Annotated in this window: 114 protein-coding genes, 4 tRNA genes and 2 pseudogenes (1 of these 120 running past the window's edge); 100 read left to right on the plus strand and 20 right to left on the minus strand. The window is 37.7% G+C overall.

Features of this window, described 5'->3' with window-relative positions:
• From HMPREF2963_RS05505 to HMPREF2963_RS05520, 4 genes are all read left to right on the plus strand, one after another.
• On the plus strand, nt 1-274 hold a 274-nt coding region (locus HMPREF2963_RS05505), incomplete at its 5' end, for an LPXTG cell wall anchor domain-containing protein (protein WP_410002507.1).
• Between the two features lie 192 nt (nt 275-466).
• Entirely contained in the window at nt 467-772 is a 306-nt protein-coding gene (locus HMPREF2963_RS05510) for a rhodanese-like domain-containing protein (RefSeq protein ID WP_049480438.1), read from the plus strand.
• Between the two features lie 22 nt (nt 773-794).
• On the plus strand, nt 795-2,450 hold the full coding sequence (locus HMPREF2963_RS05515; protein ID WP_070669135.1) for an FAD-dependent oxidoreductase: 1,656 nt from the start codon (nt 795-797) through the stop codon (nt 2,448-2,450).
• Nucleotides 2,440-2,736, plus strand: coding sequence for a rhodanese-like domain-containing protein (locus HMPREF2963_RS05520; protein WP_003068820.1), 297 nt, complete (start codon nt 2,440-2,442; stop codon nt 2,734-2,736). Before HMPREF2963_RS05515 ends, HMPREF2963_RS05520 begins: the two co-directional genes overlap by 11 nt.
• A gap of 135 nt (nt 2,737-2,871) precedes the next feature.
• Here HMPREF2963_RS05520 and HMPREF2963_RS05525 read toward each other — a convergent pair whose 3' ends face one another.
• Nucleotides 2,872-3,360 carry a prolyl-tRNA synthetase associated domain-containing protein gene (locus HMPREF2963_RS05525; RefSeq protein WP_037596898.1) on the minus strand — a complete coding sequence of 163 codons (489 nt, stop codon included), beginning with the start codon at nt 3,358-3,360 and terminating at the stop codon, nt 2,872-2,874.
• A gap of 438 nt (nt 3,361-3,798) precedes the next feature.
• A complete protein-coding gene (locus HMPREF2963_RS05530) occupies nt 3,799-4,056 on the minus strand; it encodes a metal-sensitive transcriptional regulator (RefSeq protein WP_003068825.1) in 258 nt (85 codons plus the stop codon).
• Nucleotides 4,057-4,162: 106 nt separating this feature from the next.
• Here HMPREF2963_RS05530 and HMPREF2963_RS05535 point away from each other — a divergent pair, with 106 nt between their 5' ends.
• The 6 genes from HMPREF2963_RS05535 to HMPREF2963_RS05560 all read left to right on the plus strand — a co-directional run bounded on the left by HMPREF2963_RS05535 (nt 4,163) and on the right by HMPREF2963_RS05560 (nt 8,528).
• Nucleotides 4,163-5,017: a GNAT family N-acetyltransferase gene (locus HMPREF2963_RS05535; protein WP_070669137.1), complete on the plus strand. Its 855-nt coding sequence runs from the start codon at nt 4,163-4,165 to the stop codon at nt 5,015-5,017.
• A gap of 136 nt (nt 5,018-5,153) precedes the next feature.
• On the plus strand, nt 5,154-6,062 hold the full coding sequence (locus tag HMPREF2963_RS05540; RefSeq protein WP_003068831.1) for a LysR family transcriptional regulator: 909 nt from the start codon (nt 5,154-5,156) through the stop codon (nt 6,060-6,062).
• Entirely contained in the window at nt 6,059-6,532 is a 474-nt protein-coding gene (lspA, locus tag HMPREF2963_RS05545; protein ID WP_070669139.1) for a signal peptidase II, read from the plus strand. Before HMPREF2963_RS05540 ends, lspA begins: the two co-directional genes overlap by 4 nt.
• Complete coding sequence (locus HMPREF2963_RS05550) at nt 6,510-7,406, plus strand: RluA family pseudouridine synthase (RefSeq protein ID WP_070669141.1); 897 nt, start codon at nt 6,510-6,512, stop codon at nt 7,404-7,406. Before lspA ends, HMPREF2963_RS05550 begins: the two co-directional genes overlap by 23 nt.
• A 139-nt stretch (nt 7,407-7,545) precedes the next feature.
• Nucleotides 7,546-7,884, plus strand: coding sequence for a zinc ribbon domain-containing protein YjdM (locus HMPREF2963_RS05555; protein ID WP_037596904.1), 339 nt, complete (start codon nt 7,546-7,548; stop codon nt 7,882-7,884).
• Between the two features lie 8 nt (nt 7,885-7,892).
• The gene (locus HMPREF2963_RS05560) at nt 7,893-8,528 is read left to right on the plus strand and encodes a Pr6Pr family membrane protein (protein ID WP_006269395.1); all 636 of its coding nucleotides are present in this window, start codon (nt 7,893-7,895) and stop codon (nt 8,526-8,528) included.
• A gap of 171 nt (nt 8,529-8,699) precedes the next feature.
• On the opposite strand, the gene HMPREF2963_RS05565 is transcribed toward HMPREF2963_RS05560, so the two are convergent.
• Nucleotides 8,700-10,214: a helix-turn-helix domain-containing protein gene (locus HMPREF2963_RS05565; RefSeq protein ID WP_070669143.1), complete on the minus strand. Its 1,515-nt coding sequence runs from the start codon at nt 10,212-10,214 to the stop codon at nt 8,700-8,702.
• Nucleotides 10,215-10,521: 307 nt separating this feature from the next.
• Between HMPREF2963_RS05565 and HMPREF2963_RS05570 the strand changes: the two genes are divergently transcribed.
• The 12 genes from HMPREF2963_RS05570 to HMPREF2963_RS05620 all read left to right on the plus strand — a co-directional run bounded on the left by HMPREF2963_RS05570 (nt 10,522) and on the right by HMPREF2963_RS05620 (nt 22,374).
• On the plus strand, nt 10,522-11,364 hold the full coding sequence (locus HMPREF2963_RS05570) for a phosphate ABC transporter ATPase (RefSeq protein ID WP_070669145.1): 843 nt from the start codon (nt 10,522-10,524) through the stop codon (nt 11,362-11,364).
• A gap of 38 nt (nt 11,365-11,402) precedes the next feature.
• A complete protein-coding gene (locus tag HMPREF2963_RS05575; protein WP_003068852.1) occupies nt 11,403-11,666 on the plus strand; it encodes a chorismate mutase in 264 nt (87 codons plus the stop codon).
• A 15-nt stretch (nt 11,667-11,681) separates the two neighbouring features.
• Nucleotides 11,682-12,899 carry a voltage-gated chloride channel family protein gene (locus tag HMPREF2963_RS05580; RefSeq protein WP_003068856.1) on the plus strand — a complete coding sequence of 406 codons (1,218 nt, stop codon included), beginning with the start codon at nt 11,682-11,684 and terminating at the stop codon, nt 12,897-12,899.
• 85 nt (nt 12,900-12,984) lie between these two features.
• The gene (locus HMPREF2963_RS05585; protein WP_003068859.1) at nt 12,985-13,824 is read left to right on the plus strand and encodes a thymidylate synthase; all 840 of its coding nucleotides are present in this window, start codon (nt 12,985-12,987) and stop codon (nt 13,822-13,824) included.
• A 285-nt stretch (nt 13,825-14,109) separates the two neighbouring features.
• Nucleotides 14,110-14,622 carry a dihydrofolate reductase gene (locus tag HMPREF2963_RS05590; RefSeq protein ID WP_070669147.1) on the plus strand — a complete coding sequence of 171 codons (513 nt, stop codon included), beginning with the start codon at nt 14,110-14,112 and terminating at the stop codon, nt 14,620-14,622.
• Nucleotides 14,622-14,795: a hypothetical protein gene (locus HMPREF2963_RS09255; RefSeq protein WP_003024903.1), complete on the plus strand. Its 174-nt coding sequence runs from the start codon at nt 14,622-14,624 to the stop codon at nt 14,793-14,795. Before HMPREF2963_RS05590 ends, HMPREF2963_RS09255 begins: the two co-directional genes overlap by 1 nt.
• A gap of 53 nt (nt 14,796-14,848) precedes the next feature.
• The gene (clpX, locus tag HMPREF2963_RS05595) at nt 14,849-16,081 is read left to right on the plus strand and encodes an ATP-dependent Clp protease ATP-binding subunit ClpX (RefSeq protein ID WP_070669149.1); all 1,233 of its coding nucleotides are present in this window, start codon (nt 14,849-14,851) and stop codon (nt 16,079-16,081) included.
• Between the two features lie 12 nt (nt 16,082-16,093).
• On the plus strand, nt 16,094-16,681 hold the full coding sequence (gene yihA, locus HMPREF2963_RS05600) for a ribosome biogenesis GTP-binding protein YihA/YsxC (protein ID WP_049492698.1): 588 nt from the start codon (nt 16,094-16,096) through the stop codon (nt 16,679-16,681).
• A 324-nt stretch (nt 16,682-17,005) separates the two neighbouring features.
• The gene (locus HMPREF2963_RS05605; RefSeq protein ID WP_003068871.1) at nt 17,006-17,713 is read left to right on the plus strand and encodes a glucosaminidase domain-containing protein; all 708 of its coding nucleotides are present in this window, start codon (nt 17,006-17,008) and stop codon (nt 17,711-17,713) included.
• Between the two features lie 175 nt (nt 17,714-17,888).
• Nucleotides 17,889-18,686, plus strand: coding sequence for a formate/nitrite transporter family protein (locus HMPREF2963_RS05610; protein ID WP_070669152.1), 798 nt, complete (start codon nt 17,889-17,891; stop codon nt 18,684-18,686).
• 213 nt (nt 18,687-18,899) lie between these two features.
• Nucleotides 18,900-20,636 (plus strand): ABC transporter ATP-binding protein, encoded by a 1,737-nt coding sequence (locus HMPREF2963_RS05615; protein ID WP_070669154.1) that lies wholly within the window; start codon nt 18,900-18,902, stop codon nt 20,634-20,636.
• A complete protein-coding gene (locus HMPREF2963_RS05620; RefSeq protein ID WP_070669156.1) occupies nt 20,626-22,374 on the plus strand; it encodes an ABC transporter ATP-binding protein in 1,749 nt (582 codons plus the stop codon). The genes HMPREF2963_RS05615 and HMPREF2963_RS05620 overlap by 11 nt, the downstream gene beginning before the upstream one ends.
• Nucleotides 22,375-22,491: 117 nt before the next feature.
• On the opposite strand, the gene HMPREF2963_RS05625 is transcribed toward HMPREF2963_RS05620, so the two are convergent.
• The 3 genes from HMPREF2963_RS05625 to HMPREF2963_RS05635 all read right to left on the minus strand — a co-directional run bounded on the left by HMPREF2963_RS05625 (nt 22,492) and on the right by HMPREF2963_RS05635 (nt 27,319).
• A complete protein-coding gene (locus HMPREF2963_RS05625) occupies nt 22,492-24,027 on the minus strand; it encodes an ATP-binding cassette domain-containing protein (protein WP_070669158.1) in 1,536 nt (511 codons plus the stop codon).
• A gap of 374 nt (nt 24,028-24,401) precedes the next feature.
• Complete coding sequence (locus HMPREF2963_RS05630) at nt 24,402-25,142, minus strand: amino acid ABC transporter ATP-binding protein (RefSeq protein WP_003032251.1); 741 nt, start codon at nt 25,140-25,142, stop codon at nt 24,402-24,404.
• Nucleotides 25,142-27,319: an ABC transporter substrate-binding protein/permease gene (locus HMPREF2963_RS05635; protein ID WP_070669160.1), complete on the minus strand. Its 2,178-nt coding sequence runs from the start codon at nt 27,317-27,319 to the stop codon at nt 25,142-25,144. Before HMPREF2963_RS05635 ends, HMPREF2963_RS05630 begins: the two co-directional genes overlap by 1 nt.
• Before the next feature lie 194 nt (nt 27,320-27,513).
• Here HMPREF2963_RS05635 and uvrB point away from each other — a divergent pair, with 194 nt between their 5' ends.
• From uvrB to HMPREF2963_RS05765, 27 genes are all read left to right on the plus strand, one after another.
• Complete coding sequence (gene uvrB / locus HMPREF2963_RS05640) at nt 27,514-29,502, plus strand: excinuclease ABC subunit UvrB (protein WP_049476359.1); 1,989 nt, start codon at nt 27,514-27,516, stop codon at nt 29,500-29,502.
• A 22-nt stretch (nt 29,503-29,524) separates the two neighbouring features.
• Entirely contained in the window at nt 29,525-30,022 is a 498-nt protein-coding gene (locus HMPREF2963_RS05645; protein ID WP_070669162.1) for a GNAT family N-acetyltransferase, read from the plus strand.
• A 36-nt stretch (nt 30,023-30,058) separates the two neighbouring features.
• Nucleotides 30,059-30,610: a DUF1697 domain-containing protein gene (locus HMPREF2963_RS05650; RefSeq protein ID WP_070669164.1), complete on the plus strand. Its 552-nt coding sequence runs from the start codon at nt 30,059-30,061 to the stop codon at nt 30,608-30,610.
• Nucleotides 30,611-30,812: 202 nt separating this feature from the next.
• Nucleotides 30,813-31,943, plus strand: coding sequence for a radical SAM family heme chaperone HemW (gene hemW, locus HMPREF2963_RS05655; RefSeq protein WP_070669166.1), 1,131 nt, complete (start codon nt 30,813-30,815; stop codon nt 31,941-31,943).
• Between the two features lie 3 nt (nt 31,944-31,946).
• Nucleotides 31,947-32,687: an acyl-[acyl-carrier-protein] thioesterase gene (locus HMPREF2963_RS05660; protein WP_070669168.1), complete on the plus strand. Its 741-nt coding sequence runs from the start codon at nt 31,947-31,949 to the stop codon at nt 32,685-32,687.
• Nucleotides 32,674-33,300 carry an NUDIX hydrolase N-terminal domain-containing protein gene (locus HMPREF2963_RS05665; protein WP_070669170.1) on the plus strand — a complete coding sequence of 209 codons (627 nt, stop codon included), beginning with the start codon at nt 32,674-32,676 and terminating at the stop codon, nt 33,298-33,300. The genes HMPREF2963_RS05660 and HMPREF2963_RS05665 overlap by 14 nt, the downstream gene beginning before the upstream one ends.
• 93 nt (nt 33,301-33,393) lie before the next feature.
• Complete coding sequence (locus tag HMPREF2963_RS05670; protein ID WP_070669173.1) at nt 33,394-34,167, plus strand: TIGR01457 family HAD-type hydrolase; 774 nt, start codon at nt 33,394-33,396, stop codon at nt 34,165-34,167.
• Complete coding sequence (locus HMPREF2963_RS05675) at nt 34,157-34,795, plus strand: TIGR01906 family membrane protein (RefSeq protein WP_070669175.1); 639 nt, start codon at nt 34,157-34,159, stop codon at nt 34,793-34,795. The genes HMPREF2963_RS05670 and HMPREF2963_RS05675 overlap by 11 nt, the downstream gene beginning before the upstream one ends.
• A complete protein-coding gene (locus HMPREF2963_RS05680) occupies nt 34,795-35,745 on the plus strand; it encodes a CPBP family intramembrane glutamic endopeptidase (RefSeq protein WP_070669178.1) in 951 nt (316 codons plus the stop codon). The genes HMPREF2963_RS05675 and HMPREF2963_RS05680 overlap by 1 nt, the downstream gene beginning before the upstream one ends.
• A gap of 77 nt (nt 35,746-35,822) precedes the next feature.
• The gene (ndk, locus tag HMPREF2963_RS05685; RefSeq protein WP_070669180.1) at nt 35,823-36,245 is read left to right on the plus strand and encodes a nucleoside-diphosphate kinase; all 423 of its coding nucleotides are present in this window, start codon (nt 35,823-35,825) and stop codon (nt 36,243-36,245) included.
• Between the two features lie 154 nt (nt 36,246-36,399).
• Nucleotides 36,400-37,290 carry an RNase adapter RapZ gene (gene rapZ / locus HMPREF2963_RS05690; RefSeq protein WP_003068901.1) on the plus strand — a complete coding sequence of 297 codons (891 nt, stop codon included), beginning with the start codon at nt 36,400-36,402 and terminating at the stop codon, nt 37,288-37,290.
• Entirely contained in the window at nt 37,287-38,264 is a 978-nt protein-coding gene (locus tag HMPREF2963_RS05695; protein ID WP_003035601.1) for a YvcK family protein, read from the plus strand. The genes rapZ and HMPREF2963_RS05695 overlap by 4 nt, the downstream gene beginning before the upstream one ends.
• A complete protein-coding gene (gene whiA, locus HMPREF2963_RS05700; protein ID WP_070669183.1) occupies nt 38,261-39,172 on the plus strand; it encodes a DNA-binding protein WhiA in 912 nt (303 codons plus the stop codon). The genes HMPREF2963_RS05695 and whiA overlap by 4 nt, the downstream gene beginning before the upstream one ends.
• Nucleotides 39,173-39,388: 216 nt before the next feature.
• On the plus strand, nt 39,389-39,526 hold the full coding sequence (locus HMPREF2963_RS09720; RefSeq protein ID WP_261786510.1) for a hypothetical protein: 138 nt from the start codon (nt 39,389-39,391) through the stop codon (nt 39,524-39,526).
• The gene (locus tag HMPREF2963_RS05705; RefSeq protein WP_261786511.1) at nt 39,523-41,772 is read left to right on the plus strand and encodes a pneumococcal-type histidine triad protein; all 2,250 of its coding nucleotides are present in this window, start codon (nt 39,523-39,525) and stop codon (nt 41,770-41,772) included. Before HMPREF2963_RS09720 ends, HMPREF2963_RS05705 begins: the two co-directional genes overlap by 4 nt.
• A gap of 232 nt (nt 41,773-42,004) precedes the next feature.
• A complete protein-coding gene (gene pyrR / locus HMPREF2963_RS05710; protein ID WP_003072874.1) occupies nt 42,005-42,526 on the plus strand; it encodes a bifunctional pyr operon transcriptional regulator/uracil phosphoribosyltransferase PyrR in 522 nt (173 codons plus the stop codon).
• 4 nt (nt 42,527-42,530) lie between these two features.
• Nucleotides 42,531-43,799 carry a uracil-xanthine permease family protein gene (locus HMPREF2963_RS05715; RefSeq protein WP_037596932.1) on the plus strand — a complete coding sequence of 423 codons (1,269 nt, stop codon included), beginning with the start codon at nt 42,531-42,533 and terminating at the stop codon, nt 43,797-43,799.
• A 61-nt stretch (nt 43,800-43,860) separates the two neighbouring features.
• The gene (locus tag HMPREF2963_RS05720) at nt 43,861-44,784 is read left to right on the plus strand and encodes an aspartate carbamoyltransferase catalytic subunit (RefSeq protein ID WP_070669185.1); all 924 of its coding nucleotides are present in this window, start codon (nt 43,861-43,863) and stop codon (nt 44,782-44,784) included.
• Between the two features lie 38 nt (nt 44,785-44,822).
• A complete protein-coding gene (locus HMPREF2963_RS05725) occupies nt 44,823-45,911 on the plus strand; it encodes a carbamoyl phosphate synthase small subunit (protein WP_006269370.1) in 1,089 nt (362 codons plus the stop codon).
• A 179-nt stretch (nt 45,912-46,090) separates the two neighbouring features.
• Nucleotides 46,091-49,270: a carbamoyl-phosphate synthase large subunit gene (gene carB / locus HMPREF2963_RS05730; protein WP_070669186.1), complete on the plus strand. Its 3,180-nt coding sequence runs from the start codon at nt 46,091-46,093 to the stop codon at nt 49,268-49,270.
• 95 nt (nt 49,271-49,365) lie between these two features.
• Nucleotides 49,366-50,325 (plus strand): ROK family glucokinase, encoded by a 960-nt coding sequence (locus HMPREF2963_RS05735; RefSeq protein ID WP_048800108.1) that lies wholly within the window; start codon nt 49,366-49,368, stop codon nt 50,323-50,325.
• Nucleotides 50,326-50,476: 151 nt separating this feature from the next.
• Nucleotides 50,477-50,824 (plus strand): 50S ribosomal protein L19, encoded by a 348-nt coding sequence (gene rplS / locus HMPREF2963_RS05740; RefSeq protein WP_003024326.1) that lies wholly within the window; start codon nt 50,477-50,479, stop codon nt 50,822-50,824.
• Between the two features lie 39 nt (nt 50,825-50,863).
• Nucleotides 50,864-50,935, plus strand: a tRNA-Arg gene (locus HMPREF2963_RS05745).
• Nucleotides 50,936-51,068: 133 nt separating this feature from the next.
• On the plus strand, nt 51,069-51,827 hold the full coding sequence (locus tag HMPREF2963_RS05750; protein ID WP_070669188.1) for an alpha/beta hydrolase: 759 nt from the start codon (nt 51,069-51,071) through the stop codon (nt 51,825-51,827).
• Nucleotides 51,828-52,154: 327 nt separating this feature from the next.
• Nucleotides 52,155-52,598 carry a hypothetical protein gene (locus HMPREF2963_RS05755; protein WP_070669189.1) on the plus strand — a complete coding sequence of 148 codons (444 nt, stop codon included), beginning with the start codon at nt 52,155-52,157 and terminating at the stop codon, nt 52,596-52,598.
• Nucleotides 52,599-52,862: 264 nt separating this feature from the next.
• A complete protein-coding gene (locus HMPREF2963_RS05760; RefSeq protein WP_003068917.1) occupies nt 52,863-53,537 on the plus strand; it encodes a response regulator transcription factor in 675 nt (224 codons plus the stop codon).
• The gene (locus HMPREF2963_RS05765; protein ID WP_003068918.1) at nt 53,527-54,873 is read left to right on the plus strand and encodes a sensor histidine kinase; all 1,347 of its coding nucleotides are present in this window, start codon (nt 53,527-53,529) and stop codon (nt 54,871-54,873) included. Before HMPREF2963_RS05760 ends, HMPREF2963_RS05765 begins: the two co-directional genes overlap by 11 nt.
• Nucleotides 54,874-55,261: 388 nt before the next feature.
• On the opposite strand, the gene HMPREF2963_RS05770 is transcribed toward HMPREF2963_RS05765, so the two are convergent.
• Nucleotides 55,262-56,710: an alpha-amylase gene (locus tag HMPREF2963_RS05770; protein WP_070669190.1), complete on the minus strand. Its 1,449-nt coding sequence runs from the start codon at nt 56,708-56,710 to the stop codon at nt 55,262-55,264.
• A gap of 177 nt (nt 56,711-56,887) precedes the next feature.
• Here HMPREF2963_RS05770 and HMPREF2963_RS05775 point away from each other — a divergent pair, with 177 nt between their 5' ends.
• Complete coding sequence (locus tag HMPREF2963_RS05775) at nt 56,888-58,501, plus strand: M20/M25/M40 family metallo-hydrolase (RefSeq protein WP_070669191.1); 1,614 nt, start codon at nt 56,888-56,890, stop codon at nt 58,499-58,501.
• A 47-nt stretch (nt 58,502-58,548) separates the two neighbouring features.
• Here the strand turns inward: HMPREF2963_RS05775 and HMPREF2963_RS05780 are convergent, their stop codons facing one another.
• The 3 genes from HMPREF2963_RS05780 to coaA form a co-directional block, all read right to left on the minus strand.
• Nucleotides 58,549-59,058 carry a DNA topology modulation protein gene (locus HMPREF2963_RS05780; protein WP_049477276.1) on the minus strand — a complete coding sequence of 170 codons (510 nt, stop codon included), beginning with the start codon at nt 59,056-59,058 and terminating at the stop codon, nt 58,549-58,551.
• A gap of 64 nt (nt 59,059-59,122) precedes the next feature.
• Nucleotides 59,123-59,359: a 30S ribosomal protein S20 gene (rpsT, locus tag HMPREF2963_RS05785; protein ID WP_006269392.1), complete on the minus strand. Its 237-nt coding sequence runs from the start codon at nt 59,357-59,359 to the stop codon at nt 59,123-59,125.
• Between the two features lie 68 nt (nt 59,360-59,427).
• Nucleotides 59,428-60,348, minus strand: coding sequence for a type I pantothenate kinase (gene coaA / locus HMPREF2963_RS05790; RefSeq protein WP_006269389.1), 921 nt, complete (start codon nt 60,346-60,348; stop codon nt 59,428-59,430).
• Between the two features lie 95 nt (nt 60,349-60,443).
• Between coaA and HMPREF2963_RS05795 the strand changes: the two genes are divergently transcribed.
• The 8 genes from HMPREF2963_RS05795 to HMPREF2963_RS05830 all read left to right on the plus strand — a co-directional run bounded on the left by HMPREF2963_RS05795 (nt 60,444) and on the right by HMPREF2963_RS05830 (nt 68,180).
• A complete protein-coding gene (locus HMPREF2963_RS05795) occupies nt 60,444-61,037 on the plus strand; it encodes a class I SAM-dependent methyltransferase (protein WP_003068923.1) in 594 nt (197 codons plus the stop codon).
• Complete coding sequence (locus tag HMPREF2963_RS05800; protein WP_003068925.1) at nt 61,034-62,311, plus strand: pyrimidine-nucleoside phosphorylase; 1,278 nt, start codon at nt 61,034-61,036, stop codon at nt 62,309-62,311. The genes HMPREF2963_RS05795 and HMPREF2963_RS05800 overlap by 4 nt, the downstream gene beginning before the upstream one ends.
• 18 nt (nt 62,312-62,329) lie before the next feature.
• Nucleotides 62,330-62,992, plus strand: coding sequence for a deoxyribose-phosphate aldolase (deoC, locus tag HMPREF2963_RS05805; RefSeq protein WP_006267712.1), 663 nt, complete (start codon nt 62,330-62,332; stop codon nt 62,990-62,992).
• Nucleotides 62,979-63,368: a cytidine deaminase gene (locus HMPREF2963_RS05810; protein WP_003068929.1), complete on the plus strand. Its 390-nt coding sequence runs from the start codon at nt 62,979-62,981 to the stop codon at nt 63,366-63,368. The genes deoC and HMPREF2963_RS05810 overlap by 14 nt, the downstream gene beginning before the upstream one ends.
• A 72-nt stretch (nt 63,369-63,440) precedes the next feature.
• A complete protein-coding gene (locus tag HMPREF2963_RS05815; protein ID WP_006269420.1) occupies nt 63,441-64,499 on the plus strand; it encodes a BMP family lipoprotein in 1,059 nt (352 codons plus the stop codon).
• A gap of 130 nt (nt 64,500-64,629) precedes the next feature.
• Nucleotides 64,630-66,165: an ABC transporter ATP-binding protein gene (locus HMPREF2963_RS05820; protein ID WP_039677138.1), complete on the plus strand. Its 1,536-nt coding sequence runs from the start codon at nt 64,630-64,632 to the stop codon at nt 66,163-66,165.
• The gene (locus HMPREF2963_RS05825) at nt 66,158-67,222 is read left to right on the plus strand and encodes an ABC transporter permease (protein ID WP_006269380.1); all 1,065 of its coding nucleotides are present in this window, start codon (nt 66,158-66,160) and stop codon (nt 67,220-67,222) included. The genes HMPREF2963_RS05820 and HMPREF2963_RS05825 overlap by 8 nt, the downstream gene beginning before the upstream one ends.
• 1 nt (nt 67,223) lies before the next feature.
• A complete protein-coding gene (locus HMPREF2963_RS05830; protein WP_039677137.1) occupies nt 67,224-68,180 on the plus strand; it encodes an ABC transporter permease in 957 nt (318 codons plus the stop codon).
• Between the two features lie 110 nt (nt 68,181-68,290).
• Here the strand turns inward: HMPREF2963_RS05830 and trhA are convergent, their stop codons facing one another.
• Together trhA and HMPREF2963_RS05840 are read right to left on the minus strand one after the other, a co-directional pair.
• Complete coding sequence (gene trhA / locus HMPREF2963_RS05835; RefSeq protein WP_003068940.1) at nt 68,291-68,938, minus strand: PAQR family membrane homeostasis protein TrhA; 648 nt, start codon at nt 68,936-68,938, stop codon at nt 68,291-68,293.
• Complete coding sequence (locus HMPREF2963_RS05840) at nt 68,922-69,380, minus strand: DUF1836 domain-containing protein (RefSeq protein WP_006267836.1); 459 nt, start codon at nt 69,378-69,380, stop codon at nt 68,922-68,924. The genes trhA and HMPREF2963_RS05840 overlap by 17 nt, the downstream gene beginning before the upstream one ends.
• Before the next feature lie 113 nt (nt 69,381-69,493).
• Here HMPREF2963_RS05840 and yaaA point away from each other — a divergent pair, with 113 nt between their 5' ends.
• Nucleotides 69,494-70,237: a peroxide stress protein YaaA gene (gene yaaA, locus HMPREF2963_RS05845; RefSeq protein WP_070669192.1), complete on the plus strand. Its 744-nt coding sequence runs from the start codon at nt 69,494-69,496 to the stop codon at nt 70,235-70,237.
• 31 nt (nt 70,238-70,268) lie between these two features.
• Here yaaA and HMPREF2963_RS05850 read toward each other — a convergent pair whose 3' ends face one another.
• Entirely contained in the window at nt 70,269-70,820 is a 552-nt protein-coding gene (locus HMPREF2963_RS05850; protein ID WP_006269408.1) for an NADPH-dependent FMN reductase, read from the minus strand.
• Nucleotides 70,821-70,886: 66 nt separating this feature from the next.
• A complete protein-coding gene (locus HMPREF2963_RS05855) occupies nt 70,887-71,333 on the minus strand; it encodes a MarR family winged helix-turn-helix transcriptional regulator (RefSeq protein WP_020997807.1) in 447 nt (148 codons plus the stop codon).
• A gap of 84 nt (nt 71,334-71,417) precedes the next feature.
• Here HMPREF2963_RS05855 and HMPREF2963_RS05860 point away from each other — a divergent pair, with 84 nt between their 5' ends.
• The 6 genes from HMPREF2963_RS05860 to HMPREF2963_RS05885 all read left to right on the plus strand — a co-directional run bounded on the left by HMPREF2963_RS05860 (nt 71,418) and on the right by HMPREF2963_RS05885 (nt 77,098).
• Nucleotides 71,418-71,906 carry a cell wall elongation regulator TseB-like domain-containing protein gene (locus HMPREF2963_RS05860; protein ID WP_006269373.1) on the plus strand — a complete coding sequence of 163 codons (489 nt, stop codon included), beginning with the start codon at nt 71,418-71,420 and terminating at the stop codon, nt 71,904-71,906.
• Nucleotides 71,903-73,081, plus strand: a complete 1,179-nt coding sequence (locus HMPREF2963_RS05865) for a pyridoxal phosphate-dependent aminotransferase (RefSeq protein ID WP_003068958.1) — start codon at nt 71,903-71,905, stop codon at nt 73,079-73,081. The genes HMPREF2963_RS05860 and HMPREF2963_RS05865 overlap by 4 nt, the downstream gene beginning before the upstream one ends.
• A gap of 2 nt (nt 73,082-73,083) precedes the next feature.
• Nucleotides 73,084-73,401 (plus strand): VOC family protein, encoded by a 318-nt coding sequence (locus HMPREF2963_RS05870; protein WP_070669193.1) that lies wholly within the window; start codon nt 73,084-73,086, stop codon nt 73,399-73,401.
• Nucleotides 73,402-73,479: 78 nt separating this feature from the next.
• Nucleotides 73,480-74,826 carry an asparagine--tRNA ligase gene (gene asnS / locus HMPREF2963_RS05875; RefSeq protein WP_006269416.1) on the plus strand — a complete coding sequence of 449 codons (1,347 nt, stop codon included), beginning with the start codon at nt 73,480-73,482 and terminating at the stop codon, nt 74,824-74,826.
• Nucleotides 74,827-74,941: 115 nt separating this feature from the next.
• Nucleotides 74,942-76,135 carry an MFS transporter gene (locus HMPREF2963_RS05880; protein WP_232565270.1) on the plus strand — a complete coding sequence of 398 codons (1,194 nt, stop codon included), beginning with the start codon at nt 74,942-74,944 and terminating at the stop codon, nt 76,133-76,135.
• 213 nt (nt 76,136-76,348) lie between these two features.
• A complete protein-coding gene (locus HMPREF2963_RS05885; protein WP_006269398.1) occupies nt 76,349-77,098 on the plus strand; it encodes a PHP domain-containing protein in 750 nt (249 codons plus the stop codon).
• Nucleotides 77,099-77,153: 55 nt separating this feature from the next.
• Here the strand turns inward: HMPREF2963_RS05885 and HMPREF2963_RS09670 are convergent.
• Together HMPREF2963_RS09670 and HMPREF2963_RS05895 are read right to left on the minus strand one after the other, a co-directional pair.
• Nucleotides 77,154-77,477: pseudogene (locus HMPREF2963_RS09670) on the minus strand (nuclear transport factor 2 family protein).
• Between the two features lie 11 nt (nt 77,478-77,488).
• Nucleotides 77,489-77,941 (minus strand): DUF1694 domain-containing protein, encoded by a 453-nt coding sequence (locus tag HMPREF2963_RS05895; protein ID WP_006269378.1) that lies wholly within the window; start codon nt 77,939-77,941, stop codon nt 77,489-77,491.
• Between the two features lie 174 nt (nt 77,942-78,115).
• On the opposite strand from HMPREF2963_RS05895, the gene eno reads away from it, so the two are divergent.
• The 4 genes from eno (at nt 78,116) to HMPREF2963_RS05915 (ending at nt 81,795) form a co-directional block, all read left to right on the plus strand.
• The gene (gene eno / locus HMPREF2963_RS05900) at nt 78,116-79,420 is read left to right on the plus strand and encodes a surface-displayed alpha-enolase (protein ID WP_003068974.1); all 1,305 of its coding nucleotides are present in this window, start codon (nt 78,116-78,118) and stop codon (nt 79,418-79,420) included.
• Between the two features lie 77 nt (nt 79,421-79,497).
• Nucleotides 79,498-80,241, plus strand: coding sequence for an NAD-dependent protein deacylase (locus HMPREF2963_RS05905; protein WP_070669194.1), 744 nt, complete (start codon nt 79,498-79,500; stop codon nt 80,239-80,241).
• A gap of 152 nt (nt 80,242-80,393) precedes the next feature.
• Entirely contained in the window at nt 80,394-81,071 is a 678-nt protein-coding gene (locus tag HMPREF2963_RS05910; RefSeq protein WP_022524577.1) for a SatD family protein, read from the plus strand.
• The gene (locus HMPREF2963_RS05915; protein WP_070669195.1) at nt 81,064-81,795 is read left to right on the plus strand and encodes a DUF3307 domain-containing protein; all 732 of its coding nucleotides are present in this window, start codon (nt 81,064-81,066) and stop codon (nt 81,793-81,795) included. Before HMPREF2963_RS05910 ends, HMPREF2963_RS05915 begins: the two co-directional genes overlap by 8 nt.
• Before the next feature lie 236 nt (nt 81,796-82,031).
• On the opposite strand, the gene HMPREF2963_RS05920 is transcribed toward HMPREF2963_RS05915, so the two are convergent.
• Nucleotides 82,032-82,877 (minus strand): DegV family protein, encoded by an 846-nt coding sequence (locus HMPREF2963_RS05920; protein WP_003068986.1) that lies wholly within the window; start codon nt 82,875-82,877, stop codon nt 82,032-82,034.
• Nucleotides 82,878-83,011: 134 nt separating this feature from the next.
• Between HMPREF2963_RS05920 and HMPREF2963_RS05925 the strand changes: the two genes are divergently transcribed.
• From HMPREF2963_RS05925 to HMPREF2963_RS09380, 4 genes are all read left to right on the plus strand, one after another.
• The gene (locus HMPREF2963_RS05925; protein ID WP_070669196.1) at nt 83,012-83,596 is read left to right on the plus strand and encodes a TetR/AcrR family transcriptional regulator; all 585 of its coding nucleotides are present in this window, start codon (nt 83,012-83,014) and stop codon (nt 83,594-83,596) included.
• Between the two features lie 16 nt (nt 83,597-83,612).
• Nucleotides 83,613-84,080: a deoxycytidylate deaminase gene (locus HMPREF2963_RS05930; RefSeq protein WP_006267890.1), complete on the plus strand. Its 468-nt coding sequence runs from the start codon at nt 83,613-83,615 to the stop codon at nt 84,078-84,080.
• Nucleotides 84,081-84,127: 47 nt separating this feature from the next.
• Nucleotides 84,128-84,745, plus strand: coding sequence for a hypothetical protein (locus HMPREF2963_RS05935; RefSeq protein ID WP_070669197.1), 618 nt, complete (start codon nt 84,128-84,130; stop codon nt 84,743-84,745).
• 193 nt (nt 84,746-84,938) lie between these two features.
• A complete protein-coding gene (locus HMPREF2963_RS09380) occupies nt 84,939-85,103 on the plus strand; it encodes a hypothetical protein (protein ID WP_186821955.1) in 165 nt (54 codons plus the stop codon).
• A gap of 209 nt (nt 85,104-85,312) precedes the next feature.
• Here HMPREF2963_RS09380 and plsY read toward each other — a convergent pair whose 3' ends face one another.
• Nucleotides 85,313-85,960: a glycerol-3-phosphate 1-O-acyltransferase PlsY gene (plsY, locus tag HMPREF2963_RS05940; RefSeq protein ID WP_070669198.1), complete on the minus strand. Its 648-nt coding sequence runs from the start codon at nt 85,958-85,960 to the stop codon at nt 85,313-85,315.
• Between the two features lie 181 nt (nt 85,961-86,141).
• Between plsY and parE the strand changes: the two genes are divergently transcribed.
• The 14 genes and pseudogenes from parE to HMPREF2963_RS06010 all read left to right on the plus strand — a co-directional run bounded on the left by parE (nt 86,142) and on the right by HMPREF2963_RS06010 (nt 98,732).
• Nucleotides 86,142-88,085, plus strand: coding sequence for a DNA topoisomerase IV subunit B (gene parE / locus HMPREF2963_RS05945; protein WP_070669199.1), 1,944 nt, complete (start codon nt 86,142-86,144; stop codon nt 88,083-88,085).
• An 18-nt stretch (nt 88,086-88,103) separates the two neighbouring features.
• Entirely contained in the window at nt 88,104-89,267 is a 1,164-nt protein-coding gene (locus HMPREF2963_RS05950; RefSeq protein ID WP_070669200.1) for an AbiH family protein, read from the plus strand.
• A gap of 273 nt (nt 89,268-89,540) precedes the next feature.
• Nucleotides 89,541-90,290 carry a DUF6261 family protein gene (locus tag HMPREF2963_RS05955; RefSeq protein WP_070669201.1) on the plus strand — a complete coding sequence of 250 codons (750 nt, stop codon included), beginning with the start codon at nt 89,541-89,543 and terminating at the stop codon, nt 90,288-90,290.
• A 70-nt stretch (nt 90,291-90,360) separates the two neighbouring features.
• Entirely contained in the window at nt 90,361-90,906 is a 546-nt protein-coding gene (locus tag HMPREF2963_RS05960) for a hypothetical protein (protein ID WP_070669202.1), read from the plus strand.
• A 1-nt stretch (nt 90,907) separates the two neighbouring features.
• On the plus strand, nt 90,908-91,282 hold the full coding sequence (locus HMPREF2963_RS05965; protein WP_070669203.1) for a hypothetical protein: 375 nt from the start codon (nt 90,908-90,910) through the stop codon (nt 91,280-91,282).
• Nucleotides 91,283-91,368: 86 nt separating this feature from the next.
• Complete coding sequence (locus HMPREF2963_RS05970) at nt 91,369-92,187, plus strand: aminoglycoside 6-adenylyltransferase (RefSeq protein ID WP_070669223.1); 819 nt, start codon at nt 91,369-91,371, stop codon at nt 92,185-92,187.
• 359 nt (nt 92,188-92,546) lie between these two features.
• On the plus strand, nt 92,547-95,003 hold the full coding sequence (parC, locus tag HMPREF2963_RS05975; protein ID WP_070669204.1) for a DNA topoisomerase IV subunit A: 2,457 nt from the start codon (nt 92,547-92,549) through the stop codon (nt 95,001-95,003).
• Nucleotides 95,004-95,140: 137 nt separating this feature from the next.
• A pseudogene (locus HMPREF2963_RS05980) lies at nt 95,141-96,163 on the plus strand (branched-chain amino acid aminotransferase); the annotation flags it as partial.
• A 103-nt stretch (nt 96,164-96,266) separates the two neighbouring features.
• Complete coding sequence (locus tag HMPREF2963_RS05985) at nt 96,267-96,497, plus strand: DUF2969 domain-containing protein (RefSeq protein ID WP_003024423.1); 231 nt, start codon at nt 96,267-96,269, stop codon at nt 96,495-96,497.
• A 52-nt stretch (nt 96,498-96,549) separates the two neighbouring features.
• A tRNA-Tyr gene (locus tag HMPREF2963_RS05990) sits at nt 96,550-96,630 on the plus strand.
• A 41-nt stretch (nt 96,631-96,671) separates the two neighbouring features.
• Nucleotides 96,672-96,743: transfer RNA gene (locus tag HMPREF2963_RS05995), tRNA-Gln, on the plus strand.
• 162 nt (nt 96,744-96,905) lie between these two features.
• On the plus strand, nt 96,906-98,105 hold the full coding sequence (rpsA, locus tag HMPREF2963_RS06000; RefSeq protein WP_070669205.1) for a 30S ribosomal protein S1: 1,200 nt from the start codon (nt 96,906-96,908) through the stop codon (nt 98,103-98,105).
• An 82-nt stretch (nt 98,106-98,187) separates the two neighbouring features.
• A tRNA-Arg gene (locus tag HMPREF2963_RS06005) sits at nt 98,188-98,259 on the plus strand.
• Between the two features lie 65 nt (nt 98,260-98,324).
• Nucleotides 98,325-98,732 carry an NUDIX hydrolase gene (locus tag HMPREF2963_RS06010; RefSeq protein WP_003069025.1) on the plus strand — a complete coding sequence of 136 codons (408 nt, stop codon included), beginning with the start codon at nt 98,325-98,327 and terminating at the stop codon, nt 98,730-98,732.
• A 275-nt stretch (nt 98,733-99,007) separates the two neighbouring features.
• Here the strand turns inward: HMPREF2963_RS06010 and HMPREF2963_RS06015 are convergent, their stop codons facing one another.
• Nucleotides 99,008-99,991 (minus strand): L-lactate dehydrogenase, encoded by a 984-nt coding sequence (locus HMPREF2963_RS06015; RefSeq protein WP_003069027.1) that lies wholly within the window; start codon nt 99,989-99,991, stop codon nt 99,008-99,010.
• Nucleotides 99,992-100,190: 199 nt separating this feature from the next.
• On the opposite strand from HMPREF2963_RS06015, the gene gyrA reads away from it, so the two are divergent.
• On the plus strand, nt 100,191-102,635 hold the full coding sequence (gyrA, locus tag HMPREF2963_RS06020) for a DNA gyrase subunit A (protein WP_070669206.1): 2,445 nt from the start codon (nt 100,191-100,193) through the stop codon (nt 102,633-102,635).
• A gap of 23 nt (nt 102,636-102,658) precedes the next feature.
• On the plus strand, nt 102,659-103,402 hold the full coding sequence (locus HMPREF2963_RS06025) for a class A sortase (RefSeq protein ID WP_049480428.1): 744 nt from the start codon (nt 102,659-102,661) through the stop codon (nt 103,400-103,402).
• 195 nt (nt 103,403-103,597) lie between these two features.
• Here HMPREF2963_RS06025 and HMPREF2963_RS06030 read toward each other — a convergent pair whose 3' ends face one another.
• Nucleotides 103,598-104,914, minus strand: a complete 1,317-nt coding sequence (locus tag HMPREF2963_RS06030; RefSeq protein ID WP_049480426.1) for an FAD-containing oxidoreductase — start codon at nt 104,912-104,914, stop codon at nt 103,598-103,600.
• A 346-nt stretch (nt 104,915-105,260) separates the two neighbouring features.
• Here HMPREF2963_RS06030 and HMPREF2963_RS06035 point away from each other — a divergent pair, with 346 nt between their 5' ends.
• The 11 genes from HMPREF2963_RS06035 to HMPREF2963_RS06085 form a co-directional block, all read left to right on the plus strand.
• Nucleotides 105,261-106,469 carry an acyl-CoA dehydrogenase FadE gene (locus HMPREF2963_RS06035; RefSeq protein ID WP_003069045.1) on the plus strand — a complete coding sequence of 403 codons (1,209 nt, stop codon included), beginning with the start codon at nt 105,261-105,263 and terminating at the stop codon, nt 106,467-106,469.
• 92 nt (nt 106,470-106,561) lie between these two features.
• On the plus strand, nt 106,562-107,410 hold the full coding sequence (locus tag HMPREF2963_RS06040) for a 3-hydroxybutyryl-CoA dehydrogenase (protein ID WP_003069048.1): 849 nt from the start codon (nt 106,562-106,564) through the stop codon (nt 107,408-107,410).
• 17 nt (nt 107,411-107,427) lie between these two features.
• Complete coding sequence (locus HMPREF2963_RS06045) at nt 107,428-108,606, plus strand: acetyl-CoA C-acetyltransferase (RefSeq protein ID WP_039677112.1); 1,179 nt, start codon at nt 107,428-107,430, stop codon at nt 108,604-108,606.
• A gap of 299 nt (nt 108,607-108,905) precedes the next feature.
• Nucleotides 108,906-109,685: an enoyl-CoA hydratase/isomerase family protein gene (locus HMPREF2963_RS06050; RefSeq protein ID WP_003069051.1), complete on the plus strand. Its 780-nt coding sequence runs from the start codon at nt 108,906-108,908 to the stop codon at nt 109,683-109,685.
• Between the two features lie 17 nt (nt 109,686-109,702).
• Nucleotides 109,703-110,425 carry a CoA transferase subunit A gene (locus tag HMPREF2963_RS06055; protein WP_003069052.1) on the plus strand — a complete coding sequence of 241 codons (723 nt, stop codon included), beginning with the start codon at nt 109,703-109,705 and terminating at the stop codon, nt 110,423-110,425.
• Nucleotide 110,426: 1 nt separating this feature from the next.
• Nucleotides 110,427-111,080 (plus strand): 3-oxoacid CoA-transferase subunit B, encoded by a 654-nt coding sequence (locus tag HMPREF2963_RS06060; protein ID WP_003069053.1) that lies wholly within the window; start codon nt 110,427-110,429, stop codon nt 111,078-111,080.
• Between the two features lie 190 nt (nt 111,081-111,270).
• Nucleotides 111,271-112,179, plus strand: coding sequence for a LysR family transcriptional regulator (locus HMPREF2963_RS06065; RefSeq protein WP_006269593.1), 909 nt, complete (start codon nt 111,271-111,273; stop codon nt 112,177-112,179).
• 22 nt (nt 112,180-112,201) lie between these two features.
• Nucleotides 112,202-113,314, plus strand: coding sequence for an acyl-CoA dehydrogenase family protein (locus HMPREF2963_RS06070; RefSeq protein WP_006269540.1), 1,113 nt, complete (start codon nt 112,202-112,204; stop codon nt 113,312-113,314).
• A 3-nt stretch (nt 113,315-113,317) separates the two neighbouring features.
• Complete coding sequence (locus HMPREF2963_RS06075) at nt 113,318-114,235, plus strand: MBL fold metallo-hydrolase (protein ID WP_003069057.1); 918 nt, start codon at nt 113,318-113,320, stop codon at nt 114,233-114,235.
• A 119-nt stretch (nt 114,236-114,354) separates the two neighbouring features.
• A complete protein-coding gene (ylqF, locus tag HMPREF2963_RS06080; RefSeq protein WP_037597006.1) occupies nt 114,355-115,206 on the plus strand; it encodes a ribosome biogenesis GTPase YlqF in 852 nt (283 codons plus the stop codon).
• Nucleotides 115,193-115,343: the start of a ribonuclease HII gene (locus tag HMPREF2963_RS06085; protein WP_070669207.1), read on the plus strand. The gene runs 632 nt beyond the window's last position; the window shows 151 of its 783 coding nt (coding positions 1-151); its start codon is at nt 115,193-115,195; the stop codon falls past the right edge of the window. Before ylqF ends, HMPREF2963_RS06085 begins: the two co-directional genes overlap by 14 nt.

Here is a 115,343-nt window from a genome sequence, read left to right on the forward strand (position 1 = left end):
TCAAGAGGATATTGTCAAGGATGTGCATTACACTGCGAATCCAGTGATTCCAGACAAGCCAACACCTCCAGTAGTTCCGTCAGTCTCGGACAAACCAACACCTCCAACTTTGACGGTTGTACAAACACCTCCGACCAAACCAGCTCCAGCGAAAGAAAAGTTTTTACCAAGTACAGGTGATGTACAAGATGGTTCAACTCTTACAATGCTGACAGGTATCGGTTTACTTTTATCAGCTTTAGGTTTAGTTGGTCGTTGTAAAAAAGAAGATTGATGAACCTTTTGTAAACATATAAAAGTAAACTAAAGGTTGAATCATTCGATAGAAAGGATAAGCTTTACAAGCAACTTGGCATAGTTGATTTGTGAAGCTTCCTTTTTTTGTTAAAAGATTGAAACAATATGCTTGACAAAAGAAAGGCTTCATGATTTAATATACCCCATAAGGGTATAAATGGAGGTGCTTATGTTTCACTTATTTACGAAAATAGATAGTATTTCTACAAGTGAATTGGAACAAAAATTAAAAAAGAAAATTCAACTGCTAGATGTACGAACACCGTCTGAATATCGAAATGGTCATATTCAGGGTGCGAAGAATGTCCCACTCAATGAAATCGCAAGATACACGCCAGCAACAAATGAAACACTGTATGTCATTTGCCATTCCGGTGTGCGGAGCAAAATGGCAGCCAAAAAGTTAAAGAAAAAAGGCTACGATGTTGTCAATGTTCAAGGCGGTATGAGTGCTTGGACCGGAAAAGTTGTTTAAAAGTGATAAAGGAGGAAGTTGAATGAAAATTATCATTGTTGGTGGAGTTGCAGGTGGAATGTCTGCAGCGACGCGTTTAAGACGGCTAAAAGAAGATGCTGAGATTATTATTTTTGAAAAGGGGCCATTCGTTTCCTTTGCGAACTGTGGTCTGCCTTACTATGTTTCTGGAGAAATTGCTGAGCGGGAAGACTTGTTAGTGCAAACGCCTGAGAGTTTAAAGGCACGCTTTCGTTTAGATGTGCGACCTTTCCATGAAGTGACGGCTATCTCACCAGATCAACATATGGTGACGGTTCGGCATGACGGAAAGGAATTTACAGAGAGTTACGATAAGCTGATTTTATCTCCGGGGGCAAAACCTTTTGTACCTCCAATTGAAGGTTTGGAAACAGCTGAAAATACCTATACTTTACGTAATGTTCCTGACCTAGATGAGATTATGTTGGCTTTGGAGAAAGAACCAAGAGAAGCTGTGGTGATTGGGGCTGGATTCATTGGACTTGAAATGGCAGAAAATCTTCGTAAGCGTGGTTTGAATGTGACAATTGTTGAGAAAGCACCGCATGTTTTGCCACCGCTTGATGAAGAAATGGCTGCTTTTGTTCAGGCTGAATTGTTGAAAAACGGCATTCAAGTAGTTACTTCTCAGTCTGCTACGCGGTTTGAGGACAAGGGAAAGGTCATTGTGCTGGAGAATGGGCAAAAAATTGCTTCTGATGTGACCATTTTATCTGTCGGGGTGCAACCAGAGAATGCTTTAGCACAGGTAGCAGGTATTGAGTTGGGATTGCGTGGCGGTATCTTAGTCAATGAGCGTTATGAAACCAGTCAACCTGATATTTATGCGGTCGGCGATGCGATTGTTGTCAAGCAAGAAGTTACAGGAGAAGATGCACTGATTTCATTGGCTTCGCCTGCTAATCGTCAAGGTCGCCAAGTTGCGGATGTGATTGCTGGAGTAGCTCGAAAGAATAAAGGCAGCATTGGTACAGCTATTGTTCGGGCATTTGACATGACGGCAGCTTCAACAGGGCTGAGCGAGCGCATTCTTCGTATGAATGGCCTGCCTTATCAAGTTATTCATGTCAGTGGTAAGGATCATGCTGGCTACTATCCGGGTGCGACTGATGTGACCTTGAAACTCCTCTTTGAGCCAACAAGTGGCAAAATTTACGGTGCACAAGGTGTTGGGAAAAAAGGTGTTGATAAGCGGATTGATATTTTGGCAACGGCTATTAAAGGTAATCTAACCATTTTTGATTTGCCAGAGTTGGAATTTACCTATGCGCCACCGTTTGGCTCTGCTAAAGATCCGGTCAATATGCTGGGATACGCAGCCTTAAACTTGGTAGAAGGTTTGAGCGACAATATCCAGTGGTATGAATTGGAAGATGAACTAGCTGCCGGTAAGAAGTTCCTAGATGTGCGGACTGCCAGTGAGCTTCAACAAGGTCGTTTGAAAGTGGATACGGTTCACATTCCTTTAAATGAATTGCGTGAGCGTTTAGGAGAGTTAGACAAGTCGCAGGATTATATCGTGAGCTGTCATAGTGGACTTCGTAGCTATATTGCCGAGCGCATTCTCAAACAAGCAGGATTTTCTGTTCAAAATCTAGACGGCGCCTTTGCCTTGTACAAAATGGTCAAACCAGAGGGAGTAGAATATGGAAACTAGCATCAGCATGCCTGAATTTTATAAAAAATATCAGACAGAAACCTTATCCATTCTTGATGTGCGAGAAGATTATGAGTTTCAAATGGGACACGTGCCGACGGCAAAAAATCTGCCATTAAGCACTTTTGAGACGGGCTACAAACAACTCAGCCAGCAGGAGAAATACTATGTTATCTGCCAATCTGGCGCACGTTCTGCGGCTGCGTGTCAGTTTTTAAGTGCGCAAGGATTTGATGTAACCAATGTAGCTGGGGGCATGAATTTCTGGCATGGCGAGGTGGAATAAGGAAAGAGAAAAGAAACTGAATAAAAACCTTCCAAAAATAGTAAAAAGCTTAAAATCAAGTTATCAAAAACGTTGATTTTAAGCTTTTTCTTGTTCATTGCTTCATTTTGACTAGAAATTGAGTTTTTGTCCAACCTATAACTCAATAATATGTGGCTCATAACCAATAGCTTCTAGGAATTTGAGTAAGTCCGTTGTGTCTAAAAAGAGTGTTTTTTCATTGGTATTGGGGTGAAAACTCATTCGTTTTTCCGACATGATTTCTTTGTCAAAATAGACTTGAATATCTTTGTCTACATTGTTTAACAATCCAAAAGGAGAAACAACACCTGCTGGTAACATCATTTTTTCAAATAGACTATCAGATGATGCCATGCGGATTTTATTGGCTCCGACCAGTTCTTTAAACAAGTCCATGTCCAAGCGTTTTTTGTCGTCCATAATGAGTAAATAGTAGGCAGTTTTCTTTTTATTAGTAAGAAACATGGTTTTGGTGCGGACACCCTCGATGCCTTCGATGAAGCTGTCGGCTTGCTCGGTTGTAAGCGCTGGTTCGTGCTCTACGATTTCAAATGGAATGTTTAGTTTGTTTAGGGTTTCTTCCACTTTTGTGTATAAGTCCATTTTACTTGCCTCCTTTGGGTTATTTTATTACTTTTATTATACCATATTGAGGTGTATTTTTCTTTCAATGGGCGACAATCTGCACCAAAAGCAGTTCACTTTGTCGACTGGGTCGATAACTTGTCTGAAAACGAGTTTCGTTCATCAGCCAAGCTGACGACTTGCCTAAAAACAGATTTGCCCTGTCCGCCGGGCGGACGGCTTGCTTAGAAATCAGTTTGTTCTGTCAGCCGGGCTGAAACGTTGTCTGACAACAAGTTGACTTTTTCCGCCGGGCGGACAGTCTACCTAGAAACGAGTTTCGTCCATCAGCCGGGCGGACGCTCCCTTTGCTCAATAGATCAATTCTATTTTTTAAAAAAGAAGTGATAGTTAGAATAACGCTTTTACTGTGCAACGTCAATAAAAAACCTCAGCAAGCGAAGAAAACTACTGAGATTATTTTCGTTTGATAAAGTATTGGACGGCTTTTTCTAGCCGCTCTTTTTGAGCTTTAGGATCGTCCAAAGGATGGTTGAGGCATTCGGTGAGATTTTCGGTAATCATCAACTCAATGACACGCTCGACACTAGAGCGAACAGCGGTTAATTGGGTGATAACGTCTGCACAATCGCGTTCTTCCTCTATCATTTTTTGAATGCCACGTAATTGTCCCTCGGAGCGTTTTAGTCGCGTAATAAGCTTTGAGTTTGTCATGTTCTTGTCCTCTGTGTATTTTTTTACATTATATCTTGAATAGTCTCCTTTGTCAAAGTAGTCGCTTTTTCTTTGTGGTATAATGAAAGAGTTAAGGAGAAAAGTGATGAATATTTTAAAAAGAAATAATGTGACAGAAAAAGAACGTCAGCAGTTGTTAGCAGTCACGACAGCTTGCCATCAGCTAGATGGAACTTATCGTACCCCCTATCTTGATACGACTTACAACGTAGATAAAGATATGCCTGCTTTTTTCTTAGCCTATGAAGCAGCTAAGTTAGTAGGTTATTTATTCGTTTATGCTGATGAACCGAAAGAAGCTGAAGTTTCACTCTATGTGATACCTGCCTATCGGCGCAAAGGAATTGCTCGTGCCTTGCTAAGCGAATTTGCAAATGTAGCGACACAATACAATTTATCCGAAGTTGACTATGTGACAGAAACAGCTTTTTTGACCAAACACCCGAATTTTTTAGAGCATTTTCAATTTCACATAACAGATGCTGAGTTGTGGCTGGAGCAGCCGCGCAGACAATTTGCTTTAGAAAAGAGAGCGGGTTTAGAAGTTGTTTTGGCAGATTTGGACTTGGTCGAAGAGATTGCAACTTTCCAAGCAGAAGCGTTTGGAAATTCTTTAGAAAGCAGCCGCACTTATGCACGTGAAGCTATTTTAGATGATAATACTCTTTTGTTTGTATTGAAAAAAGATGGGAAAATTGTTGCATCTTGCTCTGTTGATATGAGCACAGATTTCAATTTTTTCTTTGGTCTAGCAGTGAAAAAAGAGCTACAGGGACAAGGACTAGGCTCTTATCTTATGTCGGCAATAATGAATGACATGTATGATCGGAATGATTTAAATTTCCAAATTGTGGTAGACAAGGAAAATACAGGAGCTTACAAACTTTACCAACGATTAGGGTTTCAAGTAATGACAGAAACCGTTTATGTCGGTAAGTAATAGGAGGCAAACATGTGTCAAGAATGTTATTCTAGGGAACGTAGGAGAATGCCTTTATTGAATCCTTAGTGTATGACGGTTTAGTTATGCCTTGATTTATGGTATAATGATAAAACATTTAAAAGAGGATAAAAGCATGAATATTCAACAACTGCGTTATGTTGTAGCGATTGCCAACAGTGGCACCTTTCGGGAAGCAGCTGAGAAAATGTATGTCAGCCAGCCGAGCTTGTCCATTGCGGTTCGAGATTTAGAAAAAGAATTGGGCTTTAAAATATTTCATAGAACGAGCAGTGGCACATTTCTGACACGTCGAGGGATGGAATTTTACGAAAAAGCCCAAGAATTGGTCAAGGGATTTGATGTATTTCAAAATCAATACGCCAATCCAGAGGAAGAAAAAGCAGAATTTTCCATTGCTAGCCAGCACTATGATTTCTTACCGCCTCTGATAACGGAATTTGCTAAACGCTATCCAAAAGATAAGAATTTCCGAATTTTTGAATCCACAACAGTGCAGATTTTAGATGAAGTGGCGCAGGGGCATAGTGAGATTGGCATTATCTATCTGAATAATCAAAATACTAAAGGAATGATGCAGCGGATTGATAAATTGGGACTAGAAGTGATAGATTTGATTCCTTTTCAGACGCATATCTATCTACGGGCAGATCACCCCTTAGCTGGGAAAGAGGAGCTTACTATGGAAGATTTGACAGATCTGCCGACAGTTCGTTTTACACAGGAAAAGGATGAATATCTCTATTATTCAGAGAATTTTGTGGATACTAGTGCCAGTTCTCAGATGTTTAATGTAACTGATCGTGCCACTTTGAATGGCATTTTAGAGCGGACGGATGCTTATGCAACAGGATCTGGATTTTTGGATAGTAATAGCGTAAACGGCATTACGGTGATTCGATTACAAGACAACTTGGAAAATCGCATGGTTTATGTTAAACGTGAAGAAGTAGAGCTTTCACCAATTGGTGCAGCTTTTGTTGCTGTTATGGAAAAATATTTTGCAAAAAGAGGTAAAAAATGAAACGAAAAGTGATGGTGCCAATTGTGATTGTAGCCTTAATTGCTTTGGATCAATGGGTAAAATTTGAAATTGTCAAAAACATTCAATTAGGTGAAGTAAAGTCCTTTATTCCAAAAATTTTGAGTTTGACTTATTTGCGAAATACAGGTGCGGCATTTTCAATTTTAGAAAACCAGCAGTGGTTGTTTGCGGTGATTACTTTAGTGGTGATTGGTGCAGCTATTTGGTATTTGAGCAAGCACATCAAAGGTTCTGTCTGGTTACTGTCTAGTTTGAGTTTGATTATTGCAGGTGGGATTGGAAATTTTATTGACCGCATGCGCCAAGGCTTTGTCGTGGATATGTTTCAGCTGGATTTTATAAATTTTGCAATCTTTAATGTAGCGGATAGTTATCTGACGATTGGTGTGATGGTGTTAGTAGTGATGATGTTAAAGGAAGAAGACAATGCAAGTAAAGGTAGAAATTAGTGGTATAAGGTTGGACAAGGCGCTTGCTAATCTGACACCATTATCCCGCAGCCTTGCTAATGAACAAATCAAAAGTGGGCAAATCTTAGTCAATGGACAAGTGAAGAAAGCAAAATATGCTGTTAAGGCGGGTGACGTAATTACTTACGAATTGTCCGAACCTGAAGCGATGGAATACGTTGCAGAAGATCTGCCACTGGATATTGTTTATCAAGATGAAGATGTGGCAGTGGTGAACAAAGCTCAAGGGATGGTGGTACATCCAAGCGCTGGACATACGAGCGGTACGCTGGTCAATGCCCTCACGTACCATATCAAGGATTTATCTGGCATCAATGGTGTTTTGCGACCTGGAATAGTCCATCGGATTGATAAGGATACATCAGGCTTACTTATGATTGCTAAGAACGATGATGCCCATATCAAGCTGGCTGATGAATTAAAAGCTAAAAAATCTCTACGGAAGTATTGGGCTATTGTGCATGGCAATTTGCCAAATGATAGAGGTGTTATTGAAGCACCAATTGGGCGAAGTGAAAAAGATCGCAAGAAGCAAGCTGTTACAGCTAAAGGCAAACCAGCAATTACTCGTTTTCATGTTTTAGAGCGCTTTGGGAATTATACTTTAGTAGAATTGCAATTAGAAACAGGTCGTACCCACCAAATCCGTGTGCACATGGCTTATATTGGTCATCCGGTAGCAGGGGATGGCGTGTATGGACCACGAAAAACGCTAAAAGGGCACGGTCAATTCTTACATGCTAGAACGCTTGGATTTACTCATCCTAAGACGGGAAAAATCATGGAATTTACAGCAGAAGTGCCGATCGTTTTCCAAGAAACATTAGCTACATTGAGAAAAGGACTGAAATGAGATTAGAGTAAGAAAATATGTAAACTCATGATAGTAGATTTCTTTTAAAAATTAGTCATTTTCTCTTATTTGTCAAATTTTTTATTTTATAGTAAAATGGGAGGGCGCCATAAATTCTAGGTATTAGTGAGGAGAAGATATGAATCAATTACCAAATTGTCCAAAATGCCAGTCAGAATATGTTTACGAAGATGGGTTACTATTAGTTTGTCCAGAGTGTGCTTATGAGTGGAATCCGGCTGAAGTCGATGAAGAAGATGATGGCATCAAAGCGATTGATGCAAATGGCAATCAACTTGTGGACGGAGATACTGTTACTCTCATCAAGGATTTAAAAGTCAAGGGTGCTCCAAAGGATTTGAAACAAGGAACGCGCGTGAAAAATATTCGGATTGTAGTTGGAGATCACAATATTGACTGCAAGATTGATGGCTTTGGTGCGATGAAACTTAAGTCAGAATTTGTTAAGAAAATCTGAGGTCAGTAATGAAACGAAATGTAATTTTTTATAGCCGCATGATATTGTTTATCTTAGGGTTTGTGGGAGTATATCTTGAAATTACAAAGCATGGCGGTCTTGGCATGCTTATGTATTATACTGTTTTGTCTAACATTATCGTAACAGCTTTCACAGCTTATTTGCTGTATCTAATGGCGCGTTCTGAAAGTCGCTGGCAAACGAAGACACTATTTCGGATTAAAGGCGGTGTCACTATGTGTATCATGATTACCTGTGTCATCTATCATGTTCTGCTTGCTCCGTTAGCGACTGATTTTTATCGACTGGAAAATTTCCTATGTCATTACATTGTACCGTTATGGTTTTTAGCGGATACTGTGCTTTTTGATAAACGTTTGCAATATCGCTGGTTTGATCCCATTGCTTGGACTAGTGTGCCTCTACTTTACATGGCTTTTGCCCTGTTTAATGGTTTGGTTCTCAAGTGGCCTATTCCAGGTGCTAAAGATAGTCCATTTGCTTACTTCTTTCTAAATATCCCAAAATATGGCTGGTCTTATGTCTTACAGTGGTCAATCAAAATTTTTATTGGTTATTTGCTTGCGAGCTTTCTGCTTTACGGAGTTATGTCCCTATCCTCACATAGGAAAGGGTCTTCTTAAATACTTGAAACAGCAAAATTTGTCTACTTGCCTGAAAAAAACTTTTTTTGAACGTTTTCTTCAGGTTTTTTCTTGCCTTAATTACTACTGGCGCTGAAAAATTAAGCTCTTCATTTTGTTGAGGACAGTTCATAAAGTAAACACCATTACTCTGTTTCCATCTAATGATGATTAAAGTAATTTTTTCAACCCATTGATATATTCCTGATAGCGTTCTTTTCTCAACTTATAAATAGCTTCATAGATATGCTGGTAATGAATATCATAAAAATTCATCGAGAAATTGATAAGAATGTGTTCCTTATCTGGAAATAAGCTCTTGATATAAGTTGAAATATGTTGGTCTGCTACAATTATATTTGTTTCGTCGTGATCCTGTAAATGGAGCGAACTATTCAAAAAGTCAATTACCACAATCCGAGTAATAGAAGGAGGAATATTTCTTGAAAAAGCATTCTTTAAAGTCGTTACATCGGCATTATTACTTGCAAAAATATACAAAGAAATAGGTGCCATATTGGCATAAATCAACTCCCTCAGTTGAATGGTCACATGATAAATGTGGTACTTGTATACTTCACCTGTCAATCCCACCTCTTTCATCCATTCTTTGACAAGTGGGCTCAAGAGGAGATAGAGGGGGTCAAACAATCCGCGGTGGTCATATTGGAAAATGTAAGAATTGGGAACCAAACTTTGTAAATTGCAGATAAAAGGCTTCATAAAGAAGAGCATGACAATCCTAAATGGTTGAGAATTGATCAGCTCATCTCCAAATAATAAGCGAAATTTTTGAATGAGCGGCAGTAACATTCCTTGTTTCATGATAATATCAAGAGCTGTATCGCGATCGTGTTCCAACCATTTGTCTCTAGAGAAAGGATTAGGGGTAGTACAATAGGCTAAAAATAGATAATCGTAGTCTGTCGGTGTAAACATCACTTGTAGGGCAGGTTCCAAAATTTTCTTGGTTAAGGTTATCAGTTTTGGATAGACAAGGAGCGTTTTTAGTTTTTCTAGCTCTTGTGAGGCAGGTAGAACCACAGGAAAATTCTTTCGTTTCCACATTAGCACCACGAGAATAGAAAAGAAGCGACTTTCTTCTGTAGCTGCTTCGAAGGCTTCTTGTGAGATGTGGGCATTGGAAGAACGAATCCATTGATAAATGAGTTTTAACTCTTTTTCTTTAATTTCATACAGATGAATGCCAAATTTATATTCCAGCAAAGCGATAAGGAACCGAATACGGTATTCTGGTCCAATGACTTGGTATCTGTCTAAGGATAACCCAACTTCTTTCAAAAAGTCCAAACACTTATCACGTATTCGATAGCCAGTTGCACGGGATATGTACTCTTTTTGGATAAAGCAAATGAAACTCTCTTTTTCTTCTTGTAAGAAGTAGCGCAAAAGGTGGAGAAAGGTTGAACTTTGATAAATCCGATGAAAACAGATGGAAGGATTGATTTTTGTAATCAGGTCTAAGTGAACTGTGTTCGCAAAAACTTTCAGATAAAATAAATCATTGAATTCCTCTTTCAATTCTGCTAGATGTTGATAGATGATTTTTTCACTAAATTCAGTGAGTTGTGCTAGTTGCTCAATATCAATCGTTTGAAATTCTAGAATGATTTGTAAAATGGTTGCTTTATTTAAAATTGATTCTTCCAAATATTTATCTAACATAAACGATTCTCCTCTGTTTTTTAAAATTACCATACAAGGAAAGGGCTTGTCAACTAAGATTTTAAAGAAAAGGGGCGTTATGAGTATCGTTTGGAGTCATTGAGGTTAAAAGGGCGCTATTTTAGTAGGTTTGTCTCATTTTAAGTAAGTATTTTTGAATTCAATTGAGAAAAAATTTACACATATTCTATTTTAGTATTTTACGATATAAAATGAGTTTTTCAATCATTGAATCAAATCTCTTATCAATTTTTTAGTATATAGATGTATAATAAGCATAGCAATTATAAATGTGAAAAGGTATTCTATGAAATTAAAAATTTGTAAAAATGATTTTAGTCTTCAATGGAATGGCACTTACAATTTTGCCTTAGTAGATTATCCTGAGATTAACAGCTGGGAATTGGAAAAAATTGCCAAGTTCGTGGCGTATGAAAAAATATACAATAGGAAGACTCAAATAGAGTGTGAAAATCCTGTTCTACAAAGCCTAGTCTGTCAGTATCTGGATAATAGTAAAGTAATATATCCGTTTACCCCGCGTGACAGAAAAGAAGCTAGAACCTTTAATGTATATGGTGAATGTGTGATGTCAGATTATCTCAGTCATACTTGCACTGTGGAAACTGCTAAGGAGATTTTGAAAAGTGGGAAATTATTGTCTGCCACGAAGGCTTTTGGTTTGGCTGGCAAACAGCTTGTGAACGATAAACGAAATGCAGCAGGTGATCCAGCGGATTATTTTGACTATGTCATGTTTGGGTGGTCTAATACGACATCTGGTTATAGGTTAGCAATGGAACGATTGCTAGAAAGAAATCCCACGGAAGTCGATCTGGAAGAAGCTTTCATACCTGGTGTTAGTTTTCATTTCCGGTATGAAACTATTGTGAATCAAAAGGGCTATGTATTTGATGGTTATCATGCAGCAAAAGTGAAAGATGAGGTATTGTTAGATCTCAGTCTTTGTGTCTGCATTATTGCAAGTCAAAATAAAAAGGAATTTGAAGGTATTATTCCAAATTATTTAAAAAACAGGATTCATTATTTAGATTATCAAAACGATGGACTGGTAAAATGGAATGATAAGGTATATGAAAAAGTGCTTGAGCTAGATGGTAGAGATAGGACGACCACTAGCATATTGTAAAAGATTTTGATAAGATAGAAAGTAATTAGGAGGCAGCTATGGATTTAGCAGAAATTAGAAAAGAAATTGATCAAATAGATGTAGACTTAATTACCTTGTTAGAAAAAAGAATGGCGTTAGTGAGCCAAGTAGCTCTCTACAAACGTCAGACTGGGAAAGCAGTATTAGATACTCAGCGTGAGCAAATTATTTTAGAGAAAGTTGCAAATAGTGTGCAGGAAAAACAGTATGAAGATACCCTTGTGCAGACTTTTTCAGATGTTTTAAAACATTCACGTGCTTATCAAGAGCGGCATATCTAATATAGGAATGATAAAATGAAAAAAATTCATAGGTTAAAGTGGGTCAATATCGGAAATCAAGTGATAGCTATTACGGTATTGTCCATTCTTATGGGACTAGTAATTGGAACTATTGATACGATATTTGGGCGAACGCTTATATTTTTAAGTGAAGTCCGCATCTTGCATTCCCTTTATTTGATTCCTTTTTTAGCTTTTGCAGGATTAGTGATTGTATTTCTCTATCAGAAATATGGTGGGAAAAGTAGCAAAGGAATGACCTTGATTTTTGAAGTTGGTCATGGTGTAGAAAATCACATTCCCAAGCGCTTAATCCCTCTTGTTATAGTGACGACTTGGTTGACGCATCTTTTTGGTGGTTCGGCCGGTCGAGAAGGAGTAGCAGTACAATTAGGTGCCACAGTCTCTCACTGGTTTTGCAAGAACTTTTCTACTCCTAATACTTCAAAAGTATTTTTAGTTACAGGAATGGCTGCTGGTTTTGCTGGGCTATTTCAAACGCCACTGGCTGCAGTTTTGTTTGCGATGGAAGTCTTGGTTGTAGGAAACTTGCAGCTGACTGCTTTGTATCCTGCCATGATAGCCTCTCTCGTTGCTGCTTGGACATCACATGCGTTAGGTCTTGAAAAATTTATGCAACCAATTTCTGCTCATTTGGGATTATCTCCAATACTTGTTATTAAATTAGTGCTCCTTGGAGTTTTATTTGGACTTTGTGGCAATGTATTTGCTTATGCTCTCTTGTGGAGTAAAAAGAAAGCGGCAACTATTTTTCCAAATCCCTACAAACGAATCGTGGTGATGGGAATTGTCTTAAGTATTGTCTTTTTATTGTTGGATAAAGGTCGATACTCAGGGCTTGGAACAAATTTAATTACGGCTAGTTTTGCTGGACAATCTATTTATTTATATGATTGGTTCTTTAAATTACTTCTAACAGTTTTGACTTTATCAGCAGGTTTTCAAGGTGGAGAAGTGACACCGCTTTTTGCCATTGGGGCAAGTCTAGGCGTTCTACTGGCAGGTTTATTTGGTCTTCCAGTTAGCTTGGTTGCGGCGCTAGGCTATGCTGCAGTTTTCGGAAGTGCTACCTCTACTTTCTTGGGACCGATTCTGATTGGTTGTGAGGTGTTTGGTTTTAGCAATTTTCCATATTTTTTCATAGTCTGTGTCGTGGCATTTAGTCTTCACCGACAACATTCGATTTATGGAGCCCAAAAAATTCGATATTGAAAAATAATCTTCTATGAGGTTTTAACTTGTAGGAGATTTTTATTTTGTGTTATACTAGAAAAAGCAAGATTAGAAAAGGAAAGTCATGACAAAAGTAGATTCCATTTTTAAAGAAAATATTCGAAAAATTTTACATGAAGGTGTTTTTTCTGAAAATGCACGTCCGCGCTATAAAAACGGGAAAGTTGCTAATTCTAAGTATATCACTGGTTCTTTTGCTGAGTACGATCTGAGCAAGGGAGAATTCCCTATCACAACGCTTCGTCCGATTGCTATCAAATCAGCGATTAAAGAAGTCCTCTGGATTTATCAAGATCAATCCAATAGCTTAGAAGTTTTAGAAAACAAATACAACGTTCATTATTGGAATGATTGGGAAGTAGGAACTACTCGCACTATTGGTGAGCGATATGGTGCTGTTGTTAAAAAACATGATATTATCAATAAAATTTTAAAACAGCTGGAGACGAATCCTTGGAATCGTCGAAATATTATCTCACTTTGGGACTATGAAGCTTTTGAAGAAACAGAAGGATTATTGCCTTGTGCTTTTCAGACCATGTTTGATGTCCGACGTGTAGATGGTGAAATCTACCTAGATGCAACTCTGACACAGCGTTCAAATGATATGTTGGTAGCTCACCATATCAATGCCATGCAGTATGTCGCATTGCAAATGATGATTGCTAAGCATTTTGGGTGGAAAGTTGGCAAATTCTTTTATTTTGTCAATAATTTACATATTTATGATAATCAATTCGAGCAAGCAGAAGAATTGCTCCGGCGTGAACCAACGGATTGTGCACCTCGCTTGATATTGAATGTTCCAGATGGAACCAACTTTTTTGATATTAAAGCAGACGATTTTGAATTAATTAATTATGACCCTGTTAAGCCACAGTTGAAATTTGATTTAGCAATTTGATAATGAAACAAAATTTCTCTGAATGTAAAAAAGTTTATTATTTTGATACAAATTGGTTTTGCTTCCTATGCAATTCCAATCGCCTCCCAGAATGTAAATAAAAAGAATTCACAGAAAGCTGAGTTTCACTAGACTTATTATGTTTTTTCAAAAACTAATAAACGAAGAGGCTTATTTAACTATTTTCCAAAGGCAAATATAAATTGTCTGGTGATTTGATAGTTAAAATCAGCCTTTTTTACTGAAATTTGATAAAATAGAACTATCAATTCAAAGGATGAGGGAATGACGAAGAAAATTGTAGCTATTTGGGCACAAGATGAGGATGGCTTGATTGGGCGAAACAATAGATTGCCTTGGCATTTACCAGCTGACCTTAAGCATTTTAAAGAAACAACAACTGGACAGGTTATTTTAATGGGTCGGGTGACATTTGACGGGATGAACCGTAGAGTGTTGCCTAATCGTACTACGATTATTTTGACAAGAGATAAGTCGTATCAAGTAGACAATGAGCATGTATTGATCTTTCACGATGTCACTTCTGTTCTAAAATGGTATGAGATGCAGGAAAAAGAGCTTTATATTATTGGTGGTGGTCAAATTTTTTCTGCATTTGGGCCTTTCGTTGATGAGTTAGTTATGACACGTATTCATGCTAGTTTACAAGGAGATACCTATTTCCCGAAAGAGTTTGATATGACGAAATTTCAGGAGTGTTCTCGTCAATTTTATGCCAAAGACGAAAAGAATGAGTATGATTTTACTGTAACAACCTTCCAGAGAAAGGAGTCGTAATGGAACGTAGTATTTTCGGATTTTTTACGGCTCTTTTGTGTGTCGTTTGTGTCATGGCGGCTACACAGGCTTTTCGTAAAAAGCGGTATGGATTATCAGTTCTCTTTTGGCTGAATGCTTTTACAAATTTGGTGAATAGTATTCATGCTTTTTATATGACCTTATTTAAATAATAAACAACTAAACGAACGAAAAAGAAATTGTAATGAATAGATTGGAGTGAAAGATGCCTACAAATCGTACGAGCGAAATGATGGTTTATTGTTCTTTTTGTGGTAAAAGTCAAGAAGAAGTTCAAAAAATTATTGCAGGAAACAATGCATTTATTTGTAACGAATGTGTGGAATTAGCACAAGAAATTATTAGAGAAGAATTAGCAGAAGAAGTCTTGGCAGACTTGTCGGAAGTACCAAAACCACAAGAATTGCTTAACATTTTAAATCACTATGTAATAGGGCAAGATCGTGCAAAGCGAGCGCTGGCTGTTGCTGTATACAATCACTATAAACGTATCAATTTTCACGATAATCGTGAAGAAGAGGATGATGTCGAATTACAAAAATCCAATATTCTTATGATTGGTCCAACTGGTTCTGGTAAGACTTTTCTTGCTCAAACTTTAGCGAAAAGTCTAAATGTTCCCTTTGCGATTGCAGATGCGACAGCTTTGACGGAAGCTGGCTATGTCGGGGAAGATGTTGAGAATATTCTCTTAAAACTCTTACAGGCGGCAGATTTCAATATTGAACGTGCAGAACGTGGCATTATCTATGTAGATGAGATTGACAAAATTGCAAAGAAAAGCGAAAATGTCTCTATTACTCGTGATGTTTCTGGTGAAGGCGTTCAGCAAGCTCTGCTTAAAATCATTGAAGGGACTGTAGCTAGTGTACCTCCACAAGGCGGTCGCAAACATCCACAGCAAGAAATGATTCAAGTGGATACCAAGAATATTCTTTTTATCGTTGGCGGTGCTTTTGACGGAATTGAAGAAATCGTCAAACAACGTCTAGGTGAAAAGATCATTGGTTTTGGTCAAAATAACAAAGCCATTGATGAAAATAGTTCTTATATGCAAGAAATTATTTCCGAAGATATTCAAAAATTTGGGCTTATTCCTGAATTGATTGGTCGTTTGCCTGTGTTTGCAGCGCTTGAGCCTTTGACAGTTGAGGATTTGGTACGAATTCTCCGTGAGCCTAAGAATGCTTTAGTGAAACAATATCAAACGCTTCTTTCTTATGACGATGTTACATTAGAGTTTGATGATGATGCTCTCCAAGAGATTGCTAACAAAGCTATTGAACGCAAGACAGGTGCTCGTGGCTTGCGCTCGATTATCGAAGAAACCATGATGGATGTCATGTTTGAAGTACCAAGTCAAGAAAATGTGAAGTTAGTGCGGATTACCAAGGAAGCAGTTGATGGAACAGATAAACCGATTTTAGAAACAGCTTAAGCGAGGTGTTGTATGGAAATTAATACGCACAATGCGGAAATTTTGTTGAGTGCAGCCAACAAATCTCATTATCCTCAGGATGAGATTCCTGAAATTGCTCTTGCTGGGCGATCCAATGTTGGAAAATCTTCTTTTATCAATACATTATTAAATCGAAAAAACTTAGCGCGAACTTCTGGTAAGCCAGGGAAAACGCAGCTGCTGAATTTCTTCAACATTGACAATCAACTTCGGTTTGTGGATGTCCCAGGCTATGGCTATGCCAAAGTTTCTAAGACAGAACGAGCTAAGTGGGGTAGAATGATTGAGGAGTATCTGACGACTAGGGAAAATCTCAGAGCAGTTGTAAGTTTAGTGGATTTTCGGCATGAGCCAAGTGAAGATGATGTGCAAATGTATGAATTTCTAAAATACTATGAGATACCCGTCATCGTTGTAGCTACAAAAGCAGACAAAATTCCACGCAGTAAATGGAACAAGCATGAATCGGTCATTAAAAAAAGGTTAGATTTTGATAAAAATGATGATTTTCTTATTTTTTCATCTGTAAACAAAGATGGTTTAGATGCGGCTTGGGATGCGATTTTGGAAAAAATTTAGGAATGAAAGAAAAGAGGCTGGGACAAAAAATCCCGGTCTTGCTTTTTCGTTAGAAATATCTTTTGACACGTGATACGGTAGCTGATTGCTCAACGCACTGCTTTGAGGTTGCAGATAGGACTTGCGAAGCAAGTCTCAACTTTGTTTGTCTTTTAGACTTCAAAAAGTTTCTAATCATTTTCGCGGAACTGGAACTACGAACGAAAAAGTAAAAATTTTTAGTTCTGTTCTATCGCCTTTATAATGAATCTGTCACCAAATTGTAACTAAGTAACGAGGATTTTATGTTATAATCAAACATATATTATACTGGAGAAATGAACTATGAGAAAGAAAAAATTGAAAAAAAGAGTTTTAACAGTTCTGGTTTTGGTGGCTGTTACTTTATTAGTTAGTGCAGTTTTATCCAAGCAAATTCGCCCAGCTAGTGCCAATGATGAGGCTTACCAACGTCCCTTGACCCAAACAGAAGTGTTTATTTCACAAATTGGTGAAACTGCTCGTCAATTGGGTCAAGCAAACGATTTATATGCTTCCGTTATGATTGCACAGGCCATTTTGGAAAGCAATTCTGGACGTTCTGCTTTATCAGCTGCCCCTCATCACAATTTATTTGGAATTAAAGGTCAATACGCTGGTCAATCTGCTACAATGCCTACGCTAGAAGATGATGGGAAAGGAAATACTTATAAGATCAATGCAGAGTTTAGATCGTATCCGAGTTATTTTGAATCTTTGCAAGACTATGTAGCAATTTTAAAGCATAGTCGCTATACCTATGCTTGGAAGAGTAATACGACCAGTTATATGAATGCGACAGCAGCTTTGACAGGGATTTATGCGACGGATACAAGCTATAACGTCAAGCTAAATAATTTGATTCAACAGTATAATTTGACACAATACGATGTACCAGGTACGCAAACAACTAGCGCTACAGCATCTAACAAGGTCTACAATCCTTATCGTCAACAATATACAACACAGGAAGTGTTAAATTTGGATGTTGCTTGGGCGAATCGTCGTCGATAATATTTGTAATTAGATGAGAGAGATTGGGATTTTTATCCCAATCTTTTTTGTTCGGTGATGAAATTAGTTTATTCGCCTATTTTTATGGATCTATAAAGAAAACGTTTCCCATAACTAAAAGTTTGTGATATAATGAACACATCGTTTTTATGACAAAAAACAAGGGGAGATGAGAATGTCAGAATTGTTATTTATTTCAAAAATTGAATATGCGTGTCACAAAAAGGAAGAATTATTTAACAGGAGCAAAGCGAAGTATGCAATTCGTTCGATGTTTGCAGGGGCATTTTTAACATTGAGTACAGCGGCGGGAGTTATTGTAGCAGACCTAATGAATGGATTTGCTTCTGGGACTGGACGTTTTGTTTTTCCGTTTATTTTTGCTTGGGGATTAGTTTACATTCTCTTTTTAAATGCTGAATTAACTACTTCAAATATGATGTATTTAACGGCGGGAACCTTTTTGAAGAAGATAAATTGGAAAAAAGCTTTGCTCATTTTACTATATTGTACATTTTTTAATTTAGTAGGCGCTCTTTTTATTGGTTTTATCTTTAATCAAACTAGTGAATTTACTCATCTCACATCAAAGAGTTTTTTAGCTGGGATAGCAGAGCATAAATTGTCTCGTCCTAATCAGCTCGTCATTTTTGAAGGGATTGTTGCCAATATTTTTGTTAATATTGCAATTCTATCTTATTTGTTGTTGAAAAATTCAACTGCAAAAATTCTGATTGTGATTTCTGCCATTTATATGTTTGTTTTTTTAACCAATGAGCACTTGGCAGCTAATTTTGCATCATTTTCTTTAGTAGCTTTTAATAAAATTGCTGGGCAAATAGAGGTTTTTAATCTTTTAAATATTTTAAGGCATTTTAGTGTTACTTTTTTAGCTAATTGGATTGGTGGAGGGCTTTTGATTGGTTTGTCCTATGCTTTTTTAAATAAAGACGAAACTACTTATGTAGATTGAAAATAGACCGTTCGTGCATATAAATATGTGTTCAAAAAAGTAGAAGAAGAGGATGGAAACGTTTCTCTTCTTTTTATTTGCTTCAAAAAAAGAAAGAATTAAAATCTGTTGCCATAATAAAAGGCATGCAATTTGACTGTATCCGCCAACAAATCGCAGAGCAAGGTAGATTATGATAAAATAGAACTAGTTTTAGATGAGAAAAGAGATTTCATGAAAGATTTATTGAAATATTTTAAAGGTTATGTGAGGGAATCCCTGTTAGGACCGCTTTTTAAATTGTTAGAAGCCAGTTTTGAATTAATGGTGCCAATTTTGATTGCGACAATTGTTGACCAAATAATCCCTGAAAAAGATAGTACACATCTTTATATCATGGTCTTTTTATTGGTTGTCCTAGCATCGTTTGGTGTTGGGGTGGCGATTGTTGCCCAATATTATTCCTCAAGAGCAGCGGTAGGATTTACGCGTCAATTGACCAAAGATTTATATCAAAAAATTATGCGTTTGCCAAAAGCTCAGCGAGATAACCTGACAGCATCTAGTTTGGTTACTCGTTTGACAAGTGATACTTATCAAATTCAAACTGGTATTAATCAATTTCTTCGTCTGTTTTTACGTGCGCCGATTATTGTTTTTGGCTCGATCATCATGGCATTTTTGATTAGTCCAAGTATTACGCTGTGGTTTTTGCTGATGGTTGTAGTCTTAACCGCTATTATCTACATCATGTCACGTTTCGTCAATCCACTTTATGCTAATATTCGTCGGATTACAGATAATATTGTCAGTATGACACGTCAACAATTACAAGGTGTGCGTGTTATCCGTGCTTTTGGACAAACAACTAAAGAAATTCAGGAATTTCAAAATATCAATGAAAATTATAAGACTTGGCAGATAAAAACAGGAATATTGTCTAGCTTGATTAGTCCGTTGACTTTTTTAGTGGTAAATAGTACGCTGATCATGGTTATTTGGCATGGTCATCTGGCTATTGGACAGGATTTGCTGACGCAAGGGAAATTAGTTGCTTTGGTCAATTACCTTTTGCAAATTTTGATAGAACTGTTGAAATTGGCGATGCTCATTACTTCTTTGAACCAAAGTTACATCAGCGCTGGACGAATCCAAGAGGTTTTCGAACAGGAGGGAGAAGATGTTCTGGCAGAGTTACCGATTGTTTACTCTGTGAGTGATCAATCTATTTCTGCTCAAAATGTTACGTTTACCTATCCACAAGCCGCTCGTCCAGCATTAGAAAATATTTCGTTTGATTTACCATCTGGTCAGACTTTGGGAGTGATTGGAGGAACAGGAGCAGGGAAATCAACTTTAGTGCAGCTGTTGGCACATTTGTATGAGGCAGATGCAGGCCAGTTGGCTATTTTTAAAAATAATCGAAGTCCTCGAAATCTGAAAGAATGGCGTTCTTGGATAAGTTTAGTACCACAAAAGGCAGAATTATTTCGAGGAACCATTCGCTCAAATTTATCTTTGGGATTGGATGGTGATATGAGTGATGAACAGCTTTGGTGGGCTCTTGATATTGCGCAAGCTAGTGACTTTGTACAGGAAAAAGAAGGTCAGCTAGATGCTGTAGTAGAAGCATTTGGTCGAAATTTTTCTGGTGGTCAACGTCAACGGCTGACGATTGCGCGAGCTCTAATACAAAAAGTTCCTCTTCTTGTATTGGATGATTCTACTTCGGCACTTGACTATTTAACAGAAGCTAAACTATTGCAGGCTATTAAAGGAGAATTAAAAAACACAAGTTTGATTTTAATTTCTCAACGAACCAATAGCTTGCGTGCAGCTGATCAGATACTTGTCTTGAATAAAGGACAACAGGTCGCTCTTGGCACACATGAAGATTTGCTTCAAACGAGCGATATTTATCTAGAAATTCATCTCTCACAACATAGCAGGGAGGAAAAGCATGAAAACTAGATATTCTAAAAGTAGTTTGCAACGCCTTGCAAGTGACTTATTACAGCAACGTTGGCTTGTCCTATTAGCCACAGTTGGAACGATTATTCAGGTTGCCTTGACCATTTATTTGCCGATTTTAATTGGAAATGCAGTTGATAGTGTTTTACTTCCCGATGCAAGTCAGCATTTGTTTCCAATTCTTTCTAAAATGAGCATGGTGATTGTTGCTAATACAGCAATTCAGTGGCTTAATCCTTTAATCTATAATCAGTTAATTTATAGCTATAGTCAGAAACTTCGGGATGCTGTCATTCAAAAGATTCATCGCCTTCCCTTAGCTTATCTTGATCGTCAAGGGAGTGGTGATTTAGTGAGCCGCTTGACGACGGACGTGGAGCAGCTAAATAATGGTCTGCTCATGGTCTTCAATCAGTTTTTTGTGGGTGTGTTGACCATTTTTGTAACGATTGTGACAATGGCAAGGATTGACTTTTTCATGATGATATTAGTCTTGCTTTTAACCCCTTTATCCATGCTAATTGCAGACTTTATCGCTCGTAAAAGCTATAAGTTGTTTCAAAAACAGACAACAGCTCGGGGGCTTCAGACACAATTTATCGAAGAAAGTCTCTCTCAGGAAAGTTTGATTCAAAGTTTTAATGCTCAAGAGCAGTTCATTGCGAACTTTACAAAGGGGAATGAAAGCTATGCGGATTATTCTCAGGAAGCGATTTTCTATTCCTCGACTGTCAATCCAGCAACGCGTTTTGTAAATGCTCTTATCTATGCGATGATTGTAGGATTTGGTGCAGCTCGTATCATCAACGGCTCTAGCTTTACGGTCGGACAATTAGTGACATTTTTAAATTATGTCAACCAATACACCAAGCCTTTCAACGATATTTCGTCTGTCATGGCCGAATTACAAAGCGCCCTTGCTTGTGCAGAGCGCTTGTACATGATTTTAGATGAAAAGGAACTTATAGAAATTGGAACGGAAGAACTGGTAAGCGGGGGAGTCTTGGGAGCTATTCGTTTTGAACATATATGTTTTGGTTATGAAAAAAACAAGCCCTTGATTCATGATTTAAATATGACGATTCCTGCGGGAAGTAAAGTTGCTATTGTTGGTCCAACTGGCGCAGGAAAGTCTACCTTGATCAATCTTCTGATGCGCTTTTATAATGTAGATGCGGGCAAGATAAAACTAGACGATCGAGATATTACAAATTATACTCGAGTGTCCTTCCGCCAGCAGTTTGGCATGGTGTTACAAGAAACGTGGCTGAAAAAGACTACGATCCATGATAATATTGCTTTTGGGCGACCAGAAGCGAGTCGAGAAGAAGTGATAGCAGCTGCTAAAGCAGCGAATGCACATTTTTTTATTCAGCAATTACCGAATGGTTATGACACTTATCTAGCGGACGCAGGTGACTCTTTATCACAAGGACAACGGCAGTTATTGACGATTGCGCGTGTTTTTCTAGCTGTACCTAAAATCTTAATTTTAGACGAAGCAACTTCATCCATTGATACACGAACCGAAGCGCTTATTCAAAAAGCTTTTAATAATCTAATGGTAGGAAGAACCAGTTTTATCATTGCTCATCGTCTGTCTACTATTCAAAATGCAGATATCATCTTGGTTTTGGTTGATGGTGATATTGTCGAACATGGCAGTCATCAGGAGTTGATGCAAGCGAAAGGTATGTATTATCAAATGCAGACAGCGCAGGGAAGTTTGGGTATTTAAAATTAACAAATGGAAAAACTTAGGGAATGATATACTATTTGAGACAAATTCAAAGGATCGTTATCACATTTTCCCACATCTTGTTTTTAGTGTAAACTGTCATATAGTTTTCAAAACTTATAATTGTTCTTTCCTTACTTGCTCTAGTCCAGTTTCAGTCAGATGATAGATTTTCTGACAGACTTCTTTTAGAAAAGTACGATCATGAGAAACAGTAATAAAAGCTCCGGTATAGCTTGTAAAAAGTTTTCGAATTTGTGGCTGTGAAGTAGGAGAAAAGTTACGTGTCGGCTCATCTAGCAACAAGACATTTGCCTGATCTAATACCATTTTTAGCAGCAGCAATTTGGCCTTTTGTCCACCAGACAGTTGAGAAATGGGATGATGTACTTCATTGCGTGTGAATTGTAGACTGGCTAGGTGTGTGAGGATTTTTTCTTGCTCAATAGCCTCTCCTGTAGATGTTAGAAAATCTATTGGAGAATCGGCTTCGTTTAAAATATCATGATAGTTTTGAGGCATATATCCTAGTGTAATGCCTCTCTTTTCTTTCAGTAGATGTCGCAGTTCTTTGAGAAAAGTAGATTTACCGACACCATTTTTACCAATAATCCCAATCTTCTCCTGTCCCAAAAGTTCAAAGTTAATATTTCGTACTAAGATATGTTCTTCTATCTTTAAACACATTTGTTGGATAGTAAGTACTCTTTTTGTCGATGGGAGAGGGGAAATGGTAGGAAATTCCAGAATGATAGCATCTGCTTGTGTTGGTAACTCTGTCATTTTAGTGGCTTCTCGATTAAAACGTTTTTCTTGCGAGAGAATATTTTTCATTTTTTTGGCTAGTAATCTACCAGCTGTGCTGTCATGAGTATGACGCAAGACATGCTCCACACTTTGTTTGACTCGCTGGTGTTTTGCCATTGCTTTTTGATATTCTTCTCGTTCTTTTTTTGCATCTTTTGTTTGCTTTTTAAATGTCTCCTGTCTCTCTTGGCTATAATTCTCATAATCAAGATTTCGAACAGTCGTTCGAGCTTCCTGTTTTTTCTTAATCAATTCCAAATGAATGATTTTTGTCGCTACATGGCTCAAAAGACTTTCATCATGTGAAACGAAGATAACTGTTCGAGGTGTATTTTGGAGAAAATTTTCTAGCCATATCAGAGTATCTAGATCTAAATCATTAGAAGGTTCATCTAAAAAGAGAAAGTCCCAATCAGTAGAGAGGATTTTTAAAAGTTGAATTTTTAATAGTTCGCCACCAGATAAAGAGGCCATTGTTTGCTGGCTAGTAAAACGTTCACTCTCAAAATGGAATTCTTGTGCAAAGCGGTAAAGTTTGTTGTAATCTAGGTCTACTTCCACATCTCCAAAAAAATAGTCGTTAAGGGAGAGTTTTCTTTCATTTTTAGGTAAACTTTGCGGCAAATAAGCATAACGATTATAGCTTTTTTGAATCTCTCCCGTATAACTAACATAGTCCGAAACAAGTGCGTCATTCATGAGTAGTTTGAGAAGAGTAGATTTTCCATTTCCTTCTTCTCCGATAAGGGCAATTTTATCACCTGTATTAACAGTGAGTGACAAATCACTAACCATGTTTTTGAAGTCTTTTAAATGTGTAATGGTTAAATGTCGAATTTGTAGCATATATGTCCCCTTATGATGTTCATTGTCATTTTAGAGCTAAGAAAAACAGCCCTATTTACCTAGTAGAGCTGTTTTTGCTTTTGGGTTGCTAACAAATATTGCAAAGCAAGTAGTTTGCGATGGATATATTTAGCCTTGAGAAGTAAAACTGTCTTCTTTGAAAATGAGCAAGAGCACAACAAAAAATCTACTAGATAAAGTTTCCTTTAAGCAATAGATTTTTTGTACATAAGCTCCTTACCTCCGAATTTCATTGATTTTAATATAACAAAAAAGTGATTTAATGTCAAAAGAGACCTGAGTTAAGTTTTCAATCGGGAATAAATTAATAGGAATATAAAAAATCCCGAAACAATTTTCGGGATGGAGTGTTATTACACATTCAAGACTTTATCTAAGAAGTCCTTTAGACGTGGGTGCTGTGGATTATCAAAGATTTGGTCGGGTTTACCGTCTTCTAAAAACTCTCCGTCAGCCGTAAAGATAACACGGTTTGCCACTTGGCGAGCAAATCCCATTTCATGAGTTACGATAATCATAGTCATGCCTTGCTTGGCCAATTCTTTCATAACATTGAGAACATCTCCAACCATTTCAGGATCAAGAGCAGAAGTAGGTTCGTCAAAGAGCATAATATCAGGATTCATAGCAAGTCCCCGTGCAATTGCAACACGTTGTTTTTGTCCACCTGAGAGGCTATCTGGCATGGCATCAGCTTTATCAGAGAGACCGACTTTTTCTAATAGCTCCATACCGAGTTTTTTAGCTTCGGCTTGTGTCATTCGTTTGTGCTCGACAGGTGCAAAGGTGATGTTTTCTAAAACGGTCATGTGAGGGAAGAGATTGAAGTGTTGGAAAACCATACCGATATTTTCACGAACTAGATCAACATCTGTGTTTTTATTGGTCAAATCAAATCCGTCCACAGTGATGGTTCCACTTGTTACTTCCTCAAGGAGATTTAAACTGCGAAGAAAGGTTGATTTTCCTGAACCTGAAGGTCCGATGATACAAACGACATCCCCTTCATAGAATTTGGTTGTGATTCCTTTTAGAACTTCATTTTCCCCATAGTATTTATGTAAATCGTTGACATCAATTTTTAACTTAGCCATTATTTAATCCTCTTTTCTAAGCGTTTTGCAAGTCTAGTCAAAAGAGTAATGATAATCAGATAAAAAACTGCTAGGATAGCATACATTTTGAAACTTTGGTAGTTACGAGCAATGATGATTTTACCTGTTTGGAAAAGTTCGACAAGACCAATGGCGGAAACAATTGTTGTATCTTTCAAAGCAATCACAAATTGATTGACGAAATTTGGTAACATGATTTTTGTTGCTTGTGGCAGAATAATCTTTCTCATTGTCTTGGAATAAGAAATACCAAGACTGCGACTGGCTTCCATTTGTCCAGCTGGAACAGCTTGAATCCCACCACGAACGATTTCTGCAATATAAGCTCCAGCATTGAGTGAAAGAGCAATCGTACCAGCTACAAAATCATTAATTGGGTTTTGATGGCCTGTCATTGATTCAATAAGGTTTGGGATGCCCCAGAAGATAAAGGCTGCTAGAATCATAAGTGGGATCCCACGAATAACATCTACGAAGACTTCTGAGATAATGCGGAGTGCTTTAACAGGACTTACACTAAACATCCCAAAGATGATTCCGATGACCATAGCGATTGCAAATGACAGAAGTGCGAGTGCCAAAGTAATTCCAAGACCACTTAACAATTGCTTGTAGTTATTTTGGAGGAGCCCCCAAATGGTTGTTTCATCAACTGTATTGTCTGAAGAGCTAGTATTTGAGTTTGATTTCTTTAAATACTTATCAAGAATTTTTTGATACTGACCATTTTTTTTGATATTTGCTAAACCATTATTAAACATTTGGATCAATTCAGGATTACTACCCTTTTTTACGGCAAAAGCAGTATCTCCAATAGGAGTTCCTTTGATTGGTGTTTTCAGTTTTTGGCCTTGGCTAATGGAGTATTTAACAACAGGTTCGTCATCCATAACGGCATCCACAGAACCAGAGTTTAGACTGTCATACATAGAAGAAGCATCAGAGAATGTTTTGATTTTGTAATCATATTTACTTTGATTTTTTGTTAAGAAAGTTTGTGAAGCAGTTCCGTTTTTAACACCGATTGTTTTACCTTTCAAGTCTTTATAAGAAGCAATTGTACTTGATTCTTTGACGGCAAGGATAGCGTTTGCAGTATAATATGGTTCTGAGAAATCAAAGGTCTCTTTACGAGCATCTGTTACAGACATCCCTGCAATCATTCCATCAGCTTGTCCAGATTGTACAGCATTTAAAGCAGCGTCAAAACCAGGATTTGTGATTTCGATCGTGAAACCTTGGTCTTTGGCGATAGCTTTTATCAAATCCATGTCAATCCCAGTATATTTGTTATTACTATCTTGGAAAACGAATGGTGCAAAGGAAGAGTCGCTAGCAATGGTATATTTTGCTTTGACAGGAGTTGCTTTTTTGCCAGCAGGAGTAGTAGTTTCTGGAGTGGAACTAGTTGCCTTTGTAGATCCTGTCCATTTTGAGATGATTTTATCAAGAGAACCATCTTTTTTCATTTGAGCAAGTGCTTCATTGAATTCCGTTACTAGATACTCATACTTGCTTCCTTTTTTGACACCAAATGCAAAGCTGCCAACAGCTTCCCCTTTCATAGAAATTTTTAAGTTTTGGCCTTGCTTGATAGCATATTCAATAACAGGCTGATCATCCATCATAGCATCAATTGAACCAGAGTTCAAACTATTATAAGTCAAATCAGTCGTATCAAAAGTTTTAAGATTAAATTTATATTTGTCTTTGATTTTTTCCAAAAAACGTTGAGAAGCAGTTCCGTTTTTAACCCCAACAGTTTTTCCTTTTAATTGTGAATAACTACTAATCGTATTTGTTTTAGTCGTTGCGATGACAACTTTTGTATCATAATAAGTATCAGACATGGTGAAGACTTTTTCACGGTCTTTGGTTTTTGTCATTCCAGCCATGATAGCATCTGCCTGACCAGATTGAACAGCATTGACCGCTGCATCAAATCCAGGGAAAGTCATATTGATGTTCCAACTTTTTAGTTCAGCGACTTTATTGATAATATCTACGTCAATACCTTTGTAAGTTTGATCGGAATCTTTAAACTCAAAAGGTGCATAGGCTGTATCCGATACTACTTTGATTGCATCTGCATGGATATTAGTTGTAGCAAGTAGTGGTAGTAAAGCTAACAAAAAAGCTATGATTTTTTTCTTCATGAGTCTCTCCTTTAAATAATATTTTTAAATTATATCAAAAATATCTTCAAAAGGCAAATATTTTTTGTTTTTTATGTTAGATTTTATGACATGTAAATTTTCGATTTGTATATCTAAGGGATAAAATATAAGGTAATAAGCTCAGAAATTTGAAATGATGATACTTATGTTAAAATAGTAGAAAGAGGTGTTATATGATAAACAGAATTACAGACAATAAATTTAAATTGATCTCCAAGTATGAGCCTTCAGGTGATCAACCACAAGCCATTGAGCAATTAGTGGATAATATTGAAGGTGGTGAAAAAGCTCAAATTCTCATGGGAGCGACAGGAACAGGGAAGACTTATACTATGAGTCAGGTTATTCAAAAGGTCAATAAACCGACCTTAGTCATCGCTCATAATAAAACTCTGGCTGGTCAGCTCTATGGCGAGTTTAAGGAGTTTTTTCCTGACAATGCGGTCGAATACTTCGTGTCTTACTATGACTATTACCAACCGGAGGCTTATGTGCCTTCAAGTGATACTTATATTGAAAAGGATAGCTCGGTCAATGATGAGATTGATAAACTTCGTCACTCAGCAACCTCTGCTCTCTTGGAGCGCAACGATGTGATTGTTGTGGCGTCAGTCAGCTGCATTTATGGTTTGGGCTCTCCTAAGGAATACTCCGATAGCGTGGTCAGTTTGCGTCCTGGTCTAGAAATTTCCCGAGATAAGCTACTCAATGATCTGGTAGATATCCAGTTTGAGCGTAATGATATTGATTTTCAGCGGGGGAAATTCCGGGTGCGTGGTGATGTAGTAGAAATTTTTCCGGCTTCTCGTGATGAGCATGCCTTTCGAGTAGAATTTTTTGGTGATGAAATTGACCGTATTCGAGAAGTAGAAGCGTTGACGGGACAAGTTTTGGGTGAAGTGGATCATTTAGCAATTTTCCCAGCTACTCACTTTATGACAAATGACGAAAATATGGAGATTGCCATTGCCAAGATTCAGGCCGAGCTGGAGCAACAGCTGGCTATCTTTGAAAAGGAAGGAAAGCTCTTGGAAGCCCAACGATTGAAACAGCGTACGGAGTATGATATTGAGATGCTCCGTGAGATGGGCTATACGAACGGTGTTGAGAACTATTCTCGTCACATGGATGGGCGCAGCGAAGGTGAGCCGCCTTATACCTTGCTTGATTTCTTCCCAGATGATTTTCTCATCATGATTGATGAAAGTCATATGACGATGGGGCAGATTAAAGGGATGTACAATGGTGACCGCTCGCGGAAGGAAATGCTGGTCAATTATGGTTTCCGCCTGCCGTCTGCCTTGGACAATCGTCCGCTGCGTCGGGAGGAGTTTGAAAGTCATGTTCATCAGATTGTCTATGTATCTGCGACACCGGGTGACTATGAGCGAGAACAAACGGATACAGTAATTGAGCAGATTATTCGACCAACTGGGCTTCTGGATCCAGCAGTCGAAGTGCGTCCGACTATGGGACAAATAGATGATCTTTTAGGCGAAATCAATGCGCGTGTTGAAAAGAATGAGCGAACGTTTATCACAACGTTGACTAAAAAGATGGCAGAAGATTTGACAGATTATTTTAAAGAAATGGGAGTTAAAGTCAAGTACATGCACTCGGATATCAAGACATTGGAGCGGACTGAGATTATCCGTGACTTGCGCCTGGGTGTCTTTGATGTCCTGGTCGGGATCAATCTGCTGCGTGAGGGAATTGATGTACCAGAGGTCAGTCTGGTTGCTATCCTTGATGCAGACAAAGAAGGTTTCTTACGAAATGAGCGTGGTTTGATCCAAACCATTGGTCGGGCTGCCCGCAACAGTGAGGGTCATGTCATCATGTATGCTGACACGGTGACTGACTCTATGCAGAAGGCTATGGACGAGACCGCTCGCCGCCGTCAAATTCAGATGGCTTATAATGAAGAACATGGTATTGTACCGCAAACAATCCAGAAAGAAATTCGTGACCTGATCAGTGTAACCAAATCTGTCCTGCCAGACAAAGAAGAAGTCGTTGAAATCGAAAGCCTCAACAAGCAAGAGCGCAGGGATATGATCAAGAAACTGGAAGGCCAGATGCAAGAAGCTGCAGGACTTCTCGACTTCGAACTGGCTGCACAGATTCGCGATATGATTTTAGAGATAAAGGCGATGGACTGAGGGATTTCAAGGAGGAAAGCAAATGGACATCACTATCAAAGCAATGGAAACAGCTGAGGAGATAGAAGGGAAGCCCAGAGTTCATTGGCAGACATGGCGTGAAGCTTATGATGAGATTTTACCTGCGGAATTTCAAGAGCAGATGACTTTAGATAAGTGCCGATTTTATAGTCAAAAGTATCCTGAAAATACCTTGATCGCTTTGGATGATGCTAAAGTGGTTGGCTTTGTTAGCTACGGTGATTTTCGAGATCCAGCTACGATAGCGGGTGAAATTTTCGCCTTGTATGTCTTAAAAGCTTATTATGGCAAGGGTGTAGGACGGCAGCTCATACAGGCCGCTTTTGCTGCCTTGGATGGTTATCAAGAGATTTTATTATGGGTTTTAGAAGATAACAAACGTGCTATCGCTTTTTATGAAAAAATGGGTTTTGTTTTTGACGGTGAGGAAAAGAGCGTTGACCTAGGAAAAGCCGTGAAAGAAAAACGAATGATCTACTCGAGAAATTCTAAGAGTTAGTTTGGAAATAATAGATATATTTGTAAGGAGCACCATATGCGTTATGCACTTTTGCTTCGTGGCATCAGTGTCGGCAGGAAAAACAAGGTCGTTATGGCTGATTTGAAGAAAGATTTGGCTGGGTTGGGTTTTGAAAATCCAGTTTCTTACATCAACAGCGGCAATCTTTTCTTTGATAGCGAGGAGCAGGAGGAGAGGATTCGGGAGAGCTTGACTGCTTATTTCAGTCGGTCTTATGATTTTCCCCTGCCTTTTGTCCTTGTCAGCTCTGCCATACTTCAAAAAGAAACAGACAATCTGCCTGCTTGGTGGCAGGATGAAACAGCCTTTCGGCGAGATGTTCTCTTTTATCTGCCAGAGGTAGACAGGGAAAGCGTTCATGAGCTGGCAGGCAGTTGGGCGAACGACAAGGAGCAGCTGCATTTTGGGCAGACAGCTTTCTTTTATAGCAATGCTGACCAAGCGGACTATCTCAAGTCCAACTATCATAAAAAACTGCTCAAGTCCAGTTTCTACAAGCAACTAACCATCCGAAACGACAAGACTTTCCAGAAGATAGTGGAGTTGGTAGGTACAATTCAAAAATGAATAATTGATAGATTTTGGTCTCCTTTTTGCTAACAAATTTATTATTTGAAAAAAGTTCAAGTTGAAGTAACGAATTAAGTTGAACGTTTTTAACACTTATGGTATTTTCGTTGTTGAGTAAGAATATATTGATAAGAGACCTATGTATTTTAGTGTGAACTTTGAAACATCTATATACTAAAATTATGCTATAATAAATGCTATGTATACCAAACCAACTTCTGCCTATGTACACATTCCGTTTTGTACTCAAATTTGTTATTATTGTGACTTTTCTAAGGTTTTTATCAAAAATCAGCCAGTTGACGCCTACTTAGAGCACTTGCTTCAAGAATATGCTTCTTATGATATAAAGCATTTACAGACGCTTTATATCGGTGGTGGGACACCGACAGCTCTTTCAGCGAAGCAGCTGGAGTTTTTGTTAACAGAGCTGACGAAAAAGCTGGATTTGTCATTGTTAGAAGAACTGACTATTGAAGCCAATCCAGGGGATTTGGATCCGGATAAGATTGCTGTTTTAAAGGTTTCACCTGTGAATAGGGTATCTTTAGGTGTTCAGACTTTTGACGATCGCATGCTCAAGCAAATTGGTCGCAGTCATTTAGAAAAAGATATCTATGAAAACATCGTCAATCTGAAGCTGGCTGGATTTGACAATATCTCGATTGATCTGATCTATTCGCTGCCCAAGCAAACTATGGATAATGTACGAGAAAATGTAGCCAAGGCTGTTGCGCTAGATATTCCTCACATGAGTCTTTACAGCTTAATTTTAGAAAATCACACGGTTTTTATGAATCGGATGCGACGTGGAAAACTCCCTCTGCCTAAAGAAGATTTGGAAGCAGAGATGTTTGAATACATCATTGAGGAGTTAGAAAAAGCTGGTTTTGAGCACTATGAGATTTCCAACTTTTCTAAGCCAGGTTTTGAGAGTCGACATAATCTTATGTACTGGGACAATGCGGAATATTTTGGTGTTGGAGCTGGAGCATCTGGTTATGTCAATGGAGTTCGCTACAAGAATCACGGTCCCATCCGTCATTACTTAGAGGCAGTCGAAAAAGGTAATGCCCGTGTGAGTGAGGAACACCTTAGCAAGCAAGAGATGATGGAAGAAGAAATGTTTTTGGGATTGCGCAAGAAGTCAGGTGTATCTAAAAAGCGCTTCGAGGAAAAATTCGGTCTTTCCTTTGAAGACCAGTACGGAGCTGTTGTGGCTGAACTGACTGAGCAGGGCTTGCTAGTGCCAGACAGAGATATCGTGCGCATGACCAAACAAGGCCTCTTTTTGGGCGATACGGTTGCTGAGAAATTTATATTGGAGTAAATCATGGGCTTAACTTATCAAATGAAAATGAAAATTCCTTTTGATATGGCAGATATGAACGGCCATATCAAGCTGCCAGATGTTATCCTGCTGTCCTTGCAGGTATCGGGGATGCAGTCGATCGAGCTTGGCATCAGTGACAAGGATATGCTGGAGCGGTATAATCTAGTCTGGATTATCACGGATTATGATATTGATGTAGTACGGCTGCCTAAATTTGGGGAAGAAATGACGATTGAAACAGAAGCTTTGTCATATAATCGTTTATTCTGTTATCGTCGGTTTACTATTTATGATGAAGCGGGAAATGCTATTATTAATATGTTGGCTACTTTTGTCCTTATGGATAGAGATAGTAGAAAAGTGCATGCAGTAGAGCCAAAGATTGTTGCACCTTATGAAGCAGAGTTTTCTAAAAAATTGATTCGTGGACCGAAGTATCCAGATTTGAAAGAACCAATTAGCAAAGATTACCATGTCCGTTTTTACGATTTAGATATGAACGGCCATGTTAATAACAGTAAGTATTTGGACTGGATTTTTGAGGTTATGGGTGCAGATTTTCTCATGAAACATATTCCTAGAAAAATTCATCTTAAGTATGTCAAGGAGGTACGACCTGGCGGACAAATTACCTCTAGCTATGATTTGGAGGGCTTGGAGAGTAATCATCAGATTTCTAGCGATGGTGATATCAATGCCCAGGCAAGTATAATATGGAGAAGTTGTGATGACAGAAGATAGTAAATGGTTAGAATGGGCAACTCGTCTGCAAACTTTAGCACAAAATGGATTAGCCTATAGCAAGGATGAATTTGATATTGAGCGATTTCAGGAGATTCGTCAGATTGCAGCTGAAATGCTAGTCACTCCTTCTGGTATGCCACTTGAAAAAGTAAAAGAGCTGTTTTGCGATGAAACGGGTTATCAAACACCGAAATTGGATACACGTGCAGCAATTTTTAAAGACAATATGATTTTGCTTGTTCAAGAAAAAAACGGACTATGGGCTTTGCCGGGCGGATGGTGTGATGTGGATCAGTCTGTAAAGGACAATACAATAAAAGAAGTAAGAGAAGAGGCAGGTTTAGAAGTTCAGGCAGACAAACTGATTGCCGTTTTAGATAAACATAAAAATAATCCAGGAAACTCTACCTCAGTACATCACATTACCAAAATATTTGTTTTGTGTACGAGCTTAGGTGGGGAGTTTAGAGCAAATGCTGAGACGATAGCTTGTGGTTATTTCGCTTTAGATGCATTGCCAGCATTATCTGAATCTAAAACGACTACTCAACAAATTGCAATGTGTTTTGAGGCGCAGGCATCCAATAACTGGGAAACCCGATTTGATTAATAAAGTATAGATTTAAAAGTTGAAATAGAAAACTATTTTCAATTTATATAGATTAGAGGAGTATTTAAGCTTTTAAATTAGAGGAGAAAATGAGTGACTTATAAAGGCTATTTAATTGATTTAGACGGAACAATTTATAAAGGAAAAGAACGTATTCCTGCTGGTGAAGCTTTTGTACATGAGTTGCAACGGCGCAAGATTCCATATTTATTTGTGACGAATAATACAACACGTACACCTGAGACTGTTCAGGCTATGTTGGCGGAACAATTCAATGTTAAAACACCTATTGAAACGATTTATACAGCAACTTTGGCAACGATTGATTATTTAAATGATAAAAATCTAGGAAAGAAAGTCTATGTGATCGGCGAGGCTGGACTTAAAAATGCTATTTCAGAAGCTGGTTATATCGAAGACACCGACAATCCGGATTATGTAGTTGTTGGTTTGGATTGGGAAGTAGATTATGAAAAATTATCGATTGCTACTTTAGCTATCCAAAAGGGAGCCCATTTTGTAGGAACCAACCCTGACCTTAATATTCCGACAGAGCGTGGTCTTATGCCCGGAGCGGGCTCTATTGTTACTTTAATTGAGGTCGCAACTCGTGTAGAACCTGTTTATATAGGTAAGCCGAATGCTATTATTATGGAAAAAGCTGTTGAACACCTTGGGTTGCCACGTGAAGAGGTAATTATGGTTGGTGATAACTATCTTACGGATATTCGAGCTGGGATTGATAATGGCATCCCTACACTTTTGGTGACAACTGGTTTTACTCGTCCAGAAGAGGTAGCAGACTTACCAATCCAACCAGATTATGTACTTTCTAGCTTAGCGGAGTGGGATTTTGATGCGCACTAAACTAATATTTTGGCTGAGTATGTTTTGTTTCTTGGCAACCGCAATTTTGTTGACAATTTATCTCACTTGGTTGTTTTATCCTTTGGAAATTTCTTGGTTACACTTAGAAAATAAAGTTTATCTCAAATCTACAACGATTCAGTACAATTTTAATATTTTGATGAATTACCTAACCAATCCATTCCAGCAAAAACTCTCAATGCCCGATTTTCACTCATCAGCAGCAGGATTGCATCATTTCCAAACTGTGAAATATCTTTTTCATCTGGTTCAGATTGTTTTCCTAGCAACCTTACCAATAGTTTATTTATTTGTAAAACATATAATTAAAAAAGGTTATTTATCGGTTTTTTCAAAGGCCGTTTTGAGTATTGTTTGCCTGCCAATTATTGTTGGAGCTATCGCATTTGGGATCGGATTTGATGCGTTTTTTACTCTCTTTCATAAGATTTTATTTGTCGGAGACAATACTTGGCTCTTTGATCCTGTGAAAGATCCAGTGATTTGGATTTTACCGGAAGAATTTTTCCGCCATACTTTTCTATTATTTTTTGCCTTTTATGAAGGATTCGCATTATTACTCTATAGCTGGAGTAAAAAAAGTTATTTGAAAAAGAAAGGAAACTGATGCAAACAAATCAGCAAGCAAGAAAAGATATTGGTTTATTCTCTGCTTTATGTCTACTATATGTGGCCGTAATGGCAATGATTAGTCTGATTTATCAAACGATTGTAACCTTATTTCAAGCTATTCGTTATTCTGGCAATCTTGAAAAAATTCAAAAAGTAACGGAAAATTTTATGGAACGAGACGGCAGTTATTATTTGATTGCTGTCTGTGCAGGAGTTTTTATCTTTTGGCTGTATCGGGATGGAAAATTATTTAAGTCTGATTTACGAATGCAGAAAAGATCCATGACTTCAAAAACGTTTGGGATAGTCTTATCTTTCTTGCTTCTAGGTCAATTAGGGTTCGTCTTATTTAATCAGATTTTTGAAACAATCTTTAATTTATTTGGTTTTACTATGCTTAAAGCTGTCGAATCAGCTTCGGCAGGTTCAGATAGTGTTTCTATGTTTTTGTATGCAAGCTTTTTTGGACCTGTTTCAGAAGAATTGATTTTCCGTGGGGCAGGTTTAAGAACGTTTGAAAAATATGGAAAAATCTTTGCAATTCTGATGTCTTCACTCTTATTTGGTTTGTTTCATGGTAATCTCCCGCAGTTCGTTTTTGCAACTTTTGTTGGAATGATCTTCTCTTATGTGACCTTGGAGTATTCTATTTTCTGGGCAATGATTTTTCATATTTTTAACAATTTAGTTATCGGAGAAGGATTAACTTATCTCTATTCTTTTTTGCCAGACGATGTAGGAGGTGCCTTGCATTTGTTTATCCTGCTAATTGGTGCAAGCATCGCAGTCATTTTCCTATTAAAAAATAAAACAGATATAAAAAGGTATGTACGGAGAAATCGTGCATATCCAGGAACATATCGGCAAGCTTTCCGCTCGGTCTGGTTTTGGCTCTTCGTATTTTTTATGTGTCTAACGTCGTTGACATTGATAAGGCATTTATAAAAGAGAGTTTTGAAAAGACTTTCAACTTTCTTTCATTTATGATAAAATAAAGGTAATAAAAGAGGAGTGTGTCAATCATGGAACAAACATTTTTTATTATAAAGCCAGATGGTATAAAACGTGGTTTGGTTGGAGAAGTACTGAAGCGCGTGGAACGACGTGGTTATAAAATTGAACGATTAGAAATGAGAACGAATGTTCCAAACCATATAATTGATCAGCATTATGAAGCTCTATTAACAAAAGAGTTTTACCCCGCAATTCGTGAGTATATGACAAGTGGGCCTTTGATTATTGGTGTGCTATCGGGTAATCAAGTGATTTCAGGTTGGCGTCACATGATGGGGACAACCCGTCCAGAAGAAGCTCTACCAGGGACGATTCGTGGGGATTTTGCGCAAGCAGCTGAGGATGGTGCAACGATTCAAAATGTTGTTCATGGTTCAGACTCTGAAGTGTCAGCCAAACGAGAAATTGCCCTTTGGTTCGATGAAGAATGAAGCAATAAATATAAATGTGAATTGAGAGAAGAACTACATTAATCGCTGTTATTCTCTCTTTTTTATTATAAGATTCACGTCTGGTATGTTATAATAAAAAAGAATTGACGATACTTTAGGATATTGAAATTGATTGTTGTATCAAGGAGGAGATATGTCAGATAAAAAAATTCATTTAGTAATTGTGACAGGAATGAGTGGGGCAGGAAAGACTGTAGCCATCCAGTCTTTTGAAGATTTGGGCTATTTTACGATTGATAATATGCCTCCTACGCTAGTTCCTAAATTTTTGCAGTTGGTTGAAACAACGCAAGACAATGACAAAATTGCCATGGTTGTGGATATGCGCAGTCGTTCTTTCTTTTCGGAAATTCAACAAGTTTTAGATGAAATTGAAAATAACGATGGACTTGATTTTAAAATTTTATTTCTAGATGCAGCAGACACAGAATTGGTCGCTCGTTACAAGGAAACACGACGTAGCCATCCTTTAGCGGCAGATGGGCGTATTTTAGACGGGATAAAATTAGAGCGGGAATTACTTGCACCATTAAAAAACATGAGCCAAAATGTGGTAGATACGACTGACTTAACACCACGTGCATTACGTAAAACAATTTCTGAGCATTTCTCGGACTCAACAAAACTCCAATCATTTCGCGTTGAAGTGGTAAGTTTCGGCTTTAAATACGGTATCCCGTTAGACGCGGATCTTGTTTTTGATGTGCGTTTTTTACCAAATCCTTATTACCAACCAGAACTCCGCAATCAAACAGGGCTTGATAAAGCAGTTTATGATTATGTCATGAATCATACGGAGTCAGAAGAATTTTATCAACATTTAGTGGCACTTATCAAGCCTATTTTGCCGGGTTACAAAAAAGAAGGAAAGTCTGTTTTGACAATTGCTGTCGGTTGTACAGGTGGTCAACACAGAAGTGTCGCTTTTGCTCAACGTTTAGCCGATGATTTGGCTAATGATTGGACTGTTCATTCGTCTCATCGAGATAAAGACCGTAGAAAGGAAACGGTAAACCGTTCATGAGAAAACCTAAAATTGCTGTTATCGGTGGTGGTACAGGAATTTCTGTGATTTTAGACAGTTTGCGTAAGAAAGATGTAGATATTGCAGCCATTGTAACAGTCGCTGATGACGGAGGAAGTTCAGGTGAATTACGGAAAAACATTCAGCAATTAACACCACCAGGTGATTTACGAAATGTTTTGGTGGCTTTGTCGGATATGCCTCGTTTTTATGAAAAAGTCTTTCAATATCGCTTTGCAGAAGAAGACGGTGCTTTAGCTGGACATCCTCTTGGAAACTTGATTATTGCCGGAATTTCAGAAATGCAGGGTTCGACTTATAATGCTATGCAGCTGTTGACCAAGTTTTTCCACACAACTGGCAAGATTTATCCGTCTTGTGATACACCTTTGACGCTTCATGCAGTATTTACGGATGGAAGTGAGGTGGCTGGAGAAAGTCATTTGGCAGAGCACCAAGGTATGATTGAACGAGTTTATGTCACCAACACCTATAATGACCAAAAACCAACTGCTAGTCGCAAAGTGGTGCAGACAATTTTAGAAAGTGATATGGTAGTTTTAGGACCGGGATCATTGTTTACCTCTATCTTACCCAATATGGTGATAGAAGAAATTGGGCAAGCGCTCTTGGAAACCCAAGCAGAGATTGCTTATGTTTGTAATATTATGACGCAGCGTGGTGAAACCGAGCATTTCACAGATAGTGACCACGTAGCTGTTTTGCATCGTCATCTTGGGAAAGCATTTATTGACACGGTTTTAGTGAACATTGAGCAAGTTCCTCAAGAATATATGAATTCTAATAAATTTGATGAATATTTAGTGCAAGTTGAACATGATTTTCAAGGCCTGAAAAAACAAGTTCCTCGTGTCATTTCGTCTAATTTTCTTCGCTTGGAAAATGGCGGAGCTTTTCATGACGGTAAGTCTGTGGTAGATGAACTGATGAAGATCATACAGGTGCGTAAATGAGTTTTACTATTAAAGTGAAAGAAGAATTGCTTGGTCTAGGTAGGCAAGACAAAACGGAATTATCTGCAATTATTAAAATGTCAGGGAGCTTAGGAATTGCTAATCAAGGTTTGACATTATCCGTTACAACAGAGAATGCAAAAATTGCTCGCCATATTTATGAATTATTGGCAGCTTTTTATCACGTTAAGTCTGATATTCGCCATCATCAAAAAACAAATCTTCGGAAAAATCGTGTTTACACTGTTTTTTTAAATGAAAGTGTGGAACAAATTTTAGCTGATTTGCACTTGGCAGACTCTTTTTTTGGAATTGAAGCAGGTATTGATCAAGCTATTTTATCAGATGACGAAGCTAGCCGAGCTTATTTGCGTGGGGCTTTTCTGTCAAGTGGCAGTATGCGCGATCCAGAGTCAGGAAAATATCAGTTGGAAATCTTGTCGGTTTATTCTGATCATGCCGAAGGGTTAGCAACCTTAATGCGAAAATTTTTGTTGGATGCGAAAACAATTGAACGTAAAAAAGGTTCGGTGACCTATCTGCAGCGGGCTGAGGACATCATGGACTTTTTAATTGTGATTGGTGCTATGAAAGCAATGACAGAATTTGAATCACTCAAACTTGTGCGGGAGGCTAGGAATGACTTAAATCGAACAAATAATGTGGAAACGGCCAATATTGCTCGTACAGTAACGGCTAGCATGAAAACCATTCACAATATTAGCAAGATTATTGATACAATTGGTTTAGAGGGTTTGCCTGTTGATTTACAGGAAGTCGCTTATCTGCGTGTCAACCACCCCGATTATTCTATTCAGCAATTGGCAGATAGTCTTAGTAAGCCTCTGACGAAAAGTGGTGTCAATCATCGTTTGAGAAAAATCAATAAAATTGCAAATGAACTGTGAAAATCAGTATCAATAATCTATATATTATAGATTAAATAAATATAAAAATGTTGTAAAAAAGTATTTGATTAGTAATAGCAAGTCTGATGTTATCGTTTTTCTAGTCAAATGATTCTAACTTTTTTACTTTTTTTATGTTTCCTCTTGCCAACATCCTATTTGTGTGTTATATTTAACTAGTTAAATATAAACCAGTTAAATAAATAGGAGACTAATATGAAATACAATAAAAAACTTTTAACATTAGCGGGAATTATTTTAGCTTGTAATCTTTGCTTGACTGCTTGTCATTCGCGTTCGTCTAATCACTCAAATAGTAAGGATAAATTAAAGCTAGAACAAGCGATGGTTTGATTTTAGATCATGATGGGCATACACATTTTATTTTTTATTCTGATTTAAAAAATAGCAAATGGGCTTATCTGATTCCAAAAGACGGGCAAGCACCTGCTACCTCTCCTCAATTGACAAATCAAACAGGAACTGTGGATGATGGCTATATTTTTAATCCTAAAGATATCGTTTCAGAGGATCAGTATGGTTATGTTGTCCGCCATGGAGACCATTATCATTACATTTGGAAACATTCTTTGGGAAATGGTTATGAAGGCCAACATTATAGTCCAAATCCATCTGGAAATGGTGCAGGACAGATTTCTCAGCCAAATTATACACCGACACCATCTACTCCTAAACATCAGGGGACAGATAAACGTCAGTTTGCGGGGATTGATTTTCCAACGAGTGATGGATTTTTGTTTAACGGCAAGGGAATAACAGGAAAGACACCTGCTGGTTTGTTAGTAGATCATAATGGGCATACACATTTTATTCCTTATGAACAGCTGATTCGCTCACCGTGGGAATCTTTGATTCCAGCAGAATACAAAAAGGATGCTGAAGATGCGTATTACGGTAGAAAAAGACCGACACCACCATCTCCAGCACCTTCTAAAGAAGATGAAGAAATTGCAAAGAAAAAGGCTTATTTGGCTCAGCAATTAGGAATAGATGAAAACTTAATTGAAGTGATTGATACGGAAAAAGGAAAGGTATTCCTCTATCCACATGGCGATCACAAACATTCGACATTGATTAGTGAAATTGATACTAGCAAGCCGTTTGATCCTCACGGTAATCCACATGCTCATGATAAAGTTGGTATGGCAACTTTAAAAGCGTTAGGATTTGATGATGAAATCATTGAAGATATTTTACATGCCACTGCCGACACACCATTTCCTTCAAATGAAACAGATTTGGAAAAAATGAAAGCATGGTTAGCGACTGTCAAATACTTAAATATTGGTCAGCGAAAAGATCCTCTTGAACGCAAAGGTTTACATCTCATGCCAAATCTTGAAGTTCTTGGTATTGGTTTTACACCTATTAAAAACATTAGACCTGTTTTGCAATTTAAGCACCTAAAGCAACTTTGGATGACAAAAACAGGGGTTACTAACTACGATTTCTTAAAAGAAATGCCAACTTTAGAAGGACTGGATATTTCACAGAATGGTATTTCCGATTTATCTTTCTTGAAGGATTATCCAAATCTTAAAACGGTCGCAGCAGCAGGAAATAATATCAGTAATATTGCACCTTTGGCTCAGCTAAAGAATCTAGAATCATTGAATCTTGATTATAATAACATCTCCGATATTGTTGCGTTAACACATCTATCAAGATTAAAAGCAGTCAGTTTAGAGTATAATCAACTGCAGGATGTATCTGCTTTGAGTCAAAAAGCAGAATTAACCAAGCTATTCTTATCACATAATCCTAACTTGGATATCAATACACTGAAAGCTTCGCACCTCGAAGAATTAACCGTTGACAATTCAAATGTTCGAAGCTTGGACTTTTTGAAGTCAAATCCAAATTTAACCACTCTTAGTATGAATGGTAATCGCTTGACTTCGCTTACAGGTATTGAAGTTGCGAAGAACTTAGTGACATTCTCTGCTAATCAAAACAATATCAATTCTTTAACGATTCAAGGTACTCAAACTTCCTTAAAGAATTTGAGTTTAGGTGAGAACGAACTAAAAAATTTGGAAGGTGTAAATCAGTTTACAGCTTTAGAAAATTTGAATGTTACTAAAAATAAAATCACAACATTATCACTTCAAAAACCAAATACCACAGTTACTTATATCGATGTTAGTTATAATCATATTTCAAAAGAAGAACTTGAATTGAATGAAAAACGAATTCCAAAGGCTTTGGCGAAATATTTCACAGCTGTTCAAGGCGGTAGTATTAACAATAATACCTCTGATGCAAAAGATGAAAAAAATAAGGAGGCTCAAAAGGATAAGCAGCCTAAGGAAGCGGTTGAAAAAGAGAAAGAACATTCGGATAAACCAGCTCCTTCTGTAGAAACTAGCAGTAAGTCAGACAAAAGAGAAGCTGATAAGCCGGCTGCATCTTCTGAGGAAGCTTCTAGCAAGCAGAAGGCAGAGTCAAAAGATACGACTAAGCCATCATCGGAAACATCTAAAACTTCCGAAAAAGATAATTCAAAAAATGAGCAAACAAAACTAGCAGAAAAAGAAAGACAAAATGGTTCAACAGCGAATAAAATAGCTGAGAAATAATCTTTATTAACTCCATAAATGAAAAATGCAATTTTTTCTTGAAATAGTTTTGAATTTGTGATATAGTTATAAAAATTAAATAATCCTTTAAATCTGTCCCGTGAGGCAGACAAGGAGTCAAAGTATAAGATGGTGTCGCACAGTGAGGCTGTTGGTAGTTTCTCTGTGCTTGCCTAGATTTTCTGAAGTCTCCTTGTGAAGGAGACTTTTTCTATTTTTAAGGAGGCTTTCTATGAAAACGAAAGAAGTTGTTGATGGTTTGACAATGAAACGTGCTATTACACGCATTACTTATGAAATCATCGAACGCAACAAAGAGCTAGACAAGATTGTCTTGATTGGTATTAAGACCAGGGGGGTTTACATTGCCCAACGGATTCAGGAACGGTTGGCACAGCTTGAAAAGGTCAATGTACCTATCGGTGAGTTGGATACTAAACCATTCCGTGATGACTTTAAGGTGGAAGAAGATACGACACACGTTCCGGTTGATATTACAGATCATGAAGTTATCTTGGTGGATGATGTGCTCTATACAGGACGCACCATTCGTGCCGCTATTGATAATTTAGTTAGTTTGGGACGTCCGTCACGTGTTAGCCTGGCTGTTTTAGTAGACCGCGGACACCGTGAATTGCCGATTCGAGCAGATTATGTGGGCAAAAACATTCCAACTAGTCGAACAGAAGAAATTATTGTGGAAATGATAGAACAGGATGGTCAAGACCGTGTCTTGATTGCGGAGGGGTTATAAGAAAATGAGTCAAAATGTAAAATACGATGTTCATGATATGCCAAAGCCAGGTCTACTTGTAGGATTGTCATTTCAGCATTTGTTTGCGATGTTTGGAGCGACGGTTTTGGTTCCAATTCTGGTTGGAATTGACCCAGCAGTTGCCTTGTTTTCAAGTGGTCTTGGAACATTAGCGCATTTAACAGTTACTAAATACAAAGTACCAGCTTATATGGGTTCTAGCTTTGCTTATATTGCAGCCATGCAAATGTTGATGAAAACAGACGGTATCGCTGCTGTCGCTCAAGGAGCTATTACTGGTGGTCTGGTTTATTTCATTGTCGCTCTCACTGTAAAATTTGCTGGAAACGCTTGGATTGATAAAATTTTGCCGCCAGTTGTTGTAGGACCAATCATTATGGTTATTGGACTAAGTCTGGCCAGCACAGCGGTAAACGATGTCATGTTAAAAGATGGTAAATATAATTTAACTTATTTCATTATTGGGATTGTTACTCTCTTTGCAGTCATTCTTTTCAATATTTATGGTAAAAAGATTGTAGGAATTATTCCAGTGCTGTTGGGCTTGATTGTAGGATATGTCTTTGCGCTCGTTCTTGGAGCGGTAACAGGAGAAGACATCATTTCCTTTACAAAAGTTTCTCAAGCTTCATGGTTTCATGTCCCACCTATGCATCTTCCCTTCTTAGACTATAGCGTTAAATTCTATCCAAGTGCAATTTTAACAATGGCGCCAATTGCATTTGTGACTATGACAGAGCATTTTGGTCATGTCATGGTACTGAATAGTTTGACCGAAAAAGATTTCTTTAAAGACCCGGGATTGGATAAAACTCTTGCTGGAGACGGTCTTGCACAAGTGATAGCTGGGATTTTTGGTGCACCACCAGTGACTAGTTATGGTGAAAATATTGGTGTGATGGCTTTAAATAAAATCTATAGCGTTTATGTTATTGCAGGCGCAGCAGTACTTGCGATTGTGATGAGTTTTGTCGGAAAAGTATCGGCACTCTTACAATCTATTCCAACTCCAGTTCTAGGCGGTATTTCTATTGCGCTCTTTGGAGTCATCGCTTCTAGTGGTTTGAAAATTTTAATTGAAAAACAAACAGACTTTGATAATAAGAAAAACCTGTTAATTGCCAGTGTAATTTTAGTTGCAGGAATTGGCGGCTTAACGCTTCAACTTTCAGGTCTGCAAATTTCGGGAGTTGCTTTATCAACAGTTCTTGGAATTGTGCTCTATCTTATTCTGCCGGAACCTAAAAATTAGTTTAGACACCTAACTTTATTAAAAGAAATATCTCGTATCTAATAAAAGGAGAAATCACATCATGTCATCCAATCAAATCGCTCTTAAAAATGTTGTATCAATGGAAACTCTTACGAATGAGGAAGTATTGAGTTTGATTAAACGCGGAATTGAATTTAAAAATGGAGCGAAAGCTCATTTTGATGAACGACATACTATTTCTAATCTTTTCTTTGAACCATCTACACGAACTCACAAAGCTTTTGAAATGGCTGAATTGAAGCTGGGATGTAATTTGCTTGATTTTGATTCAAAAACGAGCTCCATCAATAAAGGTGAAACCTTGTATGATACGATATTAACCATGTCGGCTCTGGGAGTAGATGTTTGCGTCATTCGGCATCCAGAAGTGGATTACTACAAGGAATTGATTGAAAGTCCAACGATTACAACTGCAATTGTCAATGGTGGAGATGGTTCTGGTCAACATCCAAGTCAAAGTTTGCTGGATTTGATGACCATTTACCAAGAATTTGGGCATTTTGATGGCTTGAAGGTAGCAATTGCTGGTGACTTAGATCACTCGCGCGTGGCCAAGTCAAATATGCAAATCTTGAAGCGTCTGGGTGCAGAACTTTATTTTGCAGGTCCAGAGGTATGGAGAAGTGAAGAATTTGCAGATTATGGGCAATTTGTCACACTTGATGAAGTCGTTGACCAAGTGGATGTCTTAATGCTTCTGCGCGTGCAGCACGAGCGTCATGATGACGATTCACTCTTTTCAAAAGAAAATTATCATAGATTGCACGGCTTAACTCAGGAACGATATGACAGACTGAAGGATACAGCCATCATCATGCATCCAGCTCCAGTCAATCGCGATGTTGAAATTGCAGATCATCTGGTAGAAGCTCCAAAATCGCGGATTGTAGAGCAAATGACAAATGGTGTATTTGTCCGTATGGCAATTATTGAGTCTGTTTTAAATGGACGAAAAGAGCAATAGACACTAAGGTATTGCTGTAAGAACAAACGGAGGGGAAAATGGAAAAACGCTTGTTAATTCTGGAAGATGGGACAGTATTTGAAGGAGAGGCATTCGGGGCTGATATGGATGTGACCGGAGAAATCGTCTTTAATACAGGTATGACCGGTTATCAAGAATCTATTACAGATCAATCATACAATGGGCAAATTTTGACCTTTACCTACCCGTTAATCGGAAATTATGGAATTAACCGTGATGACTACGAATCGATCACTCCTACTTGTAAAGGGGTGGTTGTTTATGAGTGGGCACGAAGGGCAAGCAATTGGCGCAATCAGATGACCCTAGACGAGTTTTTAAAGGTCAAGAAAATTCCAGGAATTGCTAGTATTGATACGCGGGCATTGACGAAAATCATTCGGCAACATGGGACGATGAAGGCAACATTGGCTAATGTTGGCGACCAAATGGTGCATCTTCAAGATCAGTTGAAGGCTACTGTTTTGCCGACTGATAATATCAAACAAGTTTCAACGAAAACATCGTATCCAGCACCGGGTTCAGGTCCTAGTATTGTGTTAGTTGATTTTGGATTGAAACATTCGATTCTTCGTGAATTGGCGGCACGCAATTGTAATGTGACAGTTGTTCCCTATGATACAAGTGCAGCAGATATTCTTCACCTTCACCCTGACGGTGTCATGTTATCCAACGGTCCAGGTAATCCAGATGATGTACCGCAAGTGCTAGAAATGATTCGAGGGATTCAAGGAAAAATTCCTCTTTTTGGTATCTGTATGGGACATCAACTTTTTAGTAAAGCAAATGGCGCTCAAACCTATAAAATGAAATTCGGTCATCGTGGTTTTAATCATGCTGTCAGAGAGATTGCGACAGGGCGGATTGATTTTACCAGTCAAAATCATGGTTATGCTGTTAGTAGGGAGAATTTTCCAAACGAGTTGATGGTTACGCATGAGGAGATTAATGACAAGTCTATTGAAGGGGTACGGCATCGCTTTTTCCCTGCTTTTTCAGTACAATTTCACCCTGATGCTGCACCAGGTCCACATGATGCCAGCTATCTCTTTGATGAATTTATGGACATGATTGCTGCCTTTCAATTGAAACAAAGTGGTAAGTGACACTCGATGTTATACTGAAAGTTGACAAATAGAGAAAGGAGAAGGGCAAGTTCTCGTATTTGCTTAACCGAATACGGGATGCGGACTTTGCAAAAAAGATAAGTACATCCTAGACGCGAGCGTCGTCGGCTAGTTTCCTATTTTTGCTATATCCGCTTAACGCCCTTAATATCTTATAAATGCCTAAACGTACAGATATTAAAAAAATTATGGTGATTGGCTCTGGTCCCATTATCATTGGACAGGCTGCTGAATTTGATTATGCAGGAACCCAAGCCTGTCTTGCTTTAAAAGAAGAAGGTTATAGTGTCGTTCTGGTCAATTCAAACCCAGCAACAATCATGACAGATAAAGAAATTGCAGATAAGGTCTATATTGAACCGATTACTATTGAATTTGTAACCCGAATTTTAAGAAAAGAACGTCCCGATGCCATACTGCCAACTCTTGGTGGACAGACGGGGCTCAATATGGCGATGGAATTATCTAAAGAGGGTATTCTAGATGAGTTAGGAGTTGAACTTTTAGGAACCAAGCTGTCTGCTATTGATCAGGCCGAAGATCGCGATCTTTTCAAGCAATTGATGGAAGATTTAGAACAGCCCATTCCAGAATCTGATATTGTTAATAGCGTTGACGAAGCTGTTGCATTTGCTGCTAAGATTGGCTATCCAGTCATTGTTCGTCCGGCATTTACGCTTGGCGGCACAGGCGGCGGTATGTGTGCAGATGAGAAAGAACTTCGTGAAATTGCTGAAAATGGTCTCAAACTGTCACCTGTAACGCAATGTCTGATTGAGCGTTCTATTGCTGGCTTTAAGGAAATCGAATATGAAGTTATGAGAGACAGTGCAGATAATGCTCTAGTTGTCTGTAACATGGAAAATTTTGATCCAGTTGGTATTCATACAGGGGATTCTATCGTTTTTGCGCCAACGCAGACACTTTCAGATATCGAAAATCAAATGCTGCGTGATGCTAGTTTAAAAATTATTCGTGCCCTTAAGATTGAAGGTGGTTGTAATGTACAGCTGGCTCTGGATCCGCATAGCTTTAAATACTATGTCATTGAGGTTAATCCACGTGTCTCACGTTCATCAGCTCTAGCTTCTAAAGCAACTGGCTACCCTATCGCTAAATTAGCTGCAAAAATCGCTGTTGGTTTAACTCTGGATGAGATGATTAATCCAGTTACGGGGACAACTTATGCCATGTTTGAACCAGCTTTGGACTATGTAGTGGCTAAGATTCCACGTTTTCCATTTGATAAATTTGAACATGGTGAACGTCGTCTTGGAACACAGATGAAGGCGACTGGTGAAGTCATGGCTATTGGGCGTAATATTGAAGAAAGTCTTCTCAAAGCTTGCCGTTCACTGGAAATTGGTGTTTATCATAATGAAATGGCTGAACTTGCTGATGTCAGTGATGATGATTTGGTTGCAAAAATTGTCAAAGCACAAGATGACCGTCTTTTCTATCTTTCTGAAGCCATTCGTCGTGGATATTCCATTGAGGAACTGTCGGATTTAACAAAAATTGATCTTTTCTTTCTTGATAAGCTCTTGCATATCTTTGAAATTGAAACAGAATTAGCAGCCAAGGTTGGTGATATTGCTATTCTCAAAGAAGCTAAGCACAATGGTTTTGCTGATCGAAAAATTGCTGATATCTGGCAGATGACAGCAGATGCTGTTCGCAAGCTTCGTCTTGACAACAAGATAATTCCGGTTTATAAGATGGTTGATACTTGTGCGGCTGAATTTGAATCTGCAACACCGTATTTCTACTCGACTTACGAATGGGAAAATGAGTCCATCAAATCAGGAAAAGAATCCGTCATTGTTTTGGGTTCAGGTCCGATTCGTATCGGACAGGGAGTTGAATTTGATTATGCGACAGTTCATTCTGTCAAAGCCATTCAAAACGCAGGTTATGAAGCTATTATCATGAATTCCAATCCTGAGACCGTTTCAACAGATTTTTCAGTTTCTGATAAACTTTATTTTGAACCGCTAACTTTTGAAGATGTTATGAATGTAATTGAGTTGGAGCAACCTAAAGGTGTCATTGTTCAGTTTGGCGGACAAACAGCTATCAATTTGGCAGAACCATTATCGCATGCTGGTGTGACAATTCTGGGTACGCAAGTAGCTGATCTTGACCGTGCAGAAGACCGTGATCTTTTCGAGCAGGTTTTAAAGGATTTAAATATTCCTCAACCGCCGGGACAAACAGCAACAAATGAAGAAGAAGCGGTCGCTTCGGCTCGTAAAATTGGTTTTCCAGTGCTTGTTCGTCCATCTTACGTTCTTGGGGGACGTGCTATGGAAATTGTTGAAAATGAAAACGATTTACGCTCTTACATGCGAACAGCTGTAAAGGCCAGTCCGGATCATCCTGTATTGGTTGATTCTTATTTAGTCGGCAGTGAATGTGAGGTAGATGCCATTTCTGACGGTAAGGACGTTCTTATTCCCGGCATTATGGAACATATTGAGCGTGCCGGTGTCCACTCAGGAGATTCTATGGCTGTCTATCCACCGCAAACTCTTTCAAAAGAAGTTCAGGCAACCATTGCAGATTATACAAAACGCTTGGCTATCGGACTAAACTGTATCGGGATAATGAATATTCAGTTTGTCATCAAAGACGAAACCGTTTATGTTATTGAAGTTAATCCGCGTGCCAGTCGAACAGTACCGTTTTTATCTAAAGTGACAGATATACCAATGGCACAAATTGCTACTAAATTGATTTTAGGAAGCAGTCTGACTGAGCTTGGCTATAAGGATGGCCTTTATCCAGAAAGTCAAACTGTTCATGTTAAAGCTCCAGTCTTTTCCTTCACCAAATTAGCTAAGGTTGACAGTCTTTTAGGACCTGAGATGAAATCTACAGGCGAAGTCATGGGGACTGATTCAACTCTTGAAAAAGCGCTTTATAAAGCTTTTGAAGCATCTTATTTCCACCTTCCTGCTTTTGGTAATGTCATTTTTACCATTGCTGATGATACTAAAGAAGAAGCATTGGCGTTAGCACGTCGTTTCTCAAATATTGGTTACAGTATTTTAGCCACGGAAGGTACCGCTAAATTCTTTAAAGAAAATGGTATTCAAGCGCAATTAGTTGAAAAAATTGGTACAGATGATCATAATGATATTCCAGCCTTTATTTGCAAAGGCAAGGTTCAGGCAATTATCAATACGGTCGGAACAAAGCGAACGGCAGATGAACATGGCCAGGCTATTCGTCATTCTGCCATTGAACATGGAATCCCACTTTTTACTGCGCTTGATACAGCCAATGCCATGCTTCAAGTTTTAGAAAGCCGTAGCTTCATGACAGAAGCGATTTAGACTGGGTTAAGATATATTAAGTTTTATGCAAACCTTTTCAATTCTTGAAAAATCTGTTATAATGAAAATGAAAATAGTTATTAGAGGAGAGTAGTATGTCTAAAAAAATCATTGGGATTGACCTAGGTGGCACATCTGTTAAGTTTGCAATTCTAACCCGAGAGGGAGAAGTTCAAGAAAAATGGTCTATTAAGACAAATATTTTAGATGAAGGTAGTCATATTGTTGATGATATGATTGAATCTATCAATCATCGCTTGCGACTATTGGGACTTGGGGCAGAAGATTTCATTGGAATTGGCATGGGTTCACCTGGTGTTGTGGATCGTGAAAAAGGAACGGTTATTGGGGCTTATAATCTCAATTGGAAAACTTTACAACCTGTAAAAGAAAAGATTGAGAAAGCAACTGGTATTCCTTTCTTTATTGATAATGACGCAAATGTAGCTGCTCTTGGCGAACGTTGGAAAGGTGCTGGTGAAAATCAGCCTGATGTTGTGTTTATGACTCTTGGAACAGGTGTCGGTGGTGGTATTGTCGCGGAAGGTAAACTACTGCATGGTGTAGCTGGAGCAGGAGGAGAATTGGGCCATATTACAGTTGATTTTGATCAACCAATCCTTTGTACTTGTGGCAAGAAAGGTTGTTTAGAAACAGTAGCTTCTGCAACAGGTATTGTTAATTTAACGCGTCGCTACGCTGATGAATATGCTGGTGATGCAGAGCTAAAAAAACTGATTGATAACGGCGAAGATGTTAATGCAAAAATAGTCTTTGACTTAGCTAAATCTGGAGACGAATTAGCTCTCATTGTTTATCGAAATTTTTCTCGTTACCTTGGTATTGCCTGTGCAAACATTGGATCAATCTTAAATCCATCAACGATTGTTATTGGTGGTGGTGTCTCTGCTGCAGGAGAATTTTTACTAGATGGTGTTCGTAAGGTTTATGAAGAAAATTCTTTCCCACAAGTGCGTACTTCGACAAAACTGGCACTTGCAACGCTTGGAAATGATGCAGGTGTCATTGGAGCAGCTTCATTGGTTCTTCAATAATTCTACTAAAATGGAAAAAATAATCCAAATAAGGCATTTACAATTATTACAAAATTTGTTATGATATTAGTTAGTGTGTAATGGAAGCACTAGAAAACGACTAATCCGCTGTGGTCTTGAACTGTAAGATTAGTAAGATAGGAGAAGAAAAATGAATCCATTAATCCAAAGTTTGACTGAAGGTCAACTTCGTACTGATATTCCTGCATTCCGTCCTGGTGATACTGTTCGTGTTCATGCGAAAGTTGTCGAAGGAAACCGCGAACGTATCCAAATTTTCGAGGGTGTGGTTATCGCTCGTAAGGGTGCAGGTATTTCAGAAAACTATACTGTTCGTAAAATCTCTAACGGTGTAGGTGTTGAACGTATCTTCCCACTTCACACACCACGTGTTGAAAAGATTGAAGTAGTGCGTTACGGTAAAGTACGTCGTGCGAAATTGTATTACCTTCGTGCATTACAAGGTAAAGCTGCGCGTATTAAAGAAATTCGCCGTTAATGTAGAAATAACTCTGTCTGTCGGCAGAGTTTTTCTCTAGTCCCCTTAGTTCAATGGATATAACAACTCCCTCCTAAGGAGTAGTTGCTGGTTCGATTCCGGCAGGGGACATCGTAATATGCTGAAAGCTCTTGTTACTAAAGAGCTTTTGTTATGTTTGGCCAAATTTGTATATTTTGAAAGCGAAACAAATAAAAGCTAAAGTAAGTTTTGTTTCTATAGCAGTGAGAGAAAGGAGGAAAATATGAAAGCTTATTTTATTGGTGGTTTAGGGTGTAATCGTTTCTATCCTCAAGACTTTTTCGACTCTTTGCATTTTCCAGTTGTTTATCTGGATATGTATGATTCTAAGTTGAAAGAACGATTAACTTCATTACAGGCTTTGAAAGACTGGTTTGTAGCACAAGTTGATATGGAAGATGATATTCTGTTAATTGCCCACTCTTTGGGAGCAGATTTAGCAGTTTATCTAACAAGTGTTTATGATAATATTATGCATCTCGTCTTACTAGATGGTGGATATATTGATATGGACAAGATTTGCCCTTTAAATGTAGAAATAGAAGATGCTTTGAATTATCTTCAAACGAATACTTATAGAAATTTAGAAGAAGCTATTATGGCAGAAAAGCAAAATGCCACTGTGTGGTCTGAAAATATAGAGAGAGCAGTTAAAAAAAGTTTTGTATTTGACGAGGTCCAAAGGTATTGGCATTTGAACTTGTCTGAAATACTACTCACTCGTTTGTTAACTATTAGACGACAAACTACGGGGAAACTATCTCTTTTACAGAATAGAAATGTGATATTGTTTATTCCAAGAGTAAATCAAAGTACGCCTATCAGGAAACAGAATGCTTTGAAAAATATTCCGGATTTTATAGACATTCTAGAAGTGTCTGGCTGTGGTCATTCCTTATATACAGAAAAACCAAAAGAAATAGCAGCATTACTTAGAGATAAAATAGATACTAACCGGCTTTTTGACAAAAAAGAGACATAGTTTTCACTTTTCTAACCGAGGTTCAATAAAATCGTTTCTAAACTAATTCGTATTTATCGGATTTAGTTTTTTTATTTCTATTATTTCTGTATTGTTTCACTATTTTCTTTCTTTAGTTTTAGGTTTATTTAAGAAAAAATTCAGTCACTTTTAAGAAAAAGTGGATATGATAGGTACATTCAAAAGAAAGAGCATGAGGAGATAAAAATTTAAAGTTAAGTATATTGATTTGATACGCTTTATCATAAAGAAGAGCTGAATCATTGCAATGTTCTTTGTAACACAGTCTCTGAATGCTTAAAAATAGAAAGAAGGAATTTGACAAAAATGAAACAAGAGAATACAAGTAGAAAAGAGAAGATGATCATAGTGGAAAAAAGTACGAAATGGTGGATGACTGTTGTAGCAAGCGGATCACTTGCTGTCGGTCTTCTTGGTGGGCTAGGTATTGGCTCATTGGCGACAAATGCACTTAATCAGCAAACTAAAGTACAGACAAGTACGACAACTCAGGCGCAAAAAAACCAACAAGGAAACCAAGGTGGCCCGGGAATACCTCCGGGTGGACAAAGTGGAAATAACCAAGGTGATCCCAATGGAAGACCTTCCCAACAAAACGGTGACCAAAATGATAATAGTAATAGTCAAAATGGATCAGGAAATAATAATAACTCAAAGAAAAAAGCTCCATCAAATGCTGACGGTTCGACTAAATCAGACAAGAATAGTAGTACGACAGAAAATAATGACTCAAATACAACAAATTCTTAATATTTTAGAGAAAGTCATGCTATAATAGAATCAGAATAGCAGAAAGTCAGTAGATTGAGTTTTAACATGAAAATGTGAAAATAGTGCTTGGTTCATAATTAAGAGAATGGGGAAGAAGTGGAATTTTAAAATTTTTAGTTCTTATTCTATTCTGAAAGAAACAGGATGCTGCTTAAATGCTCGGCTATTGCGCCGTTTAGTACATAACGAATTATTGATTGAGGGATATTTGTCCTAAACTCATATTTTTAGAAGGAAAAGCGTATGATTAAGATTCTATTAGTAGAAGATGACCTTGGTTTATCTAACTCAGTATTTGATTTTTTGGATGATTTTGCAGATGTCATGCAAGTTTTTGATGGTGAGGAAGGATTGTACGAAGCTGAAAGTGGTGTGTACGATCTTATCTTACTTGATTTGATGTTACCGGAAAAAGACGGTTTTCAAGTATTGAAGGGATTACGTGAAAAAGGTGTTACAACACCGGTATTGATTATGACAGCTAAAGAGAGTTTGAATGATAAAGGACATGGCTTTGAGCTGGGAGCCGACGATTATTTGACCAAACCATTTTATTTGGAAGAGTTAAAAATGCGGATTCAAGCTCTTTTGAAACGATCGGGCAAGTTTAATGAAAATACTCTTTCTTATGGCGATGTAACCATTAATTTGTCAACGAACACGACACTTGTAGATGGAAATGAAGTAGAGTTACTCGGAAAAGAATTTGATTTATTAGTATATTTCTTGCAGAATCAAAATGTTATTCTACCGAAGACGCAGATTTTCGATCGCTTATGGGGGTTTGATAGTGATACAACCATTTCAGTTGTAGAAGTTTATGTCTCAAAAATTCGGAAAAAATTGAAAGGGACGACCTTTGCGAATAATCTTCAAACACTTCGCAGCGTCGGATATATTTTAAAAGATGCTGAATAAACTAAAAAAAGCATGGTATGCGGATGATTTTTCTTATTTCATTCGCAATTTTGGTATTTTTACTCTCATTTTCTCAGCTATGACCTTGATTATCATTCAAGTTATGCGCTCAAGCCTTTATACAACGGTAGATAACAATTTAAAAAGCTTGAGTCAAGATTCGGCTTCTGTGATTAATTTAGCACTTGCTCGAAAAGTAGGGCTAGATCAAAAGTCAGAAAATGGAGAGCCTAAAAGTGGAACAGCTGACAAAGAGTTGACAGATAAACCAAATGTTAGTGCCAATACAGAAGTTATTTTATTTGATAAGAATTATAAGCCGATTATTACAAGCAATAATTTCTTAGGGTTCAATAAACTTTCCTTTAATAGCAAGCAATTAGACCACATTCGTCAGATTCAAGTAAAAAGCAATTATGGTCGAGAAGAAACCTATCGAATGATTTTATTTGAGGTAAAACTGCCTAATTTGGAGACCAATGTCAAATACGCAGCGGTTTTTATCAATATCAGTCAATTGGAACAAACTAGTCAAAATCATGAACAGTTGATTGTGGTGGTGATGATTAGTTTCTGGGGAATTTCCTTGATTGCTAGTGTTTATCTTGCACGGGTCAGTGTTAAACCTCTTTTAGAAAGCATTCAAAAGCAAAAAAGTTTTGTCGAAAACGCTAGTCATGAGTTGCGTACACCTCTAGCTGTGTTGCAAAATCGTTTGGAGACTTTATTTAGAAAGCCAGAAGCTACTATTATGGAAGCCAGTGAAAGCATTGCTTCTAGTTTGGATGAAGTGCGGAATATGAAAATGTTGACGACAAATTTACTCAATCTAGCACGGCGTGACGACGGGATTAAACCAGAAATTGGCGATGTCGAGCCAAATTTCTTTAATACAACTTTCACCAACTATGAAATGGTTGCCGCAGAGAATGGGAAAATTTTCCGATTTGACAATAGGATTCACCGCGTAATTAAAACGGATAAAACCTTACTGAAGCAATTGATGACTATCTTGTTTGATAATGCCCTGAAATATACAGATGAAGATGGTGTGATTGAATTGACAATCTCTGCAAATGATCGAAATTTGTTTTTGAAGGTTTCGGATAATGGTCCGGGGATTAGTACGGCAGATAAGAAAAAGATTTTTGATCGTTTTTATCGTGTTGATAAAGCACGGACTCGGCAGACAGGTGGTTTTGGTTTAGGGTTGTCGCTTGCAAAGCAAATCACAGAAGCTCTTAAAGGAACCATTGCAGTGAAAGACAATAAGCCTAAAGGAACTATTTTTGAGGTGAAGATTGCGATTCGAACGGATAATAAAAAGAAAAAATAGATTTAGGATACTTTCAGTGTGCCTGTAAAGAAAGTTATTCCGAAAGATGATAATAAAACACGACCAGGTCAAGACGAGTTGTTAGCTAATCTTGATTTGGTCGTGTTTTTTTCTTGTTTAAAAGCATAGTTGAATGAGAATGTCAACATCGTTCTTTCTTGTTTTCATATGCCTGGCGGACGAAGCAAGTAAATTTCAGTTTATTCCGTCAGCCCGGCAGACGAGTTGTCTAAGTTTCGGTTTATTCTGTCGACTGGGCGGACGAGCCACCTAAGTTTTAGTTTATGCTGTCAGCCGGGCGGACGGGGGTCTCAACTTTCTGTTTGCTTCGTCGCCCCAATCGACAGAGAGAGCGAATTTGGGTTTAGCTCTCTCTGTGTTCCTTATTTTACTGCGCAGACCAGACGCTAACTGATTTTTCTGCAACTGGGAAATCTGCCCAGCCGTCTTCCTCGATTATCACGGCTGAAGAATTGTTTCCTAAGTAATCTTTAAACTCCTTACCAGCCCAATTTTCACCAATATACATGCGTTTTGAATTAGCTTGATCATTTGTCAAAATAACAGCAATTGGCTGTCCATTGTCTTTGCCTGAACGGGTCCAAGCAATGCAATGCTCGTCGTCAAAATAATCCGTCTGTTCGCCATAGGCTAAGTTGAGACGAACATCTAATAATTTATCAAGAACTGTTTGGAAGCTGGCTTGAGCGAATTCGCCGTTGATACCATAGTAGTCTCCATAGAAAACGCAAGGTAGACCTGCTTTACGCAATAAAATGAGAGCATAAGCAGCAGGCTTAAACCATTCTTCAACAGTTGATTCCAGCGCTTGTCCACGTTGTGTGTCGTGATTATCGACAAAAGTAACAGCCGATTCAGGATGATTTTTGACGAGTGTTTGTTCAAAAATATTTCTCAAATCATAGTCCACTCCAGCGCGACTAGCATCAAATAGATTATGATGAAGCTTGACATCAACTAAATCAAAACGATAGTCAATGCTTCCTAAATAATCGTTATTTGCAGTTTCATCACCATTCCAAAACTCTCCAAAGACATAGAAATCTTCTCCATACTTCGCCATAATATCACGGATAAAATTTCTCATAAAGAAAGAGTCGATATGCTTAATAGCGTCTAACCTAAAGCCATGAATGCCAGTCGTTTCGATAAACCAATCTGCCCAATCATAAAGGTTTTGAATGACTTCTGGGTGCTTAAAATCAAGGTCAGCATACATGAGATAATCAAAATTGCCATTTTCGTTATCAACTAAGTCATCATCTGCCCACCCTTTGTTGTCTCCTTGAATGAGATAAATCCCTGATTTATTCCGTTGAGCATCATAATCAGTCCCAGTAAAGTGATACCAATGCCACTCAAAATCATTGTATTTTTTGTGGCGACCTGGGAACGTGAATTTAGTCCAACCTTTAATTTCAAAAGGTTCAGAGAGTGCAACTGTACGATCGTTTGGGTCAACTTCAATAACAGTAAATCGCTCTTTGTAATCTGCTGCTGCTTTGTGATTTAAAACGATATCTGCAATAGGCTCGATTCCATTTTCTTTGAGCGACTTAATAGCTTTCAAATATTCTTCTTTTAAGCCGTACTTTGTTCGAATCGTTCCTTTTTGGTCAAACTCGCCTAAATCAAATAGGTCATAGATACCGTAACCAACATCGTTGGAACTAGTAGCTTTAAAAGCTGGTGGCATCCAAACCTTGCGAATCCCTTTAGAAGCTAGATGTGGGGCATCTTTTGCTAAGCGATTCCAATGTTGTCCGTCATTTGGTAGATACCATTCAAAATATTGCATCAATGTTTGATTTTCCATACGAGATACTTCTTTCTTATCTTGATGGCTATTATTTTATCAAAATAACTCTTTTGACGCAAACGTTTGCGTAAATTTTATAGAATCAGAAACGATAAAATGGATTGAAACTGTTATTTTGAAGGTATATAATAAAGCTAGTGAGCTATTTTTATTAAAAAGTTGAAGGAGCCATTGATGAAAAATAGGATTCAAGATATTTTTGACAAGAGCATGGTGATTGAAAGTTTTACGCATACGGATTTGGAAAGAAATATTGAAAATTTTCTCAATCAATATATTGGCAGTCTGCCGTATTTTCAGGAGCATTCGGATTACTTTGGCACATATCAGATTCCGAATGATTTTTTTCATCGCAGCGTGAATTGGGCTTTAGTAAAACGTCATTGTGCAGATACAGTGATTTTGTTTCATCACCATGATACAGTTGATATTGAGGATTTTGGCAATTTAAAGGAAATTGCCTTTGATAATATGGCTTTGAAAAAGGCTTTAGCAAGTTCTGCACTGGGTCAGGATGTGTTAGAAGATATAATTTCTAACGAATGGCAATTTGGTCGTGGATCATGTGATATGAAAGCTGCATTGGCTTTGCAATTGGGAGTAGTCGCAGAATATGCGAGCAAAGCAGAAGGGAAAGTGAATCTTCTTTATTTATCGGTTGGAGATGAGGAATCCTATTCTCAAGGAATGCGAGCTGCAGTAGGTTTGCTTTCTGATTTGAAGAAGAAATTTCATTTAAATTATATCTTGGCTATTGATTCAGAACCATTTGAAAGCAATTCAGCTCAGGAAAAAGTGCTGCATGTTGGAACAGTTGGGAAAATGATGCCTGTCGTGGTTACGCAGGGTATTCTTTCCCACATGAAAGAGCCTCTCAAGGGGATCAATGCTGTTTCGCTTCTAGCAAAAGTAGTAGAAAAAATTGATCTTAATCCTCTCTTATCGGATTTGATTGATGAAGAGCGGGCTCCTTTGCCCTCATGGTCTTATATGCGTGATTTGAAGGAAAATTATGATGTATCAACTGTTCTCAGGGCAGCGGGCTATTTTAACGTTCTTTATTTAGATAAAAGTCCGAAAGAGCTGATGATGACAATTCAACATCTTTGTCAAGAAGCTGTTGATGAATTTTATGAGCGTTATCAGACTTTGCAGGTGGTTTATAAAGAGTATAAAAAAGTCACAAAACCTCGTGTACTGACTTATGATGAGTTAATCCAGTTATGTCAAAAGAAGTCTGGATTTGAAGAATTTATGCACAAGGTAACCCGATCTGCTCATAAAGCATTTCAAGCGGGCTTAAGCTATCAAGAAATAACCATTGAAACTGTTCAAAAGGTGTTAGATTTCTATGATAAAAAGGAAGCATTTGTGGTGCTGACCATTGCACCACCTTATTATCCTTCTATGAATTGCCGGCATCTGAAAAATAGTGTGGTTGATATTGAAAAACTCATTGCACTTTATAGTAGATACTTAGCTGATACGGCGGCTGCTCGTCTAACAGTAGAAGAGTTCTTTATGGGAATTTGCGATGTTAGTTACTGTGCTTTAGAAAAATCTGTTGAAGAATATCAGAAAATTATCGATAGTATGGCTGTCCCTGAAAATTTATATCCGATTGATTTCGATAAAATTCAGGATATCAATGTTCCTGGAATCAATCTGGGTCCTTGGGGAAAGGATTTGCATCAGTTAACAGAACGCGTCTATGAAAAGGATATGTTGAAGACGATTCCTCAATTTCTGTTATATTTGTTAGAACACATTGACAGCATTAAAAAATAAAACAAGAGAGCTATATTCAGTTTAGTTAGGGATATAGCTCTTGTTTTTTATGAAAATTGTGCTAAAAAGTTATCTAGTTCCTTTTGATTGTGAAGGGTTATCCATTTAGAAGCGTACATTTTTTGAAGTTTTTCATAACGTGTGCGAATGTTTATCGTTCGCCCGTCATGTAGAATCCAGCGGATAAATTCCCAATCAAATTTTTCAATGCACCCCTTTGCCGTACTATCGCGATTTTTGCCACGATAAATCAGATAACGCTTAAAAGCACGATAGAGACAACTCCAACGTGAGAAATTTAAAAAAATAATTCGGTCTGCTTGTTTCATTCTCTCTTCATAGCAGCAGGAGCTGTAGTTTCCGTCTATCACCCAGTTTTCTTTGGCTTCTAAAAATCCTTTAACTTGCTCTTGCATCCAGCTGCGGTCACTCATTTCCCAATTGGGTAGAAACTGCAGTGTGTCTAAATGCAATTTGGGAATAGAGTAATACTGGGCTAATTTGGTCGTTAAAGTAGATTTTCCCGATCCAGAATAACCAATGATTGTAATTTTCATGTCTAGCCTTTCTGTTTTCAGCAACAAAAAAAGCTCCATTGAGCTCTTTTTTACGTTATGCAGATTATTTTGCAAGTTTTGTAGCAAGACGTGCTTTATCGCGGCTCGCTTTGTTTTTATGAATCAAACCTTTAGTTTCTGCTTTATCGATAGCTGAGCTTGCAGCGCGGAAAAGTTCTTCAGAAGGATTTGCTTCAAATGCTTTAATTGCAGAACGCATAGCTGATTTTTGAGCTGAGTTTTTTTCGTTTTGTTTAACGTTTAATTCAGCGCGTTTGATAGCTGATTTAATATTTGCCAATGTTTTCACCTCCAATGATATACTAACTATCTAATTATATATGAAAAGTTGAAATTTGACAAGCCTTTTTATTTTTTAAGATAAATTTCATCAATTTCATGATTTGCTGTTTTATGAAGAATAATTTCGGCTCGGTTGCGTGTGGGTTCAATATAATCCTGTAAATTGACAAGATTAATAGATTTCCAGACATTTTGAGCAAATTCCATGACTTTGTTTTCTGGCTGAGAAGTGAAAGGATGATAATAGTTAGTTGGCTCTTCTTTTGCTAAAGTGAGCAATTTTTTAAAACGATCCAGATACCAAGTTTCGATATTTTCAACTTCTGCATCCACGTAAATCGAAAAATCAAAGAAATCCGTCATGTAGAGACGTTCATTTTGTGGATTTTGAAAAACATTGATACCTTCAACGATGACAAAATCTGCGGCTGTAACATACTGTTTTTCGTCTGGAACAATATCATAAATTTCATGAGAATAAACAGGAATTTGATAATCCTTTCCATTTTTGATATTGTCCAAAAAGTCAAGCAAGAGCCCCATATTATAGCTTTCTGGAAAGCCTTTGCGCTTGAGAAGATTTTGCTCCTGCAAGTGAGCATTTGGATAAAGAAATCCGTCCGTCGTCACCAATTCAACAGTAGCATTTGAAAATGTTCTAGATAAAAGGATTTGCAAGAGCCGACTGGTAGTAGATTTTCCAACAGCAACGCTGCCAGAGACACCGATAATAAACGGTTGGCGTTTGATAGCTTTCTGTAAAAAAATACCTTTTGAAAATGCTAAATCTTCTTTTGAGCGCTTATAAATTTGGATGAGATTGGTCAAGGGAAGATAAACATCTGTTACATCTTGAAGGCTAATCTTATCATTGAAACTTTTGATGGAATTTAGCTCTTTTTGCGTTAAAGGTGGAGTTGTTTTGCGATGTAAGTTTTGCCAAGTTTTTCGACTAATTTTTTCAAAATGGATAAATTCGTTATTCATAGAGGACTCCTATTAATATGACCATTAGTATATCATAATTTTAAACAAATTGTAAACGGTTTACAAATAAAAGGTCTTTATGTTAAAATAGTTTTATGACTAAAATGTATTTCGCAGAAAATCCAGATGCAGAACATGATATTCACGAACTGAACGTTCAACTTCTGGGACAAAATATGACTTTCTTGACTGACGCCGGCGTCTTTAGTAAGAAAATGATTGATTATGGAAGTCAAACGCTTTTAAAGTGTCTTGATTTTCATAAGCAAGAAAGCGTATTAGATGTTGGTTGTGGCTATGGAACATTAGGACTTACTTTAGTCAAGGCTAAAGAAGTCAAGGCGACCCTTGTTGATATAAATCAGCGTGCTCTTGATTTAGCTCGCCAAAATGCTGATCGTAATCAAGTTCTAGCTACGATTTTTCAATCTAATATTTATCAAAATGTAGAAGGGAGATTTCATCATATTATCAGCAATCCACCGATTCGAGCTGGGAAACAGATTGTTCATGAGGTGATTGCAGGAAGCCATGCGCACTTACTAGACGGAGGTGACTTGACGATTGTTATTCAAAAAAAACAGGGAGCGCCAAGTGCAAAAGCTAAGATGGAAGAAGTATTTGGAAATTGCGAAATTTTAAAAAAAGATAAGGGATATTATATCCTTAGAAGTAGGAAGGAAATATGAGAACAGTTGATGTTATTCAGAAAAAGCGGGATGGCTTAGAATTAACCAGCGATGAAATTAAGTGGTTAATCGAAGGATATGTTGCCGGAACCGTGCCCGATTATCAGATGTCGGCTTTTGCAATGGCAGTATATTTTAAAGGCATGAGTACTCGCGAGATTTCTGATTTGACGATGACCATGGTAGGCACAGGTCAGCAAATTGATTTGTCAGCTATTTCTGGAATCAAGGTTGATAAACATTCGACCGGAGGTGTAGGCGACAAAGTGACACTGGTGTTAGTACCATTGGTGGCTAGTTTTGGCGTGCCTGTTGCTAAAATGAGTGGTCGTGGACTCGGTCATACAGGAGGAACACTTGATAAACTAGAATCCATTAAAGGATTTCAGATTGAGCGCAGCCAAGAAGAATTTATTAAACAAGTGCAGGATATCGGATTGTCCGTTATTGGTCAGTCAAATCAGTTGGTGAAAGCTGATAAGTTACTTTATGCTTTGCGTGATGTGACAGCTACCGTCGATACGATTCCTCTGATTGCAAGTTCTGTTATGAGCAAGAAAATTGCAGCTGGTGCGGATAGCATTTTGTTAGACGTGACAGTTGGGGAAGGCGCATTTATGAAAAATCTAGAAGATGCGCGTGCTCTAGCTCGTACTATGGTTGATTTAGGAAAGGCGGTTGGGCGTAGGACGACAGCAGTTATTACTGATATGAGCCAACCTCTGGGAACTAGCATTGGTAATCGTTTGGAAATCCTTGAAGCTTTGGATATCCTGCAAGGAAAAGGACGAGAAGATGTAACAGAATTTATTTGTGAATTAGGTCAAATCATGCTTGGCTTAGCAAATGTTGAAAAAACTGTAAAAGAAGTGCGGGAACATCTATTTGATGGATCGGCACTGCAAAAATTTGAAGCCATGGTTGTTGCACAAGGTGGCGATTTAGAAGATTTGTATCGCCCTTCATCAGCAAAATACGTTGTAGAAGTGACTGCAGATGAAGCGGGTTATATTTCTGAATTACCAGCGATGGAGTTTGGTTTATTTGCTATGCGGCTGGGCGCAGGTCGAGCTGTGAAATCTGATGCATTAGACTTTGAAACAGGAATTGTTTTTGAAAAGAAAGTCGGAGAGCCGGTCAAAATCGATGAAATTGTCGCAAAAATTTATGCAAATGAAAAAATTTCACAAGAACTAGTTACAGAATTCAAAAAAAATGTTAAAATAAGTAATGAGCCGAAAAAAGTTCAAGAGATTATTGAAGTAATCGCTTAACTTACAGGAGAACCGAAAATGAAGTTAAATAAATATATAGATCATACGCTTTTAAAGCCAGATGCTCACCAAGAGCAAATTGAAAAATTGATTGAAGAAGCAAGAGAATATGATTTTGCAAGTGTTTGTGTTAATCCAACATGGGTCAGTTTTGCAGCAGAAGGATTACGAGATACAGATGTTAAGGTTTGTACTGTTATTGGTTTCCCTTTGGGTGCAAATACACCTGCTGTAAAAGCTTTTGAGGCAAAAGATGCCATTAAGAACGGAGCAGACGAAGTAGACATGGTTATCAATATTGGTGCTTTGAAATCTCAAAATCTGGTGTTGGTAGAAGAAGATATTGCTGCTGTTGTGGAAGCAAGCGGTGACACACTGGTAAAAGTAATTATCGAAACTTGTTTGTTAACTGATGAAGAAAAAGTTGTAGCGTGTCAGTTAGCCCAAAAAGCTGGTGCAGACTTTGTAAAAACTTCAACTGGATTTTCAACAGGTGGAGCTACTGTTCATGATGTAGCATTGATGAGAAAGACAGTGGGTCCAGATATGGGTGTTAAAGCTTCAGGTGGGGCTCGTTCGTATGAAGATGCAGTTGCATTTATTGAAGCAGGCGCAACGCGTATCGGAGCTTCTTCTGGTGTAGCCATTATGAAAGGAGAAAAAGCTAGTGGCGACTACTGAGTTGATTGATCTAGCGATTGAGACAAGTAAAAAAGCTTACGTTCCTTATTCTCATTTTCCGATTGGCGCTGTACTAGTAGCTAAAAATGGTCAGATTTTTACAGGCGTAAACATTGAAAATGCTAGTTTTGGTCTGACGAACTGCGGTGAGCGGACAGCCATATTTAAGGCTATTTCAGAAGGTGTTACGGAGTTTGAGGAATTAATCGTTTATGGTGAAACTCAAAAGCCCGTTTCTCCGTGTGGAGCTTGTCGTCAAGTAATGGCAGAATTTTTTCCGCAGAATTTAAAGGTAACACTTGTTGCCAAAGATAAATCGACGGTCGTGATGACGGTCAGGGAATTACTTCCGTATTCTTTTACTAACTTGGAGTAGTTGGTAAAAATGGTCATTTGACCAAAGTTAATTTTGCAACTTTGTTGCACATCTTATTTAGGAGGTTCAGAGATGAACAAGAAACAATGGCTAGGCCTTGGTCTAGTAGCTGTCGCAGCAATCGGACTTGCTGCATGTGGTAACCGTGCATCTAAATCAAGCAATAAAGATGCAAAGACAGATTTGAAAGCTGCAATTGTAACAGATACAGGTGGTGTAGATGATAAATCGTTTAACCAATCAGCTTGGGAAGGTTTGCAAGCTTGGGGTAAAGAAAATGGTTTGACAAAAGACCATGGCTTCACTTATTTTCAATCTACTAATGAATCAGAATATGCTACTAACCTTGAGCAGGCAGCTTCTGGTAATTACAAGTTGGTCTTTGGTATTGGTTTTGCTCTTCGTAACGCTGTAGAAGCAGCAGCAAAGGATCATTCTGATACGAACTATGTTATCATTGATGATGAGATTAAAGGTCATAAGAACGTAGCTTCTGCTTTATTTGCTGATAATGAAGCTGCTTACCTTGCAGGTGTGGCTGCAGCAAAAACAACTAAAACCAAGAAAATTGGCTTTGTTGGTGGTATTAAAGGTGCTGTTTTGACTCGCTTTGAAAAAGGTTTTGAAGCAGGTGTGAAATCTGTTGATCCATCTATTAAGATTGATGTGAAATATGCGGAAAGCTTTAGTGATGCAGCAAAAGGTAAAACCATTGCAGCTGCTCAATATGCAGCTGGTGCAGATATTGTTTACCAGGTAGCCGGTGGTACTGGTGCAGGTGTATTCAACGAAGCAAAATCCATCAATGAAACTAGAAATGAATCTGAAAAAGTTTGGGTTATTGGTGTTGACCGTGACCAAAACGAAGAAGGTAAATACAAATCTAAAGATGGCAAAGAATCTAATTTTGTTTTAGCTTCTACTCTGAAACAAGTTGGTGGTACTGTAAAAGATATTGCTAACAAAACAGCAAAAGGTAAGTTCCCTGGAGGTAAAACTACAACTTATGGTTTGAAAGATAAAGGTGTAGATTTAACAACTAAGAATTTGTCTGCTGAAGCTAAAAAAGCAGTAGAAGATGCAAAAGCAAAAATCCTTGATGGAAGTATTAAAGTTCCTACAGATAAGTAATCTGACACTCAAGAAGCGACCTTCGTGGGTCGCTTTTTTGAGATTGAGACAGCTTTTGTCTCAGTAAAGCTGGCTAATCTTTTAGTGAGTTTTACTGAAATAAAATAATTTCTGAAAGGAATTTAATCATATGGCACATGAAAATGTCATTGAAATGCATGAAATAACCAAGATTTTTGGTGAATTTGTCGCAAATGACAAAATTAACCTTAATCTAAGACGTGGTGAAATTCATGCACTTTTAGGAGAAAACGGAGCGGGGAAGTCCACTCTGATGAATATGTTGGCGGGCTTGCTTGAGCCAACAAGTGGTGAGATTACTGTGAATGGAAAGTCAGTAACAATTGATTCTCCATCAAAATCAGCATCTTTAGGAATCGGAATGGTTCACCAACATTTTATGTTGGTAGAGGCTTTTACGGTTGCTGAAAACATTATTTTGGGGAGTGAAACGACGAAAAATGGTGTTTTAGACATTAGGAAAGCAATCAAAGATATCAAGGAGCTATCTGAAAAATATGGTCTTGCTGTAGATCCTACAGCAAAAGTCGAAGATATTTCAGTTGGTGCGCAACAGCGTGTTGAAATCTTAAAGACCTTGTATCGTGGCGCTGATATCCTGATTTTTGACGAACCAACCGCAGTATTAACTCCTTCAGAAATTGAAGAACTAGAGCATATCATGAAAAATCTAGTTAAGGAAGGAAAATCCATCATTTTGATTACGCACAAATTGGATGAAATTCGTGCTGTTTCAGATCGTGTCACCGTTATCCGTCGTGGTAAAAGTATTCAAACTGTTGAGATTGGTGGAGCAACGAATAAAGATCTTGCTGAAATGATGGTTGGGCGTTCGGTATCCTTTACGACAGAAAAAATAGCATCAGACCCTAAGGAAGTTATTCTATCCATTAAAGATTTGATCGTTAATGAAAATCGTGGTGTGCCTGCTGTTAAAAATTTGTCTTTGGATGTGCGAGCTGGTGAAATTGTCGGAATTGCTGGGATTGATGGAAATGGACAAAGTGAGCTAATTCAAGCAATCACAGGCCTTCGGAAAGTAAAATCAGGAAGTATTACTATAAAAGGCGAAGAAGTCGTTGGTCTATCTCCAAGGAAGATTACCGAAATGCAAGTCAGCCACGTTCCTGAAGATCGGCATCGTGATGGCTTAGTACTGGAGATGATGCTGTCTGAAAATATGGCTTTGCAAACTTATTACAAGGAGCCATTAAGCAAAAATGGCATCTTAAATTATAATAATATCACTTCTTATGCACGCAAATTAATGGAGGAATTTGATGTTCGTGCTGCAAGTGAAACTGTTCCAGCATCTGCACTTTCAGGAGGAAATCAGCAAAAAGCGATTATTGCTCGTGAAATCGATCGTAATCCAGATCTTTTAATCGTTAGTCAACCAACTCGTGGACTTGATGTTGGGGCGATTGAATATATTCACAAACGTTTGATTGAAGAGCGCGATAAGGGGAAAGCAGTACTTGTTGTCAGCTTTGAATTGGATGAAATTTTGAATGTTTCAGACCGTATCGCTGTTATCCATGATGGTAAAATTCAAGGCATTGTAACCCCTGCTGAAACCAATAAGCAAGAGTTAGGTATCTTGATGGCTGGTGGTGAAATTAAGAAGGGAGATTCAAATGACTAAGAAAACACAGCAAATTGCAGTGCCTTTGATTTCCGTTGTTCTTGGGATTTTGCTGGGCGCCATTGTCATGTGGATTTTTGGATATGATGCTATTTGGGGCTACGAAGAATTGTTCAAAGCAGCCTTTGGTACCGTTCGTAATATTGGAGAAATTTTCCGTGCAATGGGTCCACTTATTTTAATTGCTCTTGGATTTGCAGTGGCAAGTCGAGCTGGATTCTTTAATGTTGGTTTGCCTGGACAAGCTTTAGCAGGTTGGATTTTGAGCGGCTGGTTTGCACTTTCGTTTCCGAACCTTCCACGTCCGATTATGATTCTTGCGACAGTTGTTATTGCAGCAGTAGCCGGTGGGATTATTGGAGCAATTCCTGGTATTCTTCGTGCTTACTTAGGAACGAGTGAAGTTATTGTAACGATCATGATGAACTACATTGTTCTTTATGTTGGAAATGCAATGATTCATAGTTTCCCCAAGAGTGTCATGCAAAGTATTGATTCAAGTATTAAAGTTGGAGCAAATGCAACCTATCAAACAGAGTGGTTGCGAGCGTTGACAAACAATTCACGGATGAACATCGGAATCTTCTTTGCAATCATTGCAGTTGTTCTTATCTGGTTTATGTTGAAAAAAACAACACTTGGCTTTGAAATCCGCTCTGTCGGACTAAACCCAAATGCGAGTGAGTATGCAGGGATGTCTGCTAAAAGAACGATTATTCTTTCAATGATTATCTCAGGCGCGCTTGCTGGTGTCGGAGGTGTTGTCGAAGGACTAGGAACATTCCAAAACATCTATGTACAAGGAAGTTCTCTTGCTGTCGGATTTAATGGTATGGCCGTTAGTTTATTAGCTAGCAATTCACCAATTGGTATTCCATTTGCAGCCTTCTTATTTGCAGTACTCCAAGTCGGTGCTCCAGGTATGAATACCGCAACGATTCCGGCTGAGTTGGTAAATATTGTAACAGCGTCTATTATTTTCTTCGTAAGTATTCATTATATTATTGAACACTTTATCAAACCAAGAAAACAAGCAAAAGTCAAGGGAGGAAAATAAGATGAATTTTGTAACGATGTTAAGTCTATTAGTTTCCTCTATGCTGATTTATGCAGCACCTTTGATTTTTACAAGTATTGGTGGAGCTTATTCTGAGCATGCAGGAATTGTCAATGTCGGACTCGAAGGTATTATGGTAATGGGGGCTTTTTCAGGAGTTGTCTTTAACCTTACCTTTGTCAATACTTTTGGAAATTTAACTCCGTGGCTGGCACTTTTAGTTGGCGGTATTGTGGGATTGATTTTCTCTCTTATCCATGCTGTTGCAACGATTAATTTCCGAGCCGATCATGTTGTTAGTGGTACAGTGCTCAATTTGATGGCACCTGCCTTAGCAATTTTCTTGGTAAAAGCTTTCTATAACAAAGGACAAACTAATAATATTCAAGTATCATTTGGCAAATTTAACTTTCCGCTATTATCAGATATTCCTGTCATTGGAGATATTTTCTTCAAACATACCAGTCTAATGGGGTATATTGCAGTAGCATTTGCCTTTCTAGCTTGGTTCATTATGTTTAAGACGAAATTTGGGCTGCGTTTACGTTCTGTAGGGGAGCACCCACAAGCGGCTGATACATTGGGAATCAATGTTTATCTCATGCGTTATTATGGTGTGATGATTTCAGGTTTCCTTGGCGGTGTCGGCGGTGCGATTTATGCTCAATCTATCTCAGTAAACTTTGCTGCAACAACGATTATCGGACCAGGCTTTATCTCACTGGCTGCTATGATTTTTGGTAAATGGAACCCAATTGGAGCTATGTTTTCAAGTCTCTTCTTTGGACTGTCACAAAGTTTAGCTGTTATCGGAAGTCAATTGCCATTCCTATCACACGTACCAGCAGTTTATTTGCAAATTGCACCGTATGTACTAACTATTGTCGTATTAGCGGCTTTCTTCGGAAAAGCTGTTGCACCAAAAGCAGATGGTGTTAATTATATCAAATCAAAATAATTTATTGCAAAAAGCCAAGTTACTTTTCAAAGTAGCCTGGCTCTTTTTATAAAAAAACAATTATTCTGTTTGGAAAAACTTTCTAAAAGAATAATTGTCTTTAAAGTTACTTACATAAAATATACAATTGCAAGATACTGAAGTGCAGATGCTGCTAGGATGAAGAGATGCCAAATCATGTGGAAATATGGCTTTTTCTTAGCATAAAATCCTGCACCAACAGTATAGCAGAGTCCTCCAGCCAGCATCAGTCCCCAGAAGACTGGTCCTGTTTGCCCAATGATTTGGGGAACGATAAGAATCACTAACCATCCCATAATAAGATACAGTGCCAAACTGAATTTTTCATTAACTTTTTTAGCAAATATTTTATATAAAATACCAAAAATGGTGGTTCCCCATTGAATGCCAATGATAAGGTAACCTAACCAGTTATTCATAAGAGACAATACAACGGGGGTATAGCTTCCAGCGATAGCGATATAAATCATCGAATGATCAATGATTCGCAAGATATACTTGTGTGTAGAACCATAGCTCATAGAATGGTAAATGGTTGAAGAAAGAAACATCAGAAATAAACTGATGACAAAAATTGAAACTCCGACGGCAGCAAGCATACCATGTTCTTCATAGCTGTAAATAGCAGAAATCGGAAGTAAAATTAGCATGATGATAGCACCAATAGCATGAGTAACGGCATTGGCGATTTCTTCACCAAAACTCAGCTGCTTGCTAAGTTTAAGGGTTTGGTTCATCTTTTGTCCTCCTTTCTAAGGATAAAGCAAGATCTTTCGTTTGATGAAATAATTTTACAGTTTGACAGGCTGCTTCAATAGCAGGTGCAGTATTATCTGTTTTTTCCTCTCGCATACAGTAGACAAATTCATTGTAGAGAGTAGCAGAATCCTTTTCGTTTACTAAAAGCTGAATCGTTTTGATAATATCTGGTATAGGAAAGACAGGCTTCAAAGTTGTCAATACAATCAATCGAGCAATCTGGATACGATTATATTTCTTCTTAATTGGTTTTGGAATGTGAGCGTGTTTGACATAGTTATTAACCATAGCAGCGGTTAAAGATTTATCTGTACCACGAAATGCCTGTTCGTTTACACCATTCACATAGAGAAGAACTTGGTCAAGATAGAGATCTAAGTCAGGTAATTCCTCCCAAGTTGGGAATTGTGTGATTTTCAAAATATCCACCTCTTTATAATCTAGTCTTAATAACTAGATTATATAATAATAAATGTCTTGTGTCAAGAGAAAAATCATTTGTTCTGCAAAATAACTTTTGATACAATAAGATTATGAAAATTTTAATTCCAACTGCAAAGGAAATGAATCTTAGCCTTAAACCGCATGGCAAGTGTTTTCTTTCAGAGCAAACAAAAACAATTGTAGCTAGCCTGTCACAGTATTCTATTGAAGAGTTAGCGAAGCTTTATCATGTTAATCTGGAGCGGGCAGAAGAGGAGTATCTTCATCTACAACAATTAAAAAATGAGCAAGCTCTTACTTACCCAGCTTTGCATTTATTTGATGGTCTCATGTATCGAAATATCAAAAGAAGTGATTTAATGGAGAAAGAGTTGAGATATATAGACAATCATTTGCTCATTACCTCTAGTCTATATGGTATTATGCCAGCTATGGCGTTGATTTCACCTCATCGATTGGATTTTTTAGTGAAATGTACCATTTCTGGCAAAAGCTTGAAAAATTATTGGCGCAATGATTATGATGCAGCTATTTCAGATGAGGAAATGGTTTTATCTCTGTTATCAAGTGAGTTTGAGACGGTGTTTTCCAAATCTGTGCGTGATAAGATGCTTCGGTTTAAATTTTTAGAAGATAGGGAAGGAAGTTTGAAAGTTCACTCAACTATTTCTAAGAAGGCTCGGGGGCAATTTTTAACTGCTTTAATTGAAAATCAAATAATAACGAAAGAGGAAATCAAGCAATTACAATTTGCAGACTTTGCTTTTCGAGAAGATTTATCTACTATAGATACTTATGTTTTTGTCAAGGAAAATAAGCAAAAAACGGAATGACGTAAACGTATCATTCCGTTTTGGATTCTTTTTAGTTAATTGCTGCTAATAAAGCTTCAGCTTGGGCTGCGAGTTCAGCTTGTTTTTCTTCAGAAACTGTGAGTTGACCTGTTCCCCAAGCTTCTGGATTCACAGCAACACCAGTAAATGGTTCAACGACATTCATGCGAATAAATGGAAGGAGGCTACGATAATGTTTGAAAACTTCATCTGGAGAAGTTCCATTTGCTACAGAAGAAACTGTTACAAGCTTTTCGTTGAGAGCAGAAGGTCCAGTAGGATCTGAAAGATCAAGAGCACGTGATAACCAATCCAGAAGATTCTTAACAACACCTGGAATAGACCAGTTATAAGTTGGGGAGAAAATCCAGATAGCGTCAGCGGAAAGAATTTCTTCACGAGCTTTGGCAACAGCGGCAGGAGCTGGGCTTTCAATATCTTGGTTGAAAAATGGAATATCTTTGAAATCAAGATAAGAAACTTCAGCTTTGTCAGTAAGGATATTTTCAGCTTGAGCAGCTAATTGATGGTTGAATGAGCCTTGACGAAAAGACCCGACAATAAATAGTACTTTTTTAGACATATAAGTCACTCTCCTTTTCTTTTGTACCTGTTCATGTTACAACAAATATTACTAGTTAGCAAGAAACTAGCTCAAATTTTTAAATTTTTTTAGAATCTGAATTAAATCTTCTTTCTCTTCCCCTGTTAAAATGCTGAGTCCTTGCTGGATATTTTGAATATGATCTGGAAGCACTGCTTCAATTTTGCTACGTCCTTCTGGGGTCAATCCGACTAAAAATGAACGTCGATCAGATGGGTCACAGGTCCGAAAAATCCAGCCATTTCGTATCATATTTTTAATAACAACGGTCATATTTCCAGATGTAGCAAGCATTTTATCAATTAAGTCTTGAATGCGTAAGTTTCCTTTGCTATAAAGAGTTTCTAAGACGGAAAATTGAGTGGGAGTAAGGTTATGTTGTTTTGCTGCTTGGTTTTCAAAATGTCGAATTGTACGAATTGCTTTATTTAAAACAATCATTGTTTTTAAATCAAGACGATTTTCTTGTAAAAGTTTTGTTAGTTTATCCATATCTGTATTTTACCAATAAGTAGTAATAAAATCAATTTTTAGAAAAAGATAGAAAAAAATCCTTATTTATAGTATAATAGACGAGTGAAAAATAGAAGAAAAAATGATAAAATTTTCGTTATATGGCAATATATTATCGGAAGCGTGATAGTTTTAGCTGTTCTCACTTTTTCTTTTCTTTACATTTTAAATCTATCGATGATTCCTTATCAATCCGCTAAGGAAACGGCTAGTAAAATCGCTCGCCAATACGCAGATTTGGATAAAGTGGATCGCTTTGCTATCTATAATGGCAAAAAGAGTTATTATAGTCTTTTGGGGAAGAATCGCAAAAAGACACAGCTTGCTGTTTTGATAGAAGCTGATAGTGATAAAATCTATACTTATGAGTTGTCTAAAGGAATTAGTCAAGAGAAAGCAGAAAAAATCGCTAAAGATAATGGGGCCAAACAAATTGATAAAGTAACATTTGGCTATATCAAAGAGCAACCAATTTGGGAAATCAAATCTGGAACAACTTATTACAATGTTGAATTTGAAACTGGAAGGTTACTCAGTAAGGAGGGACTATGATATTATCAAATCGCGTTTTAAATATGGAAGAGAGCGTGACACTAGCAGCAGCAGCGCGTGCAAAAGCTTTAAAAGCACAAGGACGCGATATCCTTTCGCTGACTTTGGGAGAGCCAGATTTTCCAACTCCGAAGAATATCCAAAATGCAGCTGCCTCTGCAATAAAAGACGGTAGAGCTAGCTTTTATACTGTTACTAGTGGTCTGCCTGAATTAAAGGAAGCAATTGTAGCGTATTTTGCAAAATACTATGGTTATACGATTAAATCAAATCAAGTGACTGTTGCGACGGGGGCAAAGTTCTCCCTTTATACTTTTTTTATGAGTGTCATCAATCCGGGCGATGAGGCAATTATTCCGACACCGTGTTGGGTTAGTTATGGTGATCAGATTAAGATGGCAGAAGGGATACCAGTTTTTGTTCAAGCGACAGAAGCAAATCATTTCAAAGTGACTGTTGAGCAATTAGAGTCTGCACGGACAGAGAAAACGAAAGTTTTGGTGCTCAATTCTCCTTCCAATCCAACGGGAATGATTTATACAGCTAAGGAGTTGTTGGCGATAGGTAATTGGGCTGTAGAGCACGACATTCTCATTTTGGCAGATGATATTTATGGTCGTTTGGTTTACAATGGAAATGAATTCACACCAATTTCGAGTCTATCTGAAGCGATCCGCAAGCAAACAATTGTGATCAATGGTGTGTCTAAGTCGTATTCAATGACAGGCTGGCGGCTTGGTTATGCTGTTGGAGATCCTGATATTATTGCAGCCATGAGCAAGATTGCTGGACAAACAACTTCAAATCCTACGACTGCAACACAGTATGCTGCTATTGAGGCTTTAACTGGTCCTCAAGATACTGTTGAAATCATGCGACAAGCCTTTGAAGAACGTCTTAATACCATTTACCCTTTGCTTTCCGAAGTACCAGGATTTGATGTTGTAAAACCTCAGGGAGCTTTTTACCTTTTTCCAAATGTTAAAAAAGCAATGGAAATGAAAGGCTATACAGATGTAACAGAGTTTACAACAGCTATCCTAGAAGAAGTAGGTGTTGCATTGGTCACGGGTGCTGGCTTTGGTGCACCAGAGAATGTTCGTCTCAGCTATGCGACAGATATGGCTACTCTGAAAGAAGCTGTTCGTCGCATTAGAACTTTCATGGAGAAATAAAAATGATTGCTCATTTTGGTATCAAAGGAAAGGATTTAGAAGCTAGCAAACTCTTTTATCAAGCAGCTTTAGCTCCTTTAAATTATCGTCTTCAATTTGATAACGAGTGGGTAGCAAGTTTCTCAGAGCCAAAAAATGCGGATCCTACCGGTGATTTTTGGTTGAATATTGGTCAGCAAGAGCTTGAGCATTTTGTCTTCAGTGCTCAAAATCCTCAGGAAATTGATAACTTCTATCAAGCGGCCTTGGCAGCTGGTGGCAAGGATAATGGTGCTCCCGGTGAACGTAGCCACTATCATGCTGGCTATTATGCAGCTTAAGCTTATATCATTAATCCAGATGGAAACAATATTGAGACTGTTTATCATAAAAAAATAAAAGAAAAGAGAAATGAATGAATGTCTAGAGAATTAGTAAGCATTATTGACGTCCCAAAGCATATTGGTGAAGAAGTCACTATCGGTGCTTGGGTTGCCAACAAATCAGGAAAAGGAAAGATTGCCTTTCTCCAATTGCGTGATGGCTCTGCCTTTTTCCAAGGTGTAGCTTTTAAACCGAACTTTCTTGAAAAATTTGGTGAAGAAGCTGGGCTTGAAAAATTCAATACAATTAAGCATATCAGTCAAGAGACTTCAGTCTATGTGACTGGTATTGTCAAAGAAGATGAACGTTCAAAATTTGGTTATGAACTTGATGTTACTGACCTTGAAATTATTGCTACATCGGTTGATTACCCAATTACACCGAAAGAACACGGAACAGACTTTTTGATGGATCACCGTCATTTATGGCTTCGGTCGCGCAAGCAAATGGCAATTATGCAGATTCGCAACGCGATTATCTATGCTTCCTATGAGTTCTTTGACCGGAACGGCTTTATCAAATTTGATAGTCCGATTTTATCAGGGAATGCAGCGGAAGATTCAACAGAGCTTTTTGAAACAGATTATTTTGGAACTCCTGCCTTTTTAAGTCAATCTGGACAGCTTTACTTAGAAGCTGGTGCTATGGCACTTGGTCGTGTATTTGACTTTGGTCCGGTTTTCCGTGCTGAAAAATCCAAAACACGTCGCCATTTGACAGAATTCTGGATGATGGATGCAGAATATCCATTTGTTACACATGAAGAATCGCTTGATCTTCAAGAGGCTTATGTGAAGGCTCTGATTCAAGGGGTTTTGGATCGTGCACCACATGCACTTGAAATGTTGGAACGCGATACAGATTTGCTTAAAAAATATGCAACTGAACCATTCAAACGCATTTCTTACGATGAAGTAATTGACCTTTTGCAAGAACATGAAAATGATGAAGATGCAGAGTATGAACACATCGAACGTGGAGATGATTTTGGGTCACCACATGAAACGTGGATTTCAAACTATTTCGGTCTTCCAACTTTCGTTGTGAACTACCCTGCTAGTTTTAAGGCTTTCTACATGAAGCCTGTGCCTGAAAATGAGGACCGCGTGCTTTGTGCAGACCTTTTGGCGCCAGAAGGTTATGGTGAAATTATTGGTGGTTCAGCCCGTGAAGAAAATTATGAAAAACTACTAATGAAGATTAAGGAAAACGGTCTCAATCCTGATGATTATGCCTTTTACCTTGATTTGCGTAAATATGGTTCGGTTCCTCATGCTGGATTTGGACTTGGTTTGGAGAGAATGGTGACATTTGTTGCAGGAACGAAACACATTCGTGAAGCCATTCCGTTTCCACGCATGCTTCACAGAATTGAACCTTAAGAAATGTAAAAACGCCTGTTGGCGTTTTTTTAGAAATAAAATATATGGAAAACGACTAAGTAAGAAAATGAGACGAAATGTTCAGTTTGTTCTTATTCAAGGAAAAAATATGTTTATGTTTAGGAGAAGTTACAAAAGAAATATTCCTCTCATGGCTGGAGTGGAGTTTCTAGGATTTTTAGGTATTACAAGTTTTTGGATTTTATTTCTCAGCCAAAACAGGATGTCTTTACTGCAAATTGGTCTGTTAGAGAGTATTTTTCATGCAACTGGGATCATTTTTGAAATTCCGTCAGGTATGTTAGCAGACAGGTTTTCTTATAAGGCTAATCTGTATATCAGCCGTTTAACAAGTATTTTGTCATCTATTTTGATGTTGATAGGGCAGGGAAACTTTTGGATTTATGCTCTGGCAATGATTTTCAATGCTTTGTCCTATAATTTTGATTCAGGAACGAGCTCTGCACTTTTATATGATTCTGCAGTAGAAGCGGACTTAAAAGATTGTTATTTGAAACTATCAAGCTTGATATCAGGTGTTTCAGAAGCAGCGATTTCTTTAGGAACAGTATTAGCTGGATTGTTTGTACATGGATATTTGTATGTCACTTATTATATTATGATTGCAGTTTCGATTGTTGTTTTAATCTTGATTTGGTTAATAAAGGAACCAGATATGAAAAGGCAAACAGATAAAGTGGTTACGATGAAGAAAATAATCCTGACGGTAAAAGAAGAAATGAAAAGTAGTCCGAGTCTTTTTGCGTGGATGATGATTTTCCAATTCGTTGGAACAATGATGTGTATGTTTTATTTTTACTATCAAAAACAATTACCAGATTTAGCTGGATGGCAAATTTCGACAGTTATGTTAATTGGCAGCGTCTTAAATATTTTGGCAGTTTCTATCGCCAGTAAGATTGGGAAAACATGGCATTCTTTTCGGATTTTTCCAGTAGTTGTCAGTTTAACAGGGGGAGCTTATATTCTGTCGTTTTTGGAAACTCCATTTATGTATATCCTTGTTTATTTAGCGACAAATGCTTTGTATGCCATGTATCAACCGATTTTTTACAATGATTTGCAACAGTATTTACCAAACTCAGTCAGAGCGACCATGTTAAGCGTTACTTCAATGATGTTCAGTTTAAGCATGATTATCATTTTTCCGATTGTTGGTTGGCTGATTGACAGTTTTGGCTTCAATTCGACTTTTATTGGTTTGGGAACGGTACTGATAGTGTTAGTACTACCTTTAATTATCGTTTTACAAAGGATTCGTAAACAGCTGAAAACAATCGAAAATTAATTTTTTACCTTAGGCTATATTTATTGATAAAATATAAGTTTTATGAGCTAAATTTCATGGACAGATTGGTTTGTTACTTAATCAATCTTTGTGGTAAGGAATTGTAAATGACGGTATTACTATTCATAGACCATAGAAAGAGATAATGGAACTAGAAACGATATTTTTTAAGTTTCCGGTATAATTTAATGGAACGATAGGAGGAAAAATATTATGCGTGACAATCATCTTCATACTTACTTTTCTTACGATTCAGATACTGATTTTAGAGATTACTTGGAACATTATGATGGAGAAATTGTAACGACTGAACATCTGGATTTATCTAATCCCTATCCGTATAATGCAGGCTCTCCTCACGATGATATTCCTGATTATAAGTCTTATTCTAGAAAAATAGCTTTTCTCAATAAGAAATATGGAAATCGAATCAAAAAAGGAATTGAAATAGGCTATTATGGACCACGTAAGAAAGATACTTTGGCTTTTTTAGAAGATAAAGATTATGATTTGAAACTTTTATCTGTTCATCACAATGGGAAATTCGATTACTTAGAAGCTCCTGTTTTGCAATTGGAAAAAATGCAATGGATTCCAGATTATTTAAAAGAATTAGAAGAAGCCATTGAAAGTATTCCGGCTCATGTTTTGGCTCATTTTGACTATGGTTTTCGCAAGTTTAATGTGACAGTTGAAGAACTAAAAAACTTTGAACCTCAACTTCGTGCCCTTTTTCAGAAAATGATAGAGCACAACTTGGCTTTTGAACTGAATTGCAAGTCTATGTATCTCTATAATCACGAAGATATTTATATCTATGCTCTATCTTTGGTGAAAGAATTGGGCGGAACAAAGTATTCTGTTGGCTCTGATGCCCATACGTTAGAACATTTTCGCTTGAATTTCGACCAAATCAAGCAAATCCTGACGGCATTTGGTATAGGCGAAGCAGAGTTGTTATAAAAAATAAGGCTAGGATATTATTCCCTAGCCTTATACGTTTGTTTCTCAAAAATGATCATAGCAAATATTTATATTCTCTGACAATTAAACCATTTTCAAATTCAAAAATATCACAGGATAGTTGACCGAAATCATTTTTGAGAATAGTAACAATCTGATTTTCATCTGTTGAAAAAGTATGTAAACGGGAAAATTGAACAGTGTTATGACGATAGGCTTGCTGAATCTTATAAAGGTAATCTTCTACTCCATGAATAATAGAAACCTTTTGCTCATGCAATTCCCAGATGATTTTAGTATGTAAAAATTTTTGGTAAGTTTTCTAATCTCTTTGATTTTCCGCTTGAAAGAACAAGGTTAATGTTTCTAAATTTGTCATTAGCGACTTCCTTAATGAAACAACCTTTTCCAAAAAGAAAGTTTCTTTTCTGCTTGTTGGGATAAATCTGATTGGAAAAGTTCAGAAAATTGGATAAGGATTTCTTTTTCGGTAATCTCTACTGGATGATCGCTATGAATAACCAATCCAAATGGAGAATTTTTGCAGTTACTAGACACGATTGTTGCTTTGCAACCGAGATCTTTTGCTATTTTTAAGTAAAAAATTTGATATTGACTGGTGACCGCAGGAGATATTTTCACAGTTACAGGCTGATAGTCCAAGATAATCTTTTGCAACATTTCTTTAAAGTGATCGTAGATAGGAGCACTATTAGCCTCATCAATGCTACATTCTGCTATGACCCGTTCTTCAAATGTTTCTAAAAATTTTCTTTGCTCATCAGGATTTAATTTTAATCCCCCTTGAGCTTTTTCGATTATTGCTTTGTTTATATCTGTCATAAAGTTAGTATAACATACTTTTTTGAAATTTATCCAAGAAACATTCGGAAATATAAAACGCTTACACAGAAAATTATCGTAAATTTCATAGAAAGACACGATTTTTCCTTGAAAAAAACCGATTTTTAAGGTATGATAGGAATGTAAATAAAATAACTCAAAGGAGAGTAAAAAATGTCAATTATTACTGATGTTTACGCTCGCGAAGTCCTAGACTCACGCGGTAACCCAACACTTGAAGTAGAGGTTTATACTGAATCAGGTGCTTTCGGACGTGGTATGGTTCCATCTGGAGCTTCTACTGGTGAACACGAAGCAGTTGAACTTCGTGATGGTGACAAATCTCGTTACGGTGGTCTTGGTACACAAAAAGCTGTTGACAACGTAAACAATATTATTGCTGAAGCAGTTATTGGTTATGACGTTCGCGATCAACAAGCTATTGACCGTGCAATGATTGCACTTGATGGTACTCCAAATAAAGGTAAATTGGGTGCAAACGCAATCCTTGGTGTATCTATTGCTGTGGCACGTGCTGCTGCTGATTACCTTGAAATTCCACTTTACAGCTACCTTGGTGGATTCAATACTAAAGTTCTTCCAACTCCAATGATGAACATCATCAACGGTGGTTCTCACTCAGATGCTCCAATCGCCTTCCAAGAATTCATGATTGTACCTGCTGGTGCACCTACATTCAAAGAAGCTCTTCGTTGGGGTGCTGAAATTTTCCACGCTCTTAAGAAAATCCTTAAATCTCGTGGTCTTGAAACAGCTGTTGGTGACGAAGGTGGATTTGCTCCTCGTTTTGATGGAACTGAAGACGGTGTAGAAACAATCCTTGCTGCCATTGAAGCTGCTGGTTATGTTCCTGGTAAAGATGTATTCCTTGGTTTTGACTGTGCATCATCAGAATTCTACGACAAAGAACGTAAAGTTTATGATTATACTAAATTCGAAGGTGAAGGAGCTGCAGTTCGTACAGCTGATGAACAAATTGACTACCTCGAAGAATTAGTAAACAAATACCCAATCATCACTATCGAAGATGGTATGGATGAAAACGATTGGGATGGATGGAAAAAACTTACTGAACGTCTTGGTAAGAAAGTGCAACTTGTTGGTGACGACTTCTTCGTAACAAATACTTCTTATCTTGAAAAAGGTATCAACGAAGCTTGTGCTAACTCAATCCTTATCAAAGTTAACCAAATCGGTACTCTTACTGAAACATTTGACGCTATCGAAATGGCGAAAGAAGCTGGTTACACTGCTGTTGTATCACACCGTTCAGGTGAAACTGAAGATTCAACAATTGCTGACATCGCAGTCGCAACTAACGCAGGACAAATCAAGACTGGTTCACTTTCACGTACAGATCGTATCGCTAAATACAACCAATTGCTTCGCATTGAAGACCAACTTGGTGAAGTAGCTGAATATCGTGGTTTGAAATCTTTCTATAACTTGTCAAAATAATTCAGTTATAATACGAATCGGCTAGTGAAACTAGTCGATTTTTTCTTTATTGTATCGATAAATTTTAGGAGGGCAATATGGATAAAATTGAAGAACTGGCTTATATTATTCAAAGTAGTCAAAATATTGTATTCTTTGGTGGTGCAGGTGTTTCAACTGAATCTGGTATTCCGGATTTTCGCAGCTCAAATGGTATTTACAATATTGAGTTAAACCAGCATTTTACAGCAGAGCAACTAGTTTCCCATACGATGTTTGAACGCTATCCAGAACAGTTTTTTGACTTTTACAAAAAATATCTCATTTATCCGGATGCCAGACCAAATGTAGCCCATGATTATTTAGTTCATCTAGAAAAGACAGGGAAATTAAAAGCGATTGTCACGCAAAATATTGATAGTTTACACGAGATAGCGGGAAGCAAAAATGTATTGAAAATTCATGGTAGTGTTGACCGAAATTATTGCACCAACTGTCATCGTTTTTATGACTTAGAGGATTTTTTGAGATTATCTGGAACCATTCCTTATTGTGAGACTTGCGGTCACATAGTTAAGCCAGATGTGACTCTTTATGAGGAATCGCTAAATATGGACGTCTTTTCTCAAGCTATTCAAGCTATTAGTCGAGCTGATTTACTCATCATTGGTGGAACCTCGCTAGTTGTTTATCCAGCGGCTAGTTTGGTTCAGTATTTTCAAGGAAGACAGCTAGTCGTTATCAATAAAAGTAAAGTGGTACATGATAATCAAGCTAGCTTAATCATCGAGGGAAAGATTGGTGAGGTGCTCAGTAAAGTATGGAAATTAACGGATAATTAATTCGAAAATCAGTGAATGTATGGCATTTAACTGTATTTTTTAAAAAAGGTAAAATTTTAAAAATGTCCTTTAAAACGGAAATTTTATAAAATGTCCTTTGTAATGGAAATTTTTAAAAATTTCCGTTATAATAGATAAAAAGAGGTGAGAAAATGATGTACATTGCTCTTATTGGCGATATTATTGAATCAAAAAAAATACAAGATCGAGCACAGGTGCAACAGCACTTATTACAATTGATGAAAGAGTTGAATCAGCAATATCAAAATTATTTAGTTTCTCCCTTTACAGTCACAACTGGAGATGAATTTCAAGCCTTATTTTCACCAAATTCTTATATATTCCAAATCATAGATCAGCTTTCTGTTGCATTTGCTCCTTATGAAATTCGATTCGGTATTGGTGTTGGAGATATGATTACAGAGATCAATAAAGAACAAAGTATAGGTTCTGATGGTCCTGCATATTGGTTGGCGAGAGAAGCCATTAACCATATCCACGATAAGAATGATTATGGCATCAATCACATTTCAGTTTTTTTGGCAAATGAAGAAGTTAGTTGGACTGTCAATGCTATGTTAGCTGCGTGTTCTTTTATTCAGTCTAAGTGGACAGAAGTTCAATATGATGTACTCAAACAATTACTGGCTGAAAATATATACGATGAAACATTTTCGCATAAAGAAATAGCAAGATTGCTCGGTATTACTCCAAGTGCTTTTAATAAACGTATCAAGGCAAGTGGTCTAAAAATTTATCTCAGAAATAAACGAGTTGCTATGAATCAGATATTAAAAGAGATAGCAAAGGAGGAGAGTAGGTATGTCTAAGTTGTGGGGGTTTTCAGATTTCTTCCTGCAAAATCCAATCTTATTATTAACGTTGATAGCTCATGTTTTAGCTGATTTTCAATGGCAGAGTCAAAAAATAGCCGACTTAAAAAGTCGGAAATTCCCATATTTAATATTACATTTGATCATCGTTTTTCTTCCATTACTGATTTTGAGTGTCTTTTTCCCCCAAAATAGCCTATATTTTGCTGCGGTTTGGCTTAGTCATGTAGTTATTGACTTTTTGAAGTACAAGCTCAATATTTTTATAGAGAAAAAAAAATGTACCAAACAAGCTTTTATCGTTGACCAACTACTTCATCTCATTTGCATTTTCCTATTTTATACCGTATTGGCGAGTAAAACCTATCCACTTTGGCTTAAAAATAGTGTTCTAGTAGCTCAGATGTTTCTACTTTTGGCTATCGTTGGAAAACCTGTTAATATTTTATTTAAGTTTTTCTTTAGCAAATATCAGTCAAATGGAAATGATCAAGATACCATAGCAGGTGCAGGTGCGATGATTGGGATTTTAGAGCGTTATATTATGGCTTTGTCCCTCGTATTTGGACAATTTGCCTCGATTGGTTTAGTTTTTACCGCCAAGTCAATTGCTCGCTATAACAAAATTTCTGAAAGCCAGTCCTTTGCGGAATATTACCTCATTGGCTCACTTTTTAGCATGATTAGTGTGCTCATTGTTTTTAGTTTGCTTTATTTATAAAAAAACCTGGGACGAAAGTTCCCAGCTTCAAAGTATATGATGCAATAAACCAAGGACGCAGTGGTTTATTGCTCAAAGTATTTGTAATAGAGGTTACTGAGCTGATCCGTTCAGACGGTTCAAACTTTGCAGGAGTGAAACTAGGAGCTAAAAATTTTCAATTTTATTCCGTCGTATACGTAATCTTCTCAGATTATATTCGTTTCATAGTCACCTGTCTAATTCCTTTTGTTACATTATTGAATTTCATAACCTATGAGGAGACCATTTTCTTCGGCGTAAAAACTGCACAGGCCAGAAGTTGGAATAACTTCAATAACAGCTTGAGGAAATTTTTCTCGCACCATTTCGGAAAATTGCTGGCAAAACTTAAGATTATTTCGATGAGCAATAATGATTTGCCCGCCGACATAGCCCGCTTTTATAAGTTCATCAAAAGCTGCAATGAGTGATTTTTTTGCACCACGTGCCTTTTGAAGTAACTCTAGCTTCCCGTCTTGGCTAGCTTCACCTACCATACGGATGTTAAGTAATCCTACAACGGCTCCGACTAATTTGCTTAGTCGACCATTTTTAACGAGATTGTCAACTTTGGCAAGAACGAAAAGTAATTTTGTCTTGGTTTGATAGGCTGTAATTTCTGTCACGACTTCTTCATAACTCAAACCTTGACCAATAAGAAAATTCAGTTTTTTGATAATCAAGTCATTCTCGCCGCCTGCAGAAAGAGTATCAATAATATGAATATTCACATCGGGGTGTTCTTCGAGATAGAGTTTTTTAGCCACTTGTGCGCTATTGTGACTTCCTGATAAGGTTCCTGTAATAGTAACCACAAAAATATTTGAAGCGCCATCAAAAGCCTTCATGTAGTCATCTGGACTAGGACAGGCTGATTTTGAAGCAGAAGAAGTGGCATACATTTTTTTCATCATATTATCAATATTGAGCTGAGCATTATCTATAAAGATTTCATTGCCCACTTGAATGGTCAGAGGAACACTTTCAAATAAGGTGTCAACAGCAAGGTTTTCGATAGTTCTATAATCACAGCCTGAATCAGCTACAATTTTCCAAGTCATTCAATTTCTCCTTTAGTGGGATGATCCCTTAATTAGACATTGACAAAAGGTTTGCCTTTTTTTACAATTATATCATGAAAACACCGCTTTAGAAAGCCTTTACAGTCGGTTGTTACATGTAGAAAGAAAATGTTATGTCGGAACGTAAAATATCGAAAAAATCTTTAGAAAATCTAAAAATATCAAATCGGGAATCTAACCGAATTACAAAAGAATCCTTAGAAATCTCGCTATTGCAATTGTTAGAAAAGAAAGAGTTGACCAAAATTACCATTTCTGAATTAGTAGAGAGAGCGGGTGTCTCGCGAGCAGCTTTTTATCGAAATTATGATTCAAAAGAAGAAATTTTACAAGAGATTTTCCAACGAACAGTACAAAAGATTACCGATAAATTGGAACAATTCAATATGAGAACCGAGCTTTATCAAGTGTGGCTGTTCTTGTTTAAAGAAGTCAAAAAAGAAGCTCGAATTGTTAGTCTAGCGATAGACTACAATTTAGAAAAACTGTTGACAAGTGCTGTGTTTGATATGTTAGAGCAACAAAATTATTCCAGAAAAGAGGCTTCAACGTACATGAATTCTTTTTGGAGTTCGGCGGTGGTTTCTGTTTTGATTAAATGGATAAAAGACGGTATGAGGGTTCCAGCAGAGAAGATTGCATCGCTCGGACTTCCGCTTTTTCTGCAGCGAAAGAATGGTAAATCGAGCGATGAATAAGACAATGAGGTGTAACATGGTTAAAAAAAGATTGGCTTGGGATGAATATTTTGCAGCGCAAGCTCTCTTGATTGCTAATCGCTCAACCTGCAAGCGAGCAAGTGTAGGAGCGGTTATTGTAAAGGAGAACAAAGTTATTTCAACAGGATATAATGGTTCTGTTTCAGGAACGGAGCACTGTATTGATCATGAATGTTTGATGGTTGATGGGCATTGTGTGAGAACCTTACATGCAGAAGTGAATGCGATTTTACAAGGTGCAGAGCGTGGAATCCCGAAAGGTTTTACTGTTTATGTCACGCACTTCCCTTGCCTCAATTGTACTAAGCAGCTTTTACAAGTTGGTTGCAAGCGAGTGGTGTATATCAATCAATACCGTATGGATGATTATGCGCGTTATTTATATAGCGAAAAGAAAGTCGAGCTAGTACATTTGCCAATTGAAAAAGTAAAAGAAGCAATTTCGGAGATTGATTTAATATAACTTTTAGAGTGTAACATTTATTTTCTATGAATACAAGGAAAGAAAATATGACAGAAGAACAACTTCAAAAAGCCTGGCAAGCATTGTTTGATGGGCAATATCATCTTGCGAAGCAATTAGTTTATCAAATAGAACAAGACAATTATAGTACACTGAATTTAAAAGCATATATTGCTTTAGAAGAAAAAGATTTTGCGTTAGCCCGTCAATTTTTAAAAGACTATTATGCTCAAGCTGTGTCTGAAAAGAACCTAGAAGAACAGCACATAGGCTTACATCAACTAGCTATGGTCGAACGAGAAGAAGAACATTTTCAAAAGGCTTATGATTTGATAATGACAGAAGCTACAATTATTACAGAGCATTTCCCTGATGATGTACTAAAGAAATCAGTCAATTTATACGAACAAGGATATTTACAGTTCAAACTTGAAAATATTCATCTTGCAGAAGAGCTTTTGCAAGAAACACTAAATTTAGCATTGCAGACAGATGATTTAGTCAACCATGCTTGTGCTTATCGCGCCTTGGCTGAGGTAATGTTAGCTAAGAGAGATATAAAAAGAGCTAAGCTTTATGCACAAAAAGCACTGGCGTGTTTTGAAAAAGCAGGTGATGGCGTTGGAGCGACAGAGCTGAAGGGTTTGATGGCACAGATAAAGTAATAAGATGAAAATTTCATAATGTTTGTAAAATAAAGGTATTCTAATATAAAAATTAGAGTATTTTTATTTTTATATCCATTTTAACGAACGATGAACTGAAATTTACTAAATAAGGTTTTAGTTTATCAAAAAATCTTATATAATATAATCAAAAAATAATAAAAGAGGATTGATTATGAAGAAGAAAAAATAAATGTTTCTATTTTGTCGACATTGCTTAGTCTTAGTGCATTATGTCAATGGTGCATGTCTTTTCCAAGTTTCTACGATTGTTGATAAAGACAAGAATCTTGAAGGTGATGAATTTGTGGTTATTGATATGACATCGCCAGAAACTACAAAAAAGACACTCACATAATATTCAAGACGTTACGTTTAAAGATTCAATTTCAGAAATCAATAAAGTCAAGGCTAAATAAAAATGGAAGAATATTACTTCTTCCGTTTTTATTTTTAAAATTACATACTTGTTTACACAGAAATAAATTATTATTATCAAATTTACAAAAATCTTATTTTAAAATGCTGCTTATTGCAGTTGGTGTAAACTGCTATATAGAGTTCCCTTTATTTCTGTTTGGGTTGTTGTTTTGTGATATTCAATCCGAAGGGAATGAGGTTTTCTTGTTTCATCCGAATTCGCCGGATATTATCTTTGTGTCGGACGATAATGATGAGCGCTAATGCGAATACAATTACGGTAAAGAGTACATCATAACGTGGTAAAAGAAAGCCAAATAGTGGAAAAAAGACAACTCCCAAAATGGCAGAGGTAGCAGCTGTCACACTTGAAAAGGAAATCATACTGGTCAGATATAAGCAACTGAAAAAGATGATAGCTAAATAAGTGAAGAAAGTCGGTGAAAATCCAAGAATGACGCCTGCGCTAGTTGCTACGGCTTTACCACCTTTAAATTCTGCAAAAATGGGGAAGGTATGCCCAAGAACGGCTAAAAGTCCAAAAACGAGAGGAGAAATACCGTTGATGTGAAGAAAAAGAGGCAATAGCGTCGCAAATGTTCCTTTAAAAAAGTCAAAAATAAAGGTGATGATTCCTGCTTTTTTCCCAAGGACACGAAAGGTATTGGTCGTTCCTGTGTTTCCGCTACCGTATTCGCGGAGGTTTTTCTTGTAAAATACTTGTCCAATCCAAAGTCCGGCAGGAATTGAGCCTATCAAATAAGCCAATATCAATGTAAAAACTATTTTTATCATGTTTTTATTATACCATGAATTTTGATTTTGATTGAGGAATGATAAGGAATATTTTACAAAATTTGTCTAGGCTGAAAAAATGGTGGTGAGAAGCAGAAAGAATACACTATTTCTAAAAATCTTTGCAAAATTTGCTAAAAACTTGTAAGATAGAAAGGATGAATGATTCAGGAGGTTCCTTGTGGCAAAAAAGGAAATCAATATTAACAATTACAATGATGATGCCATTCAAGTATTAGAAGGATTGGACGCGGTTCGTAAGCGTCCTGGTATGTATATCGGATCAACAGATGCAACTGGGCTTCACCATTTGGTCTGGGAAATTGTTGACAATGCAGTTGACGAGGCTCTGTCTGGCTTTGGTGATAAGATTGACGTGACCATTCATAAAGACGGGAGTTTGACTGTAGCAGACCACGGTCGGGGAATGCCAGTCGGTATGCACGCGATGGGAATCCCAACTGTTGAGGTTATTTTTACGGTACTGCATGCAGGCGGAAAATTCGGTCAGGGCGGTTACAAGACATCGGGAGGCTTACACGGGGTTGGTTCTTCTGTGGTCAATGCGCTGTCTAGTTGGTTAGAAGTTGAAATCACACGTGACGGTACAATTTATAAACAACGTTTTGAAAATGGTGGAAAGCCAGCAACAACTTTGAAGAAAATTGGGACAGCAGCTAAGTCCAAATCTGGTACGAAAGTGACTTTCATGCCAGATGACACGATTTTCTCAACGATTGATTTTAAATATAATACAATCGCAGAGCGGCTTAATGAATCGGCCTTTTTGCTCAAAAACGTTCACCTTTCTCTGACAGATGAGCGAACGGGCGAGTCTGTTGATTTTCATTATGAAAATGGGGTGCAAGATTTTGTTAGCTATCTGAATGAAGATAAGGAAACATTGACACCAGTTCTTTATTTCGAGGGAGAAGAGGGCGGTTTTCAGGTAGAGGTGGCTCTCCAGTACAATGACGGTTATTCAGACAATATCCTTTCTTTTGTCAATAACGTCCGCACCAAGGACGGTGGAACGCACGAGACAGGGCTTAAGTCAGCTATTACTAAGGTCATGAATGACTATGCGAGAAAGACCGGTTTGCTGAAAGAAAAGGATAAAAATCTGGAAGGTTCTGACTACCGTGAAGGCTTGGCAGCTGTGTTGTCTATCTTGGTGCCGGAAGAGCATTTGCAGTTTGAGGGACAGACTAAGGACAAGTTAGGAAGCCCACTGGCTCGACCTGCAGTGGATTCGATTGTGTCTGACAAATTGACCTTCTTCTTGCTGGAAAATGGCGAATTGGCATCTAATCTGATCCGCAAGGCAATCAAGGCAAGAGATGCACGCGAGGCAGCCCGCAAGGCGAGAGATGAAAGCCGTAATGGCAGGAAAAACAAGAAAGACAAGGGATTGCTGTCTGGGAAATTAACGCCAGCCCAATCCAAAAATCCAGCTAAAAACGAACTCTATCTGGTCGAAGGAGATTCTGCGGGTGGGTCTGCCAAACAGGGTCGTGACCGCAAGTTTCAGGCGATTCTGCCTCTCCGCGGTAAGGTTATCAATACTGCAAAAGCAAAAATGGCAGATATTCTCAAAAACGAAGAAATCAATACTATGATTTACACCATTGGTGCAGGTGTTGGCTCGGACTTCTCTCTAGAAGACGCCAACTATGACAAGATTATCATCATGACCGATGCTGATACGGACGGAGCCCATATCCAGACGCTCTTGTTGACCTTCTTTTACCGCTATATGCGTCCGCTGGTTGAAGCAGGTCATGTCTATATCGCTCTGCCGCCGCTTTATAAGATGTCTAAAGGCAAAGGCAAAAATGAAGTTGTCGAATATGCTTGGACAGATGGTGAGTTAGAAGATTTGCGCAAGAAATTTGGCAAAGGTGCCATGCTGCAGCGCTACAAAGGTCTGGGGGAAATGAACGCTGACCAGCTCTGGGAAACCACTATGAATCCTGAAAATCGCACCCTTATCCGTGTCACTATCGAAGACCTTGCCCGTGCCGAACGCCGCGTCAATGTCCTCATGGGAGACAAAGTCCCCCCCCGCCGTAAATGGATTGAAGATAACGTCAAGTTTACGCTGGAGGAGAGTGGAGTGTTTTGAAAGGATGAAAAAGAGAATATGAGTTATACCAAATATACAAATCAAGAATTTGCAAGACTGGCTGATGATGGCCAAATTAATATTATGGCTTTGTTTGGTAATGGAGTAGATATTCAGTTAATGAGTTATCTAAATTCTCCGTATCAGACTTCTTATCAAAATTTCTATAATTATCTCTGCTATAAGAATTTTGATAAAGATAATATGATCTTTCAAAAAATGACTGAGGATAAGAAAGATAATGAAAAAGATCCTAATATTAAGCAAAATTGGAGTGATTTTGAGAATAGTTTAATTGAGATTTTCAACGAGAATAATTATATCAATGAAGCGAGATTGACTAATGATTTTAATCACTTTCAGGTTGAATTTTCTAATTTTTTAAATGATATAATAACTCCAAATATGTTAGCTCAATTAGGAAAAGATAGCAGTAAAAGCGAGCTAGCAATTTCATCATTTCAAAAATTTTTGGCAGATTTAGATGAAAGCAATTTCCGAAAATTGAGTTTTCCATCAAAAGTAAACCATTATAAATTATTTAATTGGGAAATTTTAAATTTCAACTATACTTCTATGTTAGATAATATTTTAGTATTGGATAAAGAACAATATGATCCTCATCCGTGGAAATATGCTGATAGACAAATTTCTTTTGCGGTAAATCCTAATAATTTTACTAACGATCATTGTTCTTGGAATAGCTCCACTTATTTTTCCAGTTATTTGATGACCAACATCACTCATCCCCATGGTTATCAAAATGTTCCAAAATCAATGTTATTTGGCTTCGATAACGAAAATCAAATAACAAATGTTGATAATAGAAACAAAGCAAAGAATTTTTTAAAACCCTATTGGGCTCAGAATGATAAAAAATATAAATCATATTTCAATAATACTGATTTGTTTATATTATACGGTTTATCACTCGGTGATAGTGACTTTTGGTGGTGGAATAATATTCTTAACTCACTTTTGGAGACAGATTCTGAATTGATTATTTATAATTACAATAGCAATAATGAATCTGATGGTGAAACAATTAATAGATTTATTAATGTGGCAACCAACGAGAAACTGGATAATGGTAAACTAGATAAGCTTCATAAGAAAATTGCTATAGTTCAGTATAATTCTAAAACAAAACTAAATGCCTTCAAATTGGATTGTTTGGATTGAATCCATGATTATCCCCCATAATGAAACGACAAATTTCTCACCAGATTTTCTGACAAGCTCGCTAGAGCTAAAATGAGTCCGTCCGATTTTCGGACGAGGCCTTTCTTGGCAAATTCTGTTTGTCCGAAAATCGGACGAGTATTTTTGGAGTAAAAGACGAACGTTTGTTTTTCGGACGAGCTCTTGCAAGAGCAAAAAACTTTTTCCGAGAATCGGACGAAGTAAAAAGTACATTAAAATAAAAAATAGACGAAAAATTAGGAGATTGTAAAAATGAAAAAAATTTATGGAACTACCAGTTTGGATGTTAAATCTTTAGAAAACAACGAATTTTTCCAGCTCATGTCTGAGAGCATGGAGGAAATTGCGGCTTTTATCAAGGAAAACAAGGTGGACGCTATATACACGACTAAGCTGGCGGAGATGGAGCAACTTTTGGCTAAGCTACAGGGCGGGCTTCATCAGACCAAGTCCAGTAAGCTGGTGGCTAGTCTAGATAAAGCTGACCGTGAGCGCGACGATGCTTTGGCTACGCTCCAGTCTTTGGTTCGGGCCTTTGCAAGGGTCAAGGATGCAGCGACCAAGGAAGCTTACGAGACCTTGTCTCAGCTCCTGAAAAACTACACCGGCCTAGCTGGAACTAGCTTTGAAAAGGAGACCGAGGGCATTAAGCATCTACTTCAAGAGCTGAAAAAGTCAGCCTACCAGACAGCGTTAGCTAAGCTTCATCTGGAAGCCCATGTCGATAGTCTGGCAGCGGCTCAGAAAGCTTTTGACAAGGTTTACAAGGAGCGACTGACTGAGCTCAAGGGCAAGGCTCCGAGCCAGAATAAGACCGTCCGCCTCAAGCTGCAAGAAATCTATGATTTTCTAGTGGACTTTACGGCTATCGGTGCTTATGCTTATCCCGAAAGAACTCACATGGTCAATCTCCGTGACCACCTCAACACTATCCGCACCCGCTACAAAAAACGTAAACCAAGCAAAAAAACTTCCCCAACACAATTAGAAGAAGCCAAATAGGTTGTTCTGGTTGATTTATGTGAATGCAAAATAAATCTTAGCAAACAAATAAGAAGGAGTAGGTATAGAGATGAACGAATTAGCGAGCGGTTTAATTGCTGGTTTAGTTGCTGGAATTATATCAATAGTTGCTATGTATACCAGTTATAGAAGCTCTTTAGATAGCATTTCAGGCTGGCGCTCAAAGCTATTTGATGTAGCTTCTGCTAAAGAAATTACGCTGAAAGAGGTTCAGGTGTTAAGGACAGCTCTTCGCTATGAACCAACTAGAGAGGTCCAAAAATATACTTTTGATTGGATATCTAATATCATGATTTACTATTGTGACCTTATTTCGTTGAAATACTTTGAGCATCATGAAACAAGTCTCTTGTATCAAGAACAAGAAATCATCAGAGTGTTTATCAGGTGTCTGTTGAAGAATCATTGGGAGTATAATGCTTCTATGGTATCATCATTAAAATTCTTGAAGGTTCCTCGAAAATTTTCAAAACAACCAGAATTTATTCGTGAAACGTATGAAAAAGCGAAGGAAATATGCAGAACCTTAGAGAATAACGATGAAGAATATAATCTGATTGAAAGAATCAATGAAAAGATGATGGGAAGTGTATGAAATGAAGCATGATATAGATATTAAGATCACTAAAAATAGTGAGGATAAGATAAATGAATTTGATGCTAAGAAGTATTTAGATAATTATATAAAACCCAGTGAAGCTAATCAGGAAAAGGAAGAAAAGTACAATATTATACTTAAAAATTCAGACTGGATCAGATGTGGAATATTGAGTATGAGTATCATTGTAGGGGTTAATTTTGCAAGTAATCAAAGCTGGTGGTTCAAGCCAATTGGACGTCAAACAAATGTATTAGCTGTTTTGTTAGTAGTTTTACTTATTATTAATAAGCTGTTTAAAAAGAAGGAACAAAAACAAAGATGGCTGTCACGCTTATGCAAAAGCTTGGCTGGAATTTGTCAAAGAAATTGATAATGAAAAAGTTCCAGCTGACAGTCCGCTTTATAGACATGTCCTCTACAGAATCAAGAGTTTTCACTAAAAAGGCAGGTATTCCCATGAGAACTGAAACCGAGATGTTTGATGTGATTTTGCAAATCGCAAAAGCGCTACAGGTCGAGGCTGTTGCTATGTCCGGCTCGCGGACAAACCCAAATGCTCCCAAGGACGAGTTCCAAGACTATGATGTGGTCTACATTGTGGAGGATTTGGATGGTCTGGTGGCTGACCTTACTTGGTTGGACCAGTTTGGCAAGCGCATGATTGAGCAGCATAACCTACTAGACCATCGCCGTCTTTACTTGATGCTCTTTGAAGATGGTAATCGGATAGATTTGACCCTTTGCCCTAAGGAGCACATTAAAGAGTGGGTGGATAGCGAAGCAGACTTTACGGTGTTGGACGACCCACAGGGACTTTTTCAACCCTATACCCCCAGTCCCAAACGCTACTGGACAAAACCAGCAAGTGCGGATGACTTTGCAAAATCTTGTAATGAATTCTGGTGGGTTTCAGCTTACGTTGTTAAAGGCATTCAGAGGCAACAATTTGTGTATGCAGCAGATCATCTCTATGGTATCTGTCAGAAAGAATTGCTCAAGCTTCTAGCTTGGCAAGTGGCAGCGAACAAGGGAGTGATTGATGTCGGCAAGAACTATAAGTATCTGTTTCAGTATTTGCCCGCGGAGAAGGAGGAGGCCTTCACAGCCTTGCTTGATTTCTCCGACCAAGAAAAGCTCACCCAGTCTCTGTTGGCTACCTTGAACTTTTTCCATAAAGAAGCTCAAAGTTTTGCCAAAAAGACAGGTTTTCTCTATGACAAAGAAACAGCAGAGAAGATGCTGGCATATGCCAAGGAGAAGTTGGGAATGGGCTAGTGATTGTTAATTATATCAAATACAAATGCGAGTTTGTGAAAAGTGTAAATGATTAATTACCTGCTCGCCTAATCTAACAGTTGCCGCTGTAAGTAGTAGTAGATATAAAATCACCAAGTGATTTTATATCAGGGGATCTGAGAGACTCTGGCTCTCAGATTAGCCATGAAACCGTAGATTTGCTAGCGTCCTATGTTACCTAAGGCAGCTAACCCCCTTTTTATTCTAAAGAAAGGAATTGAACACGGGATTAATTTCTTAGGAAAAAAGATAAATCGCTTTGGGTTCATCGAACCCTGCATTGATTTCCTATTTTTCTACAGAAATTTTCGGCAAGCCGAAACGTCCCTTTGTATCTTATGTCTAATATTCAAAACATGTCTTTAGAAGACATTATGGGAGAGCGTTTTGGACGCTACTCCAAATACATTATTCAGGAGCGGGCTTTGCCCGACATTCGTGACGGACTGAAGCCCGTGCAGCGTCGTATTCTTTATTCTATGAATAAGGACGGCAATACCTTTGACAAGGGCTACCGCAAGTCTGCAAAGTCTGTCGGAAACATTATGGGGAATTTTCACCCGCATGGTGACAGCTCCATTTACGACGCCATGGTCCGCATGTCTCAGGATTGGAAGAACCGCGAGATTTTAGTGGAAATGCACGGAAATAATGGTTCTATGGATGGTGATCCGCCAGCCGCTATGCGGTACACTGAGGCGCGCTTGTCTGAGATTGCCGGCTACTTGTTGCAAGACATCGAAAAGGACACCGTACCTTTTGCTTGGAACTTTGACGATACGGAGAAAGAACCAACTGTATTGCCTGCTGCTTTTCCAAACCTTTTGGTTAATGGTGCGACGGGAATTTCTGCTGGTTATGCGACAGACATTCCGCCTCACAATCTGGCTGAAGTCATCGATGCAGTGGTTTATATGATTGATCATCCCAAAGCTAAGGTTGACAAACTCATGGAATTTCTGCCAGGTCCTGACTTCCCAACGGGAGCCATTGTACAAGGGCGAGATGAGATTAAGAAAGCCTATGAGACTGGAAAGGGTCGCGTCGTCGTGCGTTCTCGGACGGAAATTGAAAAGCTCAAAGGTGGCAAAGAGCAGATCGTTGTGACAGAGATTCCTTATGAGATTAACAAGGCTGTTCTGGTCAAGAAGATTGATGATGTTCGGGTCAATAGCAAGGTAGCTGGTATTGCAGAAGTGCGGGATGAGTCTGACCGCGATGGGCTTCGTATTGCCATTGAGCTGAAAAAGGATGCCAATACCGAGCTAATTCTTAATTACCTTTTTAAATATACGGACCTGCAGATTAACTACAATTTCAACATGGTGGCCATTGATCATTTCACACCACGTTTGGTAGGAATTGTACCAATCTTGACCAGCTACATTGCTCACCGCAAGGAGATTATTCTGGCTCGCAGCCGTTTTGATAAGACCAAGGCTGAGAAGCGATTGCATATCGTAGAAGGTTTGATTCGAGTGATTTCTATCTTGGATGAAGTGATTGCGCTCATTCGTGCATCGGAAAATAAATCAGATGCGAAGGAAAATCTCAAAGTCAGCTATGATTTTACCGAGGAGCAGGCTGAAGCCATTGTCACCCTCCAACTTTATCGCTTAACCAATACTGACGTAGTCGTTCTGGAGGAGGAAGAAGCAGAGCTGCGCGATAAAATTGCGATGCTTTCTGCTATTATCGGCGATGAGCGCACCATGTATAACCTCATGAAGCGTGAGCTCCGCGATGTCAAAAAGAAATTTGGTAATCCTCGTCTTAGTGAATTGCAAGATACGGCAAATGCCATCGAGATTGATACAGCGAGTCTGATTGTGGAAGAAGAAACTTTTGTTAGCGTCACTCGTGGCGGTTACCTCAAACGCACTAGTCCGCGCTCTTTCAATTCATCAACAGTTGATGAGGTCGGTAAGCGGGATGATGATCGTCTGGTTTTTGTCAGCTCGGCGAAAACTACTCAGCATCTTTTGATTTTTACCAACCTTGGCAATGTCATCTATCGACCGATTCATGAACTGGCAGACATTCGCTGGAAAGAAATCGGGGAACACCTCAGTCAAACTATTACTAATTTTGAGACGAATGAAGAAGTCATCTATACAGAATTGGTTGATAATTTTGACGAAAGAACTTATTTTGCGGTAACAAAACTAGGGCAAATCAAGCGCGTAGAGCGAAGAGAATTTAGTCCTTGGCGAACCTATAAGTCCAAGTCTATCAAGTTTGCTAAACTAAAAAATGAAGACGATCAAATTATCACCCTCTCTCCAATCAAGCTGGACGATGTCATGTTAGTGACTAAGAACGGTTATGCTCTTCGGTTCAATATCGAAGAAGTACCAATTGTGGGTGCTAAGGCAGCAGGTGTCAAAGCTATCAATCTCAAAAAAGATGATGTCCTAGCTACTGCTTTTATTGCCAATACTGATTCACTTTATATCTTGACTCAGAGAGGAGCGCTCAAGCGAATGGCAGTTGCAGACATTCCTGTGACTAGTCGAGCGAATCGTGGCTTGCAAGTGTTGCACGATCTGAAGTCCAAGCCACATCGTGTCTTTCAAGCAGGTCCTGTCTTTGAGGAGCAGCCTGCAGAACTAGATCTCTTCAGTTCAGACAATCCAGCAGCAGAAGAAGAGCAGATCCTTTCTATTGTATCCAGCAAAGGAACGACTTACGAGGTGAATCTATCTGATCTTGCTTTATCTGAAAGAACCAGCAATGGTAGTTTTATCTCAGATACCATTTCTGATGAAGAAGTGTTTTCTGCGAATCTTAAATAATTGAAAATCAGTCCAAGTGGCTGATTTGTTATTGTCGTTATAAACTGAAATTAAAAAATTTTCAGAATTTTGCAAAAAACTATTGAAAATATCTAAAAATAGTGTAAAATTAAAAACATAAGTTCAAAAAGGAGAATGTTATGTCAGTAAATCTTGATTGGGGAAACCTAGGCTTTTCCTATATGAAATTACCTTATCGTTATCTCGCTTATTATAAAAACGGTCAATGGGAAAAAGGAGAATTAACTGAAGATGCTACTTTGCATATGTCTGAATCTTCTCCCTGCCTTCATTATGGACAACAGGCTTTTGAGGGAATGAAAGCATATCGCACAAAAGATGGCAGCGTTCAACTATTTCGCCCGGATCAAAATGCAAAACGTCTACAACGTACCTCAGACCGGCTCTTAATGCCACAAGTTCCGACTGATATGTTTGTTGATGCAGTTAAGCAGGTTGTTCGTGCAAATGAAGAATACGTTCCACCGTATGGAACAGGAGGGACTCTTTATATTCGTCCGCTGTTGCTAGGTATCGGTGACATCATTGGCGTAAAACCAGCCGATGAATACATTTTTACTGTATTTGCTATGCCTGTTGGAAATTACTTTAAAGGAGGCTTGCAACCAACTAATTTTCTCATTCAAGAGGAATACGATCGTGCGGCTCCACATGGAACAGGTGCAGCTAAGGTAGGGGGAAACTATGCAGGAAGTTTTGTTCCTGGTCAATATGCGAAAACAAACGGATTTTCAGATGTAATCTATTTAGATCCTGCAACTCATACCAAAATTGAAGAGGTGGGTTCTGCCAATTTCTTTGGTATTACCGCAGATAATGAATTTATCACACCACTTAGCCCATCTATCCTGCCTTCTATCACAAAATACTCTCTTCTATACCTAGCAGAACATCGTTTGGGCATGAAAGCTATTGAGGGGGATATTTTCATAGATGATCTAGATAAATTTGTCGAAGCAGGGGCTTGCGGCACAGCAGCGGTTATCTCTCCAATTGGTGGTGTTCAGCACGGTGATGAGTTTCATGTTTTTTATAGTGAAACAGAAGTTGGACCTGTTACTCGAAAACTTTATGATGAATTAACCGGTATCCAATTTGGCGATGTTAAAGCACCAGAAGGCTGGATCGTAAAAGTTTAAAAATGTTTGAAGCTATCTCTCGGTTGAGGTAGCTTTTATTGTCACATATCACTTGCTAGTTTTCCTATTTTTTTGTAAAATAGAGACTTGAAAGAGGTATATGATGAGTAAAAAAGATAAAAAGATTGAAATCCAATTGGCAGATAGCCAAGTCAAAGTAGGAACTGACCAGTACGAAGGTTATGTTCTATCAATTGGAAAAAAAGTCATTGGTCAAATTGCTGAGTTTAACGGGCAATTTGCTATCATAAAAAATGAAAATGTTGATAGTTTTTATAAAAAACTTGAAAATGCTGTGGAAAAATTGATTGAAACCTATAATTTGAGTAAATAAATGCTTGTATTTTCTTTTCATCAATGGTATAATGAATACTGTTGATTATACAGGAGAGGTAGCGAAGAGGCTAAACGCGGCGGACTGTAAATCCGCTCCTTCGGGTTCGGGGGTTCGAATCCCTCCCTCTCCATGAGCGTACTTAATTTTTAATGGTATGACCACGTTCTTTTTTGGGGTATAGCCAAGCGGTAAGGCAAGGGACTTTGACTCCCTCATGCGTTGGTTCGAATCCAGCTACCCCAGTTCTTAGGTAATATATCAGATAAATGGTAAAATATCTTAGGGTATTTTATTTCTTTATAGGGTGAGAAACGTTAAAGATAGTTCAATGTCATTGCGGTGCTTAGGAAAAATATTATAAGTATGTCAAGCGAGAAATGCTTGATTGTTGGAGGATTTTTTTAGATGAATGAATTTGAAGATTTGCTAAATAGTGTTAGCCAAGTTGAGCCAGGCGACGTCGTTACTGCTGAAGTATTGACTGTTGATGCGAACCAAGCTAATGTTGCAATCGCTGGAACTGGTGTGGAAGGTGTTTTGACCCTTCGTGAATTGACAAACGATCGTAATGCTGACATTAACGACCTTGTAAAACCGGGTGAAACACTTGAATTGCTTGTTCTTCGTCAAGTAGTGGGTAAAGATACGGATACAGTTACTTACCTAGTATCTAAAAAACGTTTAGAAGCTCGCAAGGCATGGGACAAGTTGGTTGGACGTGAAGAAGAAGTTGTTACTGTAAAAGGGACTCGTGCTGTTAAAGGCGGACTTTCGGTAGAATTTGAAGGACTTCGTGGATTTATTCCTGCTTCAATGCTAGATACTCGTTTCGTTCGTAACACTGAACGTTTTGTAGGTCAAGAATTTGAAGCAAAAATTAAAGAAGTGGATCCAAAAGAAAATCGCTTTATCCTTTCACGTCGTGAAGTTGTAGAAGCTCAAGCAGCAGCAGCACGTGCTGAAGTGTTTGGTAAATTGGCTGTTGGTGACATCGTGACTGGGAAAGTTGCACGTATCACAAGCTTTGGTGCTTTTATTGATCTTGGTGGTGTTGACGGACTTGTTCATTTAACTGAATTGTCACATGAGCGCAATGTTTCACCAAAATCTGTTGTATCAGTTGGCGATGAAATCGAAGTAAAAGTTCTTGATTTGAATGAAGAAGAAGGTCGTGTATCGCTTTCTCTTAAAGCTACAACCCCTGGACCATGGGACGGTGTCGAACAAAAACTTGCTGCCGGTGATGTTATCGAAGGTACAGTTAAACGTTTAACAGATTTCGGTGCTTTTGTAGAAGTATTACCAGGTATTGACGGACTTGTCCATATTTCACAAATTTCACATAAACGTGTTGAAAATCCCAAAGATGTGCTTAAAGTCGGTCAGGAAGTAACTGTGAAAGTTCTTGATGTAAACGCTGATGCAGAACGTGTATCACTTTCTATCAAGGCTCTTGAAGAACGTCCAGCACAAGAAGATGACCAAAAAGAAAAACGTCAATCACGTCCTCGTCGTCAAAAACGTCAAGAAAAACGTGACTTTGAACTTCCAGAAACTCAAACTGGATTTTCAATGGCTGACTTGTTTGGTGATATTGAATTATAATCAAATAAAAGGATTGGAATTTATCATTTCAGTCCTTTTTTACTTGTTATTTTTATAAAATTTTTATATAATAAAATAGTTGCCACCCTTAGTGTAATGGATATCACGTAAGATTCCGGTTCTTGAGATGGGAGTTCGATTCTCTCAGGGTGGATTGTGTTTATTACTTGAAAGTCTTGTTTTATGCAAGATTTTTTATTTTTACAAAGGAGATTGCGAATGCCTATAAAATTGATTGCTCATGCTCTAATTGAAAAAGATGGAAAATATTTGCTTATTAAACGAAGTAAAATAAAACGTGGTTCTCCAAACATGTATCCAGAATATTGGGATATTCCAGGAGGTAGTGTGGAAGAAGACGAATTGCCGCGAGAAGGTGCTGTACGAGAAGCGATGGAAGAAGTCAACCAAAAGATACAATTAAGTGAGATACTTCATGAGGATAGCTGTTACGATGATACAAAAGGCATCGTTTTTACGCGTCTAGTGTATAAGGCGAAATTGCTAGAATATAATAGAGAGATAAAACTTGATCCGGAAGAGCATACAGCATTTCGCTGGATTCAGACCTTATCGGATATGAAAGAAGAAACAATTGTTCCATATTTAAACGATCTATTCAAATAAGTTATAAAGTAAGGCTAAGATAATATTATCTTAGCCTTACTTTACGCTAGTAAAAGCTATTAATATAGTTGAAAGAATAGATAGGACTTATGAAACAGTTCCAATAACATTCGCTTTTCAAACTCGAAAGAACAATTTTTTTCATTCATACTTCAAGATTCTAAAGGAATGTTAGGTAACGAAGCTAAAACCGCAAACTAAAAAAGTTCAAATTTTATTCCTGTTTTAAAATGAAAAAACTCCTTGATAAAACAAGGAGTAAGAAAGGAAATTCTTTAGTTTTTAGCTACTGAAGCAAATTCTTCTTTAGAGAAAGCATCATTGATGATATCTTTCAATTGTTTAGCAGAAGCTTGCATTTTTTGTTTTTCAGCATCATTCAACGGGATATTTACTGGACGTACGATACCATGTGCGCCAACAATAGCTGGTTGTCCAATGTAGCAATCTGTAACACCAGGATATTGACCTTCTTGGAATACCGAAAGTGGAAGAACTGAATTTTCGTCATCAAGGATAGCTTTTGTAATACGAGCTAAGGCAACTGCGATACCATAGAATGTTGCACCTTTTTTATTGATAATTGAGTATGCAGCATCACGAACGCCTTCAAATAAGTCAACCAATTCAGCAGCATTGAAGTTTTCTACGTCTTGAAGATAATTTTCAAGGTTGACACCTGCAACGTTAGCATGTGACCAAACAGCGAATTCTGAATCACCATGTTCTCCCATGATGTAAGCATGGACAGAGCGAGCATCTACATCCAATTTTTCAGCAAGCGCTTGACGGAAACGTGCTGAGTCAAGAGAAGTACCTGAACCAATGACACGTTCTTTAGGGAATCCAGAGAATTTCCAAGTTGAGTAAGTCAAGATATCAACTGGGTTAGCAGCCACAAGGAAAATACCATTAAATCCTGACTCAACAATTTTGGTAACAACATCTTTATTGATGCGAAGGTTTTTTTCAACCAATTGAAGACGAGTTTCACCCGGTTTTTGTGGTGCACCAGCAGTCAAAACAACAAGATCTGCATCGTGCGCATCAGCATATTCTGCTGAATAGATTTTCTTAGGTGAAGTGAAGGCAAGGGCGTGGCTAAGGTCTTCAGCATCTCCTTCTGTCTTTTCCTTGAAAATATCAACGATACCAAGTTCTTGAGCGATACCTTGGTTGACAAGAGCAAATGCGTAAGAAGAACCTACAGCACCGTCACCGACAAGGATGACTTTTTTATGTTGTTTAGTAAGAGTCATTTTGCTAAACATCTCCTTTATTTTATTGGGGAACATTTTCCCTTTACAACTTCATTCTATCACTTTTGTAACATTTTGTCACGGATATAATACATATCATCTTATGTAAACGTTTTTATGATAAGGGGTGTTTACTGAAAAAAATCATGATTTATGTTATAATGATATGGTCATATAAATTGAAGAGAGGCATTTTTTAATGCAGGATAATAATTTAGTAAATGTGAATTTAACGAGCGAAATGAAGACAAGTTTCATTGATTATGCCATGAGTGTCATCGTTGCTCGGGCTCTTCCTGATGTTCGAGATGGTTTAAAGCCTGTTCATCGAAGAATATTGTATGGAATGAATGAACTAGGTGTTACCCCTGATAAACCACACAAGAAATCTGCTCGTATTACAGGTGATGTTATGGGTAAATATCACCCACACGGAGATTCCTCTATCTATGAAGCGATGGTGCGGATGGCGCAATGGTGGTCTTACCGTCATATGCTGGTCGATGGTCACGGAAACTTTGGTTCTATGGATGGAGATGGTCCCGCAGCACAACGGTATACAGAAGCTCGTATGAGTAAAATTTCGCTTGAGATGTTGCGCGATATTAACAAAAATACAGTTGATTTTGCGGATAACTATGATAGCAGCGAACGTGAGCCATTAGTCTTACCGTCGCGTTTTCCTAATTTATTGGTTAATGGAGCAACTGGTATTGCTGTGGGAATGGCTACCAATATTCCTCCTCACAATCTTGGTGAAACCATCGATGCCGTAAAATTAGTCATGGACAAGCCAGATGTGACAACACGTGACCTTATGGAAGTATTGCCTGGTCCAGATTTTCCAACGGGAGCTTTAGTCATGGGAAGGTCGGGAATTCACCGTGCTTATGAAACTGGAAAAGGTTCTATCGTTTTACGTGCTCGGACAGAAATCGAAGAAACTAAATCTGGTCGAGAACGGATTGTTGTTACCGAATTTCCGTATATGATCAATAAAACAAAAGTGCACGAACATATTGTACGGTTAGTTCAAGAAAAACGCATTGATGGGATTACGGCAGTTCGTGATGAATCTAATCGAGAAGGAGTGCGCTTTATCATTGAAGTGAAGCGTGATGCAAGTGCGCATGTTATTTTAAATAACTTATTTAAACTCACGCAAATGCAGACGAATTTCAGTTTCAATATGCTAGCGATTCAAAATGGAGTTCCTAAAATTCTCTCCTTGCGTGAAATTCTGCTTGCTTATATTGAACATCAAAAAGAAGTGGTAACTCGTCGGACGATTTTTGATAAGGAAAAGGCCGAAGCACGTGCCCATATTTTAGCAGGTTTGTTGATTGCGCTTGATCATATTGATGAAGTCATTCGCATTATTCGAAATAGTGAAACGGATGCTGAAGCACAAGCGGAATTAATGTCACGTTATGAGTTATCTGAACGTCAAAGTCAAGCAATTCTGGATATGCGTCTTCGTCGTTTGACAGGATTGGAGCGCGATAAGATTCAGTCTGAATACGATGATTTAATGAAATTAATTGCGGATTTGACAGATATATTGGCAAAACCAGAACGAGTTGTTGCGATTATCAAAGAAGAGTTGGAAGAAGTCAAACGTAAATTTTCTGATAAGCGCCGTACGGAACTAATGGTCGGGGAAGTTTTATCTCTTGAAGATGAAGATTTAATTGAAGAGGCTGATGTTTTAATCACGCTTTCCAATAAAGGTTACATCAAACGGCTAAATCAAGATGAATTTACAGCTCAAAAACGTGGTGGTCGAGGGGTTCAAGGGACAGGTGTTAAGGATGATGACTTTGTTCGTGAATTAGTTTCTACTAGTACACATGAACGCTTGCTCTTCTTCACCAATAAAGGCCGTGTTTATCGTTTGAAAGGTTATGAAATTCCTGAATATGGTCGTACAGCTAAAGGACTTCCAATTGTCAATTTGTTGAAATTGGACGAAGGTGAAACAATTCAGACAATCATCAATGTTCAAGCTGAACACGATGATCATTCTTATCTTTTCTTCACCACGCGCCATGGTGTGGTAAAACGAACTAGCGTAACAGAATTTGCTAACATTCGTCAAAACGGGCTAAAAGCTCTGAATTTAAAAGATGAAGATGAGCTAATTAACGTCTTTCTGACAGATGGGCAAACAGACATCATTATCGGAACAAAAATGGGCTATGCTGTACGATTTAATGAAAATCAGGTTCGCAACATGGGACGAGCTGCAACTGGTGTACGTGGCGTAAATTTGCGCCAAGATGATCATGTTGTGGGAGCTAGCGTTATTTCGGATAATCAAGAAGTGTTAGTCATTACTGAAAAAGGTTATGGTAAGCGAACTTTGGCTAGTGAATACGCTACGAAAGGCCGTGGCGGAAAAGGGATGAAAACAGCGAATATCACTGAAAAGAACGGTCCATTAGCGGGGCTTATGGCCGTGAACGGTGATGAAGATTTAATGATTATCACAAATACAGGTGTCATTATCCGAACAAATGTTGCTAACATTTCTCAAACAGGACGTGCAACTTTGGGTGTTAAAGTAATGCGACTAGATAAGGGAGCGCAAATTGTTACTTTTACAAGTGTTGAAGCAGAAAATGAAAAAGAAGTGGATGAATAATAAACTAGATAAAAGGAAATGTTATGTCATCAAGAAGAAAAAAACATAATAAAAGAAAAAATATTCTGATTAATATTGTTGCGACATTGCTAATTATTGTAGCGCTTGCACTTATTTTCAACTCTTCTATTCGTAATATGATTATGGTCTGGCATACCAATAGGTATCAAGTGAGCAATGTTTCAAAAGATAAGATTAATAAAAATAAAAAAGCCAAAACCAGCTTTAACTTTGACAAAGTAAAATCATTGTCAACTGAAGATGTGATTAATGCTCAATGGCGAGCTCAGCAATTACCAGTTATTGGAGGAATTGCTATCCCAGAACTTTCAATGAATCTACCAATCTTTAAAGGCTTGGATAATGTAGGGCTTTATTATGGTGCAGGTACTATGAAAGAAACGCAACAAATGGGGAAAGGGAATTATGCATTGGCGAGTCACCATGTGTTTGGAATTACAGGTGCAAGTAATATGCTATTTTCTCCATTAGATCGTGCAAAAGCCGGAATGAAGATTTACCTAACAGATAAAGAGAAGATATATACTTATTCCATTACTTCTGTTGAAAATGTTTCACCTGACAGAGTAGATGTGATTAATGATCGTGAAGGAGTCAATGAGGTAACGCTAGTGACCTGCGAAGATGCTGCAGCTACTTCGCGAACGATTGTTAAAGGAACACTAGAAGGAGAAACTTCTTACAAGGATGCTCCAAAAGAAATTTTGAATGCATTTAGTAAAACATATAATCAAATGCAACTATAAAATAAAAGAAGCTGGGCAAAGATTCCGTTTTTAGTCAAAATTAAGTAGCTAACAATAGAAAAGCTTAAAATCAAGTTATTAAAAACGTTGATTTTAAGCTTTTTTCATTATTCAGGAAGTTTTTGCTTAACCTTTTTCGTTAGCTGAAAGTAAAACGACTCGTGTTAAATTTTGATGACAACTCAATTACCATCACTAAATCGCAAACAAATCGTTAAGGTTTTCAGCTAGGGTTGGATGAGTAAAGATTTGTTTTGTGAAATAAGTATATGGTATGTTGTTGTCCATAGCTACAGTTAGAATGTTAATAATTTCTTGAGCTCCTTGTGAGAAGATAGTAGCGCCAAGAATTTCTTTAGTTTCTGTGTTTACAACTGCTTTGAATGTCCCTCTGAGGTCAGCATTGACATGTCCACGTGGCATAGCTGAAACTGGAATTTCTTTAGTTGCATAAGGCAATCCTTGTTCTTTAGCTTGTGCTTCAGTTAGACCAATTTGAGCGAGTGGTGGAGCGATGAACATGGTAGTCGGTACATTTTTACGATTATCAAGTGTGTATGAGCCGTCACCTGCTAAATAACTAAAGACTATACGGAAATCATCTAATGAGACATAGGTGAATTGCAATCCACCGTTGACATCTCCAACAGCAAAAACGCCAGAAACACTAGTTTGACAATGCTTATCAACTTGGATAGCACCACGATCTGTTATTTGAATATCTGTATTTTCTAGCTTTAATGGTTCAATATTTGGCTTGCGACCGGTAGCATAAAGCAACGCATCAAAATGAAAACTTTTATTTTTAGTAACGACAATCACCTCGTCACCATCATTTTTAACTTCTTGAGTAAAGACATTTTGAAGAATTTCAATGCCATCTTCTTCCATGTATTGTTTGGCCATGGCAGCGATAGAAGGTTCTACACGTGGCAGAAAGGTATCGGCAGCATCAAGAACAGTGACCTTACTTCCTAATTTATTGAACAAACCAGCAAATTCAAGACCGATATTCCCACCGCCAAGAATTCCAAGACTTTTAGGTAGTCTATCAAGGTTTTGAATACCTGTTGAATCATAAACATTTTTTGATGTAGTAAGTCCTGGGATTGGTAGAATGTTAGAGATAGCACCTGTATTGATGACGATATTTTCAGCTGTTAATTCTTGTTTTTGGTTACCTGAGACAATTTCAATTACCTTATTGGATAGAAAATGAGCTTCTGCATTAATAATATCGACTCCAGCACCACTAATAGTTGCGTAATTTTTCCCATTGAGTCTGCTAGTAACCGCATTTTTCTCAGTCATTACTTCTTCAAAAGATAATCCTTTTTCTGCAGCTACTAGTAAGGTTTTGGTTGGAATACAAGCGATATTGATGCAAGTTCCGCCGTACATAGCTTTACTGCGTTCAATCAAAGCAACCTTTTTTCCTTGCATTGCCATTTTGGCTGCTAATGTTTTTCCGGCTTTACCAAAACCAATGACAATTAGATCATATATTAACATGGTTTTCCTCCGTTTTTTACAAATATTGTAGCACATCTATTCTGAAATTGCCTGTATTTTGCTCCGTAAAATTGATCTGGCCGCTACATGTAGTGGAAAAAATCTTTATAAAATTCAAGAATTTTATAAAGATTTTTTTAGAATCTGAAAATTTTTTTATTTGGAAAATTTAGATTTTAACCTTTGAAAATCCACTAAAATCAGCATGTATAACACTAGCTTATGGGAAGTTTAATTTATCTTAAGTAGACATTATAGCGTGTTCGATATAAAATGAAAGCGTCAACAAATACTGAGCCTTAAAATGAAAGCGCTCTTATCATACTATTACAAAGGAGTCCATACTATGGCAACCAAAGAAGAAATTTTACGTGAACTATATCCTGAAGATCTTTTCCATTATGCAGATGGTTTGACATTAGGAGAAGCAGAAGTTTTGCAAGAAACTCGTCGTTTGATTGAAAAACATCTTCGTCCTGTTATCAATGAACATTGGGAAAAACCTGATTTTCCATTTGAACAATTTTACACAGTTGCCAAGGGTGCACAAATTATGAACAATCCTAAATTGTTTGAGGGACGTGAAGGCAGCTACAAACCATCAGAACTTTATATCGCATTCCTTTACTTGGAATTGGCTCGTTTTGATACATCAATGGCTACATTCTATACTGTTCATGGCGGACTTTGCTATAATACAATCTTGCTCGGTGGTGATGAACGTCAACAAAAAGAATTTCTTCCTAAATTAGCAGCATTTGATTGGCAAGGATGTTTTGCTTTGACAGAGCCACTTTCAGGTTCAGACATTGCAGGTGGACTCGCAACAACTGCTGAACGTGTTGGAGATAAATGGATTCTTAATGGTGAAAAACGTTGGATTGGTGGTTCAGATACAGCAGATGTTATCCCAGTATTTGCTCGCGATGTTGCGGATGGTAAGGTTAAATGTTTTATCGTTCGTAAGGGAGCTCCTGGTTACGATGTAGAAGTCATCCAACATAAAATTGCACTTCGGTGTGTTCGAAATGGTCATATTACCATGACAAATGTTGAAGTTCCAGATTCAGACCGTTTAGTAAATATCAATGGATTTGCAGATGTAGCTCGTATTCTTACATTTACTCGTGCTGATGTGGCTCATATCGCTATGGGGATAACTTGCGGATCATTTAATGCAGCCTTGAAATACGCTACAAATCGTCAACAATTCAAACGTCCAATTGCTAAATTCCAAATTATTCAAGAAAAATTGGCTAGAATGCAAGCAAACGCCGTGGCAGCAATCGCTTATTCAGTTCGTATCGCTGAAATGCAAGAAGCAGGTAATGAATTGATGTTAAATTCTGCTCTTGCTAAAATGCACAATTCACTTGTTATGCGTGAAACGGTGGCTCTTGCCCGTGAAACATGTGGAGGCGATGGAATTACTCTTGAAACAGACGTTGCACGCTTCTTTGCAGACGCTGAGGCAGTTTACACTTATGAAGGTTCTCATGAAGTCAACGCTTTGATTGTTGGTCGTGAAATCACTGGCTTAGGTGCATTTGTATAATGACGAAAAAGGAGCGATTGAGGGGTGTATATCATTCAATCGTTCCTATTCTTTCGCTTTAAATTTTGTAACGTATTAGATAGGAGAAAAAATTGAATATTTCAAACGTAATGATCATTGGATCAGGTCAAATGGGAAGTGGTATTGCTCAAGTTTTTGCGCAATCAGGCTTTACGGTGTATTTGAATGATATTAAAGAAGAATTCGTTGAAAGAGGCATCGGAAATATCACTAAGCAACTAACACGCTCCGTTGAAAAAGGTCGTCTTTCAGAAGATGATAAAAATAGTATTTTGAGTAAGCTGATTCCATCAACTTCATATGAGGATGCTAAAAATGTTCAGTTAGTTATTGAAGCAGCTACTGAAAATAGAGATATTAAGTTGAGTATTTTTAAACAATTAGATGAATTGACATCTCCAGAAACTATTTTAGCTTCAAATACCTCATCTTTGTCTATCACAGACATTGCTGCAGCAACAGTACATCAAGAACGAGTCATTGGAATGCACTTCTTTAATCCTGCTCCTGTTATGAAATTGGTCGAAGTAATCAAAGCACTTCAAACATCAGAAGAAGTCGTTAAAGCTGTTCGTGAATTAACTGAAAAAATCGGTAAAACAGCAGTTGATGTTAAAGATTCTTATGGTTTTGTAGTGAACCGTGTGTTGATTCCGATGATTAATGAAGCGATTTTCATTCTCGGAGAAGGGGTTGCAACAGCTGAAGAAATTGATGAAGCTATGAAACTCGGTGCTAACCATCCTATTGGACCATTGGCTTTAGCTGATTTGATTGGTTTGGATGTTTGCTTAGCTATTATGGGTGTATTGAATAATGGATTTGGTGATCCAAAATATCGTCCTGCTCCATTGTTGAAAAAAATGGTTGAAGCTGGTAAACTGGGGCGTAAGACAAAGGAAGGTTTCTTTAAATATTAAGATATAAGGAGCAAGAAATGAAAGAAGCAGTGATTGTATCAGCAGTTCGTACACCATTAGGTTCTTTTGGTGGAAGTTTGAAAAATATTTCAGCTGTTGATTTGGGAAGTTTGGTTATTAAAAGTGCGATTGAACGAGCACATTTGAAAGCAGAACAAATTGATGAAGTGATTATGGGAAATGTGTTGGCAGCAGGACTAGGGCAAAATGTAGCACGTCAAATGAGTGTCAATGCGGGTATTCCAGTCTCTTCTCCAGCCTTTACAGTGAATAAGGTATGTGGTTCAGGACTGAAAACAGTTCAATTAGCTGCCCAAGCAATTTTATGTGGAGATGCAGATATTATTGTAGCAGGTGGTGCAGAAAATATGAGTCAGGCACCATACGTTCTTCAAGGTCAGCGTTGGGGCTCTCGTATGGGAGATACAAAAGTGATTGACACTATGTTACGCGACGGTCTGACTGACGCTTTTGGTGATTTCCATATGGGAATCACAGCTGAAAATGTTGCTGAACAGTATGATATTTCTCGTGAAGTCCAAGATGCTTTTGCTGTTCAGTCACAACAACGTGCTGTGGCAGCTATTGAAGCTGGACGTTTCAAAGAAGAAATCGTTCCAGTGATTATTCCACAGAGAAAAGGTGAGCCAATTGTTTTTGATACGGATGAATTTCCAAGAAAAGATGCCTCACTAGAAGGTTTGGCTAAATTACGCCCTGTCTTTAAAGAAGGCGGAACGGTCACAGCTGGTAATGCTTCTGGCATCAACGATGGAGCGGCAGCAGTTGTTGTCATGAGTTCAGAAAAAGCGAAAGAGCTAGGCATTCCTGTTTTAGCAACCATAAAATCCTATGCAAGTGCAGGATTAGATCCGAAAATCATGGGTTGCGGACCAATTTATGCTTCTCGTAAAGCACTTGAAAAAGGTGGCTTTACAACTGAAGATCTTGATTTGATTGAATCCAATGAAGCATTTGCATCGCAAGCATGTGCTGTTGGTAAGGAGCTAAATCTTGATCCGGAAAAAGTAAACGTAAACGGTGGTGCCATTGCACTTGGTCATCCAATTGGAGCATCAGGCTGCCGTATTCTGGTTACTTTGTTGCATGAAATGGATAAACGCGATGCTAAACGTGGTCTTGCAACTCTTTGTATCGGAGGAGGAATGGGCACAGCAGTTATTGTAGAACGTTAAAAATAATTACCTACTAAATTTAATTTACCATTTGATTTTTTTACTCTGTAAAACAAATTCCATCTAAGACGTTTATCTTAAATGATTCTTAGTAGAATTTGTTTTTTTATTTTGAAAATCAAAAAGTCTTAGTATTTTTTATAACTCTATAAGTTTAACTTATAGAGTTATAAATTAAGATTAAGTAGACGAGAATGGGAAAATGGGATATCATAGCATTGTAAGCTCTTACATTTTGGGTTCAAGTATTTGTTGACACTGTACTTAATATTTCAAATTTTATAAGTAGGAGCATTAAAATGAGTAAAACTGTTTTACTAGAAGTGAAAAACAGCATCGGCTACATTACGATCAATCGTCCTGAAGCATTAAATGCTTTGAGTTCTCAAGTATTAACTGATCTGAATGATGTTCTTGATCAAGTTGAACAAAGTGAAGAAATCCGTGTTGTGATTGTAACAGGGGCAGGAGAAAAGGCATTTGTAGCTGGAGCTGATATTAAAGAAATGGACGTGATGTCGCCAATTCAAGCTTTTGAATATATGACATTTGCAAACAATACTTTTACTCGACTTTCTGACTTACGTCAACCAACAATTGCAGTGCTCAATGGGTATGCACTTGGAGGAGGAATGGAATTAGCACTTTCGACAGATATCCGTATTGGATTTGAAAAGACAGTTGTTGGCTTTCCAGAAGTTGGCTTGGGCATTATTCCAGGATTCGCTGGTACTCAACGTATGTCTCGTTTGATTGGAACAAGCCGTACGAAAGAATTGATTTTCACTGCTCGTACAGTGAAAGGTCAAGAAGCCTACGAACTGGGAATTCTTAATAAGTTGGTTTCTGCGGAAGAACTGTTAACTTCAGCTGAAGAATTGGCTGCTGCAATTATGAAGAATGCACCGTTAGCAGTAGAGAAAGCTAAACATGTTATTCAGGTTGGTTCTGAACTTCCACTTAAAAATGCTATTAGGCTCGAAACTGAAGCAGAAGCATTGTTGTTCTCTACAGAGGATAAAGTAGAAGGGATGCATGCTTTTGTAGAAAAGCGCAAAGCTGTTTTTAATCGCAAATAGTAGGTGGAGGTAGTGGTATGCACATTGTAACATTACCAGAAGCAATTTCTAAGATTAAATCTGGCGATATGGTTGGCATCTCAGGCTTTCTTGGGGTAGGTGAACCATTTGAACTCATTGAAGAACTGATTCGACAAAATCAACAAAACTTAACAATAGTATCGGTGGTGACTTCACAACCCGGTAAAGAAGTTGGTGTTGGTCGTTTATGCGAAAACCACCAAGTAAAAAAATACATCGCTGCTCATGTGGGAACTTCTGCAGCAGTGCAACATGAATATTTTAGTGGTGATATGGAAGTTGAGTTCACACCAATGGGAACTGTGGTGGAACGACTTCACGCTGCTGGAGCCGGTTTAGGAGCTGTCTTGACTCCTACTGGTGTAGGTACTATTTTGGAAAATGACTATGAAAAAGTAGTCCGTAATGGCAGAGAATATCTGGTTTATGACCCTTTGAAAATCGATGTTGCTTTGATTAAAGCTACCAAGTCAGACAAATATGGTAATTTATATATTGACGGTACAACTAAAAATATTTCATTGCAACTAGCGCTTGCAGCTGATACAGTTATTGTCGAAACTAATGACATTGTTGAAGTTGGTGAAATCGATCCCAACGATATATACATTCCAGGAATCCTTGTAGATTATGTTGTTAAAAGTTTGACTGCTGAAGAACATCATGAAATGATGGGGGACCTCTGGACGGAGACAAAAAAATTTGCAGGGGTAGTGTAATATGAAACCAAAAGAAATTATTGCAAGACGTATCGCACTTGAATTTAAGGATGGAGATGTCATCAACCTTGGTTTTGGGATTCCGAACGCTTCTGCTGATTACATTCCTGAAGGTGTGAATGTGATTCTTCAAGCAGAAAATGGGGCACTTCGTTTTGGTGAGACACCGACAAAAGAAAACTACAATGCGAATCTGGCCAACTCTGGTGGAGCCCCCATTACTCTTTTACCAGGAGCGTCTTTATTTGATCTTCAAACTTCTTTCGCTATTATTCGTGGAGGTCATGTTGATGCGACAGTTTTAGGAGCGCTAGAAGTCAGCCAAGATGGCAGTATTGCAAACTGGATTATTCCTGACAAATTCGCGCCAGGAATGGGAGGGGCTATGGATCTTCTCGTTGGTGCTAAAAAAGTTATCGCTGCCATCCAACATACAACCGTTGATGGACAGTCAAAACTGCTGAAAGAGTGCACATTGCCTCTATCAGCTAAAGGAGTTTTGGATTTAGTCATCACAGAACTAGCGGTATTTGGCTTTCAAGATGGTAAATTCCTGCTAAAAGAATTAGCACCCGGCGTCACTCTGGAAGAAGTCCTTGAAAAAACAGCTGGTGACGTAATTGTGTCGGAAGATTTAAAAACAATGTCTATCTAGTTAAAATATCAAGCAAATAGAACTACTGTTTGCCATAAAATGTGTTACTATATGCTTATAAAGAACTTTATCGATGATAAGTTTTTAATCGAACTATTAGCAACTAATCATCTGTATTCAAAATGATTGGTTGCTATTTTATTCTTGACAAATTACATCACAAAAATATTGAAGATAGGAGACGACGAACATGGATATTATTCAAATGACGTATTTTATTAATATCGTTGAATGTGGATGTAATCTTTCAATTGCTGCTAAAAAAATTCATATTAGTCAATCTGCTTTGAGTCAATTTGTCACAAATTTTGAAACCGCTGAAGGACTTCAGCTTTTTAATCGTAGAAATGGAAGGCTAGAAAGTCTGACAGAAGCTGGTGGGAAAATTTATCGTTTTGCAACTGAAATTGTTAATCGTTACGAAGAAATGCAGTCCATGATTCATAGAGAAGCCCAGAAACAAAAAGGTACCATTAGTTTAGGTATTCCTTCTTTGATTTTACGCGTTTACTTTGCCAGTGTGCTCCCTAAATTTTTAAAGGATAATCCACACATCAATATTCAAGTTGTAGAAGGTGGAAGTAAGGATTTACGTCAAAAATTTATCGAAGGCGATTTGAATTTTGTTTTATTGATTGAACCAACTAGTTTGGATACAAAAAAATATGAGCAATATATTATACAAGTCGATGAATATGCGGCTTACATGGACAAAAATCATCCTTTAGCGGATAAAGAATTTTTAGAATGGAAAGACATCGCTGCTTATGATTTGGCAACCTTTAATAAATCATTTACCACTTATGAATTGATAACAGAGAAATTAAAAAACAAAAAAATAAAAACGAATTTTACCTATTTATCATCAACGTGGGACTTTTTAACAGAGTCCACGTATGAGAACGATATGATTGCTATTTTACCTCGTCCAGTAGAGTACTTTGTAGATAAAGATAAATTTAAAGTTGTCCGTTTTAAAGATCCGATACCATTTAATATTTGGTTCTGCAGACCTTATAAAACAAATTATAACGAAGTTGAAGCATATGTTTATGAAGAACTTTTAAAAGATTATTATCAGCCTATTTCAGAGCCTTGATACTTAATAAAGGAGAGAATCAATGTCAAAAAATAGCACTACAGCAACAATGCTTGATTCATATGTAAATACAGCAATTAGAAACTATGTAAGAGAATATGATGAGTCAAATGATTTCCCAAGAGAGATATGGGATAATTTAGCGAATGATATGAAGATATTTTCGCCCATTTTATCTGAAAAAAATCATACATTGAGTTCTGATTTCATCACATTTATCCGAAAAATTGCTAATGAATTTGCTGCTCTTTCAGCTATTTTATTAACCCAAGGCTGCTATGGCATCTATTCTATTTTAAATTTTGGGACAGCAGAGCAAAAGGAGTTATATCTTGAAAAATTACTGAAAGGCAACTGCATAGCAGGGCTGGGATTTTGTGAATATAAGCACTTAAATGGACTGGAAGACCTAGAAACCTATGCAACAAAAACTGAGCAGGGCTGGTATCTATCAGGGAAAAAAGCCATGATTTCTAATAGCAGTGTTGCAGATATATTATTAATTTTGGCAAAAGTAAAAGAACAAAGTAAGGAAGAGACGTACGGACTCTTTATTGTCGATCCGAATGATTCAGATGTTCTGATTGGTGAACAAATTGAAAAGCCAGGGTTAATCGGTCTCCCTTTGAGTTCAGTTACTTTAGAAAATGTCTTACTCCCAAAACATGCTTTACTGGGAGGTGAATTGCTTGGAGATGTACAATTTGCTAACATTATCAAGAATATGCAACTTGGTTTAAGTGCTATTGCGTTAGGGATTGCTGAGGGAGCTTTTAAGAAAGGACTTGAATTTGCAAAAGTGAAAAGAGAATTTGGTAAGCGCTTGATTGATGTCGAGGTTCACCAACATAAGTTTGCTGATTTGTATAATAAACTATGCTCGGCAGAAGCTTATTTTGACTCCTATCCTAGTCAGATAGAAGAAGACGCAAAATTTGTTTCTCGCATAAAATTATACACAACTAAAGTTGCAATTGAAATATCCGATGAAATTATTAGACTTATCGGGCCTTTTCAAAAATTTGATAAAATTAATATCAGACGTTACTTAAAGGATGCTGAGATTATTGAAAATTATGGTAGGTCTGGAAATTCTATTAGACGAGAAATTGCTGAAAGATGGCTAAAGGAGTAAGAAATGGCAAAACTCACTCTACAAGAATATCAATTTGGAGACATGAAACTAATTTGGTTACGTGGTGCTGATAAAATGACGGATGCAGGCACTCTCTTTGGCCCTGTACCAAAAGTTGTTTGGTCACGCTATTATCCAACAACTAAAGAAAATATGATGGTTGAATTGACAGATCCCATATTGATTCAATACAAGGACAAAAACTATTTAATTGATGCAAGTTTTAATACTGCTAAACTTTCGGATAAACAGAGACGAAATCTAGGAATTTTATCCGAAAGCAGAATTGAGGAAAGCTTGGAAACCTTAGGGTTGACACCAAAAGATATTTCTCATGTGTTGATGACTCACATGCACCACGATCACTCTGGCGGTTTAACGAAATTAGATGAAAACAATCAATTGGTTTCAACCTTTCCCAAGGCTAAGATTTTTGTCAATGATATTGAATGGTATGAAATGATGAATCCAAACAATCGAACGCGAGGAACCTATCTCAGAGAAAATTGGGAGCCGATTCAGCATCAAGTCGAGACATTCACTGAATATTTAAATATCATTCCAGAAATTCAACTAGTTCATACTGGCGGGCATAGCAATGGTCATAGTATTATTTTACTGAAACAGGGAAAGGAAACGATGATCCATATGGCAGATTTGCTCTTAACCCACGCGCATCGTAAGCCTGTTTGGGTTGCTGCTGTAGATGACTATCCTATGCGTTCTATTATTGCAAAAGAAAAATGGCTCAAGGAAGCATTTGAAAATCATTATAAATTTTTCTTTTATCATGATCAATTTTTTGCTGTTGCAGAATTTGACCATGAAGGAAAAGAAATTGTTGATTATGTAAAGCGGATTCGTGAACCAAGACTTCCATTTACCGATAAGCAAGATAGAAAACCTGCTTTATATCATTAAAATTTAAAAATCGCCTTTTATTTTTGAAAGGCTTTTTTTATGACTCTATTTATCAATGCGGATTATTTAAAATTCTGATATAATGAAAATGTTAGAATACTGTAAGAAAGAGGGTTTTCATGGTAACAATTCAATGGTTTCCAGGACACATGTCAAAAGCTCGGAGACAAGTACAAGAAAATATCAAATTTGTGGATTTTGTGACAATTTTAGTAGATGCGCGTTTGCCATTATCTAGTCAAAATCCTATGCTAACTAAAATCGTGGGTGATAAGCCCAAGCTTCTTATTTTAAATAAGGCGGATTTAGCTGATTCTGATCTGACGAAAGAGTGGCGAAGATATTTTGAAAGTCAAGGTATCAAGACCTTGGCAATCAATTCTAAAGAACAATCAACTGTTAAAAAAGTCACAGAAGCAGCTAAGTCATTGATGAAAGAAAAAATTGCTCGGCAAAAAGAACGTGGGATCCAAATTGAAACATTGCGGACTATGATTATCGGCATCCCGAACGCTGGTAAATCAACCCTGATGAACCGTTTAGCTGGGAAAAAAATCGCTGTGACTGGAAATAAACCAGGTGTTACCAAGGGGCAGCAGTGGCTCAAGTCTAATAAGGACTTGGAAATTTTAGATACTCCAGGGATTCTCTGGCCTAAGTTTGAGGATGAAAAAGTAGCTTTAAAACTCGCTTTAACAGGAGCAATTAAAGACGATTTGCTCCCAATGGATGAAGTTGCTATTTTCGGAATCAATTATTTTAAAGAACATTATCCAAAAGAGCTTCGAGAACGGTTCAAGCAAATAGACTTGAAAGAAGAAGCACCGGAAATAATTATGGATATGACACAGAAATTAGGATTTCGCGATAATTATGACCGGTTTTATCAGCTTTTTATCAAAGAGATTCGTGACGGAAAAGTAGGGCGATATACATTGGATATGCTGGGAGACTTGAATGGCAACGATTAAAGAAATTCAGAAACAGTTGGAACAAGTTACTGGTTTGGATGATCCATTTTTTAAAGCGCTGGCTCATGATGAGCGGACTGGGGTAAAGAAATTGGTTGTTAAGCGTCGCAAAGCAATTCAAGACGAGTATGAAGAAG

This window comes from Streptococcus sp. HMSC067A03 (genome assembly GCF_001814295.1).
Lineage (GTDB): Bacteria > Bacillota > Bacilli > Lactobacillales > Streptococcaceae > Streptococcus > Streptococcus constellatus.

Coding starts and splice junctions, on each gene's coding strand:
- HMPREF2963_RS05510 (WP_049480438.1), top strand. CDS start 467: ATGTTTCACTTATTTACGAAAATAGATAGTATTTCTACAAGTGAATTG.
- HMPREF2963_RS05515 (WP_070669135.1), top strand. CDS start 795: ATGAAAATTATCATTGTTGGTGGAGTTGCAGGTGGAATGTCTGCAGCG.
- HMPREF2963_RS05520 (WP_003068820.1), top strand. CDS start 2,440: ATGGAAACTAGCATCAGCATGCCTGAATTTTATAAAAAATATCAGACA.
- HMPREF2963_RS05525 (WP_037596898.1), bottom strand. CDS start 3,360: ATGGACTTATACACAAAAGTGGAAGAAACCCTAAACAAACTAAACATT.
- HMPREF2963_RS05530 (WP_003068825.1), bottom strand. CDS start 4,056: ATGACAAACTCAAAGCTTATTACGCGACTAAAACGCTCCGAGGGACAA.
- HMPREF2963_RS05535 (WP_070669137.1), top strand. CDS start 4,163: ATGAATATTTTAAAAAGAAATAATGTGACAGAAAAAGAACGTCAGCAG.
- HMPREF2963_RS05540 (WP_003068831.1), top strand. CDS start 5,154: ATGAATATTCAACAACTGCGTTATGTTGTAGCGATTGCCAACAGTGGC.
- lspA (WP_070669139.1), top strand. CDS start 6,059: ATGAAACGAAAAGTGATGGTGCCAATTGTGATTGTAGCCTTAATTGCT.
- HMPREF2963_RS05550 (WP_070669141.1), top strand. CDS start 6,510: ATGCAAGTAAAGGTAGAAATTAGTGGTATAAGGTTGGACAAGGCGCTT.
- HMPREF2963_RS05555 (WP_037596904.1), top strand. CDS start 7,546: ATGAATCAATTACCAAATTGTCCAAAATGCCAGTCAGAATATGTTTAC.
- HMPREF2963_RS05560 (WP_006269395.1), top strand. CDS start 7,893: ATGAAACGAAATGTAATTTTTTATAGCCGCATGATATTGTTTATCTTA.
- HMPREF2963_RS05565 (WP_070669143.1), bottom strand. CDS start 10,214: ATGTTAGATAAATATTTGGAAGAATCAATTTTAAATAAAGCAACCATT.
- HMPREF2963_RS05570 (WP_070669145.1), top strand. CDS start 10,522: ATGAAATTAAAAATTTGTAAAAATGATTTTAGTCTTCAATGGAATGGC.
- HMPREF2963_RS05575 (WP_003068852.1), top strand. CDS start 11,403: ATGGATTTAGCAGAAATTAGAAAAGAAATTGATCAAATAGATGTAGAC.
- HMPREF2963_RS05580 (WP_003068856.1), top strand. CDS start 11,682: ATGAAAAAAATTCATAGGTTAAAGTGGGTCAATATCGGAAATCAAGTG.
- HMPREF2963_RS05585 (WP_003068859.1), top strand. CDS start 12,985: ATGACAAAAGTAGATTCCATTTTTAAAGAAAATATTCGAAAAATTTTA.
- HMPREF2963_RS05590 (WP_070669147.1), top strand. CDS start 14,110: ATGACGAAGAAAATTGTAGCTATTTGGGCACAAGATGAGGATGGCTTG.
- HMPREF2963_RS09255 (WP_003024903.1), top strand. CDS start 14,622: ATGGAACGTAGTATTTTCGGATTTTTTACGGCTCTTTTGTGTGTCGTT.
- clpX (WP_070669149.1), top strand. CDS start 14,849: ATGCCTACAAATCGTACGAGCGAAATGATGGTTTATTGTTCTTTTTGT.
- yihA (WP_049492698.1), top strand. CDS start 16,094: ATGGAAATTAATACGCACAATGCGGAAATTTTGTTGAGTGCAGCCAAC.
- HMPREF2963_RS05605 (WP_003068871.1), top strand. CDS start 17,006: ATGAGAAAGAAAAAATTGAAAAAAAGAGTTTTAACAGTTCTGGTTTTG.
- HMPREF2963_RS05610 (WP_070669152.1), top strand. CDS start 17,889: ATGTCAGAATTGTTATTTATTTCAAAAATTGAATATGCGTGTCACAAA.
- HMPREF2963_RS05615 (WP_070669154.1), top strand. CDS start 18,900: ATGAAAGATTTATTGAAATATTTTAAAGGTTATGTGAGGGAATCCCTG.
- HMPREF2963_RS05620 (WP_070669156.1), top strand. CDS start 20,626: ATGAAAACTAGATATTCTAAAAGTAGTTTGCAACGCCTTGCAAGTGAC.
- HMPREF2963_RS05625 (WP_070669158.1), bottom strand. CDS start 24,027: ATGCTACAAATTCGACATTTAACCATTACACATTTAAAAGACTTCAAA.
- HMPREF2963_RS05630 (WP_003032251.1), bottom strand. CDS start 25,142: ATGGCTAAGTTAAAAATTGATGTCAACGATTTACATAAATACTATGGG.
- HMPREF2963_RS05635 (WP_070669160.1), bottom strand. CDS start 27,319: ATGAAGAAAAAAATCATAGCTTTTTTGTTAGCTTTACTACCACTACTT.
- uvrB (WP_049476359.1), top strand. CDS start 27,514: ATGATAAACAGAATTACAGACAATAAATTTAAATTGATCTCCAAGTAT.
- HMPREF2963_RS05645 (WP_070669162.1), top strand. CDS start 29,525: ATGGACATCACTATCAAAGCAATGGAAACAGCTGAGGAGATAGAAGGG.
- HMPREF2963_RS05650 (WP_070669164.1), top strand. CDS start 30,059: ATGCGTTATGCACTTTTGCTTCGTGGCATCAGTGTCGGCAGGAAAAAC.
- hemW (WP_070669166.1), top strand. CDS start 30,813: ATGTATACCAAACCAACTTCTGCCTATGTACACATTCCGTTTTGTACT.
- HMPREF2963_RS05660 (WP_070669168.1), top strand. CDS start 31,947: ATGGGCTTAACTTATCAAATGAAAATGAAAATTCCTTTTGATATGGCA.
- HMPREF2963_RS05665 (WP_070669170.1), top strand. CDS start 32,674: ATGACAGAAGATAGTAAATGGTTAGAATGGGCAACTCGTCTGCAAACT.
- HMPREF2963_RS05675 (WP_070669175.1), top strand. CDS start 34,157: ATGCGCACTAAACTAATATTTTGGCTGAGTATGTTTTGTTTCTTGGCA.
- HMPREF2963_RS05680 (WP_070669178.1), top strand. CDS start 34,795: ATGCAAACAAATCAGCAAGCAAGAAAAGATATTGGTTTATTCTCTGCT.
- ndk (WP_070669180.1), top strand. CDS start 35,823: ATGGAACAAACATTTTTTATTATAAAGCCAGATGGTATAAAACGTGGT.
- rapZ (WP_003068901.1), top strand. CDS start 36,400: ATGTCAGATAAAAAAATTCATTTAGTAATTGTGACAGGAATGAGTGGG.
- HMPREF2963_RS05695 (WP_003035601.1), top strand. CDS start 37,287: ATGAGAAAACCTAAAATTGCTGTTATCGGTGGTGGTACAGGAATTTCT.
- whiA (WP_070669183.1), top strand. CDS start 38,261: ATGAGTTTTACTATTAAAGTGAAAGAAGAATTGCTTGGTCTAGGTAGG.
- HMPREF2963_RS09720 (WP_261786510.1), top strand. CDS start 39,389: ATGAAATACAATAAAAAACTTTTAACATTAGCGGGAATTATTTTAGCT.
- pyrR (WP_003072874.1), top strand. CDS start 42,005: ATGAAAACGAAAGAAGTTGTTGATGGTTTGACAATGAAACGTGCTATT.
- HMPREF2963_RS05715 (WP_037596932.1), top strand. CDS start 42,531: ATGAGTCAAAATGTAAAATACGATGTTCATGATATGCCAAAGCCAGGT.
- HMPREF2963_RS05720 (WP_070669185.1), top strand. CDS start 43,861: ATGTCATCCAATCAAATCGCTCTTAAAAATGTTGTATCAATGGAAACT.
- HMPREF2963_RS05725 (WP_006269370.1), top strand. CDS start 44,823: ATGGAAAAACGCTTGTTAATTCTGGAAGATGGGACAGTATTTGAAGGA.
- carB (WP_070669186.1), top strand. CDS start 46,091: ATGCCTAAACGTACAGATATTAAAAAAATTATGGTGATTGGCTCTGGT.
- HMPREF2963_RS05735 (WP_048800108.1), top strand. CDS start 49,366: ATGTCTAAAAAAATCATTGGGATTGACCTAGGTGGCACATCTGTTAAG.
- rplS (WP_003024326.1), top strand. CDS start 50,477: ATGAATCCATTAATCCAAAGTTTGACTGAAGGTCAACTTCGTACTGAT.
- HMPREF2963_RS05750 (WP_070669188.1), top strand. CDS start 51,069: ATGAAAGCTTATTTTATTGGTGGTTTAGGGTGTAATCGTTTCTATCCT.
- HMPREF2963_RS05755 (WP_070669189.1), top strand. CDS start 52,155: ATGAAACAAGAGAATACAAGTAGAAAAGAGAAGATGATCATAGTGGAA.
- HMPREF2963_RS05760 (WP_003068917.1), top strand. CDS start 52,863: ATGATTAAGATTCTATTAGTAGAAGATGACCTTGGTTTATCTAACTCA.
- HMPREF2963_RS05765 (WP_003068918.1), top strand. CDS start 53,527: ATGCTGAATAAACTAAAAAAAGCATGGTATGCGGATGATTTTTCTTAT.
- HMPREF2963_RS05770 (WP_070669190.1), bottom strand. CDS start 56,710: ATGGAAAATCAAACATTGATGCAATATTTTGAATGGTATCTACCAAAT.
- HMPREF2963_RS05775 (WP_070669191.1), top strand. CDS start 56,888: ATGAAAAATAGGATTCAAGATATTTTTGACAAGAGCATGGTGATTGAA.
- HMPREF2963_RS05780 (WP_049477276.1), bottom strand. CDS start 59,058: ATGAAAATTACAATCATTGGTTATTCTGGATCGGGAAAATCTACTTTA.
- coaA (WP_006269389.1), bottom strand. CDS start 60,348: ATGAATAACGAATTTATCCATTTTGAAAAAATTAGTCGAAAAACTTGG.
- HMPREF2963_RS05795 (WP_003068923.1), top strand. CDS start 60,444: ATGACTAAAATGTATTTCGCAGAAAATCCAGATGCAGAACATGATATT.
- HMPREF2963_RS05800 (WP_003068925.1), top strand. CDS start 61,034: ATGAGAACAGTTGATGTTATTCAGAAAAAGCGGGATGGCTTAGAATTA.
- deoC (WP_006267712.1), top strand. CDS start 62,330: ATGAAGTTAAATAAATATATAGATCATACGCTTTTAAAGCCAGATGCT.
- HMPREF2963_RS05815 (WP_006269420.1), top strand. CDS start 63,441: ATGAACAAGAAACAATGGCTAGGCCTTGGTCTAGTAGCTGTCGCAGCA.
- HMPREF2963_RS05820 (WP_039677138.1), top strand. CDS start 64,630: ATGGCACATGAAAATGTCATTGAAATGCATGAAATAACCAAGATTTTT.
- HMPREF2963_RS05825 (WP_006269380.1), top strand. CDS start 66,158: ATGACTAAGAAAACACAGCAAATTGCAGTGCCTTTGATTTCCGTTGTT.
- HMPREF2963_RS05830 (WP_039677137.1), top strand. CDS start 67,224: ATGAATTTTGTAACGATGTTAAGTCTATTAGTTTCCTCTATGCTGATT.
- trhA (WP_003068940.1), bottom strand. CDS start 68,938: ATGAACCAAACCCTTAAACTTAGCAAGCAGCTGAGTTTTGGTGAAGAA.
- yaaA (WP_070669192.1), top strand. CDS start 69,494: ATGAAAATTTTAATTCCAACTGCAAAGGAAATGAATCTTAGCCTTAAA.
- HMPREF2963_RS05850 (WP_006269408.1), bottom strand. CDS start 70,820: ATGTCTAAAAAAGTACTATTTATTGTCGGGTCTTTTCGTCAAGGCTCA.
- HMPREF2963_RS05855 (WP_020997807.1), bottom strand. CDS start 71,333: ATGGATAAACTAACAAAACTTTTACAAGAAAATCGTCTTGATTTAAAA.
- HMPREF2963_RS05865 (WP_003068958.1), top strand. CDS start 71,903: ATGATATTATCAAATCGCGTTTTAAATATGGAAGAGAGCGTGACACTA.
- HMPREF2963_RS05870 (WP_070669193.1), top strand. CDS start 73,084: ATGATTGCTCATTTTGGTATCAAAGGAAAGGATTTAGAAGCTAGCAAA.
- asnS (WP_006269416.1), top strand. CDS start 73,480: ATGTCTAGAGAATTAGTAAGCATTATTGACGTCCCAAAGCATATTGGT.
- HMPREF2963_RS05880 (WP_232565270.1), top strand. CDS start 74,942: ATGTTTAGGAGAAGTTACAAAAGAAATATTCCTCTCATGGCTGGAGTG.
- HMPREF2963_RS05885 (WP_006269398.1), top strand. CDS start 76,349: ATGCGTGACAATCATCTTCATACTTACTTTTCTTACGATTCAGATACT.
- HMPREF2963_RS05895 (WP_006269378.1), bottom strand. CDS start 77,941: ATGACAGATATAAACAAAGCAATAATCGAAAAAGCTCAAGGGGGATTA.
- eno (WP_003068974.1), top strand. CDS start 78,116: ATGTCAATTATTACTGATGTTTACGCTCGCGAAGTCCTAGACTCACGC.
- HMPREF2963_RS05905 (WP_070669194.1), top strand. CDS start 79,498: ATGGATAAAATTGAAGAACTGGCTTATATTATTCAAAGTAGTCAAAAT.
- HMPREF2963_RS05910 (WP_022524577.1), top strand. CDS start 80,394: ATGATGTACATTGCTCTTATTGGCGATATTATTGAATCAAAAAAAATA.
- HMPREF2963_RS05915 (WP_070669195.1), top strand. CDS start 81,064: ATGTCTAAGTTGTGGGGGTTTTCAGATTTCTTCCTGCAAAATCCAATC.
- HMPREF2963_RS05920 (WP_003068986.1), bottom strand. CDS start 82,877: ATGACTTGGAAAATTGTAGCTGATTCAGGCTGTGATTATAGAACTATC.
- HMPREF2963_RS05925 (WP_070669196.1), top strand. CDS start 83,012: ATGTCGGAACGTAAAATATCGAAAAAATCTTTAGAAAATCTAAAAATA.
- HMPREF2963_RS05930 (WP_006267890.1), top strand. CDS start 83,613: ATGGTTAAAAAAAGATTGGCTTGGGATGAATATTTTGCAGCGCAAGCT.
- HMPREF2963_RS05935 (WP_070669197.1), top strand. CDS start 84,128: ATGACAGAAGAACAACTTCAAAAAGCCTGGCAAGCATTGTTTGATGGG.
- HMPREF2963_RS09380 (WP_186821955.1), top strand. CDS start 84,939: ATGTTTCTATTTTGTCGACATTGCTTAGTCTTAGTGCATTATGTCAAT.
- plsY (WP_070669198.1), bottom strand. CDS start 85,960: ATGATAAAAATAGTTTTTACATTGATATTGGCTTATTTGATAGGCTCA.
- HMPREF2963_RS05950 (WP_070669200.1), top strand. CDS start 88,104: ATGAGTTATACCAAATATACAAATCAAGAATTTGCAAGACTGGCTGAT.
- HMPREF2963_RS05955 (WP_070669201.1), top strand. CDS start 89,541: ATGAAAAAAATTTATGGAACTACCAGTTTGGATGTTAAATCTTTAGAA.
- HMPREF2963_RS05960 (WP_070669202.1), top strand. CDS start 90,361: ATGAACGAATTAGCGAGCGGTTTAATTGCTGGTTTAGTTGCTGGAATT.
- HMPREF2963_RS05965 (WP_070669203.1), top strand. CDS start 90,908: ATGAAGCATGATATAGATATTAAGATCACTAAAAATAGTGAGGATAAG.
- HMPREF2963_RS05970 (WP_070669223.1), top strand. CDS start 91,369: ATGAGAACTGAAACCGAGATGTTTGATGTGATTTTGCAAATCGCAAAA.
- parC (WP_070669204.1), top strand. CDS start 92,547: ATGTCTAATATTCAAAACATGTCTTTAGAAGACATTATGGGAGAGCGT.
- HMPREF2963_RS05985 (WP_003024423.1), top strand. CDS start 96,267: ATGAGTAAAAAAGATAAAAAGATTGAAATCCAATTGGCAGATAGCCAA.
- rpsA (WP_070669205.1), top strand. CDS start 96,906: ATGAATGAATTTGAAGATTTGCTAAATAGTGTTAGCCAAGTTGAGCCA.
- HMPREF2963_RS06010 (WP_003069025.1), top strand. CDS start 98,325: ATGCCTATAAAATTGATTGCTCATGCTCTAATTGAAAAAGATGGAAAA.
- HMPREF2963_RS06015 (WP_003069027.1), bottom strand. CDS start 99,991: ATGACTCTTACTAAACAACATAAAAAAGTCATCCTTGTCGGTGACGGT.
- gyrA (WP_070669206.1), top strand. CDS start 100,191: ATGCAGGATAATAATTTAGTAAATGTGAATTTAACGAGCGAAATGAAG.
- HMPREF2963_RS06025 (WP_049480428.1), top strand. CDS start 102,659: ATGTCATCAAGAAGAAAAAAACATAATAAAAGAAAAAATATTCTGATT.
- HMPREF2963_RS06030 (WP_049480426.1), bottom strand. CDS start 104,914: ATGTTAATATATGATCTAATTGTCATTGGTTTTGGTAAAGCCGGAAAA.
- HMPREF2963_RS06035 (WP_003069045.1), top strand. CDS start 105,261: ATGGCAACCAAAGAAGAAATTTTACGTGAACTATATCCTGAAGATCTT.
- HMPREF2963_RS06045 (WP_039677112.1), top strand. CDS start 107,428: ATGAAAGAAGCAGTGATTGTATCAGCAGTTCGTACACCATTAGGTTCT.
- HMPREF2963_RS06050 (WP_003069051.1), top strand. CDS start 108,906: ATGAGTAAAACTGTTTTACTAGAAGTGAAAAACAGCATCGGCTACATT.
- HMPREF2963_RS06055 (WP_003069052.1), top strand. CDS start 109,703: ATGCACATTGTAACATTACCAGAAGCAATTTCTAAGATTAAATCTGGC.
- HMPREF2963_RS06060 (WP_003069053.1), top strand. CDS start 110,427: ATGAAACCAAAAGAAATTATTGCAAGACGTATCGCACTTGAATTTAAG.
- HMPREF2963_RS06065 (WP_006269593.1), top strand. CDS start 111,271: ATGGATATTATTCAAATGACGTATTTTATTAATATCGTTGAATGTGGA.
- HMPREF2963_RS06070 (WP_006269540.1), top strand. CDS start 112,202: ATGTCAAAAAATAGCACTACAGCAACAATGCTTGATTCATATGTAAAT.
- HMPREF2963_RS06075 (WP_003069057.1), top strand. CDS start 113,318: ATGGCAAAACTCACTCTACAAGAATATCAATTTGGAGACATGAAACTA.
- ylqF (WP_037597006.1), top strand. CDS start 114,355: ATGGTAACAATTCAATGGTTTCCAGGACACATGTCAAAAGCTCGGAGA.